The organism is Streptomyces sp. NPDC005438 (assembly GCF_040606315.1).
GTDB lineage: Bacteria > Actinomycetota > Actinomycetes > Streptomycetales > Streptomycetaceae > Streptomyces.
On record NZ_JBEXEP010000002.1, the window covers coordinates 612,110 to 727,452 of the forward strand.

Genomic DNA, 115,343 nt, shown 5'->3' on the forward strand with positions numbered 1-115,343 from the left:
CGTACAACAACGTGGTCCGCACCGCCGTGGAGGCCCTGGCAGCCGTGTTGGGCGGCACCAACTCCCTGCACACCAACGCCCTGGACGAGACCCTGGCCCTGCCCAGTGAGCAGGCGGCCGAGATCGCGCTGCGCACCCAGCAGGTGCTGATGGAGGAGACCGGGGTCACCAACGTCGCCGACCCGCTGGGCGGTTCCTGGTACGTCGAGGCGCTCACCGACCGCATCGAGCAGGACGCGGAGAAGATCTTCGAGCAGATCAAGGAGCGCGGCCGTCGGGCGGTGCCCGACGGCAAGCACCCCATCGGCCCGATCACCTCCGGCATCCTGCGCGGGATCGAGGACGGCTGGTTCACCGGCGAGATCGCCGAGGCCGCCTTCCAGTACCAGCGGGCTCTGGAGAAGGACGACAAGCGGGTGGTGGGCGTCAACTGCCACACCGGTTCGGTCACCGGCGACCTGGAGATCCTGCGGGTCAGCCACGAGGTGGAGCGCGATCAGGTACAGGAGTTGGGCGACCGCAAGGCCCGCCGCGACGACGCCAAGGTGAAGGCCTCCCTGGAGGCGATGCTGACCGCGGCCCGGAGCGACGGCAACATGATCGAGCCCATGCTGGAGGCGGTGCGCGCCGAGGCCACCCTGGGCGAGATCTGCGGGGTGCTGCGCGAGGAGTGGGGCGAGTACGTGGAGCCGGCCGGCTTCTGAGCCGGCATCGGTCCAGTGGCCCGCCGGTGGCCGTGACGAGGGGCCGGGGGAAGCGGGGGCTTACCCCTCCTGCTCCGCCCCTTCGTCCGGCCCGGGTTTCCCCGACCCCGACAGTTCCTCCAGACCGCGCAACAGCAGCGTGGTGAACGCCGTCCGCCACTCCTCGTCCACCGGGCCGGCGCTCACCAGGGAGCGGTGCACCACGGCACCGGCGATCACGTCGAAGATCAGGTCGGCGTGACGCCGGGCGGTGTCCGGGTCCTGGTCGACGGGGAGTTCCCCGCGTTCCTGGGCGCGGGCGCGACCCGCGACCACCAGCCGCTTCTGGCGCTCCACCAGCGCCTCGCGGATGCGCTCGCGGAGCCTCTCGTCGCGGGTGGCCTCGGAGACCACGGCCATCAGGGAGGTCTGGGTCTCGGGTTGTTCCAGCAGCGCCGCGAAGGAGGCGACCACCTCCTGGATGTCGTCGGCCAGGCTGCCCCGGTCGGGCAGTGCCAGCTGGTCGAAGATCACCGCCACCGCGTCCACGACCAGTTCGCTCTTGCTGGTCCACCGCCGGTAGAGGGTGGTCTTGGCCACACCGGCCCGCCGGGCCACCTCGCCCATGGTCAGCCCCGACCAGCCAACTTCCACCAGTGCGGCACGAGTTGCGGCGAGAATCGCCTGGTCGGCGGTGGAACTGCGCGGGCGGGCCATGGAGTGACCATATCGACGAGGACGACCATGGGTTACGCTACGGCGAGTAGCGAAACGCCTCTGGGCGGACGCCCGTGAACGCCGGAGGGGGACCCGGCGGAGCGAAAGACCGATCCGTGGAACCGGATGGTGCGTGAAGGGGGGAGACTGGTCCCATGCAGCCACGCAATATGTCCATGAGCGGAGTGGTCGACCTCGGTGCCGTCAAGGCGGCGGGGGAGGCCAAGCAGAAGGCGGAACAGGCACGGTCCAGGGCCGCTGAGGGGGGTGGGGGCGAGGCCCCGACCAGTCTGGTGATCGATGTCAGTGAGGCGACCTTCGAGGCCGAGGTGCTCCAGCGGTCGGCCGAGGTCCCCGTGGTCATCGACTTCTGGGCGGAGTGGTGTGAGCCGTGCAAGCAGCTCGGGCCGCTGCTGGAGCGGCTGGCGAACGAGTACGCGGGCCGCTTCCTGCTGGCGAAGATCGACGTCGACCAGAACCAGATGCTCTTCCAGCAGTTCGGGGTGCAGGGCATCCCCGCGGTCTTCGCGGTGATCGCCGGCCAGGCCCTGCCGCTGTTCCAGGGCGCGGCGCCCGAGCAGCAGATCCGTGGGGTGCTGGACCAGTTGATCGAGGCCGCCGAGCAGCGGTTCGGGATCGTCGGGCAGCCGGTCGCCCCCGGCCAGCCGAGCGAGGAGAGCGCTCCCGAGGAGCCGGAGGACCCCGCCCTGGCGGCAGCCCACCAGGCGCTGGACGCCGGTGACCTGGCCGGCGCCACCGAGGCGTACCGCGGTGTGCTCGCCGAGGAACCGGGCAACGTCGAGGCCAAGTTGGGCCTGGCCCAGGCCGAACTGCTGGGGCGCGTCCAGGGGTTGGACGCCCAGCAGGTGCGCAAGGAGGCCGCCGACAACCCCACCGACGTGGATGCCCAACTCCGGGCCGCGGACCTGGACCTGGTCGGCGGTCACGTGGAGGACGCGTTCGGTCGGGTGGTGGAGACCGTACGGCGGACCTTCGGTGACGACCGGGAGCGGGCCCGGCTGCGTCTGCTGGAGCTGTTCGAGGTGATCGGCGCCGACGACCCCCGGGTGGTGTCGGCGCGTGGCGCGCTCGCCCGGGTGCTCTTCTAGGGGCGCGGTCGGCGTCTCTCGCGACACGACGATTTAGCGACACGGCGGTCGCGTTTTGCCAAAACTTGGGAATCGCGACCGCTGTTACTTCCAGTAAACAGCTCTCCGGCTTTTCGTCTTCCGTATCCCATTTGAAGCGGTATGGAGTGGCGATCTTCGGCCACCCTCGGTGTTCGGGCTCGATCTTTCGGCCATGTTTCGGTTATCCAGTCGTTACTAGCTAGTAACGAGGCCCTTGTGTCCGCGCTCTGGATAGACCACGATCGGCCAAGCTCGGTCCAACTCCCCTGCCCGGCAACCATTCGGAGCGTGGAGAGTAGGGTCCCCACCGAGCGGGCCGGCAGCTCCGCACCACCAGTACCAATCGCCGGTCTAGGACAGGGGGGTCCCCACCACGTGGGGCCTGTCCATTCAAGAGAGGCCGCGTGCTCAGCGGGGCCAGTGGTTGTCGCTCGGGGGTGATCGCCGGCAGCGCGGACATGGCGTACACACGTCTGTGGTGACGGCGCTCTTCTTCCCGAGGACGTAGCACTTCTCCCATCCCAGGCCGGGAGGCTCGTACGGAGCGGGCAGTTTCAGGCCGGAGATGTACGTCCGAGAAGGAGGAAAGTCATGGAGTCTCTGGCTCGTGGCGGGACCAGATGGAAGCGGTTCGCCGTTGTCATGGTGCCGAGCGTTGCCGCAACCGCCGCGATAGGTATCGCACTCTCCCAGGGTGCGCTCGCGGCGTCGTTCAGTGTTTCCGGCCAGCAGTTCAAGGTGACCGCTGACCGACTGGACGGGCAGGGGTTCGTCCAGTACGGAGCCGTCGACAGCACGAAGGTCGGCAAGAAGCCGGTCGCCGTGGTGGGCTTCAACTCGGCCAAGATCGAGAACCTGTGCCAGTCCGTGGTGGTTCCGGTCCCGGTGTTCGGCGACACGTCGCTGAAGCTCACCGCCGGCGCCAAGGGCGGCCCGAAGGTGGAGGCCAAGAAGCTGTACATCGACGCCGACGACCTCGGCGCCAACGCCACCTTCAACAACATTGACATCGGTGTCTCCGCGGACGACACCACCAAGGGGCCCGGCACGCACAAGGGCGACAACTACGCCAAGGGGTCGTTCGCCCAGCAGGCCGACAGCGCGACGTTCACCAACGTCAAGCAGCGCGCCTGGGCGACCACCGCCGGCACGTTCAAGCTCAGCGGCCTGAAGATGGCCGTCACCAAGGGCAAGAGCGAGTGCTACTAGAGCACTGAACGGCCGTATGGGCGCGGGTGCTCCCTCCCCCCGTGAGTATCCGTGCCCATACGGCCGCACCACACCGCACCACGCCTTGTGCCAGTCCCAAGGAGCAGTACGACATGAGTGCCGACACCTCTTCGCGGCTGATGACCCAGTTCGGCCAGAAGCGACTTTCCTTCCGGGAATGGCGCTGGCAGCGTCCGTTCTGGGGCGGGCTGCTCACACTCCTCGGCGGCATCCCGATCATGTACATCCCCTACGCCAACCTGACGTTGGGCTCGTTGACCATCAGGATGTCGACGACCGCCGGCGCGGGCTCGCTGATCATCGGGGTGCTGCTGGTGGTCCTGGGGCTGACCATGTGGTTCCAGCCGCACTCCCGGGTCTTCGCCGGTGTCGCGGCGATCCTGCTCGCCCTGGTCTCCCTCGTGGTGTCCAACGTGGGCGGCTTCCTGGTCGGCTTCCTGCTGGCCCTGGTCGGCGGAGCGCTCGGTGTCTCCTGGGCGCCCGGTGAGTCGCCGTCCACCGACGCGCGGCGTACCCGTACCGCCACCCGTACGGAGAAGAAGGCCGACCCGGAACCGGAGGACGCCGTCGCGAAGTCCTCCGCGACGCGGTCCGAGGCCGCCTCCGACACCGGGGATGACGGCTCATCAGATGTTGACTCGGCTTCGGACGACGAAGCCCACGCGAACGGGAGGCACCGTGCCGGGTGACCAGGTGCGCGAGGAGATGGGTGAGTGGCCGGACGGGGGCGCGAGATCCGGTCCGCGCCACGCGGCGCCCCGTAAGCCGCTGCTGACCCGGTTGAACATACCCGCCGGCAAGGCCATCGCCCTCGCCGCCATGCCCTCGGCCATGCTGATGAGCATCGGGCTGACGCCCCAGCTCGCCAGCGCCAAGCCCGTTCCCAAGAACCCCTTCCGGGACGGCCCCTGTGTGTCCGTGCCGGACAAGGAGCCGGACCAGGGCGCGGAGGACGACAAGGACGGCGGCAAGGGCGGCAAGTCCGGTGACAAGGGCAGTGCGCCCGGCGACAAGGCTGGCAAGCCGGGTGACGGGAAGTCCGGCGGCTCCGGCGACGGCGGCAAGGGTGGGACCGGTTCCGACGAGGACACCGACAAGCCCGAGGGCCCCGACCCCGACAGCCTGTTGGCCAAGCTGCGGCTGAAGGTCAAGGAGACCCGCGAGGCCGCCGATCGGACCGCCAAGGACGCCAAGAAGAAGGTCGAGGCGGCCAAGAAGGCGGCCGAGGAGGCGGCGGAGTCGGGAGACGGCGACGACTCCCACAACCCCCTGGACCCGCTGGGTCTGGGCGAGATGCTGAAGGACCTGTTGGGTCTGGGGGACGACGACGAGGACGCGGACGCGCCCGACGACGGCGACGTCCCGGACACCAAGGAGAGCAAGGCCGCGAAGGCCGCCCTCAAGAAGGCGAAGAAGGCCAAGAAGGCGGCGGACGCGGCGGCCGAGGAACTCAGGGAGGCCGAGAAGGCCGCCAAGGAGGACAAGGGCGACGGCGGCTCCTCGAAGCCCGGTTCGGGCGGTGGGAAGGGCGCGGACGGGGACTCCGACGGCTCGGGAGGAGCCAAGGGGTCCGACGGCAAGGGCGGAACCGGCGAGGACGGCGACGGGAAGAAGGACGCCGACTCCAAGGCCGACGACCTGAAGCCGGACAAGGACGGCAAGAAGCCCTTCCCCTGCGTGGAGGAGAAGAAGGTCGCCGGCAAGGCGGAGGAGACCAGGGTCGTCCTGCCGAACCAGCCGTGGTTCCTGGAGGCCAGTCGACTGGCGCTGCACCAGCTGGACTACGAGGGCGTGGTCAACGTCCGTACCGCCAACGGCGCCACCAAGCAGGTGCTCAAGTTCACCGCCGGCAGCGTGGACATCGGCGACCTGCACCAGACCGTGAAGGGGCCGGACGGCATCACCTACCACGTCGAGGCCAGCAAGGGCAGCAACTCCACCATCCGGGGCGGAAAGGTCACGCTCTACACCGAGGAGCTGAAGGGCAACCTGTTCGGGCTGATCCCCATCACCTTCGACCCGGAGCACCCACCGCCGCTGAACATCCCCGAGGCGCTGTTCACCAACGTCAAGGCACGGCAGGCGGGACAGTTCGGGGGCAACCTCACCGTCCCGGGGCTGCACAGCTACGTGACCAAGTGACCCGCCACCAGCGGCGGTAGCGCCGACCCAGACCCTTTCGGGAGCCGCGGAACACAGGGCCCGGTCACCGTGTCGTACACGGTGACCGGGCCCTGTCGCGCTGGTCGCGCCCCCGGTGGGGGCGGGCTCACTCCCCGGCGACGCCCAGGTGGTGCACCCGCACCATGTTGGTGCTGCCGGGCACCCCGGGAGGGGAGCCGGCGGTGATGATCATCAGGTCTCCGGCGTCGTACCGCTGGAGCTTCAACAGTTCCGCGTCGACCAGGTCGACCATCTCGTCGGTGTGGTCCACGTGGGGCACCACGAAGGTCTCCACGCCCCAGCTGAGCGCCAGTTGGTTGCGGGTGGAGGGTTCGGTGGTGAAGGCGAGGACGGGCTGCTCGGTGCGGTAACGGGACAGCCGGCGGGCGGTGTCCCCGGACTTGGTGAAGGCGACCAGGGACTTGGCCTGGAGGAAGTCGGCCATCTCGCAGGCGGCCCGGGCCACCGAACCGCCCTGCGTACGGGGCTTCTTGCCCTGCACCAGCGGTTGGAGGCCCCGGGAGAGCAGCTCGCCCTCGGCGGCCTCCACGATCTTCGACATGGTCTTCACGGTCTCGATCGGATACTGCCCGACCGAGGACTCCGCCGACAGCATCACCGCGTCCGTACCGTCCAGGATGGCGTTGGCCACGTCGGAGGCCTCGGCGCGTGAGGGGCGGGAGTTGGTGATCATCGACTCCATCATCTGGGTCGCCACGATCACCGGCTTGGCGTTGCGGCGGCACATCTCGATCAGCCGCTTCTGCACCATCGGAACCTTCTCCAGCGGGTACTCCACCGCCAGGTCGCCCCGGGCCACCATCACCCCGTCGAAGGCGAGGACGACCTCCTCCATGTTCGCCACCGCCTGGGGCTTCTCCACCTTGGCGATGACCGGCACCCGACGGCCCACCTCGTCCATCACCCGGTGGACGTCCCGTACGTCCGTGGCGTCCCGGACGAAGGACAGGGCGACCATGTCGCACCCCAGTTCCAGGGCGAACCGCAGGTCGTCCACGTCCTTCTCGGACAGGGCCGGTACGTTGACCGCCGCGCCGGGCAGGTTGATGCCCTTGTGGTCGGAGATCATCCCGCCCTCGATCACGATGCACCGCACCCGGGGGCCGTCGACCTCGACCACCTGGAGGGCCACGTTGCCGTCGTTGATCAGCAGCGGGTCGCCCTTGGCCACGTCCCCGGCGAGCCCCTTGTAGGTGGTCCCGCAGAGGGTCCGGTCACCCTCCACGTCCTCGGTGGTGATGGTGAACTCCTCACCACGGACCAGCTCCACGGGGCCGTCGGCGAAGGTGCCCAGGCGGATCTTGGGGCCCTGGAGGTCGGCGAGGACGCCCACGGCCCGCCCGGTCTCCTCGGAGGCCTTGCGGACCTTGTGGTACCGCTCCTCGTGTTCCGGGTGGGTGCCGTGGCTCATGTTGAAGCGGGCCACGTTCATGCCGGCCTCGATCAGCGTCTTCAACTGTTCGTAGGTGTCGACAGCCGGGCCCAGGGTGCAGACGATTTTGGAACGGCGCATGGAGCGATCCTAACTTTTTGTTTCCCAGCGGAACGTAATAGGGGGCGGCTGAGGACCGGCGGGGACCGGGACCGGGGTCCCGGCCTCCCCGGCCATGGTCCGTCAGCCGGGCTCGAAGGGAGCGGACTCGTCGAAGACCAGCCGGTAGGTCTGGGTGGCGATCTCCATCTCCTCGTCGGTCGGCACCACGGCGACCGCCACCCTCGCGTCGGGCGGGGAGATCAGCCGGGCCCGCCGGGAGGGCTCCTCGTTGCGGACCGGGTCCACCTCCAGCCCGAGGCCCTCCAGGCCGGACAGCGCCGCACCGCGCACCGCCGCCGCGTTCTCCCCGACACCGGCGGTGAAGGTCACCGCGTCCACCCGGCCCAGCACCGCGTAGTACGCCCCCACGTACTTGCGTACGCGGTGGACGTAGACCTCGAAGGCCAGCCGGGCCGCCGGGTCGCCCTCGTCCCTCCGGCGACGGATCTCCCGCATGTCGTTGTCCCCGCACAGCCCCACCAGACCGCTGCGCCGGTTCAGCAGGTCGTCGATCTCGTCGATGGAGTACCCCGCGACCCGGGAGAGGTGCAGGACCACCGCCGGGTCCAGGTCTCCCGAACGGGTCCCCATCACCAGCCCCTCCAGCGGGGTCAGCCCCATCGAGGTGTCCACGCAGACGCCCCCGGCCACCGCGGAGGCCGAGGCGCCGTTGCCCAGGTGCAGCACGATGGTGTTGGTGTCCTCCAGGGGCCGGCCCAGCAGTTCGGCGGTGGCCCGCGACACATAGGCGTGCGAGGTGCCGTGGAAGCCGTAGCGGCGGATGCGGTGGGCGTCGGCGGTGGCCACGTCCACCGCGTACCGGGCGGCGTACTCCGGCATGGTGCTGTGGAAGGCGGTGTCGAACACGGCGACCTGCGGCACCCCCGGGTTGAGCGCCCGGGCGGTGCGGATGCCCGTCAGGTTCGCCGGGTTGTGCAGCGGCGCCAGGGGCACCAGCCGCTCGATCTGGGCGAGCACCTCCTCGTCGATCACCGCCGGGGCGGTGAACCGCTGCCCGCCGTGCACCACCCGGTGCCCGATGGCCGCCAACCGCGGTGAGTCCAGGCCCAGTCGGTCCGCCGACAGTTCCTCGGCCACCGCCTTCAACGCCGCCTCGTGGTCGGTCAGCGCCAGCTGCCGCACCCGGGGCTCGCCGCCGTCGGGGGTGTGGGTCAGCCAGGAGGCGGACTCCCCGATGCGCTCGGCCAGTCCGGTGGCCAGCCGGGCGCCCCCGGCCATGTCGATCAGCTGGTACTTCACGGAGGAGGAACCGGAGTTGAGCACCAGCACCCGGGTGGGGTGCCGGTCCGGTACGGAGGAGGGGACGGTCACGGTCTCGCTTTCCCGACGGTGCGAAGTGGTCGACGAAGGGGCGGGGGGCTCAGCTGGGCCAGGGCTCGGAGGAGCCGCGCTTGGTGCCCTGCGCCTGGATGGCGGTGATCGCCGCGGTGTTGACGATGTCCTGCACCAGGGCGCCCCGGGACAGGTCGTTCACCGGCTTCCGCAGCCCCTGGAGCACCGGCCCCACGGCCACCGCCCCCGCCGAACGCTGCACCGCCTTGTAGGTGTTGTTGCCGGTGTTGAGGTCGGGGAAGACCAGCACCGTGGCCCGGCCGGCGACCTGGGAGCCGGGCAGCTTGGTGGCCGCCACCGAGGGCTCCACGGCGGCGTCGTACTGTATCGGACCCTCCACCAGCAGGTCCGGCCGCCGCTCGCGCACCAGCTCGGTGGCCCTGCGGACCTTGTCCACGTCCGCACCCGAACCGGAGGTGCCGGTGGAGTACGACAGCATCGCGATCCTGGGCTCCACCCCGAAGTGCGCGGCCGTCTCGGCCGACTGCACGGCGATGTCGGCCAGCTGCTCGGCGTCCGGGTCGGGGACCACCGCGCAGTCGCCGTACACCAGGACCCGGTCCGACAGGCACATGAAGAACACCGAGGACACCGTGGAGGCGTCCGGCTTGGTCCTGATCACCTCGAAGGCGGGCCGGATGGTGGCCGCCGTGGAGTGCGCGGCCCCCGACACCATCCCGTCGGCCAGCCCCTCGCGCACCATCAGGGTGCCGAAGTAGGAGACCTCGGCGACCACGTCGTACGCCAGCTCGTGGGTGACCCCGCGGTGTGCCCGCAGCCGCGCGTACAGGTCGGCGAACCGCTCCCGCAGCGGTGAGGTGCGCGGGTCGATGACCCGCGCGGTGGCGCCGTCGCCCTCGGGCACCTCGCTGGGCCCCAGCAGTTTCAGGTCGATGCCCAGCTCGGCGGTGCGCCGGCGTACCACGGTGTCCTCGCCCAGCAGGGTCAGGTCGCAGATGTTCCTGCGCAGCAGCACCTCGGCCGCCCGCAGTACGCGTTCCTCGGTGCCCTCGGGCAGCACCAGGTGCCGGCGGTGGGAGCGGGACCGCTCGATCAGCTGGTGCTCGAACATCATCGGCGTGACCCGGGCGCTGCGGGCCACCGCCAGTCGCTCGGACAGCCGCGAGGTGTCCACGTGCGCCTCGAACAGGCCGATGGCGATCTCCGCCTTGCGGGGTGCCGCCGCCGTCAACCGCCCCTCCAGGGCGAACAGTTCACCGGCGGTCGGGAACGACTTGTCCGGCACCACCAGCAGCGGGGTGCCCGGCGCCAGTCGGTCGGCCAGCGCCATGGTCTCCGGCCCGGGCCGCTGGTCCAGGGTCAGCAGCACCCCGGCGATGGGCGGAGAGCCGGCCGAGTGCGCCGCGAGCGCCCCGATGACCAGGTCCGACCGGTCCCCGGGGGTCACCACCAGGCAGCCGTCGGTCAACGCCGGCAGGAAGTTGGGCAGATGGGCGCCACCGAACACGAAGTCCCGCACGTCGCGGGACATCCCGGCCGGGTCGCCCAGCAGGATGTGCGCCCCCAGCGCCTCCTTCACCTGGGCCACCGTGGGGGCGGACAGGGCCGGCTCCTCGGGGAGCACGTAGGTGGGCTCGTCCAGGTGCCGTGCCAGGTCCTGGGCGGCGAGGCGCACCTGGGTGGGCGGTACCCGGTTGGCGATCATGGCGATCACCTCGCAGCCCAGGGAGGTGAACGCGTGGTGGGCGTTGCGGACCTCGGCCACCACGGAGTCGGCCGACTGGCCGGAGCCGGCGACCACCGGCAGTACCGGGGCGCCGAACTCGGTCGCCAACTGGGCGTTGAGGGCCAGTTCGGCCGGCAGGTTGGTGTCCGCGTAGTCGGTGCCCAGCACCAGGACGACCTCGTAGTCGCGGGCCACCCGGTGGTAGCGGTCGACCAGTTGGGAGACCAGCTCGTCGGTGCCCTTCTCGGCCTGGAGGGCGGCGGCCTCGTCGTAGCCCATGCCGAACACGGTGCCGGTGGGTTGGGTGAGGCGGTACCGGGAGCGCAGGAGGTCGAAGATGGGGTCGGGGCCGTCGTGGGCCAGCGGACGGAAGACGCCCACCCGGTCGACCTGCCGGGTGAGGAGTTCCATGACCCCCAGCTCCACGACCTGACGTCCGTCACCCCGCCCGATCCCGGTCACGTACACGCTGCGCGTCACTGCACTCGCTCCCCGTATCCGTGGATAAGCGCCCTTAAGGTGCGCCTGTTGTGGAGCCTATCCTCGCGGCCTGAACGTGCCGTCGCCAATGGGTGGACGGGGGGATCCGGCCGCCTTCACAGCATGAAAGAATCCGCGCACCGAGGCGGGGCTCAGCGGCGAGTCGCCTGGAAGCAGCAGCGAGCAGCAGGAGATGCGAACCCATGCGTATAGGAGTCCTCACCGCCGGTGGTGACTGCCCTGGCCTGAACGCCGTGATCAGGTCCGTGGTCCATCGGGCCGTGGCCGACCGCGGTGACGAGGTCATCGGATTCGAGGACGGGTTCAAGGGGTTGCTGGAGGGGCGGTACCGCTCCCTGGACATCAACTCGGTGTCCGGCATCCTGGCGCGCGGGGGCACCATACTGGGCTCCTCCCGGCTGGAGCGGGACCGGCTGCGGGACGCCTGCGACAACTCCGAGGAACTCGTCGGGCGGCTCGGCCTGGACGCCCTGATCCCCATCGGGGGCGAGGGCACGCTCACCGCCGCCGCGATGCTCGCCGAGGCCGGGCTGCCGGTCGTCGGGGTGCCCAAGACCATCGACAACGACATCTCGGCCACCGACCGCACCTTCGGCTTCGACACCGCCGTGGGCGTGGCCACCGAGGCGATGGACCGGTTGAAGACCACCGCCGAGTCCCATCAGCGGGTGATGGTGGTGGAGGTGATGGGGCGGCACGCGGGCTGGATCGCCCTGGAGTCGGGGATGGCGGCCGGTGCGCACGGCATCTGCGTGCCGGAACGCAACTTCGAGGTCGACGAGTTGTGCAAGATGGTCGAGGAGCGGTTCGCCCGGGACAAGCGGTTCGCCCTGATCTGCGTGGCCGAGGGCGCCCACCCGGCCGAGGGCTCCATGCCGTACGAGAAGGGCGTGATCGACCAGTACGGTCACGAGCGCTTCGTCGGCATCGGCAACCGGCTCGCCGCCGAGTTGGAGCACCGGCTGGGCAAGGAGGCCAAGCCGGTGATCCTCGGGCACGTCCAGCGCGGCGGTACCCCCACGGCGTACGACCGGGTGCTGGCCACCCGCTTCGGCTGGCACGCGGTGGAGGCGGCGCACCGGGGCGACTTCGGCATGATGACCGCGCTGCGCGGCACCGACATCATGATGGCTCCGCTGGCGGAGGCCACCCGGGAGCTGAAGCGGGTGCCGCAGCTGCGCATGGACGAGACCGAGGCGGTCTTCTGAGCCTCCCGGCACGAAGGTGGGCGGCCCCGGAAGTCCCGTGACCACTCGGGGGCCGGGGCTTCCGGGGCCGCTTTCCGGGGCGTGTCGTGGGGATCACCGTGAGCCGGCGCGTGGTGTCACCCTGGGTCGCTGTCGCTGTCGCTGTCGCTGTCGCTGTCGCTGTCGCTGTCGTGCCGGGTCGGACTCCCCGTCGGCCTCGCTCTGTCTCGTGGCCCGCCACACCGGAGCGCGGTCGCTGACCTCCCGGGTCCGAACGGCACCCCCTCGCTCACCCCTTGACGGCGCCGCCCAGGGCGAAGCCGCCGCCCAGCCGGCGGGAGATGAGGACGTACAGCAGGATGACCGGGGTGGAGTACAGCACCGAGAAGGCGGCCAGTTCGCCGTAGGCGACGCGGCCGTAGTTGCCGAAGAAGGTGTAGATGTTCACCGAGGCCGGGAACTTCTCGGGCGAGAGCAGCAGCATGAAGGGGACGAAGAAGTTGCCCCACATCATGATGAAGCTGTAGATGGTCACCACGGAGAAGCCGGGGCCCATCAGCGGGAGGATCACCCGGCGCAGCCCCTGGAACCAGGAGGCTCCGTCGGTCCAGGCCGCCTCCTCCAGCACCACCGGCACCCCGTCCATGAAGTTCTTCATCAGCCAGATGGCGAAGGGCAGTTGGGAGGTGGCGAGGAACAGCGCCGTGCCGAAGAGGGTGTCGATCAGGTTGACCTGGACGAACAGTCCGTAGACCGGCACCATGATCGCGGTCACCGGCAGGCAGGTGCTGAACAGGATGGTCAGCAGGTACGGCCGGGAGAACCGGGACCGGTACCGGGACAGCGGGTAGGCGGCCAGGGCGGCGGCCACCACGGTGACCAGGGTCGCCCCACCGCACATCACCAGGCTGTTGAGCATCGGGGTGAAGGTGATGTCGTTGGTCCACACCGCCGAGAAGTTCTCCAGCCCGGGTGAACTGGGGGCGCTCATCCTCAGCTTGGCCTCGGGGTCCAGCGAGGCGAACACCAGCCACAGCAGCGGGAGGGCGAAGGCCACGGCCAGCACCGCGAGTCCGAGGTCGGCCGCGAGTCGTTCCCGGGTACGTCGGGTCAGTCCCATGTCAGACCTCCTCCCGTAGCAGCCGCAGATAGACCAGGGAGAACAGCGAGCCGAAGACCAGCAACAACAGGGCCACCGCCGTTCCGTAACCGATCAGGGCGTCCCGGAACGCCTGCTCGTACATGAAGACCGGGAGGGTCTGGCTGCGGTTGCCGGGGCCTCCTCTGGTCATCGCCCAGATCAGTCCGAAGACCGAGAGGGTCTGGAGGGTGTTGAGCATCAGGTTGGTGCCGATGGAGCGCCGGATCATCGGCAGGGTGATGTACCACAGCCGCTTCCACCCTCCGGCGCCGTCCAGTTCGGCCGACTCCCGGACCTCCAGGGGGATGTCGTTCAGCGCGGCGGAGTAGACCAGCATCGAGAAGGCGGTGCCCCGCCAGACGTTGGCGAAGGAGACCGCCAGGATGGGCAGGGTGAACAGCCAGTTCTGGGCGGGCAGATGGGCCCACTCCAGCAGGGAGTTGAGGGTCCCGCGCTTGTGGAAGAACATGTACAGCATCGCGCCGGCCACGATCTCCGGCACCACCCAGGCGCAGACCACCACCGCCCCGGTGACCGTTCGCATCACCCGGGAGGCGCGGCGCATCAGCCCGGCCAGGGCCAGGCCGAGGGTGTTCTGTCCGACCAGGGAGGACAGCACCGTGAACACCAGGGTGAGCCAGACCGCGTTGCGGAACTCCGCGTCCCGGAAGGCCCGGGTGAAGTTGTCGAAGCCCACGAAGGAGTACGAGGACTGCCCGGTCAGCTGGAGGTCGGTGAACGCGTAGTAGACGCAGTACGCGATGGGACCGGCCAGGAACAGCAGCAACAGCGTGGTGGCCGGCGCCAACGGCAGCCAGCGCCAGGGGCGTTGCCGCCGGCCCGGTCCGGCCGACCCCTTCGAGGAGGCCGGAGCGGGTACGGGTCCCGGGGTGCCGCTCATTTGCGCACCACCGCCCCGTCGGTGATCGACCGTAGTTCGCGGTCGTACTCGCGGGCGGCCTTCTCGGGGCTGGCCTGTTTGGTGGTCACCTTCTCCATGGCCTCACCGATCGCGCCCGACACCCGGGGGTAGGCCGGGAGGGCCGGGCGGTAGTGGGTGTGGCGCACCAGGTCGGTGAAGAAGTCGATCCCGGGCATGGACCTGAGGTACCGGGGATCCTCGGCCACGTCCTTGCGTACCGCGATCTGGGCACCCTGCACGCACCACTTGACCGCGTTCCGCTTGCTCTGGAAGGTCTCGATCATCTTCCACGCCAGGTCCGGGTTGGGGGCCTTGCGGGGGACCGCCCAGGTCCAGCCGCCGGAGAGGCTGACCTTTCCCGGGGCGGAGCCGTCCTGGGTGGGCATCGGGGCCTGCTTCAGGGTGGTGGACCACTCCGGCCAGGGCGTCTCGCCCCCGGACTTCAACCAGTGCTGGCCCAGCCAGGATCCGTCCAGGTCGATGGCGAGCTTCTGTTCCGGCAGCAGTTCGGTGGCCACCCGGCTCTGGATGTTGGCGTCCAGCGCCTCGGAGACCTCCGGCCCGAGCTTCTCGCGGTAGACGGTGTCGTAGAACTCCAGCACGTCCCGGAAGCCTCTGCTTCCGCTGATCCACTTCTTGGTGTCGGGGTCGTAGAGCGGGTCCTTACCGGTGCCGTACAGCAGCATCTCGAAGCCCTGCATCACCGCCGCCTCGCCGGCTCCCTTGCCGGTGAAGACGTTCAGGGGGACGACGCCGGGCACCTTCTTCTTCAGGGTGCGGGCCGCCTTCAACACGTCGTCCCAGGTCCTGGGCTTCCAGTCAGTGGGCAGTCCGGCCTTCTCGAAGAGCTTCCGGTTGAACCACAGTCCCCGGGTGTCGGTGCCGTCGGGTACGCCGTAGGTCCTGCCGTCCTGCCCCTTGGCGGCGTCCTTGGCGCTGTCCTCGAACTGGTCCCAGTCCGACCAGTTCTTGAGGTGCTTGTCCAGCGGTCGCAGGTATCCGGCCTCGATGTCGGAGCTGATGAGGAAGGTGTCCTCGTACACCAGGTCCGGGGCGGTGCGTGGGGCGCGCATCATCTGCTGGATCTTGGCGTAGTAGTCGTTGGGGGTGGCCTGGATGGGCACCATCTTGACCTTCTTGCCGGGGTACTCGGCCTCGAAGTCCTTCTTCACCGCCTCGATGTAGTTGTCCCGCACGCGCACCTTGTTGTCGGTGTCGCGGAGGAAGGCGACCTTCACGGTGTCGGGATCGCTGCCGCGCAGTTCGCCGCAGGCCGTGAGGGAGGCGGCGACCGTGCTGGCGGCGAGGAAGAGGAGCAGCGGGGCGTTGCGGCGCACGGGCTTGACCTCCTAGGCCACGGCACGGAGTCGGCCCGCGAGAGGCCACGGCACGGGTGTAGTTGGACGGTGACCGTAAGGTGCCGTGAACGGGGGGTCAATGGGCCCGACGGCAGTGGGCGGCACTTCGTTGACAACGTTGTTCCACCGACCGGTACCAACCGGGGCGGGCCCGCCCAAACCGAAGGTGCCCGCCCCCGGGTCGAGGGGCGGGCACCGGTGGGTGCGCGTGGGTCAGCCCTGGTACCCGGCGAGGATCTTGGAGAACGCGTAGGTCTCCTGGTCGATGCCGCTGCACGAGGAGCCCGGCTCCTGGCCGTCCTGGCAGGCGCGGTCACGGTTGACCGCCCAGAAGCTCACCCGGGCCAGCTTGTGCTCCTTGGCGTAGTCGACCATCTGCTGGAAGTCGTCGGGGCTGATGACCTCGCCCTCCACGTCGGTGTGCCCGTTCATGGAGGAGAAGCCGACCTTGGCGTAGGCCTCGTCGTCGGAGAGGCCGTACGCCTCCGCGACGGTGTCCTTCAGCCCGTCGACCGCGCCCTTGGTGGCGGCGACCATGTCGGTGGTGCCGTCGCCGTAGTCGAAGGGCATCAGGGTCCAGCCGTCCACGTCCAGACCGGCTTCGGCGCCCTTGGCCACCAGGTCCTTGCCGTTGTCGTTGGGGCCGGTCGGCGTGGTGCCGAAGGTCAGGTAGACCTTGATCCCGTCGTTGTCGTCCTTGACGATCTTCAGCGCGTCGATGACCCGCTGGCGGACCTCCTCGGTCTCGAACTCGGTGGACTCGATGTCCACGTCCAGGGACTTCAGGCCGTAGGCGTCGATCACCTTCTGGTACGCGCCGGCCAGGTCCTCGGCGGACTGGCAGGCCTCGCCCAGCTTGTTGCCGCTCCAGCCGCCGACCGAGGGCGTGATGTCGCCGCCGGCCTGCTGGACCGCGGCGATGGTCTCCGCGTCCTGGCTTCCCTCCAACGGGCGCTGGCCGTCCCAGGCGGGGTTGCAGCCGCCGTCGGAGAGGATGAAGGCCATGGTCAGCTGGGTGTTACCGGTCTCCTGGAGGAACTCGGTGGCGTTGGGGGGCTCGCCCCAACCCAGGTACAGGTAGGGGCCGTTGAGGCCGCTGGGGGCGGCGTTCTGCTGGACGTGCTGCTGAGCGTTCTGCTGGGCGCCGCCGCTCTTGGTCGGGGCGGCGGGGCTGGCCTGCGCGGTGGCGGCGAGGCCTCCGGCCAGGGTCACGGCGGCGGCCAGTCCGAGGGCCAGCCGGCGGCGGGTACGGCGGTGGGGGCGGGCGGACACGGTGGGGGGCAGGGTGGGGGGACGCACGACACACTCCGTTCGTGGGGTGGAGCCTGGGCGGTGGCACGTTACTGAGACCTCATTGGTCCAGACAATAGGGCGGCGGGAACTTTGCGCGGGTTCCCGTGCCCGGGTGGCCCTCCCCGTCGCCCCGCGCCCACCCCGTGGGCGGCCGGGCGAGCGGCCTACTGCCGCCAGCGGTAGTGCAGTTCGGGTCGCCCGACCTGCCCGTACCGCGGGCTGCGGTCCACCCGGCCGGACTCCACCAGGTGTTCCAGGTAGCGGCGGGCGGTGATGCGCCCGACGCCGACCTGTTCGCCGGCCGCGCTCGCCGACAACCCCTCAGGGCCCGCGGTACGCAGCGCCTCGACCACCGCCTTGAGGGTGGGCGCGCTCAACCCCTTGGGCAGGGCGGCCGGTTGGGGGGTGCGCAGGGTGGACAGGGCCCGGTCCACCTCGTCCTGGCTGCCGACCTTGTCCCGGGTGCCGGTGCTGTCACGGAACTCCGCGTACCGCTCCAGCCGGTCCCGCAGCGTCGCGAAAGTGAACGGTTTGAGTACGTACTGCACCACGCCCAGGGACACCCCCTCGCGCACCATGGCCAGGTCGCGGGCCGAGGTGACCGCGAACACGTCCGCGCCGTGGCCCGCCGCCCGCAGGGTCCGCACCAGGGACAGCCCGTGCCCGTCGGGCAGGTACAGGTCCAACAGGATCAGGTCCACGTCCAGCTGCTCCAACGCCCGGGAGGCCGCTCCCGCACTGTGCACGGTGGCCGCCACCGAGAACCCCGGAACCCGGGACACGTACTGGGTGTGGGCGTCGGCCGCCACCGGGTCGTCCTCCACGACCAGGACCGACAGCCCCGGGTGCCCGGTCACGGTCGCTCACCGGCCCCGCCCGGGAGGGTGTTCGCCACCGCGACGGTTGTCGCCGCCTCCCGGGGGCCACCCTGGCGCCCCCCGTCCTCCGGCGGCCTCGCGTGCCCCAACGGCAGCCGTACGGTGAACCACGCGCCCCCCTCGGGGCAGTCCCCGCACTCCACCGTGCCCCCGTTGCGGCGTACCGCCTGGCCTACCAGCGCCAGCCCCAGACCCCGGCCGCCCTCCTCGCCGTCGGCCGCCTTGGTGGTCCACCCCGGGGCGAACAGCCGGGTACCGGCGTCCTCCGGCAGCCCGGGACCGTTGTCCGCCACCTCGATCCACAGTTCGCGCCCCCACCCCGGGCTCCCGGCACCGTGCCGCTCCACCCCCTCGGGAACCGTGACGACCGGGGCCTCGCCCGGTGGGGTGGCGGGGGTGCCCGAGGCGGCCTGGCCGTGACCCTCCTCGGACCCCGGGGAGTACGGTCCCGGACCCTCCCCGGGCCCCCGGGTCGCCTCCGCGCCGTCGTCGCGGGTGACCTGGGGTTTTCCCGCTCCGTTCGGACCCGTGGCGGGGGCGCCGTCCGATGCGCCGTCCGATGAGGGGGCCGATCTCTGGGCCGACGCCCGGGCCGACGTCGGGGCGACCCCGTCCGCCGTGGGCTGCCCGGGGAGATCGCCGGGGTCCGGGGTGGGGTCCGGGGCGCCGTTGCCCGGGGACGAGGGGAGCGCCGTCGTGGTGGGGGAGGCCGGGGTGGCCGGATCCTCCAGTGGGCGGACCAGCAGGGAGACCCGTACCTCGGGGCGCTGGCCCGTGGTCGGCCCGCCGGCTCCCGGGTGGGTGCCCAGGGCCTCCAGGGCGTTGTCGATGAGGTTGCCCAGCACGGTCACCAGGTCGCGTGCCGGGAGTTCGGGCGGGAGGGAGCCGTCGTCCACCCGGCTGTCGGGGCTCAGTACGAGTTCCGCGCCCCGTTCGTTGGCCTGGGCGGCCTTGCCCAACAGCAGTGCGGCCAGCACCGGTTCGGACACCGCCGCCATCAGCTTGTCGGTCAGGGTCTGGGCGAGTTCCAGCTCGGTGGTGGCGAACTCCACGGCCTCCCGTACCCGGCCCAGTTCGATCAGGGACACCACGGTGTGCAGGCGGTTGGCGGCCTCGTGGGACTGGGCGCGCAGGGCGTCGGTCAGCCCCCGGACCGAGTCCAGCTCCCCGGTCAGCGCCTGGAGTTCGGTGTGGTCACGCAAGGTGATGACGGTGCCCCGTCGTCGCCCGCCGTCCACGGGGGAACTGTTGACGGTCAGTACCCGGTCCGCCGTCAGGTGCAGCTCGTCCACCCGGGGGCTCTCCGAGGCGAGGGCGGCCGTCAGGCCGGGGGGAAGCCCCAGGTCGCGGAGGTGTCGGCCGAGGGCCTGGTCGGGGGTCAGGCCCAGCAGTTCGCCGGCGCCGTCGTTGAGCAGGGCCACCCGTCCCTCGCTGTCCAGCAGCACCAGCCCCTCCCGTACCGCGTGGAGGGTCGCCTGGTGGTAGTCGTGCAGGCGCCGTAGCTCGCCGGCGTTCATGCCGTGGGTGTCCCGCCGCAGCCGCAGGCTCAACAGCCAGGTGCCCAGTCCTCCCAGGGCCAGCGCGCCGCCGGCCACGCCCAGCAGCGGAGGCAGGGCGCCGCGCAGTTCGGCGCTGATGTTCTCCACCCCGATCCCCACGCTGACCAGCCCGATCACGCGGTTCCCCGGTTCCCCGGAGCGTATCGGGGCCACCACCCGTACCGAGGGGCCGAGGGTGCCGGTGTAGGTCTCGGTGAAGGTGCGGCCCTGGCGAGCCGGGCCGATGTGCCCCACGAAGGTGCTGCCGATCCGGTCGGGTTCGGGATGGGTCCACCGTCGGCCGTTGGGATCCATCACCGTGATGAAGGTGGCCCCGCTGTCCTTGCGCACCCGCTCCGCGTAGGGCTGGAGCATCGCGCTGGGGTCGGGGGAGCCGATGGCCTCGCGCACCGACGGCGCGTGGGCGATCGCCATGGCGGTGGCCGTGACCTGGGAGCGGGCCGCGTCCTCGGCCCGGCTGCGATGGGTGAGGTACGCGTAGACGGCGCAGGCGCCGACGGCCAGTGTCACCAGGACCACCTGGGCGGCGAACAGCTGACCGGCGAGGCTGCGGGGACGGGGGACGCGCACCTGCTCAGTGTGCACCTCCCCGCCTCGTGCATGACCGCACGGTTTCCGCGAACGCCTCGTGAACGAAATGCACGTAACAGTGACGTGGGCCACTCGCGCGTGCATAGTCGGCGCATCCTGACCAGTACGCGGAAGGCGCCCTGATCGCCGAGACCGGGTACGGTCCACGCACTTGACTCCTCCTAGAGCCGTAGATCGACAGGGAGCCCGTGGTGTCAACACAGAATGCCTCGAAAAGCCAGCCCGCGCCCCCCGAGAGGAGACGGGACCGCACCCACTACCTCTACCTGGCGGTCATCGTGGCCGTCGTGCTGGGCATCGGGCTGGGCTTCGCCGCCCCCGGGGTGGCCACCGAGCTGAAGCCCCTGGGCGAGGGCTTCGTCAACCTGATCAAGATGATGATCTCGCCCGTCATCTTCTGCACCATCGTGCTGGGCGTGGGGTCGGTGCGGAAGGCGGCCAAGGTCGGCGCCGTCGGCGGCCTGGCCCTCAGCTACTTCATGGTGATGTCCACCGTGGCGCTGGCCATCGGCCTGGTCGTCGGCAACATCCTGGAGCCCGGACACGGGCTGGAACTGACCGACGCGGCACGTCAGGCCGGTGAGGACCAGGCCAAGGACGGCAGCGAGTCGACCACCGCCTTCCTGCTGGGCATCATCCCGACCACCATGGTCTCGGCCTTCACCGAGGGCGAGGTGCTGCAGACGCTGCTGATCGCCCTGCTGGTGGGCTTCGCGCTCCAGGCCATGGGCTCGGCCGGTGAACCGGTACTCCGGGGCATCGGACACATCCAGCGCCTGGTCTTCCGGGTGCTGGCCATGATCATGTGGGCGGCTCCGGTCGGCGCCTTCGGCGCCATCGCCGCGGTGGTGGGCGAGACCGGGGTGGACGCGCTGAAGTCACTGGCCATCATCATGATCGGCTTCTACGTGACCTGTGTGCTGTTCGTCTTCGTGGTGCTGGGCGTGATGCTGCGGATCTTCACCGGGCTGAACATCTTCAGCCTGCTGAAGTACCTGGCGCGGGAGTTCCTGCTGATCCTGTCCACTTCCTCCTCCGAGTCGGCGCTGCCGAGGCTGATCGCCAAGATGGAACACCTGGGAGTCAGCAAGCCGGTGGTGGGCATCACCGTGCCGACCGGCTACTCCTTCAACCTGGACGGTACGGCGATCTACCTGACCATGGCGTCCCTGTTCGTGGCCGAGGCCATGGGTGACCCGCTGTCGGTCGGCCAGCAGATCTCCCTGCTGGTGTTCATGATCATCGCTTCCAAGGGCGCGGCGGGTGTGACCGGTGCCGGTCTGGCCACGCTGGCCGGTGGTCTCCAGTCGCACCGGCCGGAGCTGGTCGACGGTGTCGGGCTGATCGTGGGCATCGACCGTTTCATGAGCGAGGCCCGGGCGCTGACCAACTTCGCGGGCAACGCGGTGGCCACGGTGCTGATCGGGACCTGGACCAAGGAGATCGACCGGGAGCGGGTGGACCAGGTGCTGTCCGGTCAACTGCCCTTCGACGAGGCCACCCTGGTCGCCGACGAGGGCTCCGAGGCCCCCGAGGGCCCCGAGGAGAAGAGCGGGATACCGGCCCAGCAGTCACTCAGCAAGGAGTCCAGCGAGGCCTGATCCCTTCGTGGAACCGGGCCGGACGAACCCGGTTCGGACCCTGCATGACCCCGTCCCCGGACGGGGTCATGCGGTTTTTCCCAACGCACGGAACCGTTCACCATCCCCTCACAGCCTCTACGCTCACGTGATGCCGCCCGCGGGAGAGCGGGCACCGGCCGAGTCTCAGGAGGCACAGTCATGGCGGAAGTCGGTTTCAGCCGGCGGAGCTTGTTCAAGGTCGGCGGGGGAGCCGCCGCGGGTCTCGCCCTCGCGGGGACCGGCGCGGCCGTGGCCCGAGGGGTCGGACAGGGCGCCGCGGCTGATCCGCAGATCCCCGTCAGCAAGGCCTTCGACCTCAAGGACCCCGCGGACGCGCTGCTGATGCACAAGCAGGCCTGGTGTCCGTCGGTGATGCAGTCCTTCGGCATCGACCACCTCAACGGCCACCTCTACGTGGTCCAGGTCATGTTCAACCCCGACGACGGCGTCCCCTACTCCAAGCGCAGGAAGGAGGGGGACCTGGCGGTGACCAAGCTCAGCCTGGACGGGAGCACGAAGCTGGGGCGGATGTACCTGCGGGGCTTCGGCCACGGCGCCCAGATCGGGGTGGAGCCGACCGCCAAGGGCTCGGCCCCGTACATCTGGGTGGAGTACGACTCCAAGGTCAACAAGGAGGGCAAGGTCGGCTACGGGCAGAAGGTCTGCCGGATCAAGTACGTCGGACCGGACACCGGCAAGCCGCCGCGCAGCTTCCACTGGGACAACGACACCGACCGCAAGGACATGGACTTCCAGGACAAGATGCCGGACCTGTCCACCCTTCCGGGCAGCGGCTCCATCAGCAGCCCCCGGGCGGTGATCGACCCGGTGAACCGCCGGCTGATGCTGCGGCTGACCCGTGGTGGCGGGCACCAGGCCGCCGTCTACGACCTGGACCACGCCGCCGAGAACCAGCCCAGCAAGCTGGTGGGCTTCCGGGACAAGCTGCCGCAGACCGGCACCAGCCAGGGTTTCTGCCTCTTCGGCTCGTACGCGTACTTGCTGGAGGGCAACTCCTACAAGAACGGCGGCCCCGGCGACCCGGACGACAAGGGCAACACCTACATCACCCGGGTCGACCTCAACACCGGTGAGAAGACCCGGGAGTTGACCCGCGCGCTGAAGAGCCTGACCTACCGCGAGCCGGAGGGCATGGGCATCCACGCGACGGACAACCCCCGGCTGTGCTTCGCCTTCTCCTCCGGGGCGTCCAACGACCGTCGGGTCAACATCGCCTACAAGGACAAGCTGGTCTGATCCGGTCCGGCGCGGCGCTCCGGGAGTACCCGGGGCGCTACGCCGGCGTCAGCCAGACCGTGGCCAGCGGAGGCAGGGTCAGGCACAGGGAGACCGGCCGGCCGTGCCGGGGCAGCGGATCCGGCTTGAGCGGGCCCGGGTTGCCGACCCCGCCGCCCCCGTAGCGCGGGTCGTCGGTGTTCAGCGACTCCACCCAGCCGGGCACCGACTCCGGTACGCCCAGCCGGTAGTCCCTCCGCACCACCGGGGAGAAGTTGCTGACCGCCAGCAGCGGGGTGCCCTCCGCGTCGTGACGGAGGAAGGCGAACACGTTGTCCTCCGCCGCGTCGGCGTCCACCCAGGCGAAGCCGGAGGGGTCGGTGTCGCGCTGCCACAGGGCCGGATGGTCCCGGTAGGCGCGGTTGAGGTCGGCCACCAGGTCCCGTACTCCCCGGTGGTCGCCCTCCGCCCCGTACGAGGGGTCCAACAGCCACCAGTCCGGGCCGTGGGCCTCGGACCACTCCGCGCCCTGGGCGAACTCCTGGCCCATGAAGAGGAGTTGCTTGCCCGGGTGGGCCCACATGTAGCCGAGGTAGGCGCGGTGGTTGGCGCGGCGCTGCCACCAGTCGCCGGGCATCTTGCCGACCAGCGAGCCCTTGCCGTGCACCACCTCGTCGTGGGAGATCGGCAGGACGTAGTTCTCCGAGTAGGCGTACACCATGGAGAAGGTCATGTCGTGGTGGTGGTAGCGCCGGTGCACCGGGTCCTTGCCGACGTAGACCAGGGAGTCGTGCATCCAGCCCATGTTCCACTTGAGGCCGAAGCCCAGTCCGCCCCGGCCGTGGTGGCCCGGCTCGTGGGTGGGGCGGGTGACCCCGTCCCAGGCGGTGGACTCCTCGGCGACGGTGACCACTCCGGGGCAGCGCCGGTAGACGGTGGCGTTCATCTCCTGGAGCAGTGACACCGCGTCCCAGTTCTCGTTGCCCCCCTCGGAGTTGGGGGCCCACTGCCCCTCGGAGCGGGAGTAGTCGAGGTAGAGCATGGAGGCCACGGCGTCCACCCGCAGCCCGTCGACGTGGAACTCCTCGCACCAGTAGAGGGCGTTGGCGACCAGGAAGTTACGGACCTCGCGGCGGCCGTAGTCGAACTCCAGGGTTCCCCAGTCGGGGTGTTCGGCCCGGCGCGGGTCGGGGTGCTCGTACAGCGGGGTGCCGTCGAACCGGGCCAGGGCCCAGTCGTCCTTGGGGAAGTGGGCCGGCACCCAGTCCATCAGCACCCCGACGCCGGCCCGGTGGAGCGCGTCGACGAGGTACCGGAAGTCGTCCGGGGTGCCCAGCCGGGCGGTGGGCGCGTAGTAGCCGGTGATCTGGTAGCCCCAGGAGGGGCCGTAGGGGTGCTCGGCGCAGGGCATCAGCTCGACGTGGGTGAACCCCAGGTCCCGGACGTACGCGGGGAGTTGCTCGGCCAGCTCCCGGTACCCCAGTCCGGGGCGCCAGGAGGGCAGGTGCACCTCGTAGACGGACATCGGCCGGTCGTGGGCGGTCCACCCGGCCCGCCGCTCCAGCCACTCGGCGTCCCCCCACCGGTAGTCGTCCCGGTGCACCACGGAGGCGGTCGCCGGGGGCGCCTCGCTACGTCGCGCCATCGGGTCGGCCCGCAGACTGTGACCGCCGTCGGCGGCGACCACCTCGAACTTGTACCGGTCACCCGGGCCGATGTCCGGTACGAACAGTTCCCACACCCCGCTGGAGCCCAGGGAGCGCAGCGGCAGCGCGGTGCCGTCCCAGTGGTTGAGGTCCCCGGCCAGCCGTACCCCCCTGGCGTTGGGGGCCCACACCGTGAAGCGGGTCCCGGCCTCCCCCTGGTGGGTCATCGGCCGGGCGCCCAACGCCTGCCACAGCCGCTCGTGCCTCCCCTCGGAGATCAGGTGCAGGTCCACCTCGCCCAGGCTGGGCCAGAACCTGTAGGGGTCGCCCACCTCGACCCGGTCGGGGTGCTCGGTGCTGCCGTACTCGACCAGCAGCCGGTAGGAGGGGAGCTCCGCCCGGGGGAGTACGCCCGCGAACAACCCCCCGCCCTCCGAGGGCAGTTCGGCCCGCAGACCGGGGGCGACCACCGTGACCCGTCGGGCGTGCGGGCGCAGCGTCCGCACCAGCAGCCGTCCGTCGAGGGGGTGGGCGCCCAGCAGCGAGTGGGGGTCGTGGTGCTCGCCGGCCAGCAGCCGTTCCCGTTCTCCGTCCGGCAGGGGGGCGGCGGGGCGGACCACGTCATGTGCCACTTCCTCGGCTCCCTCCGTCCTCCGCGCGCCGTCGGCGGTGGAGACGACCGGGGCGGCGGGCGCGGCGTCGGCGCGGGACACGGCGCCGGGGGACGCCTTCTCACGGGAGGTGTCGCGGGGCCGCTCGGAGGGGGTGCCCCCCTCGGGGGAGGGCAGCGGCTCGGCGCCGGGGGTCGGGGCGTTACGCCTGGTGGCGCGCGTAGACGGCGCGGCGGCACGGGCGGGACGTCGGGCAGCGGACACGGGATCTCCTGGGGCTCAGCCGTTCGCGTCCGAGGGGGACCCGGCGAGGCGGCGGATGGCGGACAACGGGATGGGCAGCCACGAGGGCCGGTGACGTGCCTCGTACAGCACCTCGTAGACGGCCTTGTCGGTCTCGAAGGCACGGAGCAGGGCGGCACTGTCGCGGGGGTCGACCCCCGCCGCCTCGGCGTACCCGGCGCAGTACGCCTCGCGGCTGGCGGCGGCCCACCGCCGGGCCCGGGCGTGGGCCGGGTCGCCGTCCGGGGTGGAACCGGGGGACGCCTGGGTGAGGGTGGCCGCCGCGTAGTCGAAGGAGCGCAGCATCCCCGCGATGTCCCGTACCACGGGCTGTGGTTCGCGCCGCTCTGACAGGGGCCGGGCCGGCTCCCCCTCGAAGTCGATCAACGACCAGCGGCAGCCCTCCCGCCACCTGCCCGGCGGGGCGGCGGCCGGGGACGCGTCCCGCGTGGACGGCGCCCCGTACGCCGCGCCCCGACCCGGCGCGGAGCCCTCCGGCCGCGCCGTCAGGGCGGCGTCGACGGAGTCCGGGCCGCCCGGGGTGACGGCGTCCCCGGCCCAGGAGCACAGCACCTGCCCCAGGTGCAGGTCCCCGTGGATCCGCTGGGCGCGCAGGGCCGGCCCCGCCTCGATGTCGCAGGTCAACGCGGCGAGTGCACGGGTCAACCCGGCCTGGTGGGGGCGCAGTTCGGGTACCACCTCGCAGGCCGAGGCCAGACGGCGGGCCATGTCCGAGGCCAGTCGCTCACGCTGCTCGGGGCCCAGCTCGGTGGTGGGCAGCGCGGCGGCCAGCCCGGCGTGCACCTCGGCGGTGGCCCGCCCCAGGGCGTGGGCGGCCGTCTCGAAGCCCTCGCCGGAGTGCAGGGCGTCCAGTGCCAGCCGCCACCCGTCGACGGCGCGGGGCACGAAGGGTTGCAGCACCCCCAGGGTGAACGCCTCGGACGGCCGGCCCCCGGGTGCGCCGTGACCGGTCAGGGGCCGGGTGGGCACGCTGTGCGGCGGAGCGGGTACGTCGGGGGCCGACCCGGAGGCGTCGGTACCGGTCGGTGCCAGGGCGGGGGTGGGCCTCGCCTCGCACCAGGCGGTCGGGGCGGGCACCCGACGGGAGCCGGTACGGGCCAGGGCCAGGGGCAGTTCCAGGTCGGGGTTGAGGCCGGGGCCCACCCGTCGGAACAGCTTGAGGATGTGCGAGGTGCCGAAGACCACCGAGGAGTTGGACTGGTCGGCGGCCAGCGGGCGGGGCCGCAGGCCGGAGCCGATGGCCGAACCCGGTTCGCGCACGAACCTCAGGTCGCCGACCGTGCCCGGGGCCCGCAGCCGCTCCAGCAGTACCGAGCTGAGCCGAGCGTCCTGCAACCCCTCGTAGACCGTCAGCCCCCGCAGGGGCCCGGACCGTGGGCGTCCGATGACGGCGGGGGCCAGGTGGGAGGGCGGGGCGGGGTGGAGCCCGAGCAGCAGCTGGTAGCAGTCGGTGGGGGCGCCGTCCTCGGTGACCAGTTGGGGCTGCCGGGCCCGGACCAGCAGGTGCAGCAGTCCGGGGGCGTGCGCGGACGAGGAGGGTGGCAGCAACTCGGTGACGGAGACCAGGTGGAACCCGAGGATCGGGTGCCCCTTGCCGGCGAACCAGCGTTGGCGCGGCAGCCACTCGGCCAGCAGGGGCGCGAGGGAGCGCAGGAGGGCACCGTGAGGTCCGGTCGGTGGCGCCGGGGGGTCCGCGCGCAGGGCCGTGGACGTCTCCGTGGTGGCGCCGGACGGGGTGCGGTCCGACATGGCGTCCTTTCCCCGGGAGCGTAGGAGGGCGAGCCAGAGTGTCCCGGATGACGACGGTGGCGTGGTGGCGCTGGATGACGTGTCGGTGCTTCTCGGGGGGAACGGGCCCCGGTGGGGCGGCCGTACGTCGCCGGTTCGCACGGAGCGGGTGGCCGTGCGAACCGGCGTACGAGGCGCGGGGGTTCAGTCCTCCCCGGTGGCCGACAGTGGCGTCCCGGGGGTGGGGCGGCGGAGCCGGAACCAGTAGAAGCCGTGCCCGGACAGGGTGAGCAGATAGGGCAGTTCGCCGATGGCAGGGAACCGCACCCCGCCGATCAGCTCCTCCGGTACGCGGCCGTCGAAGCGCCGCAGGTCCAGCTCGGTGGGCTGGGGGAAGCGGGAGAAGTTGTGCACGCACAGCACCAGGTCCTCCTCACCGTCGTCCGTCACCACCTCCCGGAGGAAGGCCAGCACGGCGGAGTTGGAGGAGGACAGCTCCTGGTAGCTGCCCAGTCCGAAGGCCGGGTTCTGCTTGCGGATCTCGATCATCCGCCGGGTCCAGTGCAGCAGCGAGGAGGGCGAGCTCATGGCCGCCTCCACGTTGGTCACCTGGTAGCCGTGCACCGGGTCCATGATGGTCGGCAGGAACAGCCGCCCCGGGTCGCAGGAGGAGAAGCCGGCGTTGCGGTCCGGGGTCCACTGCATCGGGGTGCGGACCGCGTCCCGGTCACCGAGCCAGATGTTGTCGCCCATGCCGATCTCGTCGCCGTAGTAGAGGATCGGGGAGCCGGGCAGGGACAGCAGCAGCGCGGTGAACAGTTCGATCTGGTCGCGGTCGTTGTCCAGCAGGGGCGCCAGCCGGCGTCGGATGCCGATGTTGGCGCGCATACGCGGGTCCTTGGCGTACTCCGCGTACATGTAGTCGCGCTCCTCGTCGGTGACCATCTCCAGGGTCAGCTCGTCGTGGTTGCGCAGGAAGATGCCCCACTGGCAGCCGCTGGGGATCTGGGGGGTCTTGGCGAGGATCTCGGAGACCGGGTAGCGGGACTCCCGGCGTACGGCCATGAAGATGCGGGGCATCACCGGGAAGTGGAAGGCCATGTGGCACTCGTCGCCGCCCTCGGCGTAGTCGCCGAAGTAGTCGACCACGTCCTCCGGCCACTGGTTGGCCTCGGCCAGCAGCACGGTGTCGGGGTAGTTGGCGTCGATCTCGGCCCGCACCCGCTTGAGGAACTGGTGGGAGGCGGGCAGGTTCTCGCAGTTGGTGCCCTCCTCCGCGTACAGGTAGGGCACCGCGTCCAGCCGGAACCCGTCGATCCCCAGGTCCAGCCAGAACTTCAGCCCCGAGATCATCTCCTCCTGCACCCGGGGGTTCTCGTAGTTGAGGTCGGGCTGGTGGGAGAAGAAGCGGTGCCAGTAGTACTGCCTGCGGACCGGGTCGAAGGTCCAGTTGGAGGCCTCGGTGTCGACGAAGATGATCCGCGCGTCGGCGTACCGCTTGTCGTCGTCGGCCCAGACGTAGTAGTCGCCGTAGGGGCCCTCGGGGTTCTTGCGGGACTCCTGGAACCACGGGTGCTGGTCGCTGGTGTGGTTCATGACGAAGTCGATGATGACCCGGATGCCCCGTCGGTGCGCCGAGTCCACGAACTCCACGAAGTCGGCGAGGTCCCCGAACTCCGGGAGCACCGCCGTGTAGTCGGAGACGTCGTAACCCCCGTCCCGCAGGGGGGACTGGAAGAAGGGCGGGAGCCAGACGCAGTCCACGCCCAGCCACTGGAGGTAGTCGAGCTGGGACGTCAACCCCTTGAGGTCGCCGATGCCGTCGCCGTTGCTGTCCTGGAAGGAGCGTACGAGGACTTCGTAGAAGACCGCTCGCTTGAACCACTCGGGGTCGCGGTCCTTGGTGGGGGTGTCCTCGAAGGTGTCGGGGACGGGCTCGTTGACGATCATTCTTGGGTGACCCTCCGGTCGGCTCGGTGAGGTCGCAGGGTGAACACGTGCGCCGGCACCGGGAGTGCCGAGGTGGCCGCCGAGGGCTGGGGGAGGACCTCGGTCGGAGACAGTCGCACGTAGTTGGCCCTGCCCCATGGGTAGGTCTCGCCGGTGAGCAGGTCGCACACCGGGAACGTCTCGTCGCCCCGCTCCTGCGCGGGGGTCAGGTCCAGGTGGCTCAGGTCCAGGGAGACCGTCGCCTCGTGGGTGTGGTGGGGGTCGAGGTTGACCACGACCAGCACGGTGTCGGCGTGGGGCTGGCCCACGCCGGGGGCGCAGCGTTTGGAGTAGGCGATCACCTTTTCGTTGTCGGTCTGGTGGAAGCGCAGGTCGCGCAGCTGTTGGAGGGCGGGGTGCGCGCGGCGGATCCGGTTGAGCCGGGTCAGCAGCGGTGCCAGGGTCTCCCCGCGACGTTCGGCCGACGCCCAGTCGCGGGGGCGGAGTTGGTACTTCTCGGAGTCCAGGTACTCCTCGCCGCCGCCCTCCACCGCGCGGGACTCGCACAGTTCGTAGCCCGCGTACACGCCCCAGGAGGGGGAGAGGGTGGCGGCCAGCACGGCCCGGATCGCGAAGGCCGCCGGCCCGCCGTCCTGGAGGTAGTGGCTCAGGATGTCGGGGGTGTTGGTGAAGAAGTTGGGCCGCATGTAGGAGGCCGCCGGGCCGGTGAGTTCACCGAGGTACTCGGTCAGTTCCCGCTTGTCGTTGCGCCAGGTGAAGTAGGTGTACGACTGCTGGAAGCCGATCCGGGCGAGGGTGTGCATCATCGCGGGCCGGGTGAACGCCTCGGCCAGGAAGATCACGTCCGGGGCGGACCGGTTGACCTCCGAGATCACCTTCTCCCAGAAGGGCACCGGTTTGGTGTGCGGGTTGTCCACCCGGAAGATCCGCACCCCACGGTCCATCCAGAACCGCAGCAGCCGCACCGTCTCCCGGACGATGCCGTCGAAGTCCGCCTCGAAGTTGAGCGGGTAGATGTCCTGGTACTTCTTGGGCGGGTTCTCCGCGAAGGCGATAGAGCCGTCGGCGCGGTGCCGGAACCACTCGGGGTGCGCGGTCACCCAGGGGTGGTCCGGGGAGCACTGGAGGGCGAAGTCGAGGGCGACCTCCATCCGCAGGGAGCGGGCCTTGCTGACGAAGTGGTCGAAGTCCGCGAAGCCGCCGAGGTCGGGGTGGAGGGCGTCGTGGCCGCCGTCGGAGGAGCCGATGGCCCAGGGGCTGCCGACATCGCCCGGGCCGGCGGTGAGCGCGTTGTTGGGTCCCTTGCGGAACGATTCGCCAATCGGATGGATCGGCGGCAGGTACACCACGTCGAAGCCCATGGCGGCGACGGCCGGGAGGCGTTCGGCCGCCGTACGCAGGGTGCCGGACACCGGGGGCCGGCCCTTGGGGACCCGGGCACCCTCCGAGCGGGGGAACATCTCGTACCAGGAGCCGAACAGCGCCCGACGGCGCTCCACCCGCAGCGGCAACGGCCGGGTTCCGGTCAGCTGTTCGCGCAGCGGGTGCCGGGTGAGGGCGGCCAACGCCTCGGGGGAGAGGGCCTGTTGGAGCCGCTCCGACAGTGGCAGATCGGTGTCCCGCAGCCGGTCCACGGCCTCCAGCACGGTGGAGCGGCCGTCGTTCTTGGGGACCGTGAGCGCGGCGCGCTCCAGCAGTCGTGCGCCCTCCTCCAGGGTGAGGGCGGCGTCGGCGCGGTCGCCGGCCGCGACCTTGATCGTCGCCTCACGGCGCCAGGTGGTGACCGGGTCGCCCCAGGCCTCGACCATGTAGGTCCACTGGCCCTCCACGTTGGGGGTGACCTCGGCGCCCCAACGGTCGGTGCCCTCGGCCAGTTCGCGCATCGGGAGCCAGGGGCCGTGCCGGCCGGTGGGGTCGCGGAGGACCACGTTGGCGCCGAGGGCCTCGTGCCCCTCCCGGAAGACGGTGGCCGAGATCTGGAAGGTCTCGCCGACCACCGCCTTGGCGGGGCGACGTCCACAGTCGACCAGCGGCTGCACGTCGAGTACGGGGATGCGACCGATCATGGGCTCACCTGAGGGAAGTGTGACTTGCGGGAAGTCGTCCCTTTGTATCCGTTTGGTGGGGGTGAGGTCGGTTGCGCCAGGCTCGCTGGAGGCGCTTCACTCGGGTGGGCGTGCGGGGGAAGTCGCGCGCCCCCTGGTCGAGGCGGGCGCTCCCCGCCCCGCTCCGTGGCGCGACCGGCGGCCCACGGTCCACGAAGGGGCGCCGCTCCCGATCCGACCGAGGGCTCTCTCGCTCGGGGCGCGGGCGTCGGGGTGTCCGGCGTGCCGTACGGCGGGAGTCGGGCAGAGGGCGACCCGTACGGCCGGGGTGGCCGCCCTTTCGGGTCGGTGTGCCACGTTCGGCCCGGCCCAGGGAGAAATCACCCCGCACCACGACATAACGTCAGCCCTGTGAAGGCCATCCGTCGCATCAGCGTCCGCCCCGCACTGCCCGAGCCCCTGCGCCCGCTCCACGAGCTGGCCCTCAACCTCCGCTGGTCCTGGCACGAGCCGACCCGGCGCCTGTTCGCCTCGATAGAGCCCGGAGCGTGGGAGGAGAGCGGCCACGACCCCCTGCGGCTGCTCGGCGCCCTGCCCCCCGAACGGCTGGCCGAACTGGCCCGGGACCCGGACTTCCTGGCCCGACTCACCGACGTGCACCGGGAGTTGGCCCGGGCCCTGAACGAACCCGGCTGGTACCAGGGGCAGGGCGACCAACTGCCCTCCGCCGTCGCCTACTTCTCTCCCGAGTTCGGTGTCACCGACGCCCTGCCGCAGTACTCGGGCGGGCTGGGCATCCTGGCCGGCGACCACCTGAAGACCGGCAGCGACCTGGGGGTGCCCCTGATCGGGGTGGGGCTGCTGTACCGGCACGGCTACTTCCGCCAGTCCCTGTCCCGGGACGGCTGGCAGAAGGAGCACTACCCGGTGCTCGACCCGGGCGAGTTGCCCCTGGAGCCGCTGCGGGAACGGGACGGGTCCACCGTCACCGTGTCACTGACCCTGCCCGAGGGCCGTACCCTGCACGCCGCCGTGTGGCGGGCCAGGGTGGGGCGGGTGCCGCTGCTGCTGTTGGACTCCCACCTGGAGGCCAACCAGCCGACCGAACGCGAGGTCACCGACCGGCTCTACGGCGGCGGCGCCGAGCACCGGCTGCTCCAGGAACTGCTGTTGGGCATCGGCGGGGTACGGGCGGTACGCGCGTACTGCCAGGTCGAGGGCCACCCGGAGCCGGAGGTCTTCCACACCAACGAGGGCCACGCCGGCTTCCTCGGCCTGGAACGCGTCCGCGAACTGATGGAGCCCGGCGACACGGGGGCCGAACCCCTGGAGTTCCCGGCGGCCCTGGAGGCGGTACGGGCCGGCACCGTCTTCACCACGCACACCCCGGTGCCCGCCGGCATCGACCGGTTCGCCCCCGAACTGATCGCCCGTTACTTCGGCCCCGAGGGCGTCCTGCCCACCGTGCCGACCCACGAGGTGCTGCGGCTGGGCGTCGAACCGGGGGCGCCGGACGGTGAACAGACCTTCAACATGGCCGTGATGGGGCTGCGCCTGGCCGGCCGCGCCAACGGGGTCAGCACCCTGCACGGCCGGGTCAGCCGCCAGATGTTCGCCTCCCTGTGGCCTGGCTTCGACGCCGAGGAGGCGCCGATCACCTCGGTCACCAACGGGGTGCACGCCCCCACCTGGGCCGCCGAGGTACCGGCGGAGGCGGCCGGGGAGTGGGACGACTCCCGGCTCTGGGAGGTGCGGCGTGGACTGCGCCAGCGGCTGGTCCACGAGGTGCGGGACCGGTTGCGGGACTCGGCGCGGGCCCGGGGTATGGCCGAACTCGGCTGGGTGGAGGGGGTGTTGGACCCCGAGGTGCTGACCGTGGGCTTCGCCCGGCGGGTGCCCTCGTACAAGCGGCTGACCCTGATGCTGCGGGACCCGGAGCGGCTCACCCGGCTGCTGCTGCACCCCGAGCGACCGGTCCAGCTGGTGGTGGCCGGCAAGGCGCACCCGGCCGACGAGGGCGGCAAGCGGCTGATCCAGGAACTGGTGCGGTACGCCGACGACCCCGAGGTGCGGCACCGCATCGTCTTCCTGCCGGACTACGGCATGGACATGGCGCGGCGGCTGTACCCCGGCTGCGACGTGTGGCTCAACAACCCCCTGCGGCCCCTGGAGGCCTGCGGCACCTCCGGGATGAAGGCGGCCCTCAACGGGGCGCTCAACCTGTCGGTCCTGGACGGCTGGTGGGACGAGTGGTACGAGCCGGACTTCGGCTGGGACATCCCCACCGCCGACGTGGAGGGGGAGCCCCTCGACGAGGCGGGCGTGGAGCGGCGCGACGATCAGGAGGCGGCGGCCCTGTACGCCCTGCTGGAGGACCACGTCGCGCCCTGCTTCTACGACCGTGACCCCGCCGACGGGGTACCCGTCCGCTGGGTCGGCCGGGTGCGACGCACCCTGGAGCGGCTGGGCCCGAAGGTGCGGGCGGAGCGGATGCTCAGCGAGTACGTGCACCGGCTCTACGCCCCGGCCGCCGAGGCGGTCCGCGCGGTGGACCCGGCGCGTGCCGTGGAGTTGGCCCGCTGGAAGGACCGGGTGCGCGCCCTGTGGCCCTCGGTGCGGGTGGACCACGTGGAGTCGGCCCGCGAGTCGGTGGAACTGGGCGTGCCGATGACGGTGCGGGCCCGGGTGGAGCTGGGGGAGCTGACCCCGGACGAGGTCGAGGTGCGGTGTCTGGCCGGCCGGGTGGACGGGGCCGACCGGTTGTCGCCCACGGACGCGGTACGGGCGCCGTTGAAGCCCCGTGGCGGTCCCGACCTGGAGGGGAGGTGGACCTACGAGGGTGAGCTGAACCCGGACCGTACCGGGACCCTGGGCTACACGGTGCGGGTCCTGCCGGCCCACCCCCTGCTGGCCCACCCCGGGGAACTCGGACTGCTGGCCGAGCCCGCGCCCGAGGGGCCGGAACAGCCGGCCCGACCGGGGGCGGAGCGGCACTGAGCGGTACCCGGACAAGCCGATGGGCGGCACTCCCGGGGAGGGTGCCGCCCACGGCCTGTCAAGGGCCGAAGCCCTCGCGGGTTACTTCACGTTGACGCCGTCCCAGGCCGCCTCGACGCCCTTCAGCTCGGCGCTGTCGGCGCCGAACAGGTCGGTCGCCGCCTTCACGGTGGCCTCACGGGCCGCCGCGTAGTCGGTGTCGGAGGTCATGTTCTCGGTCAGGGCCTTGAACCAGATCTTCTCGGCGCTCTCGCGGCCGATGCCCTCGACGTCCTCGCCACCCTTGGTGGGGCTGTTGTACTTCACGCCGTTGATCTCCTTCTCACCGCTGCCCTCGGACAGCAGGTAGAAGAAGTGGTTGGCGATGCCCGAGGAGTAGTGGACGTCCACGTCGCCGGCGTTCTCGTCCCAGAAGTCCAGGGAGCTGCCGTCCTTCGAGGGCTCGTCCATGTAACGCAGCGGCGAGCCGTCGCCGTTGATGTCGATCTCCTCGCCGATGAGGTAGTCGCCGACGTCCTCGCTGTTCTCGGCGTTGAACTCCACGGCGGTGCCGAAGATGTCCGAGGTGGCCTCGTTCAGACCGCCGGACTCACCCGCGTAGGTCAGGTTGGCGGTGTGCGAGGTGACACCGTGCGACATCTCGTGGGCCGCGACGTCGATGCTGGTGAGCGGGTGCTCGTTGCCCTCACCGTCGCCGTAGGTCATGCAGAAGCAGGAGTCGTCCCAGAAGGCGTTGACGTAGTTGTCGCCGTAGTGGACGCGGGAGGAAGCACCCTCGCCGTCACCCTTGATGCCCTCACGACCGTGGACGTTCTTGTAGTAGTCCCAGGTCACGGCCGCGCCGTAGTGGGCGTCGACACCGGCGGTCTGCGGGTCGGCGGCGGTGCCGTCACCCCACTTGTCGTCGTCGTCGGTGAACAGCTCACCGTCGCCGGACTGGCCGTTGTCGAGGTTCGAGGTGGTGTGGCCACCACGGTCGCCGTCGGTCAGGTTGAACTTGCCGCCGTCCTCGGTGGTGCTCAGCTCGACCGAGCCGCCGTAGGTGCTCTCACCGGTACCGGTGTGGATGCCCTGGAACTCCAGGAGCTTCTTGCCGGTGGTGGCGTCGGTGATCACGTGCAGCTGGTTCGGGGTGCCGTCCTTCTGGGTCCCGCCGATGACGGTCTCCCAGGCCAGGACCGGCTTGCCGTCCTTGGCCCAGATCACCTTGCGGGGGGCCTCGCTGCCCTTGGCCTTCGCGGCCTTGGGCTGGTGGGCGGCGGGCGCCTTGGTGGAGGCGACCTTGATCTCGGCCTTGGTGTTCTTGGTGACCGAGGTGGTCTTGCCGGCCTTGCTCTTGTGGACGACCAGGTCGCCACCGAGCACGGGCAGGCCGTCGTAGGTCCGCTCGTAGCGGACGTGGGTGGCGCCGTTGCCGTTCTTGATGACGTCGCGGACGACCAGCTTCTCCTTGCTGCCCAGTCCGAGGTCCTTGGCGTCGGCCGCCTTCTGGGCGTCCGCGTCCTTGATCAGGGCGACGCGCTCCTTCGCGGACACCTTGGCCGGCAGCGCACCCGCGCGCATGTCGGAGGACCCCTTGGTCGCGGCACCCGCGGTGCCGGCCGAGATGGCCCCGGAGGCGACCAGGATCGCCACTCCGGTGAGCGCGGTGAGCCGCTGCTTCTTGGTGAACTTCACTCTGGATTCTCCTTCTGCGGTGGGGGGTTGGTGGCTCGCGACGGAATGTGGGCCGTCCGTGCCACCTGCAGAACTGTGCCTGTTCGTGCAGAGTGCCAAGTGCGTTCGAGAGCCTGTCATGTCGAACACATTCATGTCACCGGGGAATTGGCGAAGATCTTAGAGATTTTGCAAAGCGCAGACGAAAGTTCGTATAGCGAACGGACATACCGGGGCGAAGTCTTGTGTTCCTCTGGCGGAGCCTCAGGCAATTCCGTACGGCTTGGGGGTTTTCCGCTCCGGTCTCCGGGGCCGCTTCTCGCCCGTCCCCGGCTGTTCCCCGGTCATGGCGACAGGGCAGTGGCCCCGGACACGGTGAACCGGGGCCACTGAAGGGGCGCGCACCATTCAGGAGATCTCAGCCCCCCGCGCCCACGCTGTCCCGCCAGGCCCGGTGCAGGCCGGCGAACTCCCCCTCGCCCGCGATGAGTTGGTCCGGCGAACCGTCCTCGACGATCCGCCCGTCGGTCATCACCAGCACCCGGTCGGCCACCTCCACGGTGGACAGCCGGTGCGCGATCACCACCGCCGTACGGCCCCGCAGCACGGTGTCCATGGCCTCCTGCACCGCCCGCTCACCCGGTACGTCCAGGGAGGAGGTGGCCTCGTCCAGGATCAGCACCGAGGGGTCGGCCAACAGGGCCCGGGCGAAGGCCACCAGTTGGCGCTGGCCTGCCGAGATCCTCCCGCCCCTCTTCCGTACGTCGGTGTCGTACCCGTCGGGGAGCGCGGCGATGAAGTCGTGGGCACCGATCTCCTTGGCGGCCTGTTCGATCTCCTCCCGGGTGGCGTCCGGCCGGCCGATGGCGATGTTCTCCGCGACCGTCCCGGAGAACAGGAACGCCTCCTGGGTCACCATCACCACCTCCCGCCGCAGCGTGGGCAGGTCCAGCTCGCGCAGGTCCACCCCGTCCAGCAGCACCCGGCCCGGGTCGCCGCCCCGGCCCCCGGTGCTGGGGTCGTAGAACCGGGCGAGCAGCTTGGCCAGGGTGGACTTGCCCGCCCCGGTGGCGCCCACCACCGCGACGGTGCGACCGGGGTGGAGCACCAGGTCGAAACGGGGCAGCACCTCGCCCCCGGTGCGGTAGGCGAAGCGCACCCCCTCGAAGGTCACCTCGCGTCCCGGCAGGCCCGGCTCGCGGTCCGGGAGTGGGGCCGGCCGCTCGGGTTCGGGTACCGAGGGCCGCTGGGCCAGCAGGCCGGCGATCTTCTCCAGTGAGGCGGCGGCCGACTGGTACGAGTTGAGGAACATCCCCAGCCGGTCGATGGGGTCGTACAGCCGCCGCAGGTACAGGGCGGCTGCCGCCAGCACCCCCAGTTGCAGTTCGCCGGAGGCCACCCGGTAGGCGCCCCAGACCACGATCGCGGCCACCGTGACGTTGGCGGTCAGTCGGGAGCCGACCACGTAGCGGGCGACCTCCAGGATGGAGTCGCCGTTGACCCGCAGATGGTCGCGGTTGAGCCGGTCGAACTGCCGCTCGTTGTGCCGCTCCCGGCGGAACGCCTGCACCGGGCGGATGCCGTTCATCGTCTCGCTGAACCGCACGATCAGCGCGGCCACGGCCGTGGACCGGGCCCGGTACACGCGCAGGGAACGGCGTTGGAACAGCCGCACCAGCAGGTACAGCGGTACGAAGGACAGCAGGGCCGCCCCGCCCAGGCCGAGGTCCAGGTACAGCAGCATGGCCAGGATGTAGACCACGGACATCACCACGGCCAGCAGTTCCTGCAGGCCCTCGTCCAGCAGCTCCCGCAGTGACTCCACGTCGGTGGTGGAGCGGGAGATCAGCCGGCCCGAGGTGTACCGGTCGTGGAAGTCCAGGCTCAACGCCTGGGCGTGACGGTAGATGCGGCCCCGCAGGTCCAGCAGCACCCCCTGGTTGACCTTCGCCGACTGGAGGATGAACCCGTGCTGGAGCACACCGGAGGCCACCGCGCAGACCAGGTAGCCGACCGCCACCGCCACCAACGGGCCGGTGTCCCGGGGCTGTTCGCGCAGCGCCGGCAGGGCGCGGTCGATGGCCAGCGCCACCAACAGGGGGCCGGCCTGCACGGCCGCCTGCTGCAACACCAGCAGCAGCCCCGCCCAGACCACCCGTCCCCGGTGGGGCGTCAGCAGGGAGCCCAACAGGGAACGCGCGGCATGGGGAGGGGCCGGCAGTACGTCCCGGTCGAAGGGGTCCCCCTCCTCCGACTCGACCGTCAAAGTCCCCTGAGCTGTCGGAGTCGCCGGCGTCGCCGAGGTCGGTGCCCGGTCCGGTGGCGGGGCTGTGGTCGTCAACGCTCCTCCTGCGGCGGTCGCCCGCCCTCGCTGTAGCCGGTCATCAGGTGGCGGTACTCCGTGCTCCGCTCCAGCAGCTCCTCGTGGGTGCCCACCTCGGTCACCCGCCCCCCGGACAGCAGCGCCACCCGGTCGGCCAACTGGACCGTGGACGGGCGGTGGGCCACCACCAGGGCGGTCGTCTCCGCCAACACCTCGCGCAGGGCGGCCTCCACCGCCGCCTCGGTGTGCACGTCCAGGGCGGACAACGGGTCGTCCAGCACCAGGAACGGCGGCTGTCCCACCACCGCCCGGGCCAGCGCCAGCCGTTGCCGCTGCCCTCCCGACAGCGACAGGCCCTGTTCACCGACCTGGGTACGGCTCCCCTCGGGCAGCGCGGACACGAAGTCGTCGGCCTGGGCCACCGACAGGGCGCGGTCCAGGGCCTCGTCCGGCACCTCCCGGCTCGCGCCCATCCGTACGTTCTCCCCGACCGAGGCGGAGAACAGGGTGGGCTCCTCGAAGGCCACCGCCACCCGGGCCCGTACCTCCGCCAGGGGCAGGGCCGCGATGTCCTGGCCGTCCAGGGTGATGCGACCGGAGGTGACCTCGTGCAGACGTGACACCAGGGCGGTCAGGGTGGTCTTGCCGCTGCCGGTGGCCCCGACCAGGGCCATGGTCTCGCCGGAGCAGACGTGCAGGTCCACCCCGTCCAGCACCGGCCGGGAGTCGGGGGCGGCGTCCGGGAAGCGGAAGGTCACCCGGTCGAACCGCAGTCCGTCCGGCGCCTGTTCCTGGTCCCGTCCGGGTGACGGCGCCGGAACCGCCTCGGTGAGCCGGTCGTGGGGGAGGGGCGCGTCCATCACCTCGAAGTGCCGGTCGGCCGCGGTGGAGGCCTCGTTGCTCAGCGCGATGAGGAAGCCGATGGACTCCACCGGCCAGCGCAGGGCCAGCGCGGTGGACAGGAAGGCGACCAGGGTGCCGGGGGACAGCTCCCCGTCCGCGACCTGGAGCGAGCCCATCACCAGGGCGACGCCGATCGCCAGTTCCGGCAGCGTCATGATCAACGCCCAGATGCCGGCCAGCAGTCGGGCCTTGCGCAGTTCGGTGTCCAACAGCCGCCGCGACAGCAGCCGGTGGGCCCTGGCCTGGCTACGGTGCCGCCCGAAGCCCTTGATGATGCGGATGCCCAGCACCGACTCCTCGACCACGGTGGTCAAATCGCCGATCTGGTCCTGCGCCTTGCGGGCGACGGCGGAGTACCGCACCTCGAACAGGGAGCACAGCACCACCATGGGCAGTACCGGGATGAGCAGCACCAGGGCCAGCTGCCACTGCTGGACCAGCAGGATCAGGCAACCGACCAGGATGGTGGTGATGTTGACCAGCAGGAAGGTGAGCGGGAACGCCAGGAACATCCGCAGCAGTTGCAGGTCGGTGGTCGCCCGCGACAGCAACTGCCCGCCGGCCCACCGGTCGTGGAAGGAGACCGGCAGCCGTTGCAGCCGCTCGTACAGGGCCTGGCGCATGGACGCCTCCACGCCCGCCAGGGGCCGGGCCACCAACCAGCGGCGGAAGCCGAACAGTCCGGCCTCCAGCACTCCCACGCCCAGCAGCAGCGCCCCGCCCCACCAGACGCCGGCGGTGTCCCGCTGCGCCACCGGGCCGTCCACCATCCACTTGAGGATCAGCGGGATGACCAGGCTGAGGCAGGACGCCACGATGGCGATGACGGCGGCCAGCGACAGCCGGGCCCGTACCGGGCGTACATAGGGCCACAGCCGCAGCAGCGACCGTACGACCGAGCGCCGTGCCGGCTCCCGCGACCTCGGCGGCGCGGCGGGTGACCTGGTGGGGGAGGAGGTGCCGGACGCGGCGCGGGGTTCGGGCAGGGCGGCGTCGGGCGAGTCCGTGGCGGTGGGAGGCATCAGCACCGAGATTACGTTTCATTGCTGACACGGCACATCCGTTTTTCCCAGGGCGGATCGTCACCCGTGGGCGGGGGTGGTGACCGTTTTCCAGGAAGGGCCCTCTGGGGCGTACGTGGCGAAAGCGGTCATTCTCCGGGTGGCTGATCTCTTGCCTTGCGTCAGGAGGCTCTGAGGGGGCTCGATGCGTCCCGGTGTCAACTCCGGTCAGTTTGTGGCGGGTTGAGGGACTCCCCGCGATCGGGAAGAGGTGTGATCATGAATCTGTCGCGACATGGCGCCTGTCGCCAGGCGTGAACTGGAACGGAATGGTGACACTCCTGGGTACGCCCGGTGCCTTGGGCCATGGTTATCTAGCCAGACATATGAGCGACACGCAGGGACCGCGTGTACGGGGACGCCGTCGGCGCACGGGCGGTGTCTGCGGGCAGTTGAGGGGAGACCATCGTGGGAAAGCGGAGCGTACGTGACTCCTTGGGGGGACGGGCGGCCAGTCGTCAGAGTCGCGTGTTCGGCCGCTCCACCACGGCGCTCGGTGTGATCACGGCCGTGACCCTGCTGCTGGGCACGGCCTGCGGCGGGGACGACGAGGCCGAGGAGAAGAAGGAGAAGGGCAAGGCCCCCTCCGAGGCGGTCGTGAAGATCGCCCCCAAGGACGGCGCCAAGAACGTGGCGACCTCCGGCGGGGTCAAGATCACCGCCAGCAAGGGCAAGTTGACCAAGGTCACGGTCACCGACTCCAAGGACCGCGAGGTCGAGGGCACCCTCAACAAGAGCCGTTCGCTGTGGAAGCCCACCGGCCACCTGGCCTCCTCCACCAAGTACGCCGTCAACGCGGTGGCCAAGGACTCCGAGGGCCGGGAGGCCGCCGAGTCCGCCAGCTTCACCACCGTCGTGCCCCGCAACACCTTCATCGGGCAGTACACCCCGGAGGACGGTGACAAGGTGGGCGCCGGGATGCCGGTGTCGATCAACTTCAACCGGGCCATCACCAACCGTGAGGCGGTCGAGCGGGCGATATCGGTGACCGCCGAGCCCAAGGTCGAGATCGAGGGGCACTGGTTCGGCAACCAGCGGCTGGACTTCCGTCCCGAGGAGTACTGGAAGAAGGACACCAAGGTCACCCTGGACCTCAACCTGGACGGGGTGGAGGGCGCCGAGGGCGTCTACGGCAAGCAGCGCAAGCAGGTCAGCTTCACCGTCAAGCGGCACCAGGTCAGCGTGGTGGACGCCAAGAAGAAGCAGATGACGGTCACCAGGGACGGCGAGAAGATCAAGACCATCCCGATCACCGCCGGGGCCCCGGAGAACTCCACCTACAACGGCAAGATGGTGATCAGCGAGAAGTACAAGGTGACCCGGATGAACGGCGAGACCGTCGGGTTCGACGACGAGTACGACATCAAGGACGTGCCGCACGCCATGCGGCTGAGCACCTCGGGCACCTTCATCCACGGCAACTACTGGGCCGGCAAGGCCACGTTCGGCTCGGCCAACGTCAGCCACGGCTGCGTGGGGCTGTTCGACCAGCGCGGCGGTGGGGACTCCAAGACCCCGGCCGCCTGGTTCTACAAGAACTCCATCATCGGAGACGTGGTGGAGATCAAGAAGTCCAAGGACAAGACCATCCAGCCGGACAACGGACTCAACGGCTGGAACATGGACTGGGAGAAGTGGAAGGCCAAGCAGTAGCCGCTCCCGCCAGCGAACGCACCGCCCTTCCGCCACGCACCGTCGGCGGGAGGGCGGCCGGCGTCCGGGCCGGTGGTCGTGGCCGTCGGGGGTGTCCCGCCCGGCTGGCCGGCCCACGGGAGCGCTGACCCCGGATGCCGCTCGATGGCCGGACGCGTACCGCGGACCGGTGGCCTGACGCGTGCCGTGGGGGAGCGCATAGTCTGCCGCCATGACTGTGAACCTCGACGTGGACGACGCGGTCGCCACCCTGCGCCTCGACCGCCCCCCGATGAACGCCCTGGACACCGCCACCCAGGACCGAGTGCGCGAACTGGCCGAGGAGATCACCGGGCGCGAGGACATCCGGGCCGTGGTGCTCTACGGAGGGGAGAAGGTGTTCGCCGCCGGAGCGGACATCAAGGAGATGGAGCACATGGGCCACGCCGACATGGTGGCCCGGTCGCGCTCCCTCCAGGACTCCTTCACCGCAGTGGCCCGCATCCCCAAGCCGGTGATCGCCGCCGTCACCGGCTACGCCCTGGGCGGGGGCTGCGAGTTGGCCCTCTGCGCCGACCTGCGGGTGGCGGGCGAGGGGGCCAAGCTGGGGCAGCCGGAGATCCTGCTCGGGCTGATCCCGGGAGCCGGGGGCACCCAGCGGCTGTCCCGGCTGGTCGGTCCCTCGCGGGCCAAGGACCTGATCTTCACCGGGCGTCAGGTGAAGGCGCCGGAGGCCCTGTCCATGGGGCTGGTGGACCGGGTGGTGCCGGACGCCGAGGTGTACGCCGAGGCCCACGCCTGGGCCGCCCGGCTGGCGGCCGGCCCGGCCATCGCCCTGCGGGCGGCCAAGGAGTGTGTGGACGTCGGCGGCGAGACGGACCTGGACACCGGCCTGGCGGTCGAACGCAACTGGTTCGCCGGCCTGTTCGCCACCGAGGACCGTCGGATCGGGATGCGCAGCTTCGTGGAGGACGGGCCGGGCAAGGCCCGGTTCAGCTGATCCACGGGCTGTCGGGCCTCCGAGCGGTACCACCTTCCGTACCGCCCGGAGGCCCTAAGTGTCAGATTCCGTCAAACGGCTGATCGAATTGCGGCGGGCGACACGCCGGAGCGGACAATTCCGCGAATATCAATCCCGAAGAACGGACACCCCGATGACCTTTCGCAGGTCATCATGGGAGTCATGACGGATGTGGAAAGTGTGTCGAACGCCGGCTTCGGCCCGGTCGCGGAGGACCAACGGGCCGGAGGTGACAGGGAGACCACCGTCAGCGAGCTGAGTCTCGACAACCGCCCCGAGTCCACGCGTCAGGCCCGTAGACACACCCACGAGACCCTGCGCAGGCAGTGGCGCCTGCCCCTCCAACTCACCGACAACGTGGTGCTGTTGGTCTCCGAGCTGACGGGCAACGCGGTACGGCACACCGGCGCCCACACCATCGGGCTCACCCTGCGCCGGCGCGGGGGATGGATCCGGGTCGAGGTCCGCGACCCCTCCCGGAGCCTCCCGTGCCGGATGCCGGTCCACGAACTGGACGTCAGCGGGCGGGGGTTGTTCCTGGTCGAGACCCTGTCGGACCGCTGGGGCGTGGACCTCCTCCCCTTCGGCAAGACCACCTGGTTCGAGGTCCGCGCCCAGCCCCGCTGACCCGCTCGGGCCGGTCCGTCAGTGGCGCACCCGCAGGGTGCGCAGCCGGTTCAGGGCGGCGGCCACCTCGAACCGTCGCGGTACGGCGAAGGCCTCGTCCCGGATCGCCAGCAACGGGCCCACCCCGTCGGCCAGTTCACGTTCCAGGGCGTCCAGGGCCTCGGCGACGGTGTTGCCCTCCAGGTGGCCGCCGCGTACCAGCAGCTCCAGGGCGTGGCCCACCCCCAGGACGTAGGAGGCGTCGGTGATCTGCTCCACCGAACGCAGGTCGACGGTGCTCTCCCCGAACACCAGGGCGTCGGTGCCCCGCGCCTGCAACCGGGTACGGCCCCGGGCCTCCGCGTCCACCGAGCGGGCCACCGGGCGCCGGCCGGTCGTCTCCGGGAAGCGGTCCCCCTCCACCGTCCGTCCGGTGGGCACCCGCGCCAACTCCCGGGCGCGGTCGGTGACATCGCTGGGGGTGTAGGCGTCCATCATGATCACCCGGTCGGCCACCTCCAGGTAGTCGCCGCAGCCCCCCATCACCAGCACCGTGGACACCCCTCGGTCCCGGTGCAGTGAGCGCACCAGGTCGATGAAGGGCGTCAGTGGTTCCTGCTCCTTCGCCACCAGGGCCTGCATCCGGGCGTCCCGGATCATCAGGTTGGTGGCCGCGGTGTCCTCGTCGATCAGCAGGGTGCTGGCGCCGGCCTCCACCGCCTCGACCAGGGAGGCGGCCTGGGAGGTGGACCCGGAGGCGTTCTCGGTGCGGAAGTCGTCGGTGGGCTGGCCGGTGGGCAGGTGGTTGACGAACGCGTGCAGGTCCACGCCCTCGATGCGCCTGCCGTCCTCGGCGCGGATCTTCACCGTGTCCGCCCGGGAGACCACCAACTCCCTGCCGTCGTCCGGCAGGTGGTCCCACACCCCGGCCTCCAGGGCCCGCAGCAGGGTCGACTTGCCGTGGAAGCCGCCACCCACGATCAGGGTGACGCCCTCCGGGACGCCCATCCCGGTCACCCGCCCGGCGTGCGGCAGCTCCACGGTGACGCTCAGTTCCTCCGGTGTACGGAAGGGCACCGCGCCCTCGGCCCGCAGCGGCCGGTCGTCCACCCCGCTGCGGCGTGGCAGCATCGCCCCGTTCGCCACGAAGGCCACCAGGCCCCGGTCGGCGAGCTGGCGACGCAGGGCGTCGGAGTCCTCCACGGTGTGGACGAAGCGCCGGGCGGCGGCGTCGTCCAGGGCGGCGTACCGCAGGGCGCGTTCCACCAGCCGGGGTAGACGTACGCACAGCAGCTGGTGCGCGGCCGTCCCGTCGATACGGCGCCCCTGGCCGGGCAGGGACGCGTTGAGCCGCAGGGTCACCGCGCCGGGGTCGGCGGCTGTCTCGTCGGCGATCTGGCAGGCGCTGCGGTCCAGCACCTCCTGTCCGCCGGCGTCGATCACCAGGCCCTCACCGCCGGCGGCTCGGACCGCCTGCCGGGTGAGGTAGCTGGCCAGGGCCCGTCGGCGTACCGGGTGGTCCCACAGCTCGGGGGGCAGCTGGGCGACGGAGGAGGGTACGTGCAGCGCCACCCGGGCCGGGGGCGCGTAGGGGTCGGCCTGCGCCCGTACGATCTCCAGCTCCGCGTGGCCCAGCCGCCAGCGGCCCATGAGGGACTTGTAGCGGCCGTAGGAGGAGCCGTCCATCTGCCGCAGGGTGTGCTCCAGCCCGTCCCGGACCCCACCGGTACGGGGCGCCGCCTCCCCACGGTCCGGGCGGCCCCCCGGTGACCTGCGCGGGCCCCGGGGGCCGGAGGAGCCGAAGTGACGTGAACGGTATGGGGGTTGAGGCATGAGGGGTACCAGATCCTTAGCGGACAGCTTCGTGTGCGATGTGCGTGACCGCAGCCTAGGTTCTGTGCCCGCACCGGGCACGGCGGGGCGGTGCCCGTACGACGTCCGGTGCCCCGGGCCACCGGCGGCGGGCGTCAGCCGCCCAGCAGGCCCAGCATCAGCCACAGCGCCACGGTGGCGGCCACCAGGGTCGCCGGTACGGTCAGCAGTCCCAGCCGGGTGAACCGTCCGAGTTCGACCCGTACCCCGTGCCCGTGCAGCACCTGCCGCCACAGCAGGGTGGCCAGGGAACCGACGTAGGTCAGGTTGGGGCCGATGTTCACCCCGATCAGCACCGCCAGCACCGGCCCGGCGCCCCCGGTCCCGGCCATGGGCAGCAGCGCCAGGGCGGCGGGGAGGTTGTTGATCAGGTTGGCCAGCAGGGCGGCCACCACCGCCACCCCGAGGAGGGCCGGCAGGCTGTCCCCGACCGGCAGCACCCGTTCCAGGGCGTCCCCCAGCCCGTGGTCGGTGACCGCCCGCACCACCACGCCCAGTCCGAGGACGAACCCGCAGAACGCGGGGTCGGCCGCGCCCACCAGGCCGCCGAGGGTGGCCCGCCCCCGGCGCAGGTTCCGTACCGCCAGCACCGCGACCCCGGCCAGCGCGGCCCAGGCCGGGCTGAGGCCGGCCAGCGAGCCGCCGACGAAACCGGCCATGGTCAGGGCCAGGACGACCAGGGCGAAGACCGGCCGGGGGCCGGACGCGGGGGCGGCGGCCGGCTCGGACAGCCCGGCCGCCAAGTCGCGGCGGAAGAACCGTCGGAAGAGGAGGTACTCCACACCGATCACGACCAGCCAGGGGAGGGCCATCAGCGCGGTGAACCGGGTGAAGGACAGCCCGCTGACGCTGAGGGCCAGCAGGTTGGTGAGGTTGGAGACCGGCATCAACAGCGAGGCCGAGTTGGCCAGATGGGCGGTGGCGTACAGCTGCGGCCGAGCCACCGCCCCCACCCTCCGCGCGGTCGCCCAGACCACGGGGGTCAGCAGCACCACCGTGGCGTCCAGGCTGAGTACGGCCGTCACCGCCGACGCCAGCAGGAAGACCCCGCCCAGCAGTCGCCCCGAACCGGCCCCGCACCAGCGCGCCACCGCACCCCCGGCGGCGTCGAACAGACCCTCCACCGCGCACAGTCGGCCCAGTACCAGGACGAGGGCGAGGAAGCAGACCACCGGGAGCAGTTCCCGGGTCTGCGCCCATGCGTCCTGGGGCGACATCAGCCCGCAGGCCATCACCAGGCCGGCGGCCGGCACCGCCGCCACGGCCTCCGGCCAGCCCCGGGGGCGGGCCACCGCGAAGACCAGCACGCCCACCAGCAGGGCCACGGAAAGGATCTCGGTCATCACCGGCGAGGGTGCCATGAGCCGCCGACCGCGCGTGCCCCGGAGGGCCCGAGGGGTGTCGGCGCACGGGTGGTGCCCGGCCGCCGCGTTCGGTGAGCGGTCGGACCCGCAGCCCCTACGGACCGTGTGGCGTCGGGGCGCCGCGCCGCGCTGCGCCTCGCGGGACGTCACGCGGCCTCGCGCCCGGCTCCGACGGTGCCGTGGCCGTGGGCGTACTCCGTCCCCCAGCGGGCCCGCGCGGTCCCCGGTGTGAGGGGGTGCCGGTGTGGTGCCACGAGGGCGGGCCGTCACTCCCGACGGTCGCGGAGCCGGCTTCCGGGGCCCGGACCGGCGATGACGCGACCGCGTACGGCCGGCGGGGGCCCCTGCCCCGCTTCGGCGGGGGGCTCTCGCCGGCTCCACCCGGGCTCCTGGTGCGGACCGCCGGGCGGCTCGCGTGCCGTGTCACCGCATCTCGTCGCACTGGCGCTGCCGCGCCGTATCGGACCCGTCCGCCACCGCGCGGGGCCGCGACCCTTCGGCGGGTGCCTCCGTGCCCCGCTGTGGCCGGGGCGGTCCCGAACCCTCGGCGTCGGCCCCGGTCGTGAGACAGCGATCCGCTTGTGTCGTACGGGGGTTCGCCGCCCCGCTCGCTCGCGCACGCCGCGACCCGGGAGACGTGGCCGACACGCTCCGACTCACGGGGGATGTCCCCGCGCGGCCCCCGGCTGGGCCGCCGATCGGCGCACGACCGAACCCGGCCCTCGCCGTCATCCCGGCCCCCACGGGCGAACCAGGCCACCCACCCGAAGAGGGCCCCGTGGTCGGGACGGCGCGGGCCCAGGGTGCCCGAACGCGTCCGTTGACCCGGTGGACCACGTCCAGATGCAGGTGCAGCGCCCGATGGCGCGAGGTTCCCGATGGCGTCGACGACGGCCACGACGACGCTCGGTCGCAAGGGCCAGCCGCGTCGGAAGCTGCCCACCGGGCGCAACCACAAGAGGGCGCGTGGGCACCCGCAAAAAGTTCGCGGCCACCCGGTGCCCCCACGCCTCAGGCGGCGCTCCGCTCCCGTACCTGGGCGGCGAAACGGTCGGCCACCTGTCGCCAGACCGGCTCCGAGGTTGGCTCGTCCCGTTCGGCGGCCCGCCGCAGTTCCTCCCGGTCCACCCCGTGCCGGTTCAGTCGCTCCTCGCCCCAGTGGGCCAGCCGTTGGGCGCCGGCCTCGGGGTGGAACTGCACGCCCCAGGCCGTGTCGCCGACCCGGAACGCCTGGTGGGGGCAGTGCTCGCTGGAGGCCAACCAGTGGGCCTCGGCGGGTAGTTCGGTGATCTGGTCGACGTGGTTCTCGATGGCGGTGACCGTACCGGGGAGCTGGCCGAACAGGGGGTCGGCGTCGGCTTCGGGGCGCAGCTCCAGGCGGGTGCTGCCGAACTCGGGGGTGCCCCACTGGCCGCGTACCTGCCCGCCGGCGACCTGGGCCAGCATCTGCCCGCCCAGGCAGATGCCGAACACCGGTACGCCGCGCTCCAGTGCCTGGTCGACCAGGGCGCGGGTGGGGGCCAGCCAGGGGGCGCGGTCGTCCTCGTCGGGGAGGTAGCTGCCGCCGAGGACCAGCAGCCCGTCGTGGTCCAGGCGTCGGGGCAGGGGCTGTTCCCGGTACCCGTGGACCACGTCCAGTGCGATGTCCCGTTCGGCGAGCCAGTCGCCCCAGCGTCCGGGGCCCCCGGTCGGGCCGTTCTGGACGGTCAGCAGTCGTGGGCTCTGCCCCATGTTCCTCGCTCCTCCCGTACGGCTGCCCACCAGCCTGCCGTACCCGAACGGTTACCGGCACGGGGGTTCCCCCTTCGCCGTTCACTATTCTAAGTTTCGGACTAGTCCGAGTTCTCGAAAGTCTCGACGGGGAGAGTGGGGAGATGGCCTCATCACAGGGTGCCTGGACACGCGCCTGCCTCCAGCTGTGCCTGCTGGGCGTCCTGGAGGCCGAGGGAGAGAGCTACGGATACGCCCTGCTCAACCGACTGTCCCAGGCCGGACTGGACGGGGTGAAACCCGCGACCCTCTACCCTGCCCTCACTCGTCTCGCCGAGGAAGGAGCGGTGGCCATCCGGTGGTCGCCGGGGGAGCAGGGACCAGGGCGCAAGTACTACGCCATCACCGCGGAGGGGCGTGACCGGCTCCAGGCGGACCGCGTGGACTGGCAGCACTTCACCAGTACCGTCGCCACACTCACGGGGGCAGCATGACCACGTCGCACGACATTCAGTGGGAGCGCGCGGAGGACCGGCGATGGGCGGCCACCTTCGAGACCGAACTGGTGCTCCGCCACGAGGCGCCCGCCGGGCTGGCCGCCCAGGTGCTGGGCGAAGTGCGGCAGTTGGTCCACGAGGCGGGCGAGCCCAGTCTGGACGAACTGCTGGGGGACCCGCGCGTCTACGCCGACGAGGTCGCCGCCGAACGCATCGACGAGGCCCACACCTCCTCGGTGGACCTGTCCGGGGTCCGACCCGGTGAACGCTTCAGCACCCTCGCGGTGGCCTCCGCCGTCACCGGGCTCACCCTGGTGATCATCCACTGGGTGAGCCGGGGCTTCTGGGTGGAGGTCTCACCCGCCCTGGGCACCCTGGCCTTCCTCTACATCCTCGCCGCGCTCGCCGCCTGCACCGCCGCCGGACTCCGCAACGCCGGCCGGTTCCGCCCCATGTGGGCCTGGGGCGGGCTGAGCCTGGCCGCCGGGATCGGTGGCATCGCCAGCGCCAACGGGCTCTCCCAGGCCGCCCTGTTCCGGCTGCCCGCCCCCCTGCTGCTGCTCGGACCCGCCCTGGTGCTGGGCGTGATCGCCCTGATCACCAACTCCCGTCTGGACCGGTGGCTCCAGGGGCCAGAGGAGGAGCGGGACAACAGCCGCTGGGTGCGCCGGCTGGACGGACTGCTGCGCGGCCGACACGGACTGCCCGCCGCCGAGGCCCGCACCCACACCAGCGAGGTCCGCTCCCACCTGGCGTCCTCCGGGGGCAACGCCCAGGAGACCTACGGGGACGTCGCCCTGTACGCCGCCCGACTGGCCCGGGGCGCCCGCCTCGCCCGGCGCAAGGCCCGGCGGGAGGCCATCGCGCTGGCCCTGTTGGTGGCCCTGGTGGGCTTCGCCAACGAGGACGTGCTGCGCTCCGCCGACCTGACCTCCTGCCACTTCTGGTTCGTGTCCCTGTTCATCCTGCTCGGGCTGGGCGTGATCGTACGGCTGGTGAAGAAGCGGCTGGACGCCTGAGGCGGCCGTACCGGCGCCGGCTGGCGCGGGCCGCCCCGGCCGGGACGTGCCCGTGGGGCTCTGGAGGGGCGGAGCGCCTTCCGGTGCCGTACGCCCTGGGACCCCGCGGGGCGGAGAAGGAGACGGCGCGGCGCATCGGCGACGGCGGCCCACAGCGGCTTACGGGGCTCACGGGGGCTTACGGCGGTACCGCGACAACGCGGCGAGGTGCGGCGCGCGCGGGGACACCGCACGCGAGCCTCGTGGTGATCCGAACGCCCCCAAGTGCCCCGCGCGGTACGGGAGTCGGCCTCCACCGGTCCGTACCCGGTCCACGGGGGTGAGAGTGCTCACCTTCCGCGCCGTCCACCCGGGGCGACCTGGTGAAACGGGCCGGCGTCTGGCACGCTCGGCTGTCGCCCCGGCCGTGGCGGAGGTGGTCGTGACAGCCCCTGGCCGGTGCGTCGCGGAACATCACCAGCGGGCACCGGTTCGCGCGGACCGAGGTAGAGGAGGGAGCGGGGCGGTGCGTCGGCGAGTGACGGCAACACGGTGGGAGGTCGCGGCCGGACGTGTGCCGGGAGGCAGCACCCGGACGCCGGCCCCCGACGGCCGAAGACCGGCCGCCCCTCCGGCCCGGGTGAAGTGAGCGTGCCGGTGCGGACCCTGCTGATCGACAACCACGACTCGTACACCTACAACCTCTTCCACCTGCTCGCCCAGGCGGGCGGCCGGCCGCCCGAGGTGCTGGCCAACGACGCCGCCCAACTCGGCGACCTGGACCTGGACGCCTACGACAACGTGGTGATCTCCCCCGGGCCGGGCCGCCCCGACCGCCCCCGTGACTTCGGCCTCTCCTGGGACCTGCTGCACAAGACCGAACTGCCCACCCTCGGCGTCTGCCTGGGCCACCAGGGCATCGCGCTGGTGGCCGGCGGACGGGTGGAGGCCGCGCCCCGGGCCCGGCACGGTCACCGGTCACCGGTACGGCACGGCGGGGACGCCCTGTTCGCCGGGATACCGGACGGTTTCCCGGCGGTGCGCTACCACTCCCTGCGCGTCACCGAACCCCTGCCGCCCGAACTGGAGGCCACCGCCTGGGCGGAGGACGGGGTGGTCATGGCCCTGCGGCACCGTCGACTGCCCCGATGGGGCGTGCAGTTCCACCCCGAGTCGGTGCACACCGAACACGGGCTGCGGCTGCTCGCCAACTTCCACCAGCTCAGCCGCGCCGACGCCGCGCGCCAGCGGGCCGTGTCCCCGGTGCCCCGCCGGCGCCCGCCCGCCCGGCGGGAAGCGACGGAAGGGAGGAGGCCGGAGCCCGCCCGCCTCCACTACCGGCTCCACACCCGACGACTGGACCGGGCCGTCGACACCGAAGCCGCCTTCGCCCGCCTCTTCCTGTCCTCCCGCCACTCGTTCTGGCTGGACAGCGCCCACGTGGAACCCGGACTGGCCCGCTTCTCCTACCTGGGCGAGGCCCACGGCCCCTTGTCCGAGGTGGTCCGCTACCAGGTGGACCGGACCCGGGTGACGGTCACCGTCCCGGGCACCCCCGGGCCGCCGACGGTCCACCCCCGACCCGTACTGGACTACCTGCGCGAGGAGTTGGAGCGCCGGGTCATCGACGCCCCGCCTTTGCCCGGCGACTTCCACGGCGGCTACGTCGGCTACCTCGGCTACGAGGTCAAGGCCGACACCGTCCCGCACGCCACCAGGGGGCGGCACCGCGCGGCCACCCCGGACGCCGGCTGGCTGTTCGCCGACCGGTTCCTGATCGTCGACCACGAGCGGGGCCACACCCACCTGTGCGCCCTCAGCCAGGACCCGGGCACCGCCGCCACCGCCGAGGAGTGGCTGCGGGAGACCGCCCACGCCCTGGCCGTACTGGTCCCCGTCCCGCCCCTCCCGGCCGGCGCCGGACCCGAGGTGGAACCTCACCTGGCCAGGGGTCGCGCCCGCTACCTGGCCGACGTACGGGCCGCCCAGCGTCAACTGTGGCGGGGTGAGAGCTACGAGGTCTGCCTCACCAACCACGCCCGACTCCCGGCCACCGAGGACGGGTGGACCACCTACCGCCGACTCCGCGCCCTCAACCCCGCCCCGTACGCCGCCTATCTGCGGTGGGGTGACCTGGAGGTGGCCTGTTCCTCCCCGGAACGCTTCCTCAGGGTCGGCGCCGACCGGACGGTGGAGGCCAAGCCCATCAAGGGCACCGCACCCCGGGGGGACACCCCGGCCCAGGACGCCCGGATACGGCGGGAGCTGCGGAGCGACGCCAAGACCCGTGCCGAGAACCTGATGATCGTGGACCTCCTCCGCAACGACCTGGGGAGGGTCTGCCGGGTGGGTTCGGTCCACGTACCGGTGCTGATGGCGGTGGAGAGCTACACCACCGTGCACCAGCTGGTCTCCACCGTGCGCGGCGAACTGGCCCCCGGGCTCCGGGCGTTGGACGCGGTGCGGGCCTGTTTCCCGGGCGGTTCGATGACCGGCGCCCCCAAGGCCCGCACCCTGGAGATCATCGACGGTCTGGAGGAGGAGGCCCGGGGGGTCTACTCCGGGGTCCTCGGCTTCCTCGGCTGTGGCGGCACCGCCGACCTCAACGTCGTCATCCGCACCCTGGTGCGTCAGGGCGAGCACTGGCACCTGGGGGCGGGCGGCGCGGTGGTGCTGGACTCCGACCCGGCGGCCGAGTACGCGGAGATGCTGCTCAAGGCCCGTGCCCCGGCCCGGGCCCTGGGCGTCGGGCGGCTTCCGGGCAACTGAGCGTCAGGTGGGTCCGGTACCCGCCCGGGAGGGGCGACTCCCGGACGCCGAGGGAGCGTTGCCGGCCAGGTGAGTGCCCGTGGGGAGGCGCGGAAGCCGGGTCGCCCGGTCGGGGGAGGGCGGGCCACGGCGGCTTTTCCCATCAGTTTTCCTACCAGTTTTCTAGGAAAACATTGACGCTCCCTCCCCGGGGCCCGCAGGATGGTCACATGTCTCGCACGCAGCAGCCGCTCGTTCGCCGCCGGCATGTCGACTACGGTCACGTCGCCAGCGACGCCTGCTGTCGTCCCTGACCGCGCGTTCCGCGCCCTCCCGCCTCCCTCGTCGCCCCGCCAGGGGCCGGGGCGTCTCGGATCACCGCCGGGCCCACCCGCCCGGCACCGTCGGGTTCCTCCACCGCCTTCGCGGCCCACGGCACCCGTACCGGTTCACCGGTCCGACCCGAACCCGGAGTGACGCCCCGGACGAGCCGCCCGACCGGCTCGCCCCCGACGGCCGGCCCGACGCCCCGTACCTCCCTCCCACCCGTTCCCCACCCGTGAACGGGACGGCACCCCAAGGTGATCCCATGTCTGTCGCGCTTCCCGCCCCCCACCCCGACAGTCGCCGACTGCGACTGGTACCGCCCAAGCGAGAGGCGGGTACCCGCCTGGTCGGCTACCTGGTGCTGGTGCCCGAAGGCACCGACCCCGCCCAGCTGTTCACCGACGGCGCCCGGCCCCAGGTCCACGCCCTGCACCCCAGCCAGGTCGCCGCCTTCGCCCCGCAGCCCACACCGGCGCAGCCCGCCCCCGCGACCCCCGCGCCCGCCGGGGCGGTCGCCAGCGTGGTCCGCCCCGAGGTCGGCGAGGCCGCCGACACCGCCGGCACCCCCGGCACCGCCGATAAGGGGGACAGCATCCGCATCGACGCCGAACGGCACCTGGCCGAGGTGGACGGGCGGGTGCTCGACCTGACCTACCTGGAGTTCGAGCTGCTCGCCCACCTGGTCGCCCACCCCCACCGGGTGCACTCCCGCGAGTCCCTGGTGACCCGGGTGTGGGGCTACGGCCACATCGGTGACGGGCGCACCGTCGACGTCCACATCGCGCGGCTGCGGCGCAAGCTGGGCCGGGCGCACCGCGACCGCATCGTCACCATCCGCCGGGTCGGCTACAAGTACGTGCCCGCACCCCGGGGCCAGCGGGAACCGGCCGGCCCCTCCGCCTCCTGTGAGTCCTGATGGGAGCCCCCGCCGCCGTCAGGCCCGTCCCCGCGCCCCGCACCGAGGAGGACGAGCCGGCGGTGGTGCGGGACTCCGAGGAACTGGCCCGTGTGGTGCGTGAGGTGGCCGAGGACCTGGCCACCGACGCGGTTCCCCGGGAACGGGCGGGCCGGCCGCCGTACGACGAGGTCGCACGGCTCCGGGAGGCGGGGCTGCTGGGCCTGCTGGTGCCCCGGGAACACGGTGGTGCCGGCGCCGACTGGCGGGCCGCCCTCGCCGCCGTACGGCAGGTGGCCGCCGTGGACGCGGCCATCGGCCAACTCCTGGGCAACCACTACTTCCTGTCCTACGGCCCCCGCTTCTTCGCCAGCCCGACACTGGCCACCCGGGTCGAACGGGAGTCGGCGGCCGGTGCCTGGTGCTGGGGCGGCGCCTACGAGACGCCCGGAGAGCCACTGATCCTCAGCCCCGGGCCCGAGGGGTACCTGCTGGACGGCCGGCAGTGCTTCGCGACCGGCGCCCGGGTGGCGGACCGGCTGGCCGTACGGGCCCGGCGCGCGGACAGCGGCGAGCCCCTGGCCGTCCTGGTGGACCCGGAACATCCGGGTGTCGTACGGGAGGCGCCCACCGACACCTTCGGCCAGCGCCTGGCCGGTGGCTGCGGGGTCGTCTTCGACGCGGTACCCGTGGGGCTGCCCCAGGTGTTCGGCTCGCTGTCCGCCGACGAGGGGGTGCTCTCCCCGTTCGCCACCCTCGCCGTCCCCACCGGCCTGCTGGTGTCCGCCCAGCTGTGTGTGGGCATCGCCGAAGGGGTGCTGGCCGAGGTACGGGAGTACCGCCGGGCCGTCCGCTCCCCCTGGGAGGGCCCGCCCTCCCAGGACCCCCACGAGCTGTCCACCTACGGCGAGTTGGTGGTCGCCGCCCGTTCCTCGGCGGCCCTCACCGACCAGGCCACCCAGGGGCTGCTGGAGGGGCTGGCCCTGGGCGAGGACCTCACCGACGAGCAGGCCGCCGAGATCGCCACCCTGGCCGCCACCGCCGAGGCCGCCGCCACCCGCGCCGCCCAGGACGTCTCCTCGCGCGCCCTTGAGGTGGTGGGCGCCTGCTCCGCCGCGAGCGAGCAGGGCCTCGACCGCTTCTGGCGCAACGCCCGCACCCGCGCCCTGCACACCCCCACCCCGCGCCGGCTGCGCGAGGTCGGCGACCACCTCCTGAACGGCTCCCACCCGCCGTTCGCCCTGCCCTGTTGACCCATCGGACACCCGAGGCCCACCCATGACCCAGCCCACCGGCCACCGACTCGGCGCGGGCCGAGGCCGTGGCGGATAATCGCGCCATGCGGATCTCGGCGCGGGCGGACTACGCGGTACGGGCGGCCCTGGAACTGGCCGCCGCCGGAGCGGACACCTCGGTCAAGGCCGAGGCCATCGCCACCGCCCAGGGGATTCCGCACAAGTTCCTGGAGGCCATCCTCGGTGACATGCGCCGGGGCGGCCTGGTCGCCAGCCAGCGCGGGGGCAAGGGCGGCTACCGACTGGCGCGGCCCCCGGAGGAGATCGCCATCGCCGAGGTGATCCGGGTGGTGGACGGACCGCTGGTGTCGGTGCGCGGGGTGCGCCCGCCCCAGTTGTCGTACACCGGGCCGGCCCGGGAACTGCTGCCCCTGTGGATCGCGGTACGCGCCAACGTCCGCAAGATCCTCGGCGAGGTCACCCTGGCCGACGTGGCCTCGGCCGAACTCCCGCCCCAGGTGCGGGACCTGGCCCAGGACCCCGAGGCGTGGACCAATCCTCACGCGGCGGAGTGAGCGCCCGTCCGGGCCGGTGGCCGGGGCAGCCCCTCTTGACCCGTGCCGGGGGCGGCTCGACACTGGAGTACGCGGATTCCCCAGCGAACGGATAGGAAACGATGCGGAGTTGGGCACCGAACGCCTCGGTCAAGGCCCCCTCCTCGCCGCTCCTCACCTCCCGTCGCCACGTTGACCTGCTGCGCGTGTGCAGCGCCGCCGGCCCCGCCCGCTGAACCCTCGCGGCCCGGCCCCCCCTCGACCAGCCTCCCGTCGCACACGCCGACGTCGCCGTGTGCCCGTGCCCACCCCGTGTGCAGCCCCCGACCACAGGGAGAAGCATGTCCGCCACGCCCCGTACCACCGTGCCGTCCCTGCGCGGCAGGATCGGCCGCGACCGACGCAGCGGCCACTACCCGGTCCCGCACCGCTACCGCCTCCACCTGTCGCCCTCCTGCCCGGAGTGTCTGCGCGTCGCCATCACCCACGAACTGCTGGACCTGTCCGAGGTGTTGCCGGTGCACTGGCTGCCGGCGGTACCCGACGCCCCCGGCGAGGGCTACACCGCCCTCGTCCCCCTGTACGAGGCCAGTTGGCACCACCACCCCGGCCCGGCCACCGCCCCGGTGCTCAGCGACGGCTGGACCGGACGGATCGTCAGCGACCACCTGCCGGACATCCTGGTCGACCTGGCCCACCAGTTCGGTGACCAGCGGCCGGAGCTGTACCCGGAAGCGGCCGAACCCCTGCTGCGGACCGTGGACCGACTGTGCGCCGACGGGCTGGAGGACGCCGCCCAGCGTGCCGGCCAGGCGGACGTCGGCCCCCTCCAGCGGGCCGAGGCACTGGACCAACTCCTGTGCTCCATGGACGAGTTGACCGGGCTGCTGGGGGAGCGGCGACTGCTGTGGGGCTCCGAGCCGGTCGCCGCCGACATCCGGCTGTGGGTGGCCCTGCTCCGCCTGGACCTGGTCCACCGCTGGCACCTGGACGCCCTGGCCGTGCACCACCTCGCGGAGTACGCCGACCTGTGGGCCTACGCGCGGCGGCTGGCCGCCCTGCCCGCCTTCCGTGCCCACCTGGACGTGGAGACGATCACCCGACGCCACCACGCCCAGTGCCGTGGACTGGAGGCCGCCGGCGCCGCCGTACGCATCGTGCGGTGGCCGGAACGACGGAGCCGCTCCTCCGTCCCCTCGTCCTGAGGCCACCGCCCCGCCCCCGGCGCCGGTCCCGTGCCGGCGTTGTCCCGGGTCGCGGCCCTCGCGGTGCTCCGTGGGTGGCCGCTCCCGGCCTTGACGCCGGGTCGACCGGTGGGGGCCGGGGGCATGGTCGGGGAGACCCCGGCGCCCGGGGGAGGGCTCAGCCCTCGACGCCGCCGGAAAGGGGGTGGTCGGCCGGCAGCCGCTTCTCGAAGGGCAGCGGCCCGACGGTCTCCGGGTCGGCGGCCAGGTCGAACAGCGGGGTGTAGCCCAGGTCCAGGTAGAGGGCGCGGGCGTCGGGCTGGCGGGGCCCGGTGGTGAGGAAGATCCGGCGGTACCCCGCCACCGTGGCCCGGCGCTCCAGTTCGGCCACCACCCGACGGGCCAGCCCCCGGCGCCGGTGCGCCCGGTGCGTCCAGATCCGCTTCAACTCGGCCGTGTCCGGGGACTCGTGGCGCCGGTAGGCACCCCCGGCCACCGGCTGGCCCTCCTCCAGCAGCACCAGCAGGGTGCCGTGCGGAGGGGCGAACTCCGAGGCCGGGTACCGGCTGATCTCCCCCTCGGCCTCCGCCCCGTACAGCCGCAGGTAGGTGTCCTCCAGGTCCCGCAGCATCGGCCCCACCAGGGGGTCGTCCACCGTGGTGTGGTGCGCGGTCACCGCACCCGCCCGTCCGGTCGGCGCGCTCACGAGGCCGCCGCCAGCCGCTCCAGGGTGCGGCCCAGGGTCTGCGGCCCCCGCTCGGCCCCCTCCCGTTCCCGGCGGGCGACCTCCTCCCGTACCAGGGGGATCACGTGGCGGCCGAAGTCGATGGCGTCCCCCAGCAGGTCGTAGCCCCGGGCGGACAGGATGTCGACGCCCAGGTCGTAGTAGTCCAGCAGGGCCTGGGCGACCGTCTCCGGGGTGCCCACCAGGGCGTTGGAGTTGCCCGCGCCCCCGGTGGCGGCGGCGGTGGGCGTCCACAGGGCGCGGTCGAAGCGCTCCCCCTGTTCGGCGATGGCGATCAGCCGCCGCGACCCGGTGTTCTCCGGGGCGCTGGTGTGGTGGCGCCGTGACACCGGCTGGCCCCCGGCCCGACGCTCACGGATGGCGTCCACCGTGCGGTGCGCCTTCTCCCAGGCGAGTTCCTCGGTGGGCGCGATGATGGGGCGGAACGCCACCTGGATACGCGGAGGTTGAGACCGGCCGGCCTCCCGGGCCGCCTGGTGTACCGCCTCGATCTGGGCGGCCGTCTCGGTGAGGGGCTCGCCCCACAGGCAGTAGATGTCGGCCTCCGCGCCTCCGGCCCGGTACGCGGCGGGGGAGGAGCCGCCGAAGGACACCCCGGGGTGGGGCCGTTGGACGGGGAAGACGTCGCTGACGAAGTCGTGGAACCGGTAGTGGGCGCCCTCGTGGTCGAAGGGCTCGTCGCGGGTCCACACCTTCTTGACGATCTGGATGTACTCGTGGGTGCGGGCGTACCGCTCGTCCTTGGTGAGGGTGTCGCCCTCCCGCCGCTGCTCGTGGTCGTTGCCCCCGGTGATGAAGTGGACGGTCAGCCGGCCGTCGCTGATCTGGTCCAGGGTGGCGAACGCCCGGGCGGCGTAGGTCGGGTAGGCCACGTTGGGGCGGTGGGCCAGCAGGATCTGGAGCCGTTCCAGCCTGGCCGCCAGGTAGCCGGCGGCCGGGATGGGGATGGGCGAGCCGGAGCCGTACGCGAACAGCACCCGGTCCCAGCCGTGGTCCTCGTGCGCGCGGGCGAGCCGCAGGGTGTACTCCCGGTCGAAGGCCGGCCCCGAGCGGGGGCTGGTCTCCGACCCGTCGTGGGTGGCGGCGATACCGAGGAACTCCACGGGCATGGCACGGGCCTTTCTCGAAGGGGGCCGGTGTACGCGGAAAGCGCTGGGCGGGGCGGGGGAACAGCGGGGAGGACACCGGGAGGAACGAGGAGGGGGACCCGGACGCGGCACGCCACGGCGGGCGTGACGACGGGCGGCGGTGCGGGTGCGGTGCGGGTGCGGTGAGGGTGAGGGAAGTGCCGGGCGGCCGGCGTACCGGGTCGGTTCGGGTCAGCGGGGCCGATGACACGAGGCGGACCACACCCGACCGAGGTCGATGTGCTCCCGCGAGACCAGCGGCGGCTCAGTGCACATGTCGACAAGTGCACCAGCGCCCGATTCCGGCCGTCAACCGCCACCGGGCGCGGATCGGGAAGCCGCCACACGCTGTTCACACGGCCGCAGCACCCCGCTCCTAGCCTCGAAGGAGCGAGACCCCGTGGGGCCCGGACCGGCCCGACGGCCCCTTCCGCGCGCCGTGTTGAGGGACACGGCGTTGACGGGACGCCTGCTGGGGGACGCCGCGCTGAGGGAGCGGCGCCGGAGACGTCGGGGGACAGGCGTGACGGCACCCCGTACGCACCCGGCGCGGGAGCCGGGCCCGCCATGCGGTCCCACCCCTCAGCACTCCCCAACCCCCCTTCAGCACCCCAGCCCCGGAGCCCTCCATGGCCCTCACCCGCCCACGCGCGTCCACCACCGCGCCCGGCCCCACGGCACGCGCCCGCCCCACCCGGGGGCCGGTGCCGCGCCGCCTCAGGATCGGCGCCCACCTGCTGCGCGCCCGACTGGCCTCGCTGATCGCCTCCGGCGCCGGCCACCGGGGCGCCGTGGGGAGCCGCCGGTGAGCCGCCGACCCGTGACCCTGGCCGTGGTGGGCGCCGGCCCCCGGACCACCGGGCTGCTGGAGCGGCTCGCCGCCAACGCCCCGGAACTGTGGGACGGTCGGCACCCGCTGCGCCTCGAACTGGTCGACCCGCACCCCCCGGGCGCCGGGCGGGTGTGGCGGCACCGGCAGTCGCCGCTGCTGCGGATGAACTCCATGGCCGAGGACGTCACCCTGTTCACCGACGAGACCTCGCGGGTCACCGGCCCCATCCGTCCGGGCCCCTCGTTGGCGGAGTGGGCCGCCCACCCCGAGCGGTACCCGCCCCACCAGCCCCCGCGCGACCCCGAGGTGCGGGCCGAGCTGCGCGCCCTCGCCCCGACCGACTTCGCCACCCGCCGGGCCCAGGGCGCCTACCTGGACTGGGCGTTCCGGCGCGCCCTGGACGCCCTGCCCCCGTATGTCGAGGTACGGGTCCACCGCGCCCGGGCCACCGCCCTGACCGGACCCGTGGACGGCCCCCAGCGGCTCCAGTTGGCCGGCCGCTCCGAACCCCTGGTGGCCGACCTGGTGCTCCTCGCCCAGGGACACCTCAGCGCCCGCCCGGCCGCCGAACACCGCGAGCTGGCCGCGTTCGCCGCCCGCCACCGGCTGGACTACCAGCCCCCCGAGTACTCCGCCGACGCCGACCTCGACCACGTACGACCGGGCGAACCGGTCCTCCTGCGCGGCTTCGGCCTGGCCTTCGTCGACCTGATGACCCTGCTCACCGAGGGGCGCGGAGGCCACCACCGGGAACGTGAGGACGGACGGCTGGAGTACCGGCCCTCCGGGCGGGAGCCGGTGCTGTACGTCGGCTCCCGCCGGGGAGTGCCCTACCGCTGCAAACCCGGCTACCCCCTCCAGGCCGAACGGGCGCCCCTCCCGCGCTACTTCGGCCCCGAGCGGGTGGACGCCCTGGCCGAACGCTCCCGACGGGAGGGGCGGCTACTGGACCTGCGGCGCGACGTGTGGCCCGAGATGGCCAAGGAGATCGGCTACGGCTACTACCACGAGCTGTTCCACGCCCACCCCGAACGCACCCGCCTGCCCTGGGCGGAGGTACGAGCCGCCCTGGACCAGCACACCTGGGACACACCCCCGTTGAACCGCCTGCTGGCCGAGGCCGTACCCGACCCCGCCGACCGGCTCGACCTCGACGCCTACGACCGGCCCCTGGCCGGACAGGTCTTCACCCACCCCGCGCACCTGGAGAACCGGCTGCGCGACCACGTCACCGCCGACATCGCCCGCCGCACCGACCCCGGCCACAGCGCCGACCTCGGCGCCTTCCTCGCCCTGCTCTCCCTCTACGGCAACCTGCCCCGGCTCGTCGCCTCCCACCGGCTCAGCGCCGAGTCGGTCGCCCACCAACTCGACGGCTGGTGGCACGGGTTCTTCAGCTACTACGCCTCCGGCCCGCCCCCCTTCCGGCTCCGCGAACTGCTCGCACTCTCCGAGGCCGGGGTGGTGCGGTTCCTGGGCGCCGGGACGACGGTCACCGCCGACGAGGACGCCGGCCGCTTCCACGCCACCTCCACCTCGCTGCCCGGCCACCGGGTCACGGCCACCACGCTGATCGAGGCCTACCTGCCCCGCCCCTCGCTGGCCCGCACCGAGGACCCGTTGCTGCGCCGGCTGTACCGGTCCGGCCAACTGGTCGAGGAGACCCTCACCGACGACAGCGGCAGGCATCCCACCGGGCTCATCCGGGTCGACCCGGACAGCGCCGGTGTCCACACCCCCGCGCTGGGCGGGCCCCACCCCCGACGGCTGGCCCTGGGCGCGCCCACCAGCGTCCGTTCCGTCGCCGCCTTCGCCCGTCCCCGTACCGACGCCGCCGCCTTCCGACAGAACGACGCCCTGGCCCGGCGGTTGTTGACCACTCTGGCGACCTGGGCCGGGGCCTGGACCGGGGTCGGGGACTCGCGGGAGTCGGCCGGCCCGGAGGGGACCACGGCCCGGGGCGGTGCCACCGGAGCCCCCGCGCGGTCCGGGCCGGGGGACTGAACTCGCCACGCAAGAGCGGGAGTTCGGACTTTACGAACTCATTCTGTGCGACATCTTGGCGACGCCCCCGGCCCCCAGTACTGTTCGGCCCGATCAACCCCACGGGTTGCGGTTCGGGCCCGGTCACGCGCGACGCCGTTCAGGGCCCGTACCACCGTGGACGGTGTCGCATCCCCCCACGTCGAGGAGACGTCGACACATGATGAAGTTGATCCGAAGACTCACCACCACCGCCCTGGCCGCGGCCGTGGTGTTCGCCTTCCCCCTCACCGCCACGGCCACTGCGCAGGGCCAGGAAGCCTCCGCCACCCAGGCGGTCGCCTCCGACCCCACCGGTGGATACCGCACCGGTGACCTCACCGACGCCGCCCCACCGTCGTCGAAGGGCGAGTTCAAGACCCAGGCCGCCTGGAGCTACCACATCACCGCCTCCTGTAGCGGCAAGGAAGCCCAGATACGCCAGGGCGCCAACTACTGGGGCGAGGCCAACGAGACCGCGTCCAGCGGCACCCCGGTGGAGTGCACCGGTGGCTACGTCGAGGGTTGCGGTGACACCGGCGGCAACGTCGTGGGCTGCAACTGGGGCCAGGGCCAGCGCATCATGCTCTCCACCCTGGTGAGCGACTTCGGCCTGCTGGCGGCCCACGAGTTCGGCCACAACTGGTACGGACACTCCGACCCCGGCTGCGCCAACTGGGCCAGCCCCTACGAGGTCATGCGACCGACCATGTGCTGATCCGGCACTCGCGGTGACGGGCCCTCCAGGGAGAAGCGGGCACAGGCCCCTGGAGGGCCCGTTCGTGTGCGCGGACCACTGATGGAGGTTCCGGGGGGACCGGGAACGCCCCTCAGCCTCCGGGCCGGCCCCCTGCCCTCCGCCCTCGTCCCCCCTCGTGCGGCGGCCCCCGGGGTGCCCAACGGCGGGGCGGGGCGCGGCTGTTCGGCGAGCCCGGGCAGCCGCACGTGTCTGAGGGGCTCCGGGGGCGGGTCCCCCTCGGGTGCCGGTACGCGGTGGTGGCGGGGCCTCGGCTCGTACGGGGCGCTTCGGGCGGTCGCCCCGTGGCTGGTGGCTGGGCATCGGGGCTCGCGCCGCCCCGTGTGCGGGCCAACTGGCGGGGTGGGGCGGGGGATTGGTCCGTACTTCCCCGGGGTGCGATCACGGCAGTGGCTCGAAATCGCCATGGGCTCCCCCTGTTTGCCTCAAGGGAAGGTAAAGCCGAGTAAGGCAAGGCTAACTTAGGTGAGCCTCACCCGGAGGCTTCCACCATCCTGTTGGAGTCACCCATGCCGTCCGCAGTTCGTGCCCTCACCGCCCTCACGGCCACCGCCGCGCTGATCACCGTCGCGGGCTGCGCCGACAAGTCCGACGGGGGAGGTGACGGTGCCATCAAGGTCACCGCCACGGACACCGCCTGCGAGACCTCCACCAAGAAGGCCGACGCCGGCCACCTCGAACTGGCCGTGGAGAACAAGGGGTCCAAGGTCACCGAGGTCTACGTGCTCTACCCGGACGACCGCATCGTCACCGAGCGCGAGAACATCGGCGCCGGCACCAAGGCGAAGATCACCGCCGAGATCAAGGCCGGCGACTACGAGATCGCCTGCAAGCCCGGGATGAGGGGCAACGGCATCCGGCAGAAGCTCACCATCACCGGAGAGAGCAAGACCAAGCGCGACCCCAAGCTGGACGCCGCCGTCGCCGCCTACCGCTCCTACAGCCGCCAGCAGGCCGAGCAGACCCTGCCCAAGGTCAAGAAGTTCACCGACGCGGTGCGTGCCGGCGACCTCGACGAGGCCAGGAAGACCTACGCGCCCTCCCGTATCGGCTGGGAACGCACCGAGCCGGTGGCCGAGTCCTTCGGCGACATCGACCCCAAGGTCGACGTGCGGGAGGACGGTCTGGAGGACGGCCAGGACGTCGAGAAGGACTGGACCGGCTGGCACCGGCTGGAGCGTTCCCTGTGGAAGGACAAGAAGATCACCGCGCGGGACAAGAAGCTCGCCACCAAGCTGGACAAGGACCTGGACGACTGGCGGCGCCGGGTGGGCACCGCGCGGATCGACCCCACCTCGATGGCCAACGGTGCCAAGGAACTGCTGGACGAGGTCGCCACCGGCAAGGTCACCGGTGAGGAGGAGCGTTACAGCCACACCGACCTGGTCGACCTCAAGGCCAACGTCGAGGGGGCGGAGAAGGCGTACTCCCTGCTGAAGCCGGTGGCGCGGAAGAACGACCCCAAGCTCGTCAAGCAGCTGGACGCCCGTTTCGACGCGCTGAACAAGGAACTCGAACCCCTGCGGAACGGCAAGGGCAGCCACGACTTCGTCAGCTACGACACCGTCGGCAAGAAGGACCGCAAGTCCCTGTCCGACGTGGTCAACGCCCTGGCCGAGCCCCTGTCGAAGCTGGCCGCGGCCGTGGTCGGCAAGCGCTAGCGGTGGTGGAGCGAGACCGTGACGGCGAGCCCGGCGGCGAGGGCGTCCGGCCCTCCCGCCGGGCCCTGCTCGGCTGGGGCGGCGCGGGGCTGGCCCTCGGCGCCGCCGCCGGGGGCAGCGCGGCGGCCCTGTACCCGCACGAGGCGCCCGCGCACACCGACGAGGCCGTGGAGTTCCACGGGGCCCACCAGGCGGGCATCGCCACGGCGGTTCCCGACCGGCTCCATTTCGCCGCCTTCGACGTCACCACGAAGGACCGCGCCGAACTGGTGGCGCTGCTGCGGGACTGGACCCGGGCAGCCGCCGCGCTGACCCGGGGTGACCCCGTGGGGGAGGGGGCCACCGGTGGGCTGCCCGAGTCGCCGCCGGACGACACCGGCGAGGCCCTGGGGCTCCCCCCGGCCCGGCTCACCCTCACCCTCGGTCTGGGGCCCTCGTTGTTCGCCAAGGACCGGTTCGGCCTGCACGACCGGCGCCCCGAGGCCCTGGTGGACCTGCCCCGGTTCCCCGGCGACAACCTGGACCGGGCGCGCAGTGGCGGGGACCTGTGTGTGCAGGCCTGTGCCGACGACCCCCAGGTGGCGGTGCACGCGGTACGCAACCTGTCCCGCATCGCCTTCGGCCGGGCCGCCATCCGCTGGTCCCAACTGGGCTTCGGCAAGACCTCGTCCACCACCCCGAGCACCCAGACCCCGCGCAACCTGTTCGGCTTCAAGGACGGCACCGCGAACATCGACGGCTCCGACGAGGCCGCGCTGCGCCGGCACGTGTGGGTGCCCGAGGCCGACGGCCCGGACTGGATGGTGGGCGGCTCCTACCTGGTCGCCCGGCGTATCCGTATGCACATCGAGACCTGGGACCGCACCTCCCTGCGGGAGCAGGAGGACGTGTTCGGCCGGGACAAGCGGGAGGGCGCCGCGGTGGGTAGGCGGCACGAGCACGAGAGCCCGTCGCTGCGGGCCATGCTTCCGACCGCGCACGTACGGCTGGCCCACCCGGACACCAACGACGGGGCGCGGATGCTGCGGCGCGGCTACTCCTTCACCGACGGGACGGACGGCCTCGGCCGCCTGGACGCGGGGTTGTTCTTCCTCGCCTACCAGCGCGACGTACGTCGGGCCTTCATCCCGGTGCAGCGTCGGCTGGCCCGGCACGACGCGCTCAACGAGTACATCCAGCACGTCGGTTCGGCGGTCTTCGCCGTGCCTCCCGGCGTCCGCGACCACCGCGACTGGTGGGGACGGGAGTTGCTGACGTGACCATCCGCCGGGAGACCACCCACCAGGAAGGGGGGCCGAGGTGTTCGGCAACTATCTGATCGGTCTGCGTGAGGGACTGGAGGCGGCTCTCGTCGTCTGCATCCTCGTCGCCTACCTCGTCAAGACGGACCGGCGGGAGGCCCTCAGGCCGGTATGGACCGGTGTGGCCGCCGCCTGCCTGCTCTCGCTCGCGTTCGGCGCCACCCTGGAGTTCGGCTCCAAGGAGTTGACCTTCGAGGCGCAGGAGGCCCTCGGGGGCTCGCTGTCCATCCTGTCGGTGGGCCTGGTGACCTGGATGGTCTTCTGGATGCGGCGTACCGCCCGGCACCTGAAGTCCGACCTCCAGGGCCGGTTGGACCACGCCCTGGCCATGGGCACCGGCGCCCTGGTGCTCACGGCCTTCCTGGCGGTCGGCCGGGAGGGGCTGGAGACCGCGCTGTTCGTCTGGGCCTCGGTACGGGCCAGCGGTGAAGGCACCCAGGCGCCCCTGCTCGGGGTGCTCCTCGGGCTGGTCACCGCCGTGTTCCTGGCCTGGCTGTTCTACCGGGGCGCGCTGCGGATCAACCTCGCCAGGTTCTTCACCTGGACCGGCGGGATGCTGGTCGTGGTGGCCGCCGGGGTGCTGGCCTACGGCGTGCACGACCTCCAGGAGGCCCGGTTCCTGGGCGGTCTGGGCACCAAGGCCTTCGACGTCTCCGAGGCCGTGCCCCCGGACAGCTGGTACGGGACCCTGCTCAAGGGGGTCTTCAACTTCCAGCCCGACCCGACGGTGCTCCAGACCGTCGTCTGGTCCCTGTACCTGGTGCCGGTCCTGGTGCTCTTCCTGCTGCCGCGCCGTTCCGAGCGGGGCCCCTCTCCAGCGCCGGCGAGCTGACCGAGGGGCCCTCGCGCGGGTTCAGTCCACCGCCTCCGCGCGGACGACGGTGACCTTGAGGTGCTTCATCAGCGGCTGGTCGCTCTGGACGCTGTAGTCGCCGATGGCGCAGAGCACGTTCATCTCGGGCATGTAGCCGGCCGCGCAGCCCCGGGGGATGTCGTGCGGGATCGCCAGGTAGCCGTACAGGGAACGGGTGCTGCCGTCCTTGGCGGTGCTGGTGATGTCGACCGGGTCGAACTTCCCGATGTCGCGCTCCCGCATGTCCTCGGCGTTCATGAACACCAGCCGGCGCAGGTTCCTGACGCCCCGGTAGCGGTCGTCGTCGGAGTAGATGGTGGTGTTCCACTGGTCGTGGGAGCGCATGGTGCCCAGCGAGAGGGTGCCGGGGGCGGGCACCACGTCCGGCAGCGGGGCGGTGGAGAACTCGGCCCGACCGGACGGGGTGGAGAAGACCAGTTCCCGTGCCGGCTGGTGGAGGCGGAAGCCCAGGGGCAGCCGTACCCGGCGGTTGAAGTCCTCGAAGCCGTCGAGGACTTCGGCCATGGTGTCCCGTACGCGGTCGTAGTCGTCGACGTACCACTCCCAGGGGGTGGAGCTGTCGGGCAGCGCGGCGCGGGCGATACCGGCGATGATCGCCGGCTCCGACAGCAGCAGCGGGGAGGCGGGGCGCCGCATCCCGACCGACAGGTGGACCATGCTCATCGAGTCCTCGACCGAGAGGGACTGGACACCGGAACGCTGGTGGTCCTTCTCGGTCCGGCCCAGGCAGGGCAGGATCAGCGCCCGGCGGCCGTGCACCAGGTGGCTGCGGTTGAGCTTGGTGCTGACCTGGACGGTCAACGCGCACTTCCGCAGGGCGTCGAAGGTGTACGCGGTGTCCGGCGCGGCCATCGCGAAGTTGCCGCCCATCCCCACGAACACCTTCATCTCGCCCCGGTGCATCGCCTCAAGGGTGCCCACCGTGTCCAGCCCCTGCGCGCGGGGTGGCCGGATGTCGCAGACCTTGGCCAGCCGGTCCAGGAACTCCGGTTCGGGGCGGTGGTTGATGCCGCAGGTGCGGTTGCCCTGGACGTTGCTGTGTCCGCGTACGGGGGAGGGGCCGGCACCCTCCCGGCCCAGGTTGCCGCGCAACAGCAGGAGGTTGACGATCTCCCGGACGGTGTCGACGCCGTGTTCGTGCTGGCTGACCCCCAGGCACCAGCTGATGATGCTGCGGTCGGCCTCCCGGTAGACCCGTGCCGCCGCGAGGATCCGGTCGCGGTCGACCCCTGACTGGTGCTCGATCTCCTCCCAGGAGGTGGCCTCGCACAGGGCCCGGTACTCCTCGAAGCCCGTGGTGTGACGGTCGACGAACTGCCGGTCCAGCGCCTTGGGGTCGTCCGGTGCCCACTCCAGCACCGCCTTGGCGATGCCCCGCAGCAGCGCCATGTCGCCGCCGATGCGCGGTTGCAGGTTGAGGTCGCTGGTCGGGGTGGAGCGGAACAGCGCCATGTCGGTGAACTCGTGCGGCACGATGGTGCGGGTGGCGGCGGCCTCCACCATCGGGTTGACGTGCACGATCCGTGCGCCGCGACGGTACGCGTCGGCGAGGGCGGTGAGCATCCGGGGCGCGTTGGAGGCGGCGTTGACGCCCATGACGAACAGGGCGTCGGCCATCTCCCAGTCCTTGAGGTCGACGGTTCCCTTACCGGTGCCCAGGGAGGCCGTGAGCGCGCGACCGCTGGCCTCGTGGCACATGTTGGAGCAGTCGGGCAGGTTGTTGGTGCCCAACTCCCGGGCCAGCAACTGGTAGAGGAAGGTGGCCTCGTTGCCCAGCCGGCCGGAGGTGTAGAAGGCCGCCTGGTCGGGGTCGTCCAGCTCGCGCAGGGCGCGGCCGGCCAGTTCGAAGGCCGCGCTCCAACTGATCGGGAGATAGCGGTCCGACTCCGGGTCGTACACCATCGGCTCGGTCAGCCGGCCCTGCTTCTCCAGCGCCGAGTCGCTCCACTCCATCAGTTCCGACACCGTGTGCGAGGCGAAGAACTCGCGGCCGACCCGCTTGCGGGTCATCTCCCAGGTGACGTGTTTGATGCCGTTCTCGCAGATGTCCAGTCGCAGGCCCTTGGTGTCGTCCGGCCAGGCGCATCCCGGGCAGTCGAAGCCGCCGTTCTCGTGGTTCATCCGCATCACGGCCTGGGGCCCGTCCAGCGGTTCGCGTTCGCGGGCCAGCACCCGGGCCACGCTGGCGGCGGCTCCCCAACCGGCGGCGGGGTGACGGTAGGGGTGGGACTCCGCCCCGTCCGGTCCGTCGGACCCCTTCGGTGACCGCCGCCGGCCGTTCCCGGGTGTGCGCACGCCCTTCACCCCTTCCTGACGGGCACCGTCACGCTCGACGCCGGCCACACGAGCGGTCCCGCCGGGCCGGTGCCCCACTTCGCCCGCTCGCGCCCCGGGGTACGGGGCCGGTCGGGCCGGTCCCGGGTTCGGGTGCCCCGATCCGACCGAGCCATGTCCCAGGACCTCCGCGCGGTCCCGACCCGGACGACGCCCGCTGTCCGTGCCTCCACGGCGCCCCCACGGCTCCCGGTTGCGGCACCGCCGATCCGCGAAACCCTGGAGGGAGACCGCGTCCGAGGAGGCCCGGGGGCGAGCCCGGGTACCTGAGCGACGGTCGAGGCCGGCCCCGGTGTACGGGAGGCGGCACCTCGGTGTCCCCCCGGGTCGTGGCCGTTCCGCGACGGGACCGGGTCACCCCCGCCGGCTCGGTCCGACCGGCCCCCGAGGAGGGGTCGCCCGGCCCAAGCCGCGCCGTCGGTACCGGGACAGCCTGGCGGTGAGGACGTCACAACGCGCCACAAGGAGTGGGTGAGCGCCATGAAGGCACTTGTGTTCAACGGCCCGGACCGCATGGCCTGGGAGGACCTCCCGGATCCCGGTCTGGGTGATCCGGCCGACGTGATCGTCAAGGTGGACGCCGTCACCATCTGCGGCACCGACCTGCACATCCTCAAGGGCGACGTACCGGAGGTCACCCCGGGGCGGGTGCTCGGGCACGAGGCGGTGGGCACGGTGGTCGAGGCCGGCGACGACGTACGCACCGTACAGCCGGGGGACCGGGTGCTGGTCTCCTGCATCTCGGCCTGCGGACGCTGCCGGTTCTGCCGCGAGGGCCGCTACGGCCAGTGCCTCGGCGGAGGCGGGTGGGTACTCGGCCACACCATCGACGGCACACAGGCGGAGTACGTACGGGTGCCGTTCGCCGACCTGTCCGTCCACCGCCTGCCGGCCGGTGTCGACAGCTTCGACGCGCTGCTGCTGGCCGACATCTTCCCGACCTCCTACGAGGTGGGGGTGCTCAACGGAAACGTCCGCCCCGCCGACACCGTGGTGGTGGTCGGCGCGGGTCCGGTCGGCCTCGCCGCCGTCGCCACGGCACGCCTCTACAGCCCCGGCCGGATCATCGCCGTGGACCTGGCGGACACCCGCCTGTCGGCGGCCCAGTCCCTCGGGGCGGACGTCACGGTGAACGCCGGGGACGACCCGGAGCAACTGGTGGCGGACCTGACCGACGGACTCGGTGCCGACGTGGTCATGGAGGCCGTCGGAGTCCCGGCCACCTTCGAGATGTGCGCGCGGATGGTCCGGCCCGGAGGCCGGATCGCCAACATCGGCGTACACGGCGGGCCGGTGACCCTGCACCTTGAGCAACTGTGGATCAAGGACATCACCCTCACCACCGGACTCGTGGACACCTACTCCACACCGATGCTGCTGGACATGCTGTCCGCCGGCCGGCTGCCGACCTCCTCCCTGATCACCCATCGGTTCGAACTCGGACAGATGGAGGAGGCGTACGACGTCTTCCGCCGCGCGGACGTCACCGGTGCCCTGAAGGTCGGCCTGGGTGGGCCACAGCACACGGCACTCACCCTCTCCGGGGCCCGGGCGAACACCCGCTGAGGCGGCCTCGCTCACGGTGTTGCCGCACCACCCTGCGGTGGTGCTCACGGCGTCCCCGCACCACCTTCCGGTGGCGCGGGGACGTTCCCCGATGGTGTGGGGGCGTTCCGTCGGCCCGGGGTGGGAGGTGTCCGGGGCGGCCACCTCCAGATGCAGGTGCAGCGTCGACGGCGCAAGGTCCCGACGACGTCGACGACAGCCACGAGGACGCTCGGTCGCATAGGGCGCCAGCCGTGTCGGCAGCTTTCCGCCGGGGCCGGCCACGACAGGCGCGTGGGGCAACCGCAAGAAGTTCGCGGCCTCCGGGGCTGGCTGGGGCTGAACGGGCTCTGCTCGCTGGTGACTTGGCGGGTGCCCGGGGCTGGACTTCGGGCCTTCGGGCCGGGTGGCTCTCGTGCGGGGTGGGTGGTGTGGTCCGGGGGAGCCGCTGGTGTGGGGCGCCGGGCGGCAGTCCCTGAGCTGGTCGGTGGGTGGGTGGTCCGGTGGCGGTGGGCGCGTTGTCGGGGGTCCGGGGGTGGGGTTCCGGTCCGGTTCGGGGGTGCCCGAGGAGGACGGCCGGGCTTACGGGCTGGTGCTGGAGGGCGGAGAGGAGGTCACCTCCCCCGTGGGTGTCCGGCCGCCTCGGAGCGCTCGGTGGCGGCGGCCACTGCCGCGAGAGCCGCGACCTGGCCTCCCCACCCTCCCGGGTACACCGTGCTGTGGGCGCCGCGCGGGCCCCCGCCCCGAGGACCGTGGTGCGCGGCCCCGAGCGGCCCGGGCGCGGGCCCTTGCCGGTCCCGCGCCCGGACGACCCGAAGCCGCCCCGGCCGGCCCTGAGCGCGGTGCCGGTCCCGGGCACCGGAGGCCGCCGAGGAAGCGGGTGCCCCTGGGGGAGGGAGGGGGCCCTGAGGCGGGAGAGGCCGTAGGCTCGGGGGATGGCGAGGTACTTCGACGTTCACCCGGACAATCCCCAGCCCCGGACGATCCGTCAGGTCGCGGACCTGGTTCGCGACGGGGGGCTGATCGTCTATCCGACGGACTCCTGCTACGCGCTGGGCTGCCGCCTGGGGGACAGCGCCGGTATCGAGCGCATCCGGGCCATCCGCAAGCTCGACCAGCGGCACCACTTCACGCTGATGTGCCACGACCTGGCCCAGGCGGGGCACTTCGTACGGTTCGACAACGCGGTGTTCCGCGCCGTGAAGGCGGCGACCCCCGGCTGCTACACGTTCATCCTGCCGGCCACCGCCGAGGTGCCGCGCAGGATGCTGCACCCCAAGCGGCGCACGGTCGGGGTACGGATTCCCGACCACGCCGTCACCAGCGCGTTGCTGGACGAGATCGGCGAACCCATCCTCTCCACCACGCTGTTGCTGCCCGACGAGGAGGAACCGCCCACCGAGGGCTGGGACATCAAGGAGCGTCTGGACCACGTGGTGGACGCGGTGATCGACTCCGGGGACGCCGGCGCGGAGCCCACCACGGTGGTGGACTTCTCCGACCGTTCTCCCGAGATCGTCCGCTTCGGCGCCGGTGACCCCACGCCCTTCGAGTGAGTCGCCCCCGCCCGTGAGGGCTCCGGTGGGCTGACGGCCTCCGCGTACGGACGGGGCGGGCCCCACCGGGTCGTCCACCCCGTCGAGGGGGCCAACTCCCCGCCGTCGTGGGGCTGTTGGTGAGTCCGGCGCCCGACCGGGGGCGGGGCCAGTCGGGCACTCCCGCTCCCGGGGAGGGCAACACCCCTGGTGGCGGCGCTGGTGGGGTCACCGCCGGGGACACCCCCCTAGCCGACCTGGGGCAGGTGCCGCGCTCCCGGGGGTGCCGCCTGTGGCAGGGCGCTGGGTATCCGCTCCAGGACGCCCCCGGCGAAGACGTCGTACAGCGGCAGGGTCTCCAGGTGGACGTAACCGATGTGACAGTCGCAGACCGCCAGCGGACAGGGGCGGGGGGCGAGCGCCGCCCGGTAGGAACCGTCGTAGAGGTTGCCCAGTTCGGCCCGGACGAAGTGGCAGCGGCGCACCGTGCCCTCGCCGTCCACCGAGATCACTGAGTCCCCGGTACGGCAGGGCAGCCCGGCGGAGCGGTGGGGATGGCGGCTGTAGCCGAAGAGCGGATCCAGGGCGGTCCACCGCTCGGCCTCGGCGTCGCTGTAGGTGTGCCCCTCGGCGGCGTTGACCCAGAGGTAGACGTGGGAGGGGAGCGCGGCCCGCAGCCGGCGGGCGTCCTCCAGGTGCTCCTCCAGCCCGACGACGCCGACGCTGTACCGCACCCCCAGGGCGCCCAACTCCCGTGTCTTCTCCACGAACCGGGCGTAGGGGGTCTGCCCGGGGTGGTAGGTGCACCACAGCGCGACCTTCTCCCGGTCCGCCTCGGCCAGCCAGTCGGTGCGGCAGCTGAGGTTGGTCTGGATCGCCACCCGGGACAGGTGCCGTTGGTGGGACAGCTCCACCAACGCCCGGCGGTACCAGGACCGCACCAACCCCTCGCCCCAGGGCGTGAACAGCACCGAGAGGCGGTCACCGCGCTGCCCCAGGGCCCAGTCGGTGAAGCGTTCCAACGCGGCGCGGTCAGCCCGCAGTTGGGCGGTGCTGTCGCGCCGCTTGGCGAACGGGCAGTAGGGGCAGTCGTAGTCACAGGAGGCCAGGGGCCCCCGGTAGAGCACGGTCAGGTCCACGGTGGCCTCACCTCAGCTCGTACGCGGCCATGGCGGCGCGCACCGAGGGCGAGAAGAACAGCGGCCCGATCGCGTCCGAGTGCGCCAGCCCCTCCTCCGACAGTCGGATCCGCTCCGGTGCGGTCTCGGCCAGCCAGCCGTACGCCGCCAGCCTGGCCAGCTCCCCCGGGAAGTCGGCGGCGGGGTCGGTGCCGAACCGCGCCCGGTAGTCGGCGGTCTCCAACCCGCTGGCCTGCAACAGGGACTGGAGCAGGTGGCGGCGCCGCGCCTCGTCCCGGTCCACGTACCGTCCGACCTCGGCGCGGGTGAAGTCCCCGGTGGCCGTGTAGGCGTCGACCAAGGCGCGCACCTCCCGGGAGGAGACCGCGTAGTCGAAGCTGTAGTGCAGGGCGGAGGTGTAGGAACGGGCGCCGCAGCCCAGCCCGATCATGCCGTCGGTCTGGCAGACGTAGTCGTCCGGGCCCTGGGCCGGGGCGTCGGTACGTCGGAACATCCGCATGGACACCTGCTCGTACCCCTGGGCCCGCAGGTGGTCACGGCCTTCCCGGTAGCGGCGCAGCCGCTGCTCGTCCCAGGCGCGCTCCTCGGCGGCCGGGTCGGCCGGAGCCGCGCCCCGCCCCGTGGAGCGGCGGCCGAGACCGGTGAGCGGGCGGACGTAGAGGGGGTAGAGGTAGATCTCCTCCGGTCGCCAGGCGAGCGCGGCGTCCAGCGACTGTCGCCAACTGGCCGCCGTCTGGCCCTCGATGCCGTAGATGAGGTCGATGTTCAGCACCGGGATGGTGGTCTCCCGGACACGGGCGAGCGCCGCCTCCACATCGGCACGGTGCTGGGGTCGGGCGGCGGCGCGGGCCTCGGACTCCACGAAGCTCTGCACCCCCAGGCTGAGCCGGGTGGTGCCCCGCTCGGCCAGTACCGCCAGCCGGTCGGCGGTCGCGGTGGAGGGGGAGGCCTCGACGGAGAACGGCACCGCCCGCAGGTCGGCGCCCATACGGTGTTCGGCCAGGTCACACAGCCGGGTCAGCTCGTCGGGGTCCAGGAAGGTGGGCGTGCCCCCGCCGAACGCCGCGTTGGCGAACCGCACCGGCTCCTCGTCCCCCAGGGCCTCGCGTACGGCGTCGGCCTGCCGTTCCAGGGCGTCGAGGTAGCGGCCGGTCAGGCCGTCCGGGGCGCCGATCCGGGTGAAGAGGTTGCAGAAGCCGCAGCGCACCTCGCAGAAGGGGACGTGCAGGTAGAGCGAGAGCGCCGAACGGGGCTGGTCGGCCCAGAGTTCGGCCAGCGGCGGGCGTGGGTCGAGGGGTCGGTACGCCGTCTTGTGCGGGTAGGCGTACACGTAGTGCTGGTACGGCCGGGGCGGTGCGGTGTCCGTGGCGGACCCCTCCACGGGCGCGGCCGGTACGGCGGTCGGGGTGGTGCTCATGCGGGCGGCTCCAGGAAGAAGTGTCCGTAGGGGACCGTCCACACGGTCCGGTGGCCGATGCGGTGACCGGTGTGGCCGTCCTCGCCGTACGCCGTGCCGTGGTCGGAGCAGGCGATCACGAAGCAGCGGCCTCGGGCGCGCAGCGCGGCGAACAGCCGCTCCACGTGACGGTCGACGTACTCCAGCGCGGCGGCGTGGGTGCGCGGACTGTCGCCGTCCTCCCGGGTGGCCCCGGGCAGGTGGAACCAGTTCGGCTGGTGCAGCGCCGCCACGTTGACGAAGAGGAACAGCCGTCGGTCGGCGGGCAGTTCGGTGACAATCCGCTCGGCGCGGGCCACCTGCGCCTCGAAGGAGGTGGGAGAGGCCACCCCGAACTCCGGCTCCCAGTGGCTCTCCTGGAACAGTCCGGGCAGTACCCGGCCCAGTGCGCCGCGCTTGTTGAAGAACCCGACGCCGCCCAGGCACACCGTGCGGTAGCCCCGACCGGCCAGCGCCGAGACCAGGTCCGGGGTGTCGAAGACGAAGGTCCGCTCGGCGGTCGTCTCGCTGCCGGCGAAGTCCGCCGCGAACAGCCGGGGATGGCGGCCCGGGGCGGCCGGGGTGGGCAGGAAGCCGGCGAACATCGCTTGGTGCGAGGCGTAGGTGAAGCTCCCCGGGGCGTGCCGCTCCTCCCAGGCTCCGCCCGGCAGGCACCGGGTCAGGTGCGGGGTACGGCCGCTCGCGGCGAGGTCGGCCGCCACGTCGTACCGCAGGGTGTCCAGGGTGAGGAACAGGATGTCGTCCCGTCCGACCACCGCGTTCATGTCCGGGTTCTCCCCGGGCGCGAGGGCGGTGACCGACTCTCCGGTACGGGGTTCAGGCGGGGGCATGGGACCTCCTCGACCGCCCTGGGGCCAGGGGCACTCGGGGGTGGACGGAGTCGGGAGCCCACCGGGCGGCGGCCGAGGGCGTCGGGGCACCCGCACGGAACCGGGAGGCGGCGGCGACCTGGGCGGCGTAGGTGTCCCGCCCCTCCGCGCCCCCACCCGGCAGCCCGGTCAGGCCGGGCAGCAGGTCCCCGAAGGCGTTGACCTCGCCGACGGCGAACCGTCGCCAGTCGGTCGACGGGAGGAGGTCCACCCCGACGCACAGTGTCCCCGGGAAGCGGGCCGCCGCGCGTTCGCACACCGCCAGGGCCTCCGCCCAGTGGTCCCCGGCCGCCGCCCGGGCCCGGGCCAGGTCCCCCCGGCGGCCCCCGAGGTGCAGGTTGGTCATCGGCCCCCGACTGGTGCGGACCACCGCGTGGGTGGCCCGCCCGGCGACCACCACGACCCGTAGGTCGGCGGCGCCCCCGTCGAGGGAGCCCTTGGGCCACCAGCGCTCCAGGTGCAGGCCGTCCGGGGTGAGCCGGTCGACCAGCGCCCCGATCTCCCGCTCCCGGGTGAGGCGGCTGAGGCGGAGGGAGTTGTACAGCCGCCCGTCCGGGGCGCGCTCCACCGAGGTGGTCGCCCGTATCCGGCCGGCTCCGGCCGTCTCGACGGCCAGCACCCCCGAGGCCGAGGAGCCGTGGGCGGGCTTGACGAAGAAGCGGGCCACCCCGGCGTCCCGCATCAGGGTCCGTACGTCGCTCCAGTCCCGGACGGGCGGGGCGTCGGGGCCGGCGGAGGTGGGGGAGAAGGGCACCGGAACGTCGGCCTCGGCCAGCCGGGCGTGGCACCGGCGCTTGTCGAACAGCTCCTGGAGTTCGGCCGGTTCGTCCAGCCGGCGCCCACCCCGCAGGCTCGCCACCGCCCGCAGGAAGTTCGCGTACCAGCGGGCCGTGCCCTCCACCCGGGTGGGGTCGTCGACCCCGCGCAGCAGGTGGTCGACCTCGGGGTCCTCACCCGGCGAGTCCAGCCGCACCAGTTCCTCGGGGCCGAAGTCGGCGCCGCCCTCCCGCAGCACCTCGCGCCAGGGGACGAGGCGTGGCGGCGCCCCACCGGCCTGGCGTACGGCCTCGGCGAACAACCGGACCCGGCGGTTGTCGGGGTTGCCGACCACCGCCCAGGACGGGCCGGTGCCGGTTTCCTCTCCCGACGGTGCCATGACGCTCCCCCTTGGTCGTTCCTCCGGGTGTGTGGTCGGTTTCTTCGCGCCGGGGCGAACCCGGTCCCGCCGGGCCGCTCGCCCCGGCACCGCCCGCTTCGCCTACTCGCTCACGGAGACGAAGCGCCACTCGGTGCCGTCGCCGTCCACGTCGTTCTCGGCGTTCTCGGAGGACAGGTCCAGCTCCACCCCGGACGGTTCCAGGGTCTCCCTCAGCCGGGTACACAGCTCCTCGCTGAGGAAGTTGTAGTGCAGGTCGAGGCGCTTGAGGTGACCCAGTGGCTGCCCGGTGAGCAGGGCGGTGGCGCCGTCGTCGCCCAGCACGCCCATGGACAGGTCCAGCGTCTCCAGGCGGGCCACCACCGGGGCGGAGGCCAGCGCGACGCAGATCTCGTCCTGGATCTCGGAGTTGCGCAGGCCCAGGTGACGCAGCTGGGGCAGACGGTCGCCGCTGAGGAGCGGAGCCAGGTCGGCCACCTCCGCCGTGCCCCCGTAGTCCGAGGTGCCCAGCCACAGTTCGAGCCGCTCCAGGGCGGGGAAGACGCTCTCGACCACGCCCTGGACGACCTCGGCGGGCAGGCCGCCGGCCTCGATGGTGAGCCGTCGCAGTCGTTCGTGCCGCACAGCCGGGAACACCAGGTTGGTGCCTCCGCGCACGCCGAGCTCCTCCAGCAGGGGGAAGTGCTCCAGCAGCGGGGTCACCGTGCTCTGCACGATCCAGGAGATCTCGCACTCCTCGCCGGTGATGTCCCCGAGGAACAGCCCGCGCAGTGCGGGCAGGCGCTCACGTGCCGCGACCAGCGCCTCGACGACCGAGGCGGAGGACTCCTCGTACGCCTCCGGCCAGGAGCCCACCACCAGGGCGCGGACCCGGGAGGGGTCCACCGTGGACAGGAAGCGGGCGAAGGCCTCCTGCCACTGTTCCTCGGCGTCGTACGGGTCGGCGGTGAGACGCCAGGCGACCGCGTCCGCCTCGGGGAGTCGGTCGGTGGACTCGTCGGGGCCGGGGAAGGTCACCACGTCGAGCCCGTGGAACTGCTCCAGGTGGTCGGAGATCGTCATCGCTCTGCTCCTTGGAAGTGCGGGACCGCGACATCAACGCCGTGGGCGCGTGCTCCGTACCGCTTCGCGCGGCGGGGCACGGCGACTGGTCGCGCCGCGATCACGGTGCCCAGGCAATCGGATTTCTACCAGGCGCCTCGGACAGCCCAGTCGCCCACCCGGCCGATCGGCGAGGGCGGGGCGTTGTCAGTGCCGAGGGCTACGGTCCGAACGACCGGACACACAGGGTGCCGGGGGAGGGAGTGACCTATGTACCGGCAGGGAGACGTCCTGGTCGTGCCGTTGGCGGAGGACGACGTTCCGTCGCACGCGGAGGAGGCCCCGGGGCAACCCCGGGACGCGCGGGGCCGGATGGTGCTGGCACTGGGCGAGGTCACCGGCCACGCGCACGCCGTGGTGGGGGCCGGCCGGCTGATACGCGACTCCGGGCCGTTCGGGGCCGCGCTGCTGCACCTGCCGACCGGGGGCCGCCTGGTGCACGAGGAGCACGCCGCCATCCCCCTTCCCCGGGGCTGGTTCCGGGTGATCCGGCAACGCGAGTACGTCCCCGGATCGGTCCGGGTGGTCGCCGACTGACGGCACGGCGGGGGAGCGGGCCGGTGGGCCACGGGAACGATCAGGAGCCGGGAAAGCCCGGAAAGCCGGAAAAGCCGGGAAAGGGGAGGGGAATGACTGACGTGGTGAAGGTGGAGAACGTGGGGGACACGACCGGGGGGCCGGGCCCGGAGGACCGGGGTGTCCCGTCGGGAGTCGTGGACTGGCGGGCGGTCGCCTCGGCCACGGGTCCGGGCGACCGGGCCGCCGCCGAGGCGGGGGTGCGGCTCGCCTATCGCCGGGCGGGGCTGCCGGAGCCGGAGCGCCTGGTGTGGACGCGCTCGCCCCGGGAGGCGGTACGACTGCTGCGCGGGGACCTGTCGTCCGCGCAGGTCCCGGCGGCGGACGCGGCGGCCGTGGCCGCTCGCGGCGCCAGCGTCCGTGAGGCCCTGCGGAGCCGGCCCTGGGCCGCCGAACGTGCCGCGCTGCACCAGCGGTTGGGGACCAGGGGCTGGTCGGCGCACTGGCAGGCGGTGGGCGCGGAGATGTGGGAGAGCACCCGGATACCGGTCGACCGCGTGTGGTCCGGGGTGATCGAGGAACTGGCCGAGCACCGGAAGGACGAGACGCGGATACGCCTGCTGCTGTTGGAGGCGGTGCTGGGCCAGCACGACGCGGCCTGGCTCAGCGTCCTGGACACCGGTCCCGGCAGCCGGATGGAGGGGCTGGCCACGGCGGCCGGGGAGGCCGGCTGGTGGTGGCCCTACGAGCGGGTCGCCGTACTCTCCGAGCGCCCCACCGAGCTGCACCGGGACGAGGTCGGCCGGTTGGACCGCGAGGACGGCCCGGCCCTGGCCTACGCCGACGGCTTCGCCCTGCACGCCTGGCGCGGGATGCCGGTGAGTGGCGACTTCCTCGCCTCGCTGCGGCACCTGACCGCCGACCACATCCGCACCGAGGAGAACGCCGAACTGCGGCGGGTGATGCTGGAGCACTACGGGTACGACCGCTACCTCCACGAGTCCGGCGCCGTCCCGGTGGGCCGTGACGAGGCCGGGGTGCTGTGGCGCATCCCCCTCCCGGACGACGAGGACGTGGTGATGGTGGAGGTGGTCAACTCCACGCCCGAGCCGGACGGTTCACACCGCACCTACTGGCTGCGGGTGCCGCCGACGACCCGGACCGCACGGGAGGGGGTGGCCTGGACCTTCGGCCTGGGCGTCGAGGCGTACGAGCCGCTGCGCCAGACCTGACGCGGTGCCCCTCGGGCCCTTGCGGGCATCCGGGGCGTGGGACGGCGGTGTGGGAACCGCCGGGACAGCGCCCCGATGTCCGCCGGCTCAGGCGGGGACGGACGGTTCGGCGGGCGGATGCCGGGTCAGCCACCAACCGACAGCACCGGCCAGCAGCGCCGCGCAGGCACTGAACACCAGCCCCGAGTCCCTGAGGCTGACGACCTCCGACAGGGCGCCCACCCCGACGATCGGCAGGGAGATCCCCAGGTAGGCGGCGACGAAGAAGGCCGAGGTGGTCTCCGCGCGACGGTCGGCGGGCGCCCGACCGCTGACCGTCACCAGCCCCGACCGGAACAGCAGCCCCTGCCCCAGGCCGGACACCGCCGCCCCGAGTACCAGCAGGGGGAAGGCGGAGAGCAGCAGGGCGGCGCCGACGCTCGCCACCCCGAGGAGCAGCACGAAACAGCCCAGGGGCAGGGCGCGCCGCACGCCGACCCGTCCCATCAGCCACTGCCCGAGGGTGGAGGCGGCGAAGGCCAGGAAGACCACGCTGCCCTCGACCGCCAGGTTGTGGACGCCCAGCGACTGGTCCATGAAGCTGGGGGCCACGGCCGTGAAGAGGCCGAACATGGCGAACCCCACGAACGCCGCGAGTGCGGCCGGCCGGAACACCGACCGCACCTCGGGGGGAACGGACGGCGGACTGACGGTCAGGGAGGGGCGCGGTTCCGGGCGGCGGACCGTCTCCGGCATCCACGGCACCAGTACGGCCGCGACCGCCACCAGTCCCAGATGTGTGAGGTAGGGCAGCCGCAGGGGCGAGGGGGCGTACTGGGCGAGCAAGCCCGCGAGCAGAGGTCCGCAGCCGAGGCCGAGCATGTTCGCCGCGGTCGCGGTGAGCGAGGCGCGGCGGAGCCGCCCCTCGGGGGCGAGTTCCAGGATGGCGACGGTGCCCACCCCGGTGAACAGCCCGGCGGAGAACCCCGACAGCACACGGCCGACGAAGAGGAGGGCGAGGCTCTCCTGGAAGAGGAAGCACACGCCGCTGCCGGCCGCGAACGCCAGACCGGCCAGCAGCATGGACTTCCGGCCCAGAACGTCGGAGAAGTCTCCCGCGAGGGTGAGTACGGTGATGACCCCCAGGGCGTACACCGAGAAAAGGACCGTGACGGTCAGCGAGGATATTCCGATCTCCTGCTGGTAAAGACCGTAAAGCGGTGTGGGGAGCGTGGTTCCGCTCATTCCCACGGTCAGGGTGTAGGCGGCCGTGGCGTACCACACCGGGCTGCGGGAAATCCTGTGCGGTGACGGGTTGTCCACGTGGTTGTCCACGAGGGAGAACATAACAAACCGCCGGGGAGAATCCTCGGGCAGGAACGTGAAGGAGGGGTGCGCACCATGATTCCCGCCAGGCCGGACCGGGGGTGAAGGCGAACCATAGGCCCCTGTCCGCGACCACGCCACCCGGCGGCGGAACCGGCGGCACGGACGGCGTCACCGCTTGCGAGACGGATGCGGCGCCGTTTCCATGGAACTGACAGGACACCCCTGGGCGAATTCTGGAAAGGTGCGGGAATGAAATCGGCGAACCAGACGCGAAGCACATCCAACGGAAGTCAGCCGTGGCTGCACCAGCAGGGCGAGATCATCCAGGAATTCGGAACCGTGAAACAGTTCCCGGTGGCGCTCACGGCGGACACCCGTCTCTATTCCTCGCAGCGTCTCAACAGGGTTCTCGCGGACACCAGAATTCTGCATGACCTGTACAAGAAATACCACTGGCTCATGCGGGGCGCCACCTTCTACCAACTGCACCTGCTGTTGGACAAGCACGCCGACGAACAGCTCGAACTCGTCGACGACATCGCCGAACGGGTGCAGACGCTCGGCGGCGTCGCGGTCGGCGACCCGCGTCACGTAGCGGAGATCACCTCCATCCCCCGGCCGCCGGACGGTGTGGAGGAGGTACCGGCGATGCTCTCCCGCCTCCTGGAGGCGCACGAGATGATCCTGACCGACTGCCATGACGCCGCCGCCCGCACCCAGGAACAGGGCGACGACGGGACCAACGACCTCCTGGTCTCGGACGTCATCCGCAAGAACGAACTCCAGTCGTGGTTCCTGGCCGAGCACCTGGTGGACACGCCCCTGGTACGTGTCTGACCGTGCCTCGGTGCCTCGGTAACGGTTCCCGAGGCGCCGGTCGCTCCCGCCACACGAGCCGCGACGCGTGGACGGACCGGCGGCCGGAGACCGGCGGGGCGACGTCTCGTGTCGCGGAGCCGGCGTCCTCCGGCTGACCGTCACGCTGGCGAGGTCCCTTCGACGAGGTCCCCTCGTCGAAGGGACCTCGCCATGCCGGGTCTACGGGAGTCCAACAGGCCCCGCTTGGACCCGAGTTCTCCGGCGCCCCGAACCAGTGCCCCCGCGCGGGTGCGTCAGGACAGTGCGGCATCCGTACGTGCCCCGGCCCACCTCCCCTGGCCCAAGTCACCGGCGCCGGGGCGTTCTTGGGGACTTCCGGCCACCGAGGTCGGGTCAGCCAGGACGCCGCGGGCTGTCCTCGGAGGGGTGTCCTACGACGCTCCCGCGCCAGGTCACCGGACGTGCCCGGCCGCTCGCTCCTCGCCGGTACCTCTGCCACCCCGTGCGAGGCCTCCCCGCACCCGTCGGGGCCGTGATGTCGAGGATGACCTCAGCCCGAGGCCCGTGGTGCCGGGTACGAAAGGCAGCGCCCGATGAGGCCGGCCGTTGTCGCGGGATCGGGCCACTGTCACGGGGCCGGTTCGCAACGGTTCGGCGTCCGCGCCGGGTGCCCCTCCACGCGGTACCCAGGTGCCGCGGGGATCTCGGGGGCCGGGGAGTGCGTTCCGGTGCCGTGCGCCGTGTGCCTGTGACGGGGCTGGGCGGAGAGGTCCGGCGCGGTGACCGGACACGTGAGCTTCCCGACACCAGCCGAACGACGCGCTCTAGTCGAGGGCCGTGGGCCCGTAGTGGGCGGCGGCCGATCCGGTCTCCAGGGCCCAGTAGCGGTCTCCGTACGACCAGTGCCACCACTCGGTGGGGTAGTTGACCAGGCCGACGGCGGTGAGTGCGGTACCCAGGATGTTCCGGTGCGCGCGGGCGGGTTCGCCGATGTTGTCGGCCCCCGTGTAGCAGGCGCCCGCGCTCTCCTCGGGTGACGCGTTCACACGGGTACCCATGTCGAGTTCGTGGCCGTCGGCGTCGGTGAGCGTCAGGTCGACGGCGGCCCCGGCGCTGTGCGGTGCGATCTCGGGCGGGGAGACGAAGCGGCTGGCCGCTGAGCGGAGCTGTTCAGCGGACCACTCCGGGTGCTCGGCCCGCAGCCGGTCCGCGTACCTGTCGAAGTAGCGGCGTTGCAGGGGCGGCGGGCGGTACCCCTCGACGAACAGCAACCGCACCCCCCGAGGCAGCCGCGCCTGGGCCTGAACGAGACGGTCGAGCACCCCCGCCCGCAGGTAGACGAAGGCACCCGCCGAGTCCTCCCGCTTCCGCTCGTCGACCAGCAGGGAACCCTCACGCTGGACGTCCACCAGCCGTTCCCCGCACTCCTGGACGGGAACAGCCGCCACCTTCGGGTCGGACATCAGAACGATCTCAGTCATGCCCCGATCATCTCGCGGCCGTGGCGTGGGGCAGAAGGAATCAGGCGACGACGCCGTAAGCGGGACGACTCGAGTTCGTAGCGCGCCCGCACTTCGTCATCAGCGCACAGCAACCCCGCAACGACAGATCATCGGCGAAACAGTCCACGAGGCGTCACCCTGGAAACTGTTCGGCGGATCAGGCCGATCCGGTCGACGCCTCCTTGTACGCCGCGGATGCGCGTGCCCATCCCGCAGTCCCGGCAAGATCCGTTGGGTAGGTGCCGGGCGCCGACAGAACGCGATGTGGGGACGCACCTTCGAGGTCGCGCGGCCCGGGCCGTCGCAGCAGCGCACGCCACCGGTGGCTCCCCGGTTGCCGGCACCGCAGCCACCGTCTCCGCATCAAGAGTCTCTGGCTTGAGCAAGTGGCGACCTCCGGGTTTCACAGGCAACAACTCGCTGTGCAATGCGTGTGGCTCGTCGGCGAGTTCAGGAATATCGAACGGTCTGGTTGTTGGGCCGGCGTCTGGCGCGGTCCTCGGAATTCCCGTATACGGTAGAAGCGGTCTGCCTGATCAAGAAAAACCTGGCACTTGACCTAACCGGAACGTATTCCCGAACCGTACGACCGTAACGTGCCTGACAGTCGCCGGTTCATGGCTCAGAAACCGGAAGTTGCGGTGATCATTCCGCTAATTGGCGGCGATGTCATCCTGGTTGCCAGGGGCATTCCTGGCGCCGTGTGGGCTGTGATACGTTCCGGCCTCGCGAACATTCCGTGCAGCCTTGCGGTGAGTGGGAAAGAGGGGGACGCTCACCGTCCACAGGTCCCCTGGGGATACTCGCCAGGCCTGGATTCGGTCAGCACCCCGGGAGGATTGGTTCCTGGCAGTGAACGCTCGTAGTGCGCCGGAGCCGGCCATCATCCGAGCTAGATCATTTTCGGCGTCATCGAGCCGGAGAGTACGGGCGAGGGCTTCGAGGACGCAAGGGGAAACTCCGAGGAGGTTGCCGCGTTCCAGTTCTCGCGTGGTGCACCACGCTTGTGTCAGCCAAGGTCTGTCGGAAACAGGAGTCCGCCGCTTCATGGCTGACGTGCACAATCCGGTTCGGGGGTAAGTGGTGAAGGTCGGTGTCTGACGCCCGATCTGGCCGACACGCGCTTGCGGGAATGTCTTATTCCGGGCTTCCCGTTCCTTCGCTCCTATTCGGAGTGCTAGGCATATGATTTTCTCGAAGGTTCACCCGGGGCGTTTTGTGCTAGCTTGACCCCTGCCGGGTTCGGCTATTCCCGTCCGTGAGGCCGTTCCGTCACCGTTCTGTCACGGGTCATTTATCGGGATTCCGCTCGGCGCTGGAAGGGGGAATGCTCAACCCGACAAGTTCGACAGTGCCGGATGTCCAAGGGGGAGGCGTCAGGGATGCTGGAAGTCAGGATACTGGGCGGTATCGAGGTCCTGAGGGACGGTTTTTCCCTCGCGTTGGGCCCGGATCAGCGGCGGGCGGTACTGGGCGTTCTCGCGCTGGAGGTAAATCGTCCGGTTGCTCTGCAGAAAATCATGCAGGTGCTGTGGGAGGGAAACTCGCCAGAGGCGGCCAAAGGCAGTATTCAGGCGCACATTAGCCGTCTGCGGTCCACGTTGTTCGCTGCGGGCAAGGGCAAAGAGGCGATCGAGACCGTTCCCGGCGGTTACAGACTGGCACTCGAGACGAGTCGAGTGGACCTTTTCAGGTTCGATGAACTGGTCGCGCGTGCGCGTCGAGCCGGTGACAGGGAGGCGAAGTCGCTCTACGGCGAGGCATTGCGTCTGTGGCGTGGCAGACCGCTGGCGACCGCACGATATGCCGAGACGCTCTCCTACTCCCTGCAGGAGAAATGCCTGCTGGCCTACGAGGACTACGTGGAGACCCGTCTGCGGCTCGGGGAGAACACCCAGCTCGTACCCGAACTCACGGCGATGGCCCATGAACACCTGCACCGGCCGAGGCTCACCGGTGCGCTGATGAAAGCGCTCCAGAATTCTGGAAGAACTGCCGAGGCGTTGCACCACTACGACGTCGTTCGGCGCAGCCTCGTGGAGCAGGTGGGCCTCGAACCCGCCGCCGAGCTGCGTCGACTGCAGGCGGCCGTGCTGCGTGACGAGGAGTCGTACCAGGAAACACACCGGTGACAAGCGAGCGGCAAGGGCTTGTCTATAGCGTCTGGCGAGGCTTCGACGTCCCCGCTCGACCTGAAAGGGTGTGTCATGACCGCATTGCGCGATTCACTGGCCATCACGGAAACCGACTACGGTGCCGTGCTGCTCGACATGGAGGACGGAAACTACTGGAATTTGAACCACACCGGCGTCATCGTGGTGAACACGCTGCGCGAGGGCGGGGGTTCGGCAGACGCGGTGACGGCTATTCGCCAGCACTACGACATCAGCCCGAGCGAGGCGGAGCGCGACGTCACCGATCTGCTTGACCAGCTTCGCCAGGCGGGCATCCTTGACGAACAAGCACAGTGAGATGTCGCGGTCGGTGAATCCGCGGGTGGGTTACCGCCATGTTCTGGGGCTCGTCCGGGGGAACGTGCGGTGGGTCATGCTCGCGGTGCTTCTGACGCTCTTCGGCTCCCTGTTGGGTATCGCGCAGCCACTCGTGGTGCGCGAGGTCATCGACTCGGCGGGCACGACGAACGTGGCGTGGACGACCCTCGCCGTGCTGGTCCTGCTCTTCGTCGGCCAGGCCGCCGTACGGGCAGGAGGCCAGTTCGTACTGCAGCGCACCAGCGAGCTGGTGGTACTGGGCATCCGGCAGCGGCTGATCAGCAGACTGCTGCGGCTCCGCATGGAGGCGTACCACCAGCATCGTGTCGGCGATCTGATGTCCCGCACCAGCGCGGACGCCACGGCGGTGCGCAGGGTGATCAGTGAGGGCGTCACCGATCTGATCACCGGTGTGGTCGGCCTGGTCGGCACCGTGGCGCTGATGATCTGGCTGGACTGGCTGCTCTTCCTCATCGTGGTCGGCATGGTGGCATTGGCCGCCGCTGTCGTCGGCACCTTGCTGGCCGGTATCAGGTCGGCCTCGCTGGCCACACAGAACGCCCTGGGCTCGATGTCCGCGGACCTGGAGCGCGCCCTCAGCGCGATTCGTACGGTCCGGGCAAGCCAGGCGGAGGAGCGCGAGGACGCCAGAATCGGCAGGGCGGCACACGACGTGTACACCGCCGGCGTTCGGATGGCCAAGCTGCGGTCGTTGACCAGCCCGGCGATGGAGCTGGCGGTCAACGGATCACTCATGGTGGTGCTGCTGGTCGGCGGACTCCGGGTGGCCAGCGGCGAGAGTTCGCTCGCCGACCTGGTGGCGTTCCTGATGTATCTGACATACCTGGCCATGCCCGTCGGCTCCGTGTTCGAGGCCGTGGTGGCGGTGCAGGAGGGAAGCGGTGCTCTGTCGAGGATCGCGGCCACCGAGCGGCTCCCGCAGGAGCGGGACGGTCACCCGCCGCACACCGGGCCGCGTCCCCGGGAAGCGTCTCGGCAAGGCTCGACCGAGCCGATCCTCGAGTTCCGCAACGTGCACTTCGGATACGACCGGGAACCGGTTCTACGCGGAACTTCCTTCGTCGTGCCCAGACGGGGTTTCGTGGCACTCACGGGGTCCTCGGGCGCCGGGAAGTCGACGATCTTCAATCTCGTCGAGCGGTTCTATCCGACACACTCCGGCACGGTCCTTTTCGACGGCGAGGACATCGGCCAGCAGGAACTGAGTTCCTACCGTTCCCGAATAGCACTGGTCGAGCAGGAGTCGCCGATACTCCACGGCTCCCTCCGTGACAATCTCCTGTACGCGGCGCCCGAGGCGGACGACCAGGCGGTACAGCGAGTACTGCGCATGGTCAACCTCGACGGCCTTGTCGCCCGGCTTACGGACGGTCTGGACACGGCGGTGGGCGAACACGGAAACCTGTTGTCCGGCGGCGAACGGCAGCGGGTCGTGATCGCCCGAGCCCTGCTCACCGAGCCCGACCTGCTGTTGCTGGACGAACCGACGTCCCACCTGGACGCCGAGAACGAGGCCGCCTTCGTGGCCGTACTCCGTGCGGTAGCGCAGGAATGCGCCCTGCTGGTGATCGCGCACCGCTTCACCACCATCAGGGCGGCGGACCGCGTCGTGGTCCTACAGGACGGTGCCGTGTCAGCGAACGGCGACCACACCGAACTGCTGGCCGACAGCCGCTTTTACCGGGTCATCGCGGGAGTCGACACGAACTGAGCGAATACCCGACGAAAACTCCCCAGCGTCAGTGCGCTGGGGAGTTTTCGTTGTGATTCGACCTCTGCCGCCAGTGGCGCACTCATGTCTTGGATTTCCGTTTTTGGTTTTCCGCGAGGACAAGCGGTGAACAAGTGGCCGGCAAGGATCCTTCGATAGATTACTACGTGTCCGGGTAACCCGGCGCCGGAATGCAGGGCAGAAGACTCGTTCCGGTAAATGGAAAGCACGCCAGAAGAACGGAGTAGGAGCTATGGCTAAGACTTATGCTCGTCCGACGCTGCGCAAGGTGGGCACCTTCAAGAAGGACACCGGCTTCGCCGGTTACTTCAAGAACGACGCTGTCGGCCCCTGGCGCCTGTGGCGCAAGTGACCGACGCCTGACCAGTGCCAGCGGCATCAGAGGCTGAGCCGCTGGGGGCTGGCGTCCTGAATATCCGCCCGGTGGCCGGAGTTGAACCCGGCGACCGGGCGGATCTGGATCAGTTCAGTCAGCCGCGGGATAAGTCCGTGCGCTATCACCGATGGGACCTGTCATGTCTACATGTGCTGAGCAGTCCGAGCGCATGCCGTGGTTCGTCGTGTTTCCCGACCACGCGGCGAGCCAGGCCACGTTCGCCCGGCTGGCGCACCCGGCGCTGAACCGGATCGACCACCCCAGCGGTCGGCCGTGGATCGTCGGCCGGTGGTCGGCCGAGGAGTTGTCCGTCGGCACCGCCGGGTCCTCGAAACTGGCCCTGCTCGGACATCATGGCGTGACCCGCGAGCGGCTTGAGCGGGTGGCGCACACCGCGAGTTGCCCGAGCGACCTGGACGCGTTCGCCGCGACCGTCGACGGAAGCTGGCACCTGCTGGCGTCCGTGGACGGCACCTGCCGGGTGCAGGGCAGCGTCACCAAGCTGCGCCGGGTCTTCCACACCGGCGCCGGCCGCGACCGGCTCGCCGGGAACCGGGCCAACGTACTCGCCGGGCTGATCGGTGACGAGCCCGACCCAGACCGTCTCGCGCTGCACCTGCTCGCCCCCACGGTTCCGCATCCGCTCGGCGACCTGCCCCTGTGGCCCCGGCTCAGAGAGCTCCCCGGGACGCATTACCTCACCCTGCCGGCGAACGACCAGGCGCGTGAGGTGCGTTGGTGGTCCCCGCCGGAGCCGGTGCTCCCGATGCGTCAGGGAGCCATCGGACTGCGTACCGCCCTGGAGGCGGCGATCGAGGTGCGCACCGTCCCCGGCGGCCTTGTCAGCGCAGAACTCGGCGGGGTCGACTCGACAGGGCTGTGCAGCCTGCTGTCCGCCGCTGGCCAGGACGTGCGCGCGTGCACGATGGCGAGCCTCGATCCGTACGACGACGACCTCGTCCACGCGCGGAAGACCGTGGCCGCCCTGGGCAACGTCACCCACGACGTACTGAGTGCGGAGAGTTTCCCGCTGTACCTCGACAACCTGCCCGGCATCGTCGCCGACCTCGACGAGCCCGACCCCCTCGCTGCCGCGGGGAACAGCAGGCAGGGCGTGCTGCTGTCCTGGGCCGCGAAACAGGGATCCCGGCACCACTACGGCGGCTACGGCGGCGACGAGGCCCTCAGCGGGGGAAACTCCTGGCTGCTGCACTACTACCGTGCCGACCCCGCCCTGGCCCTGCGCAACCTGCGGGCTTCCCGGGCGAACGGCCGGTGGAGCTGGAAGCAGACAGCCGCCATGTTCCTGGACCGCACCCCGTACTCGGGCTGGCTGCGGCAACAGGCCAAGGCCCTGACCGATCCGCACGTCAGCGACCGCACACCCGACCTGGGGTGGGGGTTCTTCTCCGTCATGGCACCGTGGGCCACCCCGGAGGCCGTCGACGCGGTCCGCAGGCTCATCCTTCGGTACGCGGAGGACGCCGAACCGCTGTCGCCCATCCACGGGATGCACGAGGACCTGTCCTACATGCAGGCGGGTTCGCGGTACACCGGGCAGTTGGCGAGGGCGGCTGACCGGCACGGGCTGACACTGCACGCCCCCTACTACGACAACCGGGTGATCGAAGCAGCGTTGTCGATCCGCCCCCAGGACCGGGTCTCCCGCTGGGCCTACAAGCCGATCATGGCCGAGGCGATGCGCGGTATCGTCCCGATGCCCGCGCTACGCCGGGACACCAAGGGTGAGGGCTCCGCGGCCGAGGACATGGGCATCGAAACCCACCGTGCGGACGTACTCGACTTCCTCGCCGAGTCACGGGTGGCCGAACTCGGACTGGTCGACCACGACCACATCCTGCGTGAGTGCGCGCGCCCCAGCGGCTCCCCGAACGAACTGGGCCGTGACCTCTACCCGATGATCGCCGCCGAGGTCTGGTTGCGACAGGCCGCGTCCACCAAGGCCCAGCCCGCACCCGTGCCCTGACGCCCCCTCTCCTCCACCGGACATCACCAGCGGATCGCCCAGGAGACGACACCATGACCACACCGGAGACCATCCCCTACCGACCGAACCGCGTCCCCTTCGCCCAACGCTGGGGCATCCGGGCCACGGCGCTCCTCGCCGGGCTGCTGGCGCGCCGCTCGCCCCAGCAGATCCACAAGGTGCTCAGCCGCCTGCGGCGTGGCGCTCGCCCGGCCACTCTCGAGGAGGTCACCCGTGTCCGCGCCTCCGTGGTGGCCGCCAGCCTCGGCTGTGCCGGCCGGGAGGCGTGTCTGCGCCGGTCGCTGACGGTGACCCTGTTCTGCCGCGTACGGGGCACCTGGGCCACCTGGTGCGTTGGCCCGCGCACCGTCCCGCCGTTCGCCGCGCACGCCTGGGTCGAGGCCGAAGGCGTTCCGGTCGGCGAGAACGTGGCGGAAGGCTACTTCCAGAAGCTCATCTCCGTCGGCCCGCAGCGGTGAGAGGGCCGGAAGCGGCTTGGCGGACATGAGCCCCAGGGAGTCGGGACGCGCTGGCGTCGCTCGTACGCGGGTCGCCCCCACCGTGCGAGGGCCCTGCCCCGGTACCGTCCTCGCGCCGCCGGCGGGCGGGGGTGCCCACGGTCCATACCCGTCGGGCGCGTCCCGTCAGGCCACCCCGGTACGGAACCTCCACACGGTCCTGTCGAGGACCATCGGTCGTCCCAACGCCTCCGCTCACGCGACGACTCTTGGGCGGCGGCGGACGAACTCCCACTCCGCGTCGGACAGTTCATGACGACGTATCACCCGAACACGACCCACCACCGAAGATCGTTCGACGACAACCTGGAACGCCGAGCCCGTCGGTGAAGCACCTTCTGCGACGGCCAGCGGCATCTGACCGTGGAGCCAAGCGCGGTACCGCTCCAGCGTGGGCAGATCTCCTGGGGGATCCAGTCGACTTCCCTCTGCCGCACGTCTGGCCGCCGAAAGACGCGAACCGCCTGGTCGGCGCAGCCCCGCTCAGCACTCGATGACGTTCACGCGGTGGCCGCCCACCGCGCTTCGACCCGGTTGGCTACCGGGAGCGGCACGCGGTGGAGTGCGCGATCAACCGCCTCAGGAGACACCGGGCTGTCGCCACGCGATACGACGAACTCGCGGTCCGCTACGAGGTGACCGTCCTCGTCGCGGCCATCAACGAGTGGCTGTGACAAAGGGGTTTGGTACGGGCGCCCGCAAGGGCCCGGTCTTCCGTTGCGTGATCGCCCGTCCTCGCGGCACCGGGATCGCAGCCGAGAGCGACGGTACCCGAGCCCGGTCCCGCACCGCCTCACGGATGAAGATCCACTTCCGGGACGCAGCCCTGACCGTGCCGTGACCCGTTCGTACTACGAGCGATGGTGGCGCGGCAGGGCGGCCCGTAGCTTCCGAATGTCAGCAGGATCGACTTCGAGGAGCTGGAACATGAGCGAAGATCCGATCCGCGCCGAGCTCGACGAACAAGCCAAGGCAGTCGAGCAGCAGGTCATCGAGTGGCGACACCATCTCCACCAGAACCCGGAACTGTCCAACCGCGAGGTCAATACGGCCAAGCTGATCACGGACCACCTGACCTCCCTGAACCTCGACGAGGTCCGTACCGGCATCTCGGGACACGGTGTCGTCGGCGTACTCAGGGGCGGCAGGGCCGGCGACCGGGTCGTCGCGCTGCGCGCCGACATCGACGCCCTGCCGGTCAAGGAGGACAGCGGCGAGAGCTTCGCCTCCACGGTCGTGGACCAGGACTATCCCGGCGGTCCGTTCCCGGTCGCGCACGCCTGCGGCCACGACGGGCACACCGCCATGCTGCTGGGCGCCGCCACCGTCCTGGCCGGAGTCCGCGAGCAGCTGCCCGGCACCGTGCTGTTCATCTTCCAGCCGGCCGAGGAAGGCGCGCCGGCCGGGGAGACCTCCGGGGCGAAGCAGATGGTCGACGAGGGGGCGTGCGACGACCCCGCGCCGACGATGGCGTTCGGTATGCACCTGGGTCCGCTGCCCAGCGGATACGTCGGCTACCGGGTGGGCAACCAGTTCGGCGCCTCCAGCATGATCAAGATCGTGCTCACCGGGCAGCAGGTCCACGGCTCCACCCCGTGGATGGGCATCGACCCCATACCCGCGGCAGGCGCGATCACGGTCGGCGTGGGACAGCTCTACCGGCAGGTGTCCGCCTTCGACCCGATCACCGTGACCATCGGGCACATCGAGGACGTCGGCCGCTTCAACATCGTGCCCGAGACAGTCACCCTGTGGGGCACCATCCGCTGCTCGGTCGAGAAGGACATGGCCACCATCCAGAAGCGGTTGACGACCCTGGCCGAGCAGACGGCCGCAGCGTACGGCTGCACCGCCGAGGTCACCTATCTCCAGGACGTGCCCGCGGTGCACAACCTCAAGAAGTGGACGGACGCGGTCCTGCCCACCGTCAAGAGCGTCGTCGGTGCCGAGAAGGTCTTCGACACCCCGCCGACCCTCGGGTACGACGATGTCTCCGAGTTCGTCAACGAGTACGGCGGCGTGTACCTCATGCTCGGCGCGCAGGACTGCGAGCTGACCGACGACGGCGCCGTGGTGCCCACCTCCGGCGGGCGCGGCCTCGTCCCCAACCACAACCCGCGCTTCTACCTCAACGACGACGCCCTCACGCAAGGCGTGCGCCTCCACTGCAATGTCGCCTACGCCCACCTGAACGGCACGATCACCCCTGCCGAGTAGAGCGGCGGGCCGTCACATGCCCGTGCGTCCTACGCGGGCGGTGACCACCGGCGCGGTACGGCCCCTCGGTGGCGAGCCCCCGTTCCTCGTCAGCTCCCCGACAACCAGGAGCGGGAGTCCCATCGGGTGGCGGTCACCCGGCTGCCCGAGCCCGGCCTGCCTTGCGGTGAGGAGGCAGGCCGGACGTACCCCTGTTCGGGGCCGCTGTGGGCCGGCCGGCACGGGAAACGAACCCATATCGGCGTCGGCGCACCACCGACCGGCATCCAGGAGGAGTCCGAGCATGACCGAGCCAGCACGCCGTCGCCCTCGCCCCGCCCCGAGGCGCCGCCGGTGAACGCCCTGGCCCAGGTCGCGTCGCCGGACGAAGCGGCCGTCATCGGTACCGCCCAGCAGGTCGCCGACCTGCTGGCCACCTTCGCCTTCGGGGTTTCCGGCGCTCTGCTGGCCGTGCGCAAGGGGTACGACTTCATCGGCCTGAGCGTCCTGGCCTTCGCGACGGCCTTCGGCGGCGGCGTCATCCGGGACGTGATCATCAACAAGGGAGTCCCCGTCGCCTTCGTTGACCTGCGGTACGTGTGGGTCTCCCTGGCTGCCGCCTTGGTCATCTTCGTCATCGATCCCCCCGCCCGCCTCACCCACTGGCCACTGAACATCGCCGACGCCGTCGGTCTGGCCCTGTTCTGCGTCACCGGCACCCTCACCGCCTACCGCAACGGCCTGGCCGCCGTCCCCTCCGCCCTGCTGGGCGTCCTCACCGCCATCGGCGGCGGCATCATCCGCGACCTGCTCGCCAACCGCACCCCTCCGGTCCTGCGCCCTGACCAGGACCTCTACGCCGTTCCCGCCCTCATCGGCGCCACCATCAGCGCCCTCCTGCTCCACTTCGGCAGCTACAACATCCTCACCGGCGGAGCCGCGTTCCTCGTCGCCCTCTCCGTCCGCCTGCTGGCCCTGCGCTTCCACTGGCATACCACTGTCGCCGTCGCCAAGTCCCTCCGCGGCCCCAAGCCGTGACAGGCCACCGAGGGGCCATGTCGCCTTCGGAGAATGCTGACCGCTGAGGTGGAGGACCTCGACCAAGGCCTCGGAATACTCCCCCAAACCGCGGGCCGATCTTCGGGCTCGTCGCCCGACCTGCCGAGTATCGCGAACTGCCCGCGACAGAGCCGGCGTTCGCCCGGTAGGGGCTCGGCGGAGTGGAGGAAGCGGTCACTTTCGCACCGCCGCCGCTGGAGACGACGTCACCTGTGACGGCGGACAAGCAGGCCGTCCAGGAGATGCGGTCCGCCGTGGAGCGAACCCGGTCGGCCGTGACCGAGTACCGGCGACTCCTGACCGGTCCCAGCCTGGCCTCAGGTGATGCCGACGATCGAGACGGTCGTGGCGAACTGGGGCACGTTTACGCGCCTCGCGCGAGAGGCCACTCCGCCGGCTCCCCCTGTCCACTCCGGGTGGGAATCCCGGGCCGACGTTCGGTGCCAGCTACGGGGGACCGAGGCTTCTTGGCCAGGTCACGGGCGGGATTCGCGGGGACTGGTCAGGGACTTCTCAGGGACTCTCCGCTCTGTCACAGGGACTGGTCAGGGACCCTGGTCAGAGGTGGTGCGCTCAGCACTCGATGACGTTCACGGCGAGGCCGCCGCGGGCTGTCTCCTTGTACTTGACCTTCATGTCGGCGCCCGTCTCCTTCATGGTCTTGATGGCCTTGTCGAGGGAGACGTGGTGGCGGCCGTCGCCGCGCAGGGACATCCGGGCGGCGGTGACGGCCTTCACGGCGGCCATCCCGTTGCGTTCGATGCAGGGGATCTGGACCAGGCCGCCGACCGGGTCACAGGTGAGCCCGAGGTTGTGCTCGATGCCGATCTCGGCGGCGTTCTCCACCTGTTCCGGGGTGCCGCCCAGCACTTCGGCGAGCCCTCCGGCGGCCATGGAGCAGGCGGAACCGACCTCGCCCTGGCAGCCGACCTCGGCGCCGGAGATGGAGGCGTTCTCCTTGAACAGCAGCCCGATGGCGCCGGCCGCCAGCAGGAACCGCACGATGCCGTCGTCGTCGGCCGAGGGGACGAACTGGGAGTAGTAGTGGAGTACCGCCGGCATGATGCCGGCCGCCCCGTTGGTGGGCGCGGTGACCACCCGTCCGCCGGCGGCGTTCTCCTCGTTGACGGCCATGGCGTAGAGGGTGAGCCACTCCATGGCGCGTGCCTGCGGGTCGCCCTCGGCCTGGAGTTGGCGGGCGGAGGTGGCGGCCCTGCGGCGTACCCGTAGCCCTCCGGGAAGGATGCCCTCCTGCCGCATCCCCCGGTCCACGCACTGGCGCATCACCTGCCAGATCTCCAGCAGTCCGGTACGGATCTCCTCGGGGCTGCGCCAGGCCTGCTCGTTCTCCCACATCAGCCCGGACACCGACAGCCCGGTCTCCCGGGTGAGCCGGAGCAGTTCGTCGCCGGTGCGGAAGGAGTGCTTGAGCGGGGTGTCGTCCAGTTTGATGCGGTCCTGGCCGACGGCGTCCTCGTCGACGACGAAGCCGCCGCCCACCGAGTAGTAGGTCTTCTCCAGCAGGGGCGTGCCGTCGGCGTCGTAGGCGAGGAGGGTCATCCCGTTGGCGTGGTACGGCAGGGAGCGGCGACGGTGCAGGACCAGTTCCCGCGACTCGTCGAAGTCGATCTCGTGGGCGTCCCCTATCTCGTCGGAGAGCAGCCGCAGCCGCTTGTCCCGCCGGATCTCGGCCACCCGCTGGTCGGCGCGCTCCACGTCCACGGTGCGGGGGGAGTTGCCCTCCAGGCCGAGGAGTACCGCCTTGGGCGTGCCGTGTCCGTGCCCGGTGGCCCCGAGGGAGCCGTACAACTCCGCGCGTACCGCGCTGGTGTGGGCCAGCAGCCCCTCGTTCTTGAGGCGACGGGCGAACATGTTGGCCGCCCGCATGGGGCCGACTGTGTGGGAGCTGGAGGGGCCGATGCCGATGGAGAACAGGTCGAAGACGGAGATGGCCATGGTGGGACTCCTGACGCCGGGGTGACCGGTGGTCGCCGCCCCGGGGGTGGGGACGTGCGGGAGGCCGGGGCGGGCCCGTGGGTGGGTGCCCGCCCCGGCCGTTCCGTCACTCGGACCGCTTGCCCAGGTTCGGGTAGAGCGGGTGCCGTGCCGTGAGCGCCGCCACCCGGGCGGCCAGCGACTTGGCGGGGGAGTCGGCCGAACCCCAGGTGTCGGCCGAGGTCTTGAGGGTCTCGGCGATGATGTCGGCGACCTCGCGGAAGTCCTCGGTGTCGAAGCCCCGGGTGGCCAGGGCGGGGGTGCCGACCCGCAGGCCCGAGGTCACCATCGGTGGCCGGGGGTCGTTGGGTACCGCGTTGCGGTTGACGGTGATGCCGACCTCGTGCAGTCGGTCCTCGGCCTGCTGGCCGTCCAGCTCGGACTCGCGGAGGTCGACCAGCACCAGGTGGACGTCGGTGCCGCCGGAGAGCACGGACACCCCGGCGTCCACGGCGTCGGGCTGGGTCAGTCGCTCGGCCAGCAGCCGGGCGCCCTCCAGGGTGCGGCGCTGCCGGTCCTTGAACTCCTCGGTCGCGGCGACCTTGAAGGAGACGGCCTTGGCGGCGATGACGTGCTCCAGGGGGCCGCCCTGCTGGCCGGGGAACACCGCCGAGTTGATCTTCTTGGCGTGCTCCTTCTTGGAGAGGATCACGCCGCCCCGGGGGCCGCCGAGGGTCTTGTGGGTGGTGGTGGTGACCACGTCCGCGTAGGGCACCGGGGAGGGGTGCAGCCCGGCGGCCACCAGACCGGCGAAGTGCGCCATGTCGACCAGGAGCAGGGCCTCGACCTCGTCGGCGACCCGGCGGAAGGCGGCGAAGTCCAGGTGGCGGGGGTAGGCGGACCAGCCGGCCACGATCATCCGGGGCCGGTGCTCGCGGGCGAGGCGCTCGACCTCCTCCATGTCGACCCGGCCGGTCTCGGCGTCCACGTGGTAGGCGACCACGTTGTAGAGCTTGCCGGAGAAGTTGATCTTCATCCCGTGGGTGAGGTGTCCACCGTGGGCCAGGTCCAGGCCCATGATGGTGTCGCCCGGCTTCAGCAGGGCGAACATCGCGGCGGCGTTGGCCGAGGCGCCCGAGTGCGGCTGGACGTTGGCGGCCTCGGCGCCGAACAGGGCCTTGATCCGGTCCCGGGCGATGTCCTCGATGACGTCGACGTGTTCGCAGCCGCCGTAGTAGCGGCGGCCCGGGTACCCCTCGGCGTACTTGTTGGTCAGGACCGACCCCTGTGCCTCCAGCGCGGCGACCGGCGCGAAGTTCTCGGAGGCGATCATCTCCAGGGTCGACTGCTGCCGGTGGAGTTCGGCGTCGACGGCGGCGGCGACATCGGGGTCGAGCTCGTGCAGAGACTGGTTCAGAAGCGACATGAGTGCTTTCCGGTGAAGGTGCCCGCGCCGGGCGGGCACAGGGGAACGGGCTTCAGTTACCGGTGAAGGCGGTGTACTCGTCGGCGCTCAGCAGGCCCTCGGGCTCGCCGGCGGACGTGTCCAGCCGCACCTTGAACAGCCAACCGTCCTCGAAGGGCGCGGAGTTGACCAGCGCGGGATCGTCGACGACGTTCTGGTTGATCTCGGCGATCTCACCGCTGACCGGCGCGTAGAGGTCGCTGACCGACTTGGTGGACTCCAACTCGCCACAGGGTTCGCCCGCGGTCACGGTGTCGCCCACCTCCGGCAGCTGCACGAAGACGACGTCACCCAGCGCGCTGGCGGCGTGCTCGGTGATGCCCACCGTCGACACGCCGTCCTCGGCCGCCGTCAGCCACTCGTGCTCCTTGCTGTACCGCAGGTTCTCGGGGTTGCTCATGGCTAGATTCTCCTGGGGAAGAGGGGTGATGGGCGAACAGGTCTTGAGGGTTGGACGTCCGGGACCCACTATGCGGGTCCCGGCACCGCGCGACACCTCGGTCGCCCGCCCGGACCCGTGCGGGTGCCGTCGGGTCGCGGCGCCGCCGCCGTACGCCAGGGCTCAGCGTTCCCGCTTGTAGAAGGGGAGCGCCACCACCTGGTACGGCTCGTGGGAGCCCCGGATGTCCACGGCCACGCCCTTGGTGCCCGGCTCGGAGTGCGAGGCGTCGACGTAGGCGATGGCGATGGGCTTGCCCAGGGTGGGGGAGGGGGCTCCCGAGGTGACCTCGCCGATCACCGTGCCCTCGGCGTTCACCACTGGGTAGCCGGCGCGCGGTACCCGTCGGCCCTCGGCGACCAGTCCGACCAGCTTGCGCGGGGGCTGCTCCTCGGCGCGCTTGGCGGCGACCTCCAGGGGCTCGCGGCCCACGAAGCGGCCGTCGTTGGTGGTCTTCTCGAACTTCACCACCCGGCCCAGGCCGGCGTCGAAGGGGGTGGTGTCGGTGGTGAGTTCGTGGCCGTACAGCGGCATCCCCGCTTCCAGGCGGAGGGTGTCCCGGCAGGACAGCCCGCAGGGCACCAGGCCCACTCCCGCGCCGGCCTCGGTCACCGCCTGCCACACGGCGGGCGCGTCCTCGGGGGCGACGAACAGTTCGAAGCCGTCCTCACCGGTGTACCCGGTACGGGCGATCAGGGCGGAGACCCCGGCGACGGTGCCCGGCAGGCCGGCGTAGTACTTCAGGCCGGCCAGGTCGGCGTCGGTCAGCTGGCCCAGGATGCCGGCCGACTCGGGGCCCTGCACCGCGATCAGGGCGTAGGCCTCGCGGTCGTCCCGTACCTCGGCGTCGAAGCCGGACTGCCGCTGCCGCAGGGCGTCCAGCACCACCTGGGAGTTGGCGGCGTTGGCCACCACCATGAACCGCTCCTCGGCCAGCCGGTAGACGATCAGGTCGTCGAGGATGCCGCCCCGCTCGTCGCAGATCATGGTGTACCGGGCGCGGCCCACGGCCAGCTTGGTCAGGTTGCCGACCAGGGAGTAGTCCAGCAGCTCGGCCGCCTGGGGGCCGTGCACGGTCAGCTCGCCCATGTGGGAGAGGTCGAACAGCCCGGCCCGCTCGCGTACCGCGAGGTGCTCCTCCCGCTCGCTCCCGTAACGCAGCGGCATGTCCCAGCCGGCGAAGTCGGTCATGGTGGCGCCCAGCGCGCGGTGCGTGGCGTCGAGGGCGGTGTGGCGTACGGCGTCGGGGGGTGTGCTCGTCATCCTGGGCTCCGTGGGAGAGGGGTCAACCGGACCTGGTGGCGCACCCGTCGTGTGGCACGCCCTCCCCATCTGTCATCGGAACCTGAGAGGTTCGCCACGACCCCCGACCGGGGTGGGTGGCTTGCACCTTGGGTGGGGCCACACCAGGGCGGCCCGCTTTTCAGATCTGCCTCACCCAGCGCGGTAACTGTGCCTGAGAGATTCAAGGGAGGACTTGCTCCTTCGGCGCCCCGTGGTGTCGGGGGCTCTCCCGCGTGGGTTCTGTCGGCCGATATGCAGTTGCCGGCACATCATGACATGTGCCGGGTGTGTGTGGACCCCCAGGTGGGCGAGGAATCTCCTTGAGCGACATTACTCGTTGTTGACACTCTCGACTCAGGCCGCTGAACGTGGCCGTGACGGGGAGGCGGGCCGGATGGGCACTGCGCGGGGCACTTCGGCGGAGGGGCGTGGAGGAACGGAGCGGTGGTCGGCGCGCGACCCCGGTGTCCCCTTACCGCCCCCCTCGGTGACGGTGACCGTGGCGGCCTCCGGGCCGCCGGAGTGCGAGGCGCCCGGCCATCCCCGGGACCTGCGCGGAGTCGGTGCCCCGCAGGTGCTCCTCTTCCCCGCCGGGGCGCGGGTGGTGGTCTCCGGGCTGCCCGGCAGCGGCAAGTCCACCCTGATGCGCCGCACCGTGGGCGAGGGGGCGTGCCGGGTGGACTCCCAGGACACCCGGGACCGTTGGGCGTCCCGGATGCCGCCCTGGCTGCCCTACGCGGTCTACCGCCCCCTGGTACGGCTGGCCCACTACCTCGCGCTGTGGCGGGAGTTGGGCGGCGGACGGAGTGTGGTGGTGCACGACTGCGGCACCCAGGGCTGGGTACGCCGTTGGCTGATCCGCGACGCCCGTCGCCGGGGCCGCGCCCTGCACCTGGTGCTGCTCGACGTCCCCCCGCCGGTCGCCCTCAACGGGCAGGCACAGCGGGGCCGGGGGGTGAGCCGTTACGCCTTCGCCCGGCACCGCCGAGCCGTGGGGCGGTTGATCCGCCAGGCGCTGACCGGGCGGTTGCCGCGCGGGTTCTCCTCGGTGGTGCTGCTGGACCGCGCCTCGGCCACCGCCCTGCGGGGCATCCGGTTCGAGGTCGCGGAGACCTCCTCGGTACCCCGGCAGGTGGACCCGTCCGTCGGGCGGTGACCGTCCGGGCCGGAGCGGTGCCGTCACTTTCCGGCCACTCGTCCCCGGGGTGAGGGCGCCAACGGCCCCCACCCCGGGAGGAGTTGGGTGCTCCCCGGGTCCCGCGAACCGGGGCCCGTCCGGCCGGCCTCCGGGGGAGGCGCGACGGGCGGGCACCGGGACAGCCGGGGCCGACCTGGCGGGGTACGGCCGGGGTCAGCCGACGGGCAGGCCCCGGGCGGCGCGACTGGTCTGGGACTCCGGCAGCTGTTCGTCGGCGCCGGGCCGGGCGTTCTCCCCGGTAGGCGCCGGCAGGGTCTCGACCTGGGGCAGGCCACCGGTCCGCTCGATGGCCCGTAGCAGTGCGGCGCTGGCCGCGACGGTGGCTCCCGCCTCCTTGCTGATCTTCTCCGGCTTCGCCGAGACGGCCGCCCGGGCCAGCGCGTCCGCTCGTTGGGCCAGGGTCTCCGCCGCCTTGGCCTCCGCCTTGGCGGCCTCCGAGCGCGGCTCCTGGGGCGGGGTGATGGTCTCCAGCGTCGACCGTACGGCCCGGCTGTGGTCGTTGGCCTGCGCCTTGCTCAGCTTCCCGTGCCGGGCCCGGAGAACGTCGGCCAGCAGGTCGGCGACCGGTTCGAAGGTGCCGCCGATCTTCCGCAGCGCCTCGGCCTGCCGCGCCAGTCGTTCGGCGTCCGGGACCGGTGCCTTGCCGTCGGCGTCGCCGGCCACGACCAGGCGAGGCGGGGGAGCGTCGGCGGCCGAGGCGGCGGTGGCGCCCACGGCTCCGAGGGCGAGCGAGGCGGTGAGGACCGTGGCCGCGGCCGTCTTGGGGATGCGCATGGTGGTTCTTCCTCCGGTACGTCCGACAGGGGATCTGGACGTGCCCAGCCTCCGAGCGCCCGGCACCGTCCGCAACCGAGCCGTCGCCGCAGGTGACCCACCGGGTGACAGTTCGGTCCGAACGGCCCAGCGGGGCTCCTCACCAGCCGTTTCCTCTAGGGTGTCGGCCATGACAAGTCCCCAGCAGCCGCAGCACTTTGGGCCGGGCCATGGTGGAGGGTGGCCGAGCAACGAGTTGGAGGAGGTGCTGTCCTCCTCGCTGAACGCCGGCCAAGCCGGCGGACGACTGCTGGAGGTGCTGGCCCGCAGCCAGCTGTGGGTGCCGCTGCCCGAGGGGGGCGGGCCGGACAGCCCCAACCTCGACCTGCCCACCGTCCAGCTGGACGGTGCCCCCTACGTTCCGGTGTTCAGTTCCGAGCAGCAGTTCCTCCAGGCCACCGGGAGCCACCTGAGCTTCGCGGTGGCCCCCGCGGTGGAGTTCGCCCGTGGCCTGCCCCCGCAGGTGGGGGTCGCCGTCAACCCCGGGGGCACGGTGGGGGTGCCCCTGCCGCCCGAGGCGGTGGCCGAACTGTGCGGGGCGGCGCCGGGGTCGGGGGTACCCGGGGTCGCCACCGGTGCCCGGGTGCGACTGTTCGAGCCGGACTGGCAGCAGGAGCCGGTCGACCTGTTGGCCACCGCGGCGGGGGAGTTCGCCGCGCAGCCGCCGGTCCGCAGCGCCCGCAGGGCGCTGGCCAGTGTGGAGGGCCGGGACCCCAGCCTGTACATCGGTGTGGAGCTGGACCTGCTGGACCCCGAGGCCCGTACCGCCGCCCATGACGCCTTGGCGCGCGCACTGGGGAACCACCCGGTGCGGTGGCCGGTGCAGATGGTCTTCCTGGACGCGGCGAACGACCCGATGGTGGAGTGGATGCGCCAGTGCGTGCGCCCCTTCTACGACCGTGAGCAGTCGTAGTTCGGCTCCGGCATAGGTGGGGAAGCCCACGGTGCCTCGTAAGCTGGTTGGATGAGGGGGCGGGGCCCACGGGGGGTCCGTCGGAAGACCGCAAGGCAGACGAAGGGGCGGCCCAGGTGAGCGCGGGTGGAAGCGTCGAGCAGCTGCTGCACCAGGTTTCGCCCGGGCGTTACGACGCCTACGAGGCGCTGTTGGCCGCCCTCGCGAACGGGCAGGTCTGGATGCTGCTGTGGCACGGCCACCCCGGCTCCCCGGACGCCCAGTACGGCAACATGGATGTGGACGGCCACGGCTACGCGCCCTGTGTGACCTCCGCGCAGGAGCTGGCCGCCTCCGGCTGGAGCCGCGCCCACGAGGTGGTCACCGGACGGGAGATCGCCGCCGCCCTGTTCCCCGACCGTTGGGGCATCTGGCTCAACCCGCACAGCCCCGGCGGGGGCGTGGGCATCCCCTGGCTGGACCTGCGCCGGCTGGCCACCGGCCTGGACCAGCAGCCGGCCGGGCCGCTGCGGATCACCGAACCGGTGCTGGACGTCTCCCGGTTCTACGCCCTGCTGGCCCAGAACGCCTATGCCACCCCGGTGGTGCGCAGCCTGCGGCGCGCCTGGGTGCAGCCGGCACTGGGGCCGCCGTACCTGGCCATCGGCCTGGACCTGTACGACCAGAGCCCGCACGCCCTGGAGGGGGTGCGGCGGATGATGCGGCAGTCGGTGGGCGCCGTACCGGACGGGCTGCCGGTGTCGACGGTGGCGATGTCGGACGACTACGACCCGGTCGCGATGTGGCTGCGCGCCAACTCCCGTCCCTTCTTCGACCGGGACGCCGCCGGCGCCCCGGCTCCCGCCCCGCAGGGTGCCGGCCCGGCCATGGGGTACGGCTACCCCCGGCCGTACTGACTCCCGGTCAGCCACGGTCGCCGGTCGCGGGGGCCCGGTGGTCCGGGTGGTCCGGGTGGCCCTCTCCCGGCCGGGCCGGGTTCCCCGTTCCGGGAGCCGACGCCCCGTCAGCCGTCGTAAGGGTTGGGCGGCTGGTGCGGGGGGTGCTCCGGCTCCGCTCGCCGGCGCGGCGATCATGGGCCGCTCAACCGTGTGAAATGGTGCAAACAGGTCGTCGTGTACCGGAGATAAGGGGTAACCGTTCGGATAGCGGAGCCGGCGTGCGGGATCACAGTTACGCATACTTTCCCCTAAGCCCCTGGCGACGGAGTGTGACGGCGTTGAAGACTCCCCAGCCAGAGGCCAACGGCTTCTGTACCAAGCTGCACCGAACCAGCCGCCACCAGCGGCAGTCATGGGGCCGGTGATCGCCGGCCGAGAGGGGTTCCCAGCACGATGACGGCACCTATGCACGAGACCGCCGCCGACACGGAGGCGCCCGTCGAACCCGTCGGTGACGGTGGCGCCGTCAAGGTCGAGGGTCGCTCGCCGGGCCGGATCGCCTGGAACCGACTCAAGCGAGACAAGCTCGCGGTCGCCGGCGGTGCCATCGTCCTCGTACTGATCCTCGTGGCCGTCTTCGCGCCGGTGATCAGCGCGCTGACCGGACAGTCCCCGGACGAGCGGCACGAGGACCTGATCGACCCTCTCTTCAGTACCCCGATAGGGTCGCTCGGCGGCATCAGCGGGGACCACTGGCTCGGTGTCGAGCCCGTCAGCGGACGCGACATCCTCGCGCGCATCGTGTACGGCGCCCGGGTGTCCATGCTCGTCGGCTTCCTGTCGGCCGTGGTCGCGGTGATCGCGGGCACCATCCTCGGCACCCTCGCCGGCTACTTCGGCGGCTGGCTGGACGCGCTCATCAGCCGGGTGATGGACATGCTGCTGGCCTTCCCCCAGCTGCTGTTCATCATCTCCCTGATCGCCGTGATGCCGAACAACCTGCTGGGCCTGACCGGTACCGGCGTACGACTGCTCGTCATGATCCTGGTGATCGGCTTCTTCGGCTGGCCGTACATCGGCCGGATCGTGCGAGGGCAGGTGCTGTCCCTCCGTGAACGGGAGTACATCGAGGCGGCACGGAGCCTCGGCGCGGGGCGGCTGTACATCCTCCGCAAGGAGCTGCTGCCCAACCTGATCGCGCCGATCACCGTCTACATGACGCTGATGATCCCGACCAACATTCTTACCGAGGCCGCGCTGAGCTTCCTCGGTGTGGGCGTCAAGCCCCCGACCGCTTCCTGGGGCTCGATGCTCTCGGACGCGGTCACGTACTACGAGACCGACCCGATGTACATGATCATCCCGGGCGTCGCCATCTTCATCACTGTGCTTGCCTTCAACCTCTTTGGCGACGGTGTGCGTGACGCGCTCGACCCCAAGGGGACACGTTGACCCCACCAGCCCCACCCCCGGCCCGGCGCTTCGAGCGGGCCCGTGACACACACGGAGGATCAAAGATCGTGAGTACCCAACGGACGAGCAGGCGCAGAGTCGCCGCGCTGTCGGTCGTGGTCACCGCCACCCTCGTCGCCACCGCGGCCTGTGGGGGAGGCGACAAGGACGACAGCAGCGGCGGCACCTACAACGCCGGCGTCAACAAGATCGCCAACGCCTCCGACAAGCGTGGCGGCACCCTCAAGTTCGTGGGCGAGCAGGACGCCGACTCCTGGGACACCACCAGGATGTACTACGGCTTCGCCTTCGACTTCGCGCGCTACTACAGCCGCCAGCTGGTCAGCTACACCCCGGAGCCCGGCCAGAAGAGCATCGACCTGAAGCCCGACCTGGCCAAGGAGAAGGCGCAGGTCTCCAAGGACGGCAAGACCTACACCTACGAGCTGAAGGACGGCCTGAAGTGGGAGGATGGCAAGCCCATCACCTCCAAGGACGTCAAGTACGGCATTGAGCGGCAGTGGGCCCAGAAGGTCCTTTCCGGTGGCCCGGTCTACCTGAAGGACGTCCTGGACCCGGACGACAAGTACAAGGGCCCCTACGAGGGCGGCGACCTGGACGCCATCCAGACGCCGGACGACAAGAAGATCGTCTTCAAGCTGCCGAAGCCCAACGGTGACTTCGAGCAGATGCTGGCCATGCCCACCAACTCCCCGGTGCGCAAGGACAAGGACACCAAGTCCAAGTACGGCCTGAAGCCCTTCTCCTCCGGCCCCTACAAGTTCCAGTCCTACAGCCCGGGCAAGTCGCTGTCCCTGGTGCGGAACAAGCACTGGAGCCGTTCCACCGACGACCTGCGCAAGGCGCTGCCGAACGCCATCAAGGTCACCCTGCTCAGCAACCCCGAGGAGCGGGACAACCGCCTCATCTCGGGTGACGCCGACCTGGACCTGAACCAGCGCGGCATGAGCGCCCAGGGTCGTACCAAGGCGCTCAAGCAGCACCGCGGCAACGTGGACAACCCGCAGACCGGGTTCATCTCGTACGTGGCCTTCCCGCAGAGCGTGAAGCCCTTCGACAACATCCACTGCCGCAAGGCCGCCATCTACGGCACCGACCACAAGTCGGTCCAGACCGCCCGTGGTGGCCCCGCCGCCGGTGGCGACATCGCCGTCAACATGCTGCCGCCGGTCGTGCCCGGTCACGACAAGAACGACGACCAGTACGGCCAGGCCAAGAACGGTGGCAAGTCCGACGTCGCCAAGGCCAAGGACGAGCTGAAGAAGTGCGGCAAGCCGAACGGCTTCAAGACCACCATGGCCGTCCGCAACACCGACTCCAACGACAAGAAGTCGGCCGAGTCGATCCAGGCCTCGCTCAAGAAGATCGGCATCAACGTCGAGATCAACGAGTTCGACGGTGCGCAGAGCTCGTCCGAGGTCGGTAACCAGGACAACGTGGTCAAGAAGGGCTACGGCATGGTCATGATGGGCTGGGGCCCGGACTTCCCCAGCGGTCAGGGCTACGGTCTGCCCCTGTGGCACAGCAAGTACATCCTGGAGAACGCCAACAACAACTACGCGCTGATCGACGACAAGAAGATCGACGCGGACTTCGCCAAGGCGATCGGTGAGCGTGACCCGGACAAGGCCGCGCAGGGCTACGCCGACATCAACAAGCGAGTGATGCAGGGCGCCTACTACCTGCCGATGACCTACCTGAAGGTCGTCCAGTGGCGCTCCAGCCGGCTGACCAACGTCTACTCCTCGGACGCGTTCAGCGGTTGGTACGACTTCGCCTCGCTGGGCGTGAAGTGACCCGCACGCACATCCTCAACCTGACGGCGTCACCCGCCGCTGGCTCGAAGGGCAGGTGAAAGCCTCCGTGACGGCGGTCCGGTCCACCCCGTAGACCCGGGAGGGGCCGGACCGCCGGCAGGTGGCTGATAGCAGTGCTGACTTATCTCATCAGGCGGCTCTTCGCCGTCGCAGTGATGCTGGTCGTCATCATCCTGGCGGTCTTCTGCATCTTCTTCCTGATTCCCAAGTGGACCGGTACCGACCCGGCCACCATGTTCGTGGGCAAGCAGGCCGACAAGGCGTCCGTTGAGGCGGTCCGGGAGAAGCTGGGTCTCGCCGACCCGGTGCTCGTGCAGCTCCTGGAGTTCTTCAAGGGCATCTTCGTGGGACGCGAGTACAGCGCCGGTGGCGACGTCACCAACTGCTCGGCCCCCTGCTTCGGCTACTCCTTCCGCACCGAGCAGGAGATCTGGCCGGTGCTGACCGACCGTCTGCCGGTCACCCTGGCCCTGGCCCTGGGCGCGGCCGTGGTGTGGTTGATCATCGGTCTCACCGCCGGTGTGGTCTCCGCGCTCAAGCGCGGTTCCATCTGGGACCGCATCTCGATGACCGCGGCCCTGGCCGGCGTCTCCCTGCCGATCTACTTCACCGGTCTGGTCTCCCTGGCCCTGTTCTCCTACCAACTGGGCCTGGTCAGCAACAAGTACACCCCGTTCGCGGAGAGCCCCGGCGAGTGGTTCAGCGGCATGATCCTCCCCTGGGTCACCCTGGCCTTCCTGTTCGGAGCCATGTACGCGAGGCTCACCCGCGCCACCATGCTGGAGGTCATGGGTGAGGACTACATCCGCACCGCCCGGGCCAAGGGCCTGACGGAACCGGTGGTCATCAGACGGCACGCCATGCGCTCCGCCCTGACCCCGGTGATCACCCTGCTCGGTGTCGACCTGGGTGCCCTGATGGGCGGTGCCATCCTGACCGAGACCACCTTCAGCATCCCCGGCCTCGGCCAGGCCGTACTCAAGGCGATCAGCGACAAGGACCTCCCGCTGATCCTCGGCGTCACGCTGATCACCGCCACCGCCGTGGTCGTCGCGAACCTGATCGTGGACCTGTTGTACGGCCTGATCGACCCGCGAGTGAGGCTCGGATGACCAACGAGAACGAGACGAGCACCCCGTCCACCCTGGCGAAGGACTCAGCCGGGGCCGAGACGGCCACCACCGGGACGACCGTGGGCACCTCCGCCCCCACGACCTCCACGCCGCCCAAGGCGTTCCTGGAGGTACGGGACCTGAAGGTGCACTTCCCCACCGACGACGGGCTGGTGAAGTCCGTCGACGGGCTCTCCTTCCAGTTGGAGAAGGGGAGGACCCTGGGCATCGTGGGGGAGTCCGGCTCCGGCAAGTCGGTGACCTCGCTGGGCATCATGGGCCTGCACACCGCCGGGCAGTACGGCCGGCAGAAGGCCCGGATCTCCGGGGAGATCTGGCTGGACGGCACCGAGCTGCTGTCCGCCGACGCCGAGCAGGTGCGCCGGCTGCGGGGCCGGGAGATGGCGATGATCTTCCAGGACCCGCTCTCCGCGCTGCACCCCTTCTACACCATCGGTCGCCAGATCGTTGAGGCGTACCAGGTGCACCACAAGGTGACCAAGAAGGTCGCCCGCAAGCGCGCCGTGGAGATGCTGGACCGGGTGGGTATCCCCCAGCCGGACAAGCGGGTGGACAGCTACCCGCACGAGTTCTCCGGCGGTATGCGCCAGCGGGCCATGATTGCCATGGCCCTGGTGAACAACCCCGAACTGCTGATCGCGGACGAGCCGACCACCGCCCTGGACGTCACCGTGCAGGCGCAGATCCTCGACCTGATCCGTGACCTGCAGAAGGAGTTCGGCTCGGCGGTCATCATCATCACCCACGACCTGGGTGTGGTGGCCGAACTGGCCGACAACATCCTGGTGATGTACGGCGGTCGCTGCGTGGAGCGCGGCAGCGCCGACCAGATCTTCTACGAGCCCCAACACCCTTACACCTGGGGCCTGTTGGGCTCGATGCCGCGTATCGACCGCGAGCAGACCGAGCGCCTCATCCCGGTCAAGGGCAGCCCGCCCAGCCTGATCAACATCCCCGAGGGCTGTGCCTTCAACCCGCGCTGCCCGTACGCGGACGTACCCGAGGGCGGCATCACCCGATCCGTACGCCCCGAGCTGCGCGAGGTGGGAGACGGACACTACTCCGCCTGCCACATGAGCCCCGAGCAGCGGGAGCGGATCTGGACCGAAGAGATTGCCCCGAAGCTGTGAGCGAGGACGAGCGGATGACGACCCCAACCGAGACGGGCGCCACCAAGACCGCTCCCCGGCAGGGCGAGACCCTGCTGAAGGTCGACGGTCTGGTGAAGCACTTCCCCATCACCAAGGGCCTTCTCAAGCGGACGGTCGGCGCGGTGCAGGCCGTCGACAACATCAGCTTCGACGTGCGGTCCGGTGAGACCCTCGGCGTGGTGGGCGAGTCCGGCTGCGGCAAGTCCACCATGGGGCGGCTGATCACCCGGCTGCTGGACCCGACCGCGGGGACCATCGAGTTCGAGGGCAAGGAGATCTCCCAGCTGGGGGTGTCCGGGATGCGTCCGCTGCGGCGGGACATCCAGATGATCTTCCAGGACCCGTACTCCTCGCTGAACCCCCGGCACACCGTGGGCGCGATCGTCAGCGCGCCCTACAAGCTCCAGGGGGTGAACCCCGAGGGCGGGGTGAAGAAGGAGGTTCAGCGGCTGCTGGAGGTGGTCGGCCTCAACCCCGAGCACTACAACCGCTACCCGCACGAGTTCTCCGGCGGCCAGCGCCAACGCATCGGCATCGCCCGGGCGTTGGCCCTGCGGCCGAAGCTGGTGGTGGCGGACGAGCCGGTGTCGGCCCTGGACGTGTCCATCCAGGCGCAGGTGGTGAACCTGCTGGACGACCTCCAGCAGGAGATGGGCCTGACCTATGTGATCATCGCCCACGACCTGTCGGTCATCCGTCACGTCTCGGACCGGATCGCCGTGATGTACCTGGGCAAGATCGTGGAGATCGGCGACCGGCAGTCGCTGTACGAGTCCCCGATGCACCCGTACACCCGGGCCCTGCTCTCGGCCGTGCCGGTCCCCGACCCGCGCCGCCGCGAGAAGGAGGACGGCTCGGAGCGCATCCTGCTGCGCGGTGACGTGCCCTCGCCCATCAACCCGCCCACCGGGTGCCGCTTCCACACGCGGTGCTGGAAGGCGACCCAGGTGTGCAAGACCGAGGAGCCCCCGGTCCACTGGGCCAACGAGGGGCACCGGGTGGCCTGCCACCACCCGGAGAACGCCCCGGACCAGCGGCCCGACGACGTGGAGTTGCTGTGGCCGGTGCGCGAGGTCGTGGCCGGAGGTGCCGCGGCGGCGACCCAGGACGCCGAACCCCAGGACGCCGGACCGAGTGACCTCACCAAGGCGCCGGCGGACGCCGGGGCCAAGGCTTCCGGGCCGCAGGACGGGCCCACCGTCTCCAAGGGGGACGACGTCAAGGAGTAGCCGGTCGTCCGCCACCGCGGCGACCCGTACAGGGCCGCTCGCCCCCTCGGGGGTGGGCGGCCCTCGCGCGTGGAGGCGGGGCGGGCCGGCGCCGGGGGCCGGTACAAAGGAGGGGTGCACCTCGGCTCCCTCGCCTCGTCGCTCCAGCACTGGCTGGACCTGATGGGCATCTTCGTGTTCGCCATCTCCGGCGCGCTGTTGGCCGTGCGGAAGAACTTCGACGTCTTCGGCCTGGCCGTACTCGCCCTGGTGACCGGCCTGGGCGGCGGCCTCTTCCGCGACCTGGTGATCGACGCGGTGCCCCCGGCCGCCTTCACCGAGCTGGGGTACCTGCTGACGCCCCTGGTGGCCACCGGCATCGTCTTCTTCCTCCACCCGCAGGTGGAGCGGATCAACAAGGCGATCCAGGTGTTCGACGCCGCCGGACTGGGCCTGTTCTGCGTCACCGGCACGCTCAAGGCCTACGACTACGGCCTGGGCCTCACCTCCTGCGCCGTCCTCGGGCTGGCGACCGCGGTCGGCGGCGGGGTGCTGCGGGACGTACTGGCGGGTGAGGTGCCCTCGCTGCTCCGCTGGGACCGTGAGGTGTACGCGGTGCCGGCGCTGGTGGGGGCCAGCTGTGTGGCCCTGCTGTTGCGGTTCGACGCGCTGAACGAGTTCTCCATGACCGTGGCGGCCGGCCTGGCGTTCCTGCTGCGGATCCTGGCGTTGCGCTACGGCTGGCGCGCGCCCCGAGCCTGGCACCGTCGCAGCGGTGCTGCCGAGGAGCCGTAGCCCGGGGGAGGGCGACCGAGATCACAACCAGCCAGTAATAAATGGTTGTACGGTGCCACCATGAGCGATGCGCGTGTCCGTAACCAGCGGAACCCGGCCTCAAGCGAGTTCGATCGCGCCACCGGGGTGCGCCCCCGGCCTGGTGAACCCTCCCGGTACGACGTCGACCTGAGCCCGGACTGGACCATCGGGGAAGCCCTCAACGGCGGCTACCTGCTGGCCGTGATGGGCCGGGCCCTGGGGGAGGCACTGCCCCACCCCGACCCGTTCAGCATCACCGCCCACTACCTCACCGCCGCCCTGCCCGGCCCCGCCCGGATCGACACCGCCCGGCTCCGGGCCGGCCGCGCCCACTCCACCGGCACCGCCGCACTGGTCCAGGTCGACGCCGAGGGGCGGGAGGTCGAGCGGGTACGAGTGCTGGCCACCCACGGACGGCTGGACGACCTCGGGGGCGAGGTGCTCACCAGCGCCAAGCCGCCCGTACTGCCTCCGCCCGAACGCTGCTTCGGCCCCGAGGACAACCCCGACCCGAACGCCGTCAACCCGCCCGTCACCGAGCGGTTCCAGATGCGCCTGGACCCGGCCACCTGCGGCTGGGCGGTGGGGGAACCCGGCGGAGTGGGGGAGATGCGGGCCTGGCTCAGCCTGGCCGACGGCCGCCAACCGGACCCGCTCAGCCTGCTGTTGGCCGTGGACGCCCTCCCGCCCACCGCCTTCGAGCTGGGCGTGAAGGGCTGGGTGCCCACCGTCGAACTGACCGCACACCTGCGGGCCCGGCCGGCGCCCGGACCGCTCCGGGTCGCGATCAGCACCCGCAACCTCGCGCGGGGGTACCTGGAGGAGGACGCCGAGGTCTGGGACAGCGAGGACCAACTGGTCGCCCAGTCACGCCAGTTGGCCCGTCTGCCCCACCAGCGCTGACCGGGTCGGGCGCCGGGCTCCGACGACCGTGAACGGTGGGCCCCACTCCGTACCGGGGCCGATGGATTCTGGCCATAGTGGTTTCGCCCGGGGTGCGGACGACGCGCGCCGGTTCGCCGACGGTGACCGTACGCGGTCGCCCGTTCTCCGTGCGCCTCCGGCGCACGCGCCGTCAGCGGCTCCGCGCTTTGTGTTCGAACGGCGTTCGCATGGTCCCCCACGTTCCCCCGGCGTGCGGGACCGCGTCGTCAGGTCACGGAATCCACCGTCTGTTCGGCGCTTGGGTCGGTGGGATGAATGGGTCGGCTTCCGCCGCGCGGGCCTTCGCCCGGGCGGTAGAAACACCCCTCGGGACGCCCCGCCGCCCACCGGCCGACCGTGACCGTGGGGGCCTCGGGGGTCCCGTGTCCGCGCCCGCCGCCCCCGGACCCGAGGGAAGCCTCTCCCGTGCCCTTCACGCCGCCTCCACCAGCCCTCGTACCTCCGCGACCGCGCCCGTACCGTTCGCCACTGACCGCCCGTCACCCCGACGTAGCGTCAGCACCCGTGTACATCAAGCCACTTGGCCCCTTACGGAAACGCATCACGCGGCTACACTCCCTCGCGCGAACAGCCTCTCCAGCTGACCCCGCCACGGAAGCGTGATGATCACCCCTAACGGCCCCGAAGGCCCTCACCAGTCAGCGGAAACCCGTCCTCCAGCGCCCGACCGGACGCCTCACCCCCTGACGTACCCGGGTCGGCCTCGGGAGGCCCCGTCGGTCGGAGGCGACCACCGGAGTCCGGTCACCCCCGGACCCGTCGGACACCCGGCCGTCGCCCGGCCCCGTCACGCGCCGTACGACCACCGTCCACCACACAGCAGTTGAGGACCCGATGACGAGATTCGCGCTCGAGGTGGCGCTCTGGTGCCTGGCGGCAGGTGTCCTGGTGCTGGGATTCCTGCTGGTACGGCAGACCCACGTCACCAACCTGCTCCGACGCCGCGTCAGCAACCTGGAGGCGAGTGTCCGGGCCCGCGACGAGGAGGCGGCACACCTCGCCGAGAAGCGCATCCCGGCGCTGGCCGACCCCCAGATGAGCCCCGACCAGCGGGTTCCCGGGCTCCACGACGAGCGGTTGACCGGCACCGCGTACGCGCAGAGCCTCCAGGCCACCCTGGACGGCTTCGCCCAGACCCAGATGCGGGCCCGCTCCCGCGCCGACGCCGCCGCCCGCTCCACCCTCCGCGCGGTCACCGAGGCGCTCCAGGACCTGGCCAACGAGCAGCAGCGGTCCATCTCCGAGATGCAGGAACGGCACGACGACCCGGACGTGCTGGAGGGCCTGCTCGAACTGGACCACCTCAACTCCCAGTTCGGCCGGAAGGCCCAGGGCGTACGGGTGCTGTGCGGAGCCTGGCCCGGCCGGCAGCGCGACGACACCCTGATGCTGGACGTCCTGCGCGGGGCCACCTCCCGCATCCAGGACTACCGCCGGGTGGAGATCAACGCCGACGAACCGGTGGCCCTCCTCGGACGGGCCGTGGAACCGGTCATCCTCACCGTCGCCGAACTGCTGGACAACGCGGTACGCCACTCCGAGCCCAAGACCCGGGTGCTGGTCAACACCATGCCGGCCCACCACGGACTGTCGGTGATGATCGACGACGCCGGCGTGGGCCTCACCCGGCGCGACGTCCAGCGGGCCGAGAACCTGCTGGTGCGCCAGCGGCAGGTGGACATCAACACCCTCGGCGTACCGCCCAAGCTGGGCTTCGCGGTCATCGGCGCCCTGGCCAAGCGCTACGGCTTCCAGGTGTCGGTGGACACCCGCTCGCCCTCGGGCGGCACCCGCGCCGTGGTGTTCCTGCCCAACGGGCTGCTCACCCCCCTGAACGAGCAGCACCCGCCCACCCCGCACCCCCGGGTCCCGGAACCCGAGGAGGAGCACGCCCAGGGATCCTGGGCCCCCTCCCCGCTGCCGCCCCGGCCGGAGCCGGCCACCCCCGCCCACGGCCTCCCCTCGGGCTCCGACGTGGCGACGCACCCCGCCCCGGGAGCCGAACCCGCCCCGGAGCCCGCGCCCGAGCGGACCCCGGCACCCGGCGCCCGGCCGCCCGCGCCCCGGGACAGCGGTTCCGCGGCGCTGCCCCTGCCCCCGCAGGCGCCCGCCGCCCCCGAACCGGAGCCGGAGGCGGCCCCCCGGGAGCGGACCACCGGAGGTCTGCCGCGCCGTCGCCGCCGTGCCCTCAACCCCGAGTACGCCCAGGCCGCCGAACAGCAGCGGAGCCAGACCGCCTCACCCCGACGCAGCGACCCGTCCGTGATGGGTGCCTTCCAGCGGGGCACCCGCGCCGGCCGTGCCGCCCAGTCCTTTGAAGACCCCCAAGGGAGCCAGTCATGACCCTCAACAGCAACCTCGACTGGATGCTCGACGACGTACTGAAGCTGCCCGGCACCCGGCACGCCCTGCTGGTCTCCAACGACGGGCTGTTGCGCGCCAGCGCCGGAGGCATGGGACGCGACGAGGCCGAACCCCAGGCCGCCGCCCTGGGCAGTCTCCAGTCCATCAGCCGCAGCATCGCCCCCTTCTGCACCAGCGGCCAACCCCTGTGGCGCCAGACCCTGGTGGAGTTCGAGGACGGCTTCGTCTTCCTCATCGCCGCCGGAGAGGGCGCCTACCTGGCCGTGTCCACCAGCGGCGACGTGGACATGGAGGCCGTCACCTACCGGATGCACAAACTCGTGGACCGCATGGGCCAGGAACTCACGGTGCCCCTGCGGCAGGCGACCGGTCCCCAGGCATGAAGGGCCGGCGTCCACGCGGCGGCGTCGTTCGCCCCTATGTGGTGACCCAGGGGCGGGCCCACCCGACCCGCAACATCCTCGACCCGGCGACCCTGGTCATGGCCACCCGTGACCTTCCGCTGGACGGGCTCAACCCGGAGCAGTACCGCATCATGGCGCTCTGCTCCGGGGGCACCCTGTCCGTGGCCGAGGTCGCCAGCCACGTGAGCCTGCCCCTGACGGTCACCAAGGTGCTGCTGTCCGACCTCATCGACAGCGGCCACCTGGTCAGCCGGGCACCGATCTCCGTGGCCCAACTCCCCGACGCGTCACTGCTCCAGGAGGTGCTGGATGGACTCCGTGCTCGCCTCTGAGCGCTATGTGCGCGACTCGGTGCAGACGGCCGTGAAGATACTCGTGGTCGGCCACTTCGCGGTGGGCAAGACCACCTTCGTGGGCACCCTCTCGGAGATCCCGCCCCTGCGCACCGAGGAACGGATGACGCAGGCCGGCGCCCTGGTCGACGACCTGCGCGGGGTGGAGGGGAAGACCACCACCACCGTCGCCCTGGACTTCGGCCGCCTCACCCTCAACGACCGGCTGGTCCTCTACCTGTTCGGGGCCCCCGGCCAGCAGCGCTTCAACCAGTTCTGGCAGGACCTCAGCCGGGGTGCCCTGGGTGCCCTGGTGCTCGCCGACACCCGCCGGCTGGAGGAGTCCGACCCCGTACTGGGCCTGCTGGAGGAGACCGGCACCCCCTACGGCGTGGCCGTCAACCACTTCGACGGCGCGCGGAGTTACGCCGAGGACGAGATCCGCCAGGCCCTCGACCTGCCGGACGAGACCCCGCTGGTCACCTGTGACGCCCGGGAGCCGGCCAGTTCCACCCGGGCCCTGATCGCCCTCGTACAGCACCTCTACGAACGTCCCCGCCAGGAGTCACCATGACCCAGCCCACCGCCGGCAACCCGCTCCAGCCGCCGCCGGGCTGCCCCGCTCACCAGGGCGCTCACCAGGGCGCCCACCCCAGGCAGGCACCCGAGGGGGGCAGCGGGCTGCCGATGCTCTACGGGCCCGACTTCGCGGCCGACCCCGAGCCCACCTACCGCCGGCTGCGCGAGACCGGGCCGGTGGCCTGGGTGGAGATCGCCCCCGGGGTCACGGCCATGGTGGCGACCAGCTACGGCTCGGTGCTGAAGATCGTGCACAGCCCCAACTTCACCAAGGACAGCCGGCGTTGGCGTGCCCTCAACGAGGGCAAGGTGCCGATGGACACCCCGGTGCTGCCGATGATGATGTACCGCCCCAGCCTGCTGTTCGCCGACGACACCGCCCAGAACCAGCCCCACACCCGGCTGCGCGCGGCCATCGACGACAGCTGGGGCCGGGTCGACCCCCAGTCGCTGCGGGACTACATCGAGCAGGCCGCCGACCGGCTGATCGACGTCTTCGCCCGACGGGGCGAGGCGGACCTGGTGGGGGAGTACGCCGAGCAGCTGCCCCTGCTGGTGTTCACCAGGCTGTTCGGCGCCCCCACCCCGATGGTGGACCGGATGGCCACCGCCTGCGCCCGGATGATCGACGCCGAGGGGCCGGTCGCCCAGCAGGCCAGCGCCGACCTCGCCCAGTGCCTGGGGGAGTTGGTGCACCTCAAGCGCGCCAACCCGGGGGCCGACGTCACCACCTGGATGTTGGAGCACCCCTCCGCGCTCACCGACGAGGAGATGGTGCACCAGATGGTGGTCCTCATCGGGGCGGGCACCGTGCCCACCTCGACCTGGACCGCCAACGCCCTGCGGCTGCTGCTGACCGACGACCGCTTCGCCGGAAACCTCTCCGGCGGCGGCACCCCGGTCACCGACGCCCTGGACGAAGTGCTGTGGAACCAGTCGCCGATGGCGAACTACAGCATGCACTACGGGGAGTTCGACGAGGAGCTGGACGGGGTGCTCATCCCGGCCGGGGTCCCGGTGCTGATCTCGCACGCCATGGCCAACACCGACCCGGCCCTGGTCGCCGAGCAGCGCCGGCTGTCCGGCAACCGCGCGCACCTGGCCTTCAGCGCCGGTCCGCACACCTGCCCCGCACAGGACGAGGCCCGGGTGATCGCCACCGCGGGCATCGAGAAGATCCTGGACCGGCTGCCCGAGATGGAGATCACCGTCCCGGTCGAGGAGCTGACCTGGCGTCCCGGCCCCTTCCACCGTGCCCTGAACTCCCTGCCCGTTCGCTTTCCGCCTGAGTCCGTGCTCCTTCACAGCGACG

The 115,343-nt window shown here is 71.4% G+C and carries 88 protein-coding genes, 2 pseudogenes and 1 riboswitch (2 of these 91 running past the window's edge); of the genes and pseudogenes, 55 read left to right on the top strand and 35 right to left on the bottom strand.

Going from position 1 to position 115,343, the window contains the following annotated elements; genetic code table 11:
- Window positions 1–704, top strand: the 3' end of a protein-coding gene (locus tag ABZT14_RS07490; protein ID WP_356298248.1) for a methylmalonyl-CoA mutase family protein. 997 nt of this gene lie to the left of the window's left edge; only the last 704 of its 1,701 coding nucleotides appear in the window; its start codon lies beyond the left edge, outside the window; the stop codon is at window positions 702–704.
- A 60-nt stretch (window positions 705–764) separates the two neighbouring features.
- Here ABZT14_RS07490 and ABZT14_RS07495 read toward each other — a convergent pair whose 3' ends face one another.
- Entirely contained in the window at window positions 765–1,400 is a 636-nt protein-coding gene (locus ABZT14_RS07495; protein ID WP_356298250.1) for a TetR/AcrR family transcriptional regulator, read from the bottom strand.
- 155 nt (window positions 1,401–1,555) lie between these two features.
- Between ABZT14_RS07495 and ABZT14_RS07500 the strand changes: the two genes are divergently transcribed.
- The 4 genes from ABZT14_RS07500 to ABZT14_RS07515 all read left to right on the top strand — a co-directional run bounded on the left by ABZT14_RS07500 (window position 1,556) and on the right by ABZT14_RS07515 (window position 5,902).
- The gene (locus ABZT14_RS07500; protein ID WP_356298252.1) at window positions 1,556–2,509 is read left to right on the top strand and encodes a tetratricopeptide repeat protein; all 954 of its coding nucleotides are present in this window, start codon (window positions 1,556–1,558) and stop codon (window positions 2,507–2,509) included.
- 612 nt (window positions 2,510–3,121) lie between these two features.
- A complete protein-coding gene (locus tag ABZT14_RS07505; protein WP_356298254.1) occupies window positions 3,122–3,739 on the top strand; it encodes a DUF6230 family protein in 618 nt (205 codons plus the stop codon).
- 113 nt (window positions 3,740–3,852) lie between these two features.
- Window positions 3,853–4,449: a DUF6114 domain-containing protein gene (locus ABZT14_RS07510; RefSeq protein ID WP_356298256.1), complete on the top strand. Its 597-nt coding sequence runs from the start codon at window positions 3,853–3,855 to the stop codon at window positions 4,447–4,449.
- Window positions 4,439–5,902, top strand: coding sequence for a hypothetical protein (locus ABZT14_RS07515; RefSeq protein ID WP_356298258.1), 1,464 nt, complete (start codon window positions 4,439–4,441; stop codon window positions 5,900–5,902). The genes ABZT14_RS07510 and ABZT14_RS07515 overlap by 11 nt, the downstream gene beginning before the upstream one ends.
- Before the next feature lie 127 nt (window positions 5,903–6,029).
- Here the strand turns inward: ABZT14_RS07515 and pyk are convergent, their stop codons facing one another.
- The 3 genes from pyk to pta form a co-directional block, all read right to left on the bottom strand.
- Window positions 6,030–7,457, bottom strand: a complete 1,428-nt coding sequence (pyk, locus tag ABZT14_RS07520; protein WP_356298260.1) for a pyruvate kinase — start codon at window positions 7,455–7,457, stop codon at window positions 6,030–6,032.
- 102 nt (window positions 7,458–7,559) lie between these two features.
- Entirely contained in the window at window positions 7,560–8,810 is a 1,251-nt protein-coding gene (locus ABZT14_RS07525; RefSeq protein ID WP_356298262.1) for an acetate kinase, read from the bottom strand.
- A gap of 49 nt (window positions 8,811–8,859) precedes the next feature.
- The gene (gene pta, locus ABZT14_RS07530; protein WP_356298264.1) at window positions 8,860–10,998 is read right to left on the bottom strand and encodes a phosphate acetyltransferase; all 2,139 of its coding nucleotides are present in this window, start codon (window positions 10,996–10,998) and stop codon (window positions 8,860–8,862) included.
- Between the two features lie 203 nt (window positions 10,999–11,201).
- Here pta and ABZT14_RS07535 point away from each other — a divergent pair, with 203 nt between their 5' ends.
- Window positions 11,202–12,227: a 6-phosphofructokinase gene (locus ABZT14_RS07535; RefSeq protein WP_356298266.1), complete on the top strand. Its 1,026-nt coding sequence runs from the start codon at window positions 11,202–11,204 to the stop codon at window positions 12,225–12,227.
- A gap of 268 nt (window positions 12,228–12,495) precedes the next feature.
- On the opposite strand, the gene ABZT14_RS07540 is transcribed toward ABZT14_RS07535, so the two are convergent.
- The 6 genes from ABZT14_RS07540 to ABZT14_RS07565 form a co-directional block, all read right to left on the bottom strand.
- On the bottom strand, window positions 12,496–13,326 hold the full coding sequence (locus ABZT14_RS07540) for a carbohydrate ABC transporter permease (RefSeq protein WP_356298268.1): 831 nt from the start codon (window positions 13,324–13,326) through the stop codon (window positions 12,496–12,498).
- A gap of 1 nt (window position 13,327) precedes the next feature.
- Window positions 13,328–14,248, bottom strand: coding sequence for a sugar ABC transporter permease (locus ABZT14_RS07545; protein ID WP_356298270.1), 921 nt, complete (start codon window positions 14,246–14,248; stop codon window positions 13,328–13,330).
- Window positions 14,245–15,606 carry an extracellular solute-binding protein gene (locus ABZT14_RS07550; protein ID WP_356298272.1) on the bottom strand — a complete coding sequence of 454 codons (1,362 nt, stop codon included), beginning with the start codon at window positions 15,604–15,606 and terminating at the stop codon, window positions 14,245–14,247. Before ABZT14_RS07550 ends, ABZT14_RS07545 begins: the two co-directional genes overlap by 4 nt.
- A 234-nt stretch (window positions 15,607–15,840) precedes the next feature.
- Window positions 15,841–16,926, bottom strand: coding sequence for a chitinase (locus ABZT14_RS07555; protein ID WP_356298274.1), 1,086 nt, complete (start codon window positions 16,924–16,926; stop codon window positions 15,841–15,843).
- Between the two features lie 158 nt (window positions 16,927–17,084).
- On the bottom strand, window positions 17,085–17,777 hold the full coding sequence (locus ABZT14_RS07560; protein ID WP_356298276.1) for a response regulator: 693 nt from the start codon (window positions 17,775–17,777) through the stop codon (window positions 17,085–17,087).
- The gene (locus tag ABZT14_RS07565) at window positions 17,774–19,927 is read right to left on the bottom strand and encodes an ATP-binding protein (RefSeq protein ID WP_356298278.1); all 2,154 of its coding nucleotides are present in this window, start codon (window positions 19,925–19,927) and stop codon (window positions 17,774–17,776) included. The genes ABZT14_RS07560 and ABZT14_RS07565 overlap by 4 nt, the downstream gene beginning before the upstream one ends.
- A gap of 212 nt (window positions 19,928–20,139) precedes the next feature.
- Between ABZT14_RS07565 and ABZT14_RS07570 the strand changes: the two genes are divergently transcribed.
- Window positions 20,140–21,549, top strand: a complete 1,410-nt coding sequence (locus ABZT14_RS07570; RefSeq protein ID WP_356298280.1) for a cation:dicarboxylase symporter family transporter — start codon at window positions 20,140–20,142, stop codon at window positions 21,547–21,549.
- Window positions 21,550–21,729: 180 nt separating this feature from the next.
- Window positions 21,730–22,827, top strand: coding sequence for a hypothetical protein (locus ABZT14_RS07575; RefSeq protein WP_356298282.1), 1,098 nt, complete (start codon window positions 21,730–21,732; stop codon window positions 22,825–22,827).
- 37 nt (window positions 22,828–22,864) lie between these two features.
- Here the strand turns inward: ABZT14_RS07575 and glgB are convergent, their stop codons facing one another.
- From glgB to ABZT14_RS07595, 4 genes and pseudogenes are all read right to left on the bottom strand, one after another.
- The gene (gene glgB / locus ABZT14_RS07580) at window positions 22,865–25,327 is read right to left on the bottom strand and encodes a 1,4-alpha-glucan branching enzyme (RefSeq protein WP_356298284.1); all 2,463 of its coding nucleotides are present in this window, start codon (window positions 25,325–25,327) and stop codon (window positions 22,865–22,867) included.
- 15 nt (window positions 25,328–25,342) lie between these two features.
- Window positions 25,343–27,115, bottom strand: coding sequence for a maltokinase (locus ABZT14_RS07585; RefSeq protein WP_356298286.1), 1,773 nt, complete (start codon window positions 27,113–27,115; stop codon window positions 25,343–25,345).
- 183 nt (window positions 27,116–27,298) lie between these two features.
- Window positions 27,299–29,044, bottom strand: coding sequence for a maltose alpha-D-glucosyltransferase (treS, locus tag ABZT14_RS07590; RefSeq protein ID WP_356298288.1), 1,746 nt, complete (start codon window positions 29,042–29,044; stop codon window positions 27,299–27,301).
- A 4-nt stretch (window positions 29,045–29,048) separates the two neighbouring features.
- Window positions 29,049–31,110, bottom strand: a pseudogene (locus ABZT14_RS07595) (alpha-1,4-glucan--maltose-1-phosphate maltosyltransferase); the annotation flags it as partial.
- Between the two features lie 390 nt (window positions 31,111–31,500).
- Between ABZT14_RS07595 and glgP the strand changes: the two are divergent.
- A complete protein-coding gene (glgP, locus tag ABZT14_RS07600) occupies window positions 31,501–34,086 on the top strand; it encodes an alpha-glucan family phosphorylase (protein WP_356298290.1) in 2,586 nt (861 codons plus the stop codon).
- 81 nt (window positions 34,087–34,167) lie between these two features.
- Here the strand turns inward: glgP and ABZT14_RS07605 are convergent, their stop codons facing one another.
- The 3 genes from ABZT14_RS07605 to ABZT14_RS07615 all read right to left on the bottom strand — a co-directional run bounded on the left by ABZT14_RS07605 (window position 34,168) and on the right by ABZT14_RS07615 (window position 39,990).
- Window positions 34,168–35,763: a M4 family metallopeptidase gene (locus tag ABZT14_RS07605; protein WP_356298292.1), complete on the bottom strand. Its 1,596-nt coding sequence runs from the start codon at window positions 35,761–35,763 to the stop codon at window positions 34,168–34,170.
- Between the two features lie 397 nt (window positions 35,764–36,160).
- Entirely contained in the window at window positions 36,161–38,008 is a 1,848-nt protein-coding gene (locus ABZT14_RS07610) for an ABC transporter ATP-binding protein (protein WP_356298566.1), read from the bottom strand.
- Window positions 38,009–38,079: 71 nt separating this feature from the next.
- Complete coding sequence (locus ABZT14_RS07615) at window positions 38,080–39,990, bottom strand: ABC transporter ATP-binding protein (protein WP_356298294.1); 1,911 nt, start codon at window positions 39,988–39,990, stop codon at window positions 38,080–38,082.
- Between the two features lie 537 nt (window positions 39,991–40,527).
- On the opposite strand from ABZT14_RS07615, the gene ABZT14_RS07620 reads away from it, so the two are divergent.
- From ABZT14_RS07620 to ABZT14_RS07630, 3 genes are all read left to right on the top strand, one after another.
- Window positions 40,528–41,682, top strand: a complete 1,155-nt coding sequence (locus tag ABZT14_RS07620; protein WP_356298296.1) for an Ig-like domain-containing protein — start codon at window positions 40,528–40,530, stop codon at window positions 41,680–41,682.
- 211 nt (window positions 41,683–41,893) lie between these two features.
- A complete protein-coding gene (locus ABZT14_RS07625) occupies window positions 41,894–42,661 on the top strand; it encodes an enoyl-CoA hydratase-related protein (protein ID WP_356298298.1) in 768 nt (255 codons plus the stop codon).
- Window positions 42,662–42,835: 174 nt separating this feature from the next.
- Complete coding sequence (locus ABZT14_RS07630; protein ID WP_356298300.1) at window positions 42,836–43,309, top strand: ATP-binding protein; 474 nt, start codon at window positions 42,836–42,838, stop codon at window positions 43,307–43,309.
- 18 nt (window positions 43,310–43,327) lie between these two features.
- Here ABZT14_RS07630 and ABZT14_RS07635 read toward each other — a convergent pair whose 3' ends face one another.
- From ABZT14_RS07635 to ABZT14_RS07645, 3 genes are all read right to left on the bottom strand, one after another.
- A complete protein-coding gene (locus ABZT14_RS07635) occupies window positions 43,328–45,121 on the bottom strand; it encodes an ABC-ATPase domain-containing protein (protein WP_356298302.1) in 1,794 nt (597 codons plus the stop codon).
- 134 nt (window positions 45,122–45,255) lie between these two features.
- The gene (locus ABZT14_RS07640) at window positions 45,256–46,503 is read right to left on the bottom strand and encodes an SLC13 family permease (protein ID WP_356298304.1); all 1,248 of its coding nucleotides are present in this window, start codon (window positions 46,501–46,503) and stop codon (window positions 45,256–45,258) included.
- A 1,032-nt stretch (window positions 46,504–47,535) separates the two neighbouring features.
- Entirely contained in the window at window positions 47,536–48,255 is a 720-nt protein-coding gene (locus ABZT14_RS07645) for a type 1 glutamine amidotransferase (protein WP_356298306.1), read from the bottom strand.
- 143 nt (window positions 48,256–48,398) lie between these two features.
- Between ABZT14_RS07645 and ABZT14_RS07650 the strand changes: the two genes are divergently transcribed.
- The 8 genes from ABZT14_RS07650 to ABZT14_RS07685 all read left to right on the top strand — a co-directional run bounded on the left by ABZT14_RS07650 (window position 48,399) and on the right by ABZT14_RS07685 (window position 56,693).
- Window positions 48,399–48,728, top strand: a complete 330-nt coding sequence (locus ABZT14_RS07650) for a PadR family transcriptional regulator (RefSeq protein ID WP_356298307.1) — start codon at window positions 48,399–48,401, stop codon at window positions 48,726–48,728.
- On the top strand, window positions 48,725–49,750 hold the full coding sequence (locus tag ABZT14_RS07655; RefSeq protein ID WP_356298309.1) for a hypothetical protein: 1,026 nt from the start codon (window positions 48,725–48,727) through the stop codon (window positions 49,748–49,750). The genes ABZT14_RS07650 and ABZT14_RS07655 overlap by 4 nt, the downstream gene beginning before the upstream one ends.
- Before the next feature lie 630 nt (window positions 49,751–50,380).
- Window positions 50,381–52,498 carry an aminodeoxychorismate synthase component I gene (pabB, locus tag ABZT14_RS07660; RefSeq protein WP_356298311.1) on the top strand — a complete coding sequence of 706 codons (2,118 nt, stop codon included), beginning with the start codon at window positions 50,381–50,383 and terminating at the stop codon, window positions 52,496–52,498.
- A 568-nt stretch (window positions 52,499–53,066) separates the two neighbouring features.
- On the top strand, window positions 53,067–53,720 hold the full coding sequence (locus ABZT14_RS07665; protein ID WP_356298313.1) for a winged helix-turn-helix domain-containing protein: 654 nt from the start codon (window positions 53,067–53,069) through the stop codon (window positions 53,718–53,720).
- Entirely contained in the window at window positions 53,720–54,952 is a 1,233-nt protein-coding gene (locus ABZT14_RS07670) for an acyl-CoA dehydrogenase family protein (protein ID WP_356298315.1), read from the top strand. The genes ABZT14_RS07665 and ABZT14_RS07670 overlap by 1 nt, the downstream gene beginning before the upstream one ends.
- An 86-nt stretch (window positions 54,953–55,038) precedes the next feature.
- Window positions 55,039–55,509, top strand: a complete 471-nt coding sequence (locus tag ABZT14_RS07675; RefSeq protein WP_356298317.1) for an Rrf2 family transcriptional regulator — start codon at window positions 55,039–55,041, stop codon at window positions 55,507–55,509.
- Between the two features lie 101 nt (window positions 55,510–55,610).
- Window positions 55,611–55,724 carry a putative leader peptide gene (locus tag ABZT14_RS07680; protein ID WP_356298318.1) on the top strand — a complete coding sequence of 38 codons (114 nt, stop codon included), beginning with the start codon at window positions 55,611–55,613 and terminating at the stop codon, window positions 55,722–55,724.
- Window positions 55,725–55,829: 105 nt separating this feature from the next.
- Window positions 55,830–56,693, top strand: a complete 864-nt coding sequence (locus ABZT14_RS07685) for a glutathione S-transferase family protein (protein WP_356298320.1) — start codon at window positions 55,830–55,832, stop codon at window positions 56,691–56,693.
- A gap of 157 nt (window positions 56,694–56,850) precedes the next feature.
- Here ABZT14_RS07685 and ABZT14_RS07690 read toward each other — a convergent pair whose 3' ends face one another.
- Together ABZT14_RS07690 and ABZT14_RS07695 are read right to left on the bottom strand one after the other, a co-directional pair.
- Window positions 56,851–57,303 (bottom strand): GNAT family N-acetyltransferase, encoded by a 453-nt coding sequence (locus ABZT14_RS07690; protein WP_356298568.1) that lies wholly within the window; start codon window positions 57,301–57,303, stop codon window positions 56,851–56,853.
- 71 nt (window positions 57,304–57,374) lie between these two features.
- Window positions 57,375–58,526, bottom strand: a complete 1,152-nt coding sequence (locus ABZT14_RS07695; RefSeq protein WP_356298322.1) for an LLM class flavin-dependent oxidoreductase — start codon at window positions 58,524–58,526, stop codon at window positions 57,375–57,377.
- Between the two features lie 647 nt (window positions 58,527–59,173).
- Here ABZT14_RS07695 and ABZT14_RS07700 point away from each other — a divergent pair.
- From ABZT14_RS07700 to efeU, 6 genes are all read left to right on the top strand, one after another.
- Window positions 59,174–59,353, top strand: coding sequence for a hypothetical protein (locus ABZT14_RS07700; protein ID WP_356298324.1), 180 nt, complete (start codon window positions 59,174–59,176; stop codon window positions 59,351–59,353).
- Window positions 59,350–61,380, top strand: coding sequence for an FAD/NAD(P)-binding protein (locus tag ABZT14_RS07705; protein WP_356298326.1), 2,031 nt, complete (start codon window positions 59,350–59,352; stop codon window positions 61,378–61,380). Before ABZT14_RS07700 ends, ABZT14_RS07705 begins: the two co-directional genes overlap by 4 nt.
- Window positions 61,381–61,579: 199 nt before the next feature.
- On the top strand, window positions 61,580–62,116 hold the full coding sequence (locus ABZT14_RS07710) for a hypothetical protein (protein ID WP_356298328.1): 537 nt from the start codon (window positions 61,580–61,582) through the stop codon (window positions 62,114–62,116).
- A 548-nt stretch (window positions 62,117–62,664) separates the two neighbouring features.
- Window positions 62,665–63,816 carry an iron uptake system protein EfeO gene (gene efeO / locus ABZT14_RS07715; protein ID WP_356298330.1) on the top strand — a complete coding sequence of 384 codons (1,152 nt, stop codon included), beginning with the start codon at window positions 62,665–62,667 and terminating at the stop codon, window positions 63,814–63,816.
- A 5-nt stretch (window positions 63,817–63,821) separates the two neighbouring features.
- On the top strand, window positions 63,822–65,075 hold the full coding sequence (efeB, locus tag ABZT14_RS07720) for an iron uptake transporter deferrochelatase/peroxidase subunit (protein WP_356298332.1): 1,254 nt from the start codon (window positions 63,822–63,824) through the stop codon (window positions 65,073–65,075).
- Between the two features lie 40 nt (window positions 65,076–65,115).
- Window positions 65,116–65,949, top strand: coding sequence for an iron uptake transporter permease EfeU (gene efeU, locus ABZT14_RS07725; protein WP_356298334.1), 834 nt, complete (start codon window positions 65,116–65,118; stop codon window positions 65,947–65,949).
- 21 nt (window positions 65,950–65,970) lie between these two features.
- On the opposite strand, the gene ABZT14_RS07730 is transcribed toward efeU, so the two are convergent.
- Complete coding sequence (locus ABZT14_RS07730; protein WP_356298336.1) at window positions 65,971–68,286, bottom strand: FdhF/YdeP family oxidoreductase; 2,316 nt, start codon at window positions 68,284–68,286, stop codon at window positions 65,971–65,973.
- A gap of 519 nt (window positions 68,287–68,805) precedes the next feature.
- Here ABZT14_RS07730 and ABZT14_RS07735 point away from each other — a divergent pair.
- Both ABZT14_RS07735 and ABZT14_RS07740 read left to right on the top strand, forming a co-directional pair.
- Window positions 68,806–69,891 carry a zinc-dependent alcohol dehydrogenase family protein gene (locus ABZT14_RS07735; RefSeq protein ID WP_356298339.1) on the top strand — a complete coding sequence of 362 codons (1,086 nt, stop codon included), beginning with the start codon at window positions 68,806–68,808 and terminating at the stop codon, window positions 69,889–69,891.
- A 914-nt stretch (window positions 69,892–70,805) separates the two neighbouring features.
- On the top strand, window positions 70,806–71,426 hold the full coding sequence (locus ABZT14_RS07740) for an L-threonylcarbamoyladenylate synthase (protein ID WP_356298341.1): 621 nt from the start codon (window positions 70,806–70,808) through the stop codon (window positions 71,424–71,426).
- 227 nt (window positions 71,427–71,653) lie between these two features.
- On the opposite strand, the gene ABZT14_RS07745 is transcribed toward ABZT14_RS07740, so the two are convergent.
- From ABZT14_RS07745 to ABZT14_RS07765, 5 genes are all read right to left on the bottom strand, one after another.
- Window positions 71,654–72,544, bottom strand: a complete 891-nt coding sequence (locus ABZT14_RS07745; protein WP_356298343.1) for an STM4011 family radical SAM protein — start codon at window positions 72,542–72,544, stop codon at window positions 71,654–71,656.
- 7 nt (window positions 72,545–72,551) lie between these two features.
- Entirely contained in the window at window positions 72,552–73,961 is a 1,410-nt protein-coding gene (locus ABZT14_RS07750; RefSeq protein ID WP_356298346.1) for an STM4012 family radical SAM protein, read from the bottom strand.
- Entirely contained in the window at window positions 73,958–74,764 is an 807-nt protein-coding gene (locus ABZT14_RS07755) for an STM4013/SEN3800 family hydrolase (RefSeq protein WP_356298570.1), read from the bottom strand. Before ABZT14_RS07755 ends, ABZT14_RS07750 begins: the two co-directional genes overlap by 4 nt.
- Before the next feature lie 52 nt (window positions 74,765–74,816).
- Entirely contained in the window at window positions 74,817–76,025 is a 1,209-nt protein-coding gene (locus tag ABZT14_RS07760) for an STM4014 family protein (protein ID WP_356298348.1), read from the bottom strand.
- A gap of 102 nt (window positions 76,026–76,127) precedes the next feature.
- On the bottom strand, window positions 76,128–77,087 hold the full coding sequence (locus ABZT14_RS07765; RefSeq protein ID WP_356298350.1) for an STM4015 family protein: 960 nt from the start codon (window positions 77,085–77,087) through the stop codon (window positions 76,128–76,130).
- A gap of 249 nt (window positions 77,088–77,336) precedes the next feature.
- Between ABZT14_RS07765 and ABZT14_RS07770 the strand changes: the two genes are divergently transcribed.
- Both ABZT14_RS07770 and ABZT14_RS07775 read left to right on the top strand, forming a co-directional pair.
- Window positions 77,337–77,663, top strand: coding sequence for a hypothetical protein (locus ABZT14_RS07770; RefSeq protein WP_356298351.1), 327 nt, complete (start codon window positions 77,337–77,339; stop codon window positions 77,661–77,663).
- A 92-nt stretch (window positions 77,664–77,755) separates the two neighbouring features.
- The gene (locus ABZT14_RS07775) at window positions 77,756–78,874 is read left to right on the top strand and encodes a DUF6745 domain-containing protein (RefSeq protein WP_356298353.1); all 1,119 of its coding nucleotides are present in this window, start codon (window positions 77,756–77,758) and stop codon (window positions 78,872–78,874) included.
- Window positions 78,875–78,961: 87 nt separating this feature from the next.
- Here ABZT14_RS07775 and ABZT14_RS07780 read toward each other — a convergent pair whose 3' ends face one another.
- On the bottom strand, window positions 78,962–80,098 hold the full coding sequence (locus ABZT14_RS07780) for an MFS transporter (RefSeq protein WP_356298572.1): 1,137 nt from the start codon (window positions 80,096–80,098) through the stop codon (window positions 78,962–78,964).
- A 333-nt stretch (window positions 80,099–80,431) separates the two neighbouring features.
- Here ABZT14_RS07780 and ABZT14_RS07785 point away from each other — a divergent pair, with 333 nt between their 5' ends.
- Entirely contained in the window at window positions 80,432–81,019 is a 588-nt protein-coding gene (locus ABZT14_RS07785; RefSeq protein WP_356298354.1) for a DNA starvation/stationary phase protection protein, read from the top strand.
- Window positions 81,020–81,825: 806 nt separating this feature from the next.
- Here the strand turns inward: ABZT14_RS07785 and ABZT14_RS07790 are convergent.
- Window positions 81,826–82,482: a M15 family metallopeptidase gene (locus ABZT14_RS07790; protein WP_356298355.1), complete on the bottom strand. Its 657-nt coding sequence runs from the start codon at window positions 82,480–82,482 to the stop codon at window positions 81,826–81,828.
- A 1,403-nt stretch (window positions 82,483–83,885) separates the two neighbouring features.
- On the opposite strand from ABZT14_RS07790, the gene ABZT14_RS07795 reads away from it, so the two are divergent.
- The 9 genes and pseudogenes from ABZT14_RS07795 (at window position 83,886) to ABZT14_RS07835 (ending at window position 92,863) form a co-directional block, all read left to right on the top strand.
- Window positions 83,886–84,635: an AfsR/SARP family transcriptional regulator gene (locus ABZT14_RS07795; protein ID WP_356298357.1), complete on the top strand. Its 750-nt coding sequence runs from the start codon at window positions 83,886–83,888 to the stop codon at window positions 84,633–84,635.
- A 75-nt stretch (window positions 84,636–84,710) separates the two neighbouring features.
- Window positions 84,711–84,974 (top strand): lasso peptide biosynthesis PqqD family chaperone, encoded by a 264-nt coding sequence (locus ABZT14_RS07800; protein WP_356298359.1) that lies wholly within the window; start codon window positions 84,711–84,713, stop codon window positions 84,972–84,974.
- A gap of 76 nt (window positions 84,975–85,050) precedes the next feature.
- On the top strand, window positions 85,051–86,727 hold the full coding sequence (locus tag ABZT14_RS07805; RefSeq protein ID WP_356298361.1) for an ABC transporter ATP-binding protein: 1,677 nt from the start codon (window positions 85,051–85,053) through the stop codon (window positions 86,725–86,727).
- Window positions 86,728–86,980: 253 nt separating this feature from the next.
- Entirely contained in the window at window positions 86,981–87,100 is a 120-nt protein-coding gene (locus ABZT14_RS07810) for a keywimysin-related RiPP (RefSeq protein ID WP_356298363.1), read from the top strand.
- Window positions 87,101–87,293: 193 nt separating this feature from the next.
- Window positions 87,294–89,111, top strand: coding sequence for an asparagine synthase-related protein (locus tag ABZT14_RS07815; protein WP_356298365.1), 1,818 nt, complete (start codon window positions 87,294–87,296; stop codon window positions 89,109–89,111).
- A gap of 53 nt (window positions 89,112–89,164) precedes the next feature.
- Window positions 89,165–89,590 (top strand): lasso peptide biosynthesis B2 protein, encoded by a 426-nt coding sequence (locus ABZT14_RS07820; RefSeq protein ID WP_356298367.1) that lies wholly within the window; start codon window positions 89,165–89,167, stop codon window positions 89,588–89,590.
- Between the two features lie 539 nt (window positions 89,591–90,129).
- Window positions 90,130–90,303, top strand: a pseudogene (locus ABZT14_RS07825) (IS5/IS1182 family transposase); the annotation flags it as partial.
- A gap of 253 nt (window positions 90,304–90,556) precedes the next feature.
- Window positions 90,557–91,846 carry an amidohydrolase gene (locus ABZT14_RS07830; protein ID WP_356298369.1) on the top strand — a complete coding sequence of 430 codons (1,290 nt, stop codon included), beginning with the start codon at window positions 90,557–90,559 and terminating at the stop codon, window positions 91,844–91,846.
- Window positions 91,847–92,179: 333 nt separating this feature from the next.
- A complete protein-coding gene (locus ABZT14_RS07835; protein WP_356298372.1) occupies window positions 92,180–92,863 on the top strand; it encodes a trimeric intracellular cation channel family protein in 684 nt (227 codons plus the stop codon).
- A 594-nt stretch (window positions 92,864–93,457) separates the two neighbouring features.
- Here ABZT14_RS07835 and ABZT14_RS07840 read toward each other — a convergent pair.
- The 4 genes from ABZT14_RS07840 to gcvT all read right to left on the bottom strand — a co-directional run bounded on the left by ABZT14_RS07840 (window position 93,458) and on the right by gcvT (window position 97,986).
- The gene (locus tag ABZT14_RS07840) at window positions 93,458–94,840 is read right to left on the bottom strand and encodes an L-serine ammonia-lyase (RefSeq protein WP_356298374.1); all 1,383 of its coding nucleotides are present in this window, start codon (window positions 94,838–94,840) and stop codon (window positions 93,458–93,460) included.
- A 106-nt stretch (window positions 94,841–94,946) separates the two neighbouring features.
- Window positions 94,947–96,245 (bottom strand): serine hydroxymethyltransferase, encoded by a 1,299-nt coding sequence (gene glyA / locus ABZT14_RS07845; protein ID WP_356298376.1) that lies wholly within the window; start codon window positions 96,243–96,245, stop codon window positions 94,947–94,949.
- A gap of 52 nt (window positions 96,246–96,297) precedes the next feature.
- Window positions 96,298–96,684, bottom strand: a complete 387-nt coding sequence (gene gcvH / locus ABZT14_RS07850) for a glycine cleavage system protein GcvH (RefSeq protein WP_356298378.1) — start codon at window positions 96,682–96,684, stop codon at window positions 96,298–96,300.
- 162 nt (window positions 96,685–96,846) lie between these two features.
- The gene (gcvT, locus tag ABZT14_RS07855; protein WP_356298380.1) at window positions 96,847–97,986 is read right to left on the bottom strand and encodes a glycine cleavage system aminomethyltransferase GcvT; all 1,140 of its coding nucleotides are present in this window, start codon (window positions 97,984–97,986) and stop codon (window positions 96,847–96,849) included.
- A 171-nt stretch (window positions 97,987–98,157) separates the two neighbouring features.
- A riboswitch (glycine riboswitch) is annotated at window positions 98,158–98,249 on the bottom strand.
- A 245-nt stretch (window positions 98,250–98,494) separates the two neighbouring features.
- Here gcvT and ABZT14_RS07860 point away from each other — a divergent pair.
- Window positions 98,495–99,163: an AAA family ATPase gene (locus ABZT14_RS07860; protein ID WP_356298382.1), complete on the top strand. Its 669-nt coding sequence runs from the start codon at window positions 98,495–98,497 to the stop codon at window positions 99,161–99,163.
- 195 nt (window positions 99,164–99,358) lie between these two features.
- Here the strand turns inward: ABZT14_RS07860 and ABZT14_RS07865 are convergent, their stop codons facing one another.
- Entirely contained in the window at window positions 99,359–99,979 is a 621-nt protein-coding gene (locus tag ABZT14_RS07865) for a hypothetical protein (RefSeq protein WP_356298384.1), read from the bottom strand.
- A 169-nt stretch (window positions 99,980–100,148) separates the two neighbouring features.
- Here ABZT14_RS07865 and ABZT14_RS07870 point away from each other — a divergent pair, with 169 nt between their 5' ends.
- From ABZT14_RS07870 to ABZT14_RS07935, 14 genes are all read left to right on the top strand, one after another.
- Window positions 100,149–100,931, top strand: coding sequence for an enhanced serine sensitivity protein SseB (locus tag ABZT14_RS07870; RefSeq protein WP_356298386.1), 783 nt, complete (start codon window positions 100,149–100,151; stop codon window positions 100,929–100,931).
- A gap of 116 nt (window positions 100,932–101,047) precedes the next feature.
- Window positions 101,048–101,827 (top strand): enhanced serine sensitivity protein SseB C-terminal domain-containing protein, encoded by a 780-nt coding sequence (locus ABZT14_RS07875; protein WP_356298388.1) that lies wholly within the window; start codon window positions 101,048–101,050, stop codon window positions 101,825–101,827.
- A gap of 435 nt (window positions 101,828–102,262) precedes the next feature.
- Window positions 102,263–103,261: an ABC transporter permease gene (locus ABZT14_RS07880; RefSeq protein ID WP_356298390.1), complete on the top strand. Its 999-nt coding sequence runs from the start codon at window positions 102,263–102,265 to the stop codon at window positions 103,259–103,261.
- 68 nt (window positions 103,262–103,329) lie between these two features.
- Window positions 103,330–105,078, top strand: coding sequence for an ABC transporter substrate-binding protein (locus tag ABZT14_RS07885; RefSeq protein WP_356298391.1), 1,749 nt, complete (start codon window positions 103,330–103,332; stop codon window positions 105,076–105,078).
- A gap of 134 nt (window positions 105,079–105,212) precedes the next feature.
- Window positions 105,213–106,211: an ABC transporter permease gene (locus tag ABZT14_RS07890; protein ID WP_356298393.1), complete on the top strand. Its 999-nt coding sequence runs from the start codon at window positions 105,213–105,215 to the stop codon at window positions 106,209–106,211.
- Window positions 106,208–107,362 carry an ABC transporter ATP-binding protein gene (locus ABZT14_RS07895; protein ID WP_356298395.1) on the top strand — a complete coding sequence of 385 codons (1,155 nt, stop codon included), beginning with the start codon at window positions 106,208–106,210 and terminating at the stop codon, window positions 107,360–107,362. Before ABZT14_RS07890 ends, ABZT14_RS07895 begins: the two co-directional genes overlap by 4 nt.
- Window positions 107,363–107,376: 14 nt before the next feature.
- Window positions 107,377–108,612, top strand: a complete 1,236-nt coding sequence (locus tag ABZT14_RS07900) for a dipeptide ABC transporter ATP-binding protein (RefSeq protein ID WP_356298397.1) — start codon at window positions 107,377–107,379, stop codon at window positions 108,610–108,612.
- A gap of 162 nt (window positions 108,613–108,774) precedes the next feature.
- Window positions 108,775–109,386: a trimeric intracellular cation channel family protein gene (locus ABZT14_RS07905; protein ID WP_356298574.1), complete on the top strand. Its 612-nt coding sequence runs from the start codon at window positions 108,775–108,777 to the stop codon at window positions 109,384–109,386.
- A gap of 60 nt (window positions 109,387–109,446) precedes the next feature.
- A complete protein-coding gene (locus tag ABZT14_RS07910) occupies window positions 109,447–110,310 on the top strand; it encodes a thioesterase family protein (protein WP_356298399.1) in 864 nt (287 codons plus the stop codon).
- An 876-nt stretch (window positions 110,311–111,186) separates the two neighbouring features.
- Window positions 111,187–112,695 (top strand): ATP-binding protein, encoded by a 1,509-nt coding sequence (locus ABZT14_RS07915; protein WP_356298401.1) that lies wholly within the window; start codon window positions 111,187–111,189, stop codon window positions 112,693–112,695.
- A complete protein-coding gene (locus ABZT14_RS07920; protein ID WP_356298403.1) occupies window positions 112,692–113,099 on the top strand; it encodes a roadblock/LC7 domain-containing protein in 408 nt (135 codons plus the stop codon). Before ABZT14_RS07915 ends, ABZT14_RS07920 begins: the two co-directional genes overlap by 4 nt.
- Window positions 113,096–113,452: a DUF742 domain-containing protein gene (locus tag ABZT14_RS07925; RefSeq protein ID WP_356298405.1), complete on the top strand. Its 357-nt coding sequence runs from the start codon at window positions 113,096–113,098 to the stop codon at window positions 113,450–113,452. Before ABZT14_RS07920 ends, ABZT14_RS07925 begins: the two co-directional genes overlap by 4 nt.
- The gene (locus tag ABZT14_RS07930; protein WP_356298407.1) at window positions 113,430–114,026 is read left to right on the top strand and encodes an ATP/GTP-binding protein; all 597 of its coding nucleotides are present in this window, start codon (window positions 113,430–113,432) and stop codon (window positions 114,024–114,026) included. The genes ABZT14_RS07925 and ABZT14_RS07930 overlap by 23 nt, the downstream gene beginning before the upstream one ends.
- A protein-coding gene (locus ABZT14_RS07935; protein ID WP_356298409.1) for a cytochrome P450 crosses the window boundary here: on the top strand, window positions 114,023–115,343 show its 5' portion. Its footprint extends 152 nt past the window's final position; 1,321 of the gene's 1,473 nt are visible here — the first part of the coding sequence; it begins with the start codon at window positions 114,023–114,025; its stop codon lies off the right edge, out of view. Before ABZT14_RS07930 ends, ABZT14_RS07935 begins: the two co-directional genes overlap by 4 nt.

What these genes read in the sequence shown, in the direction of transcription:
- ABZT14_RS07650 (WP_356298307.1), top strand. Translation starts at nt 48,399, where the DNA reads ATGGCCTCATCACAGGGTGCCTGGACACGCGCCTGCCTCCAGCTGTGC.
- ABZT14_RS07775 (WP_356298353.1), top strand. Translation starts at nt 77,756, where the DNA reads ATGACTGACGTGGTGAAGGTGGAGAACGTGGGGGACACGACCGGGGGG.
- ABZT14_RS07750 (WP_356298346.1), bottom strand. Translation starts at nt 73,961, where the DNA reads ATGAGCACCACCCCGACCGCCGTACCGGCCGCGCCCGTGGAGGGGTCC.
- ABZT14_RS07500 (WP_356298252.1), top strand. Translation starts at nt 1,556, where the DNA reads ATGCAGCCACGCAATATGTCCATGAGCGGAGTGGTCGACCTCGGTGCC.
- ABZT14_RS07740 (WP_356298341.1), top strand. Translation starts at nt 70,806, where the DNA reads ATGGCGAGGTACTTCGACGTTCACCCGGACAATCCCCAGCCCCGGACG.
- ABZT14_RS07760 (WP_356298348.1), bottom strand. Translation starts at nt 76,025, where the DNA reads ATGGCACCGTCGGGAGAGGAAACCGGCACCGGCCCGTCCTGGGCGGTG.
- glyA (WP_356298376.1), bottom strand. Translation starts at nt 96,245, where the DNA reads ATGTCGCTTCTGAACCAGTCTCTGCACGAGCTCGACCCCGATGTCGCC.
- ABZT14_RS07655 (WP_356298309.1), top strand. Translation starts at nt 48,725, where the DNA reads ATGACCACGTCGCACGACATTCAGTGGGAGCGCGCGGAGGACCGGCGA.
- ABZT14_RS07615 (WP_356298294.1), bottom strand. Translation starts at nt 39,990, where the DNA reads ATGCCTCCCACCGCCACGGACTCGCCCGACGCCGCCCTGCCCGAACCC.
- ABZT14_RS07695 (WP_356298322.1), bottom strand. Translation starts at nt 58,526, where the DNA reads ATGCCCGTGGAGTTCCTCGGTATCGCCGCCACCCACGACGGGTCGGAG.
- ABZT14_RS07905 (WP_356298574.1), top strand. Translation starts at nt 108,775, where the DNA reads ATGGGCATCTTCGTGTTCGCCATCTCCGGCGCGCTGTTGGCCGTGCGG.
- pyk (WP_356298260.1), bottom strand. Translation starts at nt 7,457, where the DNA reads ATGCGCCGTTCCAAAATCGTCTGCACCCTGGGCCCGGCTGTCGACACC.
- ABZT14_RS07910 (WP_356298399.1), top strand. Translation starts at nt 109,447, where the DNA reads ATGAGCGATGCGCGTGTCCGTAACCAGCGGAACCCGGCCTCAAGCGAG.
- ABZT14_RS07880 (WP_356298390.1), top strand. Translation starts at nt 102,263, where the DNA reads ATGACGGCACCTATGCACGAGACCGCCGCCGACACGGAGGCGCCCGTC.
- ABZT14_RS07700 (WP_356298324.1), top strand. Translation starts at nt 59,174, where the DNA reads ATGGCCCTCACCCGCCCACGCGCGTCCACCACCGCGCCCGGCCCCACG.
- ABZT14_RS07915 (WP_356298401.1), top strand. Translation starts at nt 111,187, where the DNA reads ATGACGAGATTCGCGCTCGAGGTGGCGCTCTGGTGCCTGGCGGCAGGT.
- ABZT14_RS07815 (WP_356298365.1), top strand. Translation starts at nt 87,294, where the DNA reads ATGCCGTGGTTCGTCGTGTTTCCCGACCACGCGGCGAGCCAGGCCACG.
- ABZT14_RS07790 (WP_356298355.1), bottom strand. Translation starts at nt 82,482, where the DNA reads ATGACTGAGATCGTTCTGATGTCCGACCCGAAGGTGGCGGCTGTTCCC.
- ABZT14_RS07640 (WP_356298304.1), bottom strand. Translation starts at nt 46,503, where the DNA reads ATGACCGAGATCCTTTCCGTGGCCCTGCTGGTGGGCGTGCTGGTCTTC.
- ABZT14_RS07865 (WP_356298384.1), bottom strand. Translation starts at nt 99,979, where the DNA reads ATGCGCATCCCCAAGACGGCCGCGGCCACGGTCCTCACCGCCTCGCTC.
- ABZT14_RS07680 (WP_356298318.1), top strand. Translation starts at nt 55,611, where the DNA reads ATGCGGAGTTGGGCACCGAACGCCTCGGTCAAGGCCCCCTCCTCGCCG.
- ABZT14_RS07785 (WP_356298354.1), top strand. Translation starts at nt 80,432, where the DNA reads ATGAAATCGGCGAACCAGACGCGAAGCACATCCAACGGAAGTCAGCCG.
- ABZT14_RS07540 (WP_356298268.1), bottom strand. Translation starts at nt 13,326, where the DNA reads ATGGGACTGACCCGACGTACCCGGGAACGACTCGCGGCCGACCTCGGA.
- ABZT14_RS07685 (WP_356298320.1), top strand. Translation starts at nt 55,830, where the DNA reads ATGTCCGCCACGCCCCGTACCACCGTGCCGTCCCTGCGCGGCAGGATC.
- gcvH (WP_356298378.1), bottom strand. Translation starts at nt 96,684, where the DNA reads ATGAGCAACCCCGAGAACCTGCGGTACAGCAAGGAGCACGAGTGGCTG.
- ABZT14_RS07535 (WP_356298266.1), top strand. Translation starts at nt 11,202, where the DNA reads ATGCGTATAGGAGTCCTCACCGCCGGTGGTGACTGCCCTGGCCTGAAC.
- ABZT14_RS07895 (WP_356298395.1), top strand. Translation starts at nt 106,208, where the DNA reads ATGACCAACGAGAACGAGACGAGCACCCCGTCCACCCTGGCGAAGGAC.
- ABZT14_RS07795 (WP_356298357.1), top strand. Translation starts at nt 83,886, where the DNA reads ATGCTGGAAGTCAGGATACTGGGCGGTATCGAGGTCCTGAGGGACGGT.
- ABZT14_RS07770 (WP_356298351.1), top strand. Translation starts at nt 77,337, where the DNA reads ATGTACCGGCAGGGAGACGTCCTGGTCGTGCCGTTGGCGGAGGACGAC.
- ABZT14_RS07925 (WP_356298405.1), top strand. Translation starts at nt 113,096, where the DNA reads ATGAAGGGCCGGCGTCCACGCGGCGGCGTCGTTCGCCCCTATGTGGTG.
- ABZT14_RS07675 (WP_356298317.1), top strand. Translation starts at nt 55,039, where the DNA reads ATGCGGATCTCGGCGCGGGCGGACTACGCGGTACGGGCGGCCCTGGAA.
- ABZT14_RS07645 (WP_356298306.1), bottom strand. Translation starts at nt 48,255, where the DNA reads ATGGGGCAGAGCCCACGACTGCTGACCGTCCAGAACGGCCCGACCGGG.
- ABZT14_RS07505 (WP_356298254.1), top strand. Translation starts at nt 3,122, where the DNA reads ATGGAGTCTCTGGCTCGTGGCGGGACCAGATGGAAGCGGTTCGCCGTT.
- ABZT14_RS07630 (WP_356298300.1), top strand. Translation starts at nt 42,836, where the DNA reads ATGGGAGTCATGACGGATGTGGAAAGTGTGTCGAACGCCGGCTTCGGC.
- ABZT14_RS07510 (WP_356298256.1), top strand. Translation starts at nt 3,853, where the DNA reads ATGAGTGCCGACACCTCTTCGCGGCTGATGACCCAGTTCGGCCAGAAG.
- ABZT14_RS07545 (WP_356298270.1), bottom strand. Translation starts at nt 14,248, where the DNA reads ATGAGCGGCACCCCGGGACCCGTACCCGCTCCGGCCTCCTCGAAGGGG.
- ABZT14_RS07900 (WP_356298397.1), top strand. Translation starts at nt 107,377, where the DNA reads ATGACGACCCCAACCGAGACGGGCGCCACCAAGACCGCTCCCCGGCAG.
- ABZT14_RS07690 (WP_356298568.1), bottom strand. Translation starts at nt 57,303, where the DNA reads ATGCTGCGGGACCTGGAGGACACCTACCTGCGGCTGTACGGGGCGGAG.
- ABZT14_RS07830 (WP_356298369.1), top strand. Translation starts at nt 90,557, where the DNA reads ATGAGCGAAGATCCGATCCGCGCCGAGCTCGACGAACAAGCCAAGGCA.
- ABZT14_RS07635 (WP_356298302.1), bottom strand. Translation starts at nt 45,121, where the DNA reads ATGCCTCAACCCCCATACCGTTCACGTCACTTCGGCTCCTCCGGCCCC.
- ABZT14_RS07710 (WP_356298328.1), top strand. Translation starts at nt 61,580, where the DNA reads ATGATGAAGTTGATCCGAAGACTCACCACCACCGCCCTGGCCGCGGCC.
- ABZT14_RS07755 (WP_356298570.1), bottom strand. Translation starts at nt 74,764, where the DNA reads ATGAACGCGGTGGTCGGACGGGACGACATCCTGTTCCTCACCCTGGAC.
- ABZT14_RS07625 (WP_356298298.1), top strand. Translation starts at nt 41,894, where the DNA reads ATGACTGTGAACCTCGACGTGGACGACGCGGTCGCCACCCTGCGCCTC.
- ABZT14_RS07670 (WP_356298315.1), top strand. Translation starts at nt 53,720, where the DNA reads ATGGGAGCCCCCGCCGCCGTCAGGCCCGTCCCCGCGCCCCGCACCGAG.
- ABZT14_RS07920 (WP_356298403.1), top strand. Translation starts at nt 112,692, where the DNA reads ATGACCCTCAACAGCAACCTCGACTGGATGCTCGACGACGTACTGAAG.
- ABZT14_RS07780 (WP_356298572.1), bottom strand. Translation starts at nt 80,098, where the DNA reads ATGAGCGGAACCACGCTCCCCACACCGCTTTACGGTCTTTACCAGCAG.
- treS (WP_356298288.1), bottom strand. Translation starts at nt 29,044, where the DNA reads ATGATCGTCAACGAGCCCGTCCCCGACACCTTCGAGGACACCCCCACC.
- ABZT14_RS07585 (WP_356298286.1), bottom strand. Translation starts at nt 27,115, where the DNA reads ATGTCGGACCGCACCCCGTCCGGCGCCACCACGGAGACGTCCACGGCC.
- ABZT14_RS07735 (WP_356298339.1), top strand. Translation starts at nt 68,806, where the DNA reads ATGAAGGCACTTGTGTTCAACGGCCCGGACCGCATGGCCTGGGAGGAC.
- ABZT14_RS07495 (WP_356298250.1), bottom strand. Translation starts at nt 1,400, where the DNA reads ATGGCCCGCCCGCGCAGTTCCACCGCCGACCAGGCGATTCTCGCCGCA.
- gcvT (WP_356298380.1), bottom strand. Translation starts at nt 97,986, where the DNA reads ATGACGAGCACACCCCCCGACGCCGTACGCCACACCGCCCTCGACGCC.
- ABZT14_RS07820 (WP_356298367.1), top strand. Translation starts at nt 89,165, where the DNA reads ATGACCACACCGGAGACCATCCCCTACCGACCGAACCGCGTCCCCTTC.
- ABZT14_RS07765 (WP_356298350.1), bottom strand. Translation starts at nt 77,087, where the DNA reads ATGACGATCTCCGACCACCTGGAGCAGTTCCACGGGCTCGACGTGGTG.
- ABZT14_RS07870 (WP_356298386.1), top strand. Translation starts at nt 100,149, where the DNA reads ATGACAAGTCCCCAGCAGCCGCAGCACTTTGGGCCGGGCCATGGTGGA.
- ABZT14_RS07575 (WP_356298282.1), top strand. Translation starts at nt 21,730, where the DNA reads ATGGCGGAAGTCGGTTTCAGCCGGCGGAGCTTGTTCAAGGTCGGCGGG.
- ABZT14_RS07800 (WP_356298359.1), top strand. Translation starts at nt 84,711, where the DNA reads ATGACCGCATTGCGCGATTCACTGGCCATCACGGAAACCGACTACGGT.
- efeO (WP_356298330.1), top strand. Translation starts at nt 62,665, where the DNA reads ATGCCGTCCGCAGTTCGTGCCCTCACCGCCCTCACGGCCACCGCCGCG.
- ABZT14_RS07840 (WP_356298374.1), bottom strand. Translation starts at nt 94,840, where the DNA reads ATGGCCATCTCCGTCTTCGACCTGTTCTCCATCGGCATCGGCCCCTCC.
- ABZT14_RS07930 (WP_356298407.1), top strand. Translation starts at nt 113,430, where the DNA reads ATGGACTCCGTGCTCGCCTCTGAGCGCTATGTGCGCGACTCGGTGCAG.
- ABZT14_RS07805 (WP_356298361.1), top strand. Translation starts at nt 85,051, where the DNA reads ATGCTCGCGGTGCTTCTGACGCTCTTCGGCTCCCTGTTGGGTATCGCG.
- ABZT14_RS07665 (WP_356298313.1), top strand. Translation starts at nt 53,067, where the DNA reads ATGTCTGTCGCGCTTCCCGCCCCCCACCCCGACAGTCGCCGACTGCGA.
- ABZT14_RS07810 (WP_356298363.1), top strand. Translation starts at nt 86,981, where the DNA reads ATGGCTAAGACTTATGCTCGTCCGACGCTGCGCAAGGTGGGCACCTTC.